The organism is Oceanicola sp. D3, from assembly GCF_006351965.1.
Classification (GTDB): Bacteria; Pseudomonadota; Alphaproteobacteria; order Rhodobacterales; family Rhodobacteraceae; genus Vannielia.
This window is the reverse complement of the sequence record NZ_CP040932.1, coordinates 393235-500539: the sequence shown is the minus strand read 5'-3', so window position 1 is coordinate 500539 and position 107305 is coordinate 393235. Positions and strand designations below refer to the sequence as shown.

Annotated in this window: 130 protein-coding genes and 1 tRNA gene (2 of these 131 running past the window's edge); 30 read left to right on the top strand and 101 right to left on the bottom strand. The window is 64.1% G+C overall.

The genetic code is table 11. The features are described from left to right. The 5 genes from FHY55_RS02615 to crcB form a co-directional block, all read right to left on the bottom strand. A protein-coding gene (locus FHY55_RS02615) for an amino acid ABC transporter substrate-binding protein (protein WP_140012710.1) crosses the window boundary here: on the bottom strand, positions 1-493 show its 5' end (the start). 527 nt of this gene lie to the left of the window's left edge; the window shows 493 of its 1020 coding nt (coding positions 1-493); its start codon is at positions 491-493; its stop codon lies beyond the left edge, outside the window. Positions 494-741: 248 nt separating this feature from the next. Continuing rightward, on the bottom strand, positions 742-1458 hold the full coding sequence (locus FHY55_RS02610; RefSeq protein ID WP_140012709.1) for an ATP12 family chaperone protein: 717 nt from the start codon (positions 1456-1458) through the stop codon (positions 742-744). A gap of 3 nt (positions 1459-1461) precedes the next feature. Continuing rightward, on the bottom strand, positions 1462-2133 hold the full coding sequence (locus FHY55_RS02605) for an HAD-IA family hydrolase (RefSeq protein WP_140012708.1): 672 nt from the start codon (positions 2131-2133) through the stop codon (positions 1462-1464). Next, a complete protein-coding gene (locus tag FHY55_RS02600) occupies positions 2130-3167 on the bottom strand; it encodes an RluA family pseudouridine synthase (RefSeq protein WP_140012707.1) in 1038 nt (345 codons plus the stop codon). The genes FHY55_RS02605 and FHY55_RS02600 overlap by 4 nt, the downstream gene beginning before the upstream one ends. After that, positions 3164-3541, bottom strand: a complete 378-nt coding sequence (gene crcB / locus FHY55_RS02595) for a fluoride efflux transporter CrcB (RefSeq protein WP_140012706.1) — start codon at positions 3539-3541, stop codon at positions 3164-3166. Before crcB ends, FHY55_RS02600 begins: the two co-directional genes overlap by 4 nt. Positions 3542-3873: 332 nt before the next feature. On the opposite strand from crcB, the gene FHY55_RS02590 reads away from it, so the two are divergent. Further along, the gene (locus FHY55_RS02590; RefSeq protein WP_140012705.1) at positions 3874-4230 is read left to right on the top strand and encodes a roadblock/LC7 domain-containing protein; all 357 of its coding nucleotides are present in this window, start codon (positions 3874-3876) and stop codon (positions 4228-4230) included. Between the two features lie 143 nt (positions 4231-4373). Here the strand turns inward: FHY55_RS02590 and FHY55_RS20420 are convergent, their stop codons facing one another. The 4 genes from FHY55_RS20420 to FHY55_RS02575 form a co-directional block, all read right to left on the bottom strand. Next, on the bottom strand, positions 4374-4529 hold the full coding sequence (locus FHY55_RS20420) for a hypothetical protein (RefSeq protein ID WP_168222915.1): 156 nt from the start codon (positions 4527-4529) through the stop codon (positions 4374-4376). 187 nt (positions 4530-4716) lie between these two features. After that, positions 4717-6033 (bottom strand): replication-associated recombination protein A, encoded by a 1317-nt coding sequence (locus FHY55_RS02585; RefSeq protein ID WP_140012704.1) that lies wholly within the window; start codon positions 6031-6033, stop codon positions 4717-4719. 92 nt (positions 6034-6125) lie between these two features. Further along, positions 6126-6713: an acyl-homoserine-lactone synthase gene (locus FHY55_RS02580; RefSeq protein ID WP_140012703.1), complete on the bottom strand. Its 588-nt coding sequence runs from the start codon at positions 6711-6713 to the stop codon at positions 6126-6128. 68 nt (positions 6714-6781) lie between these two features. Further along, entirely contained in the window at positions 6782-7393 is a 612-nt protein-coding gene (locus FHY55_RS02575) for an autoinducer binding domain-containing protein (protein WP_140012702.1), read from the bottom strand. 79 nt (positions 7394-7472) lie between these two features. Here FHY55_RS02575 and FHY55_RS20415 point away from each other — a divergent pair, with 79 nt between their 5' ends. Then, positions 7473-7643, top strand: a complete 171-nt coding sequence (locus FHY55_RS20415) for a hypothetical protein (protein ID WP_168222914.1) — start codon at positions 7473-7475, stop codon at positions 7641-7643. 112 nt (positions 7644-7755) lie between these two features. Here the strand turns inward: FHY55_RS20415 and rplQ are convergent, their stop codons facing one another. From rplQ to FHY55_RS02530, 8 genes are all read right to left on the bottom strand, one after another. Then, positions 7756-8172: a 50S ribosomal protein L17 gene (gene rplQ / locus FHY55_RS02570; protein WP_140012701.1), complete on the bottom strand. Its 417-nt coding sequence runs from the start codon at positions 8170-8172 to the stop codon at positions 7756-7758. 131 nt (positions 8173-8303) lie between these two features. Beyond that, complete coding sequence (locus tag FHY55_RS02565) at positions 8304-9320, bottom strand: DNA-directed RNA polymerase subunit alpha (protein WP_140012700.1); 1017 nt, start codon at positions 9318-9320, stop codon at positions 8304-8306. Positions 9321-9428: 108 nt separating this feature from the next. Next, on the bottom strand, positions 9429-9818 hold the full coding sequence (rpsK, locus tag FHY55_RS02560) for a 30S ribosomal protein S11 (protein ID WP_140012699.1): 390 nt from the start codon (positions 9816-9818) through the stop codon (positions 9429-9431). A 15-nt stretch (positions 9819-9833) separates the two neighbouring features. After that, a complete protein-coding gene (rpsM, locus tag FHY55_RS02555) occupies positions 9834-10202 on the bottom strand; it encodes a 30S ribosomal protein S13 (RefSeq protein ID WP_140012698.1) in 369 nt (122 codons plus the stop codon). Positions 10203-10980: 778 nt separating this feature from the next. Further along, positions 10981-11562: an adenylate kinase gene (locus FHY55_RS02545; protein ID WP_140012696.1), complete on the bottom strand. Its 582-nt coding sequence runs from the start codon at positions 11560-11562 to the stop codon at positions 10981-10983. Further along, on the bottom strand, positions 11559-12938 hold the full coding sequence (gene secY / locus FHY55_RS02540) for a preprotein translocase subunit SecY (protein WP_140012695.1): 1380 nt from the start codon (positions 12936-12938) through the stop codon (positions 11559-11561). Before secY ends, FHY55_RS02545 begins: the two co-directional genes overlap by 4 nt. A 107-nt stretch (positions 12939-13045) precedes the next feature. Next, positions 13046-13519: a 50S ribosomal protein L15 gene (gene rplO / locus FHY55_RS02535; RefSeq protein WP_140012694.1), complete on the bottom strand. Its 474-nt coding sequence runs from the start codon at positions 13517-13519 to the stop codon at positions 13046-13048. A 172-nt stretch (positions 13520-13691) separates the two neighbouring features. Continuing rightward, positions 13692-14072: a hypothetical protein gene (locus FHY55_RS02530; RefSeq protein ID WP_140012693.1), complete on the bottom strand. Its 381-nt coding sequence runs from the start codon at positions 14070-14072 to the stop codon at positions 13692-13694. A 257-nt stretch (positions 14073-14329) separates the two neighbouring features. Here FHY55_RS02530 and FHY55_RS02525 point away from each other — a divergent pair, with 257 nt between their 5' ends. Both FHY55_RS02525 and FHY55_RS02520 read left to right on the top strand, forming a co-directional pair. Then, positions 14330-15508, top strand: a complete 1179-nt coding sequence (locus FHY55_RS02525; RefSeq protein WP_140012692.1) for an ammonium transporter — start codon at positions 14330-14332, stop codon at positions 15506-15508. A 333-nt stretch (positions 15509-15841) separates the two neighbouring features. Beyond that, on the top strand, positions 15842-17170 hold the full coding sequence (locus FHY55_RS02520; RefSeq protein ID WP_254695400.1) for a DEAD/DEAH box helicase: 1329 nt from the start codon (positions 15842-15844) through the stop codon (positions 17168-17170). A gap of 58 nt (positions 17171-17228) precedes the next feature. On the opposite strand, the gene FHY55_RS02515 is transcribed toward FHY55_RS02520, so the two are convergent. The 14 genes from FHY55_RS02515 to FHY55_RS02450 form a co-directional block, all read right to left on the bottom strand. Next, on the bottom strand, positions 17229-18005 hold the full coding sequence (locus FHY55_RS02515; RefSeq protein WP_140012690.1) for an MBL fold metallo-hydrolase: 777 nt from the start codon (positions 18003-18005) through the stop codon (positions 17229-17231). Positions 18006-18352: 347 nt separating this feature from the next. Next, positions 18353-18577 (bottom strand): hypothetical protein, encoded by a 225-nt coding sequence (locus tag FHY55_RS02510; RefSeq protein WP_140012689.1) that lies wholly within the window; start codon positions 18575-18577, stop codon positions 18353-18355. A gap of 120 nt (positions 18578-18697) precedes the next feature. Continuing rightward, positions 18698-18886: a 50S ribosomal protein L30 gene (gene rpmD, locus FHY55_RS02505; RefSeq protein WP_140012688.1), complete on the bottom strand. Its 189-nt coding sequence runs from the start codon at positions 18884-18886 to the stop codon at positions 18698-18700. Between the two features lie 11 nt (positions 18887-18897). Continuing rightward, complete coding sequence (rpsE, locus tag FHY55_RS02500) at positions 18898-19482, bottom strand: 30S ribosomal protein S5 (RefSeq protein WP_140012687.1); 585 nt, start codon at positions 19480-19482, stop codon at positions 18898-18900. A gap of 114 nt (positions 19483-19596) precedes the next feature. Further along, positions 19597-19956, bottom strand: coding sequence for a 50S ribosomal protein L18 (gene rplR / locus FHY55_RS02495; RefSeq protein ID WP_140012686.1), 360 nt, complete (start codon positions 19954-19956; stop codon positions 19597-19599). 11 nt (positions 19957-19967) lie between these two features. Beyond that, positions 19968-20498: a 50S ribosomal protein L6 gene (gene rplF / locus FHY55_RS02490; protein WP_140012685.1), complete on the bottom strand. Its 531-nt coding sequence runs from the start codon at positions 20496-20498 to the stop codon at positions 19968-19970. A gap of 12 nt (positions 20499-20510) precedes the next feature. After that, on the bottom strand, positions 20511-20900 hold the full coding sequence (rpsH, locus tag FHY55_RS02485) for a 30S ribosomal protein S8 (protein ID WP_140012684.1): 390 nt from the start codon (positions 20898-20900) through the stop codon (positions 20511-20513). Between the two features lie 15 nt (positions 20901-20915). Next, on the bottom strand, positions 20916-21221 hold the full coding sequence (gene rpsN, locus FHY55_RS02480; RefSeq protein ID WP_140012683.1) for a 30S ribosomal protein S14: 306 nt from the start codon (positions 21219-21221) through the stop codon (positions 20916-20918). A gap of 11 nt (positions 21222-21232) precedes the next feature. After that, positions 21233-21796, bottom strand: a complete 564-nt coding sequence (gene rplE / locus FHY55_RS02475) for a 50S ribosomal protein L5 (protein ID WP_140012682.1) — start codon at positions 21794-21796, stop codon at positions 21233-21235. After that, a complete protein-coding gene (rplX, locus tag FHY55_RS02470) occupies positions 21789-22100 on the bottom strand; it encodes a 50S ribosomal protein L24 (protein WP_140012681.1) in 312 nt (103 codons plus the stop codon). The genes rplE and rplX overlap by 8 nt, the downstream gene beginning before the upstream one ends. A gap of 1 nt (position 22101) precedes the next feature. Further along, the gene (gene rplN / locus FHY55_RS02465; protein WP_074257809.1) at positions 22102-22470 is read right to left on the bottom strand and encodes a 50S ribosomal protein L14; all 369 of its coding nucleotides are present in this window, start codon (positions 22468-22470) and stop codon (positions 22102-22104) included. Positions 22471-22548: 78 nt separating this feature from the next. Continuing rightward, complete coding sequence (gene rpsQ, locus FHY55_RS02460) at positions 22549-22779, bottom strand: 30S ribosomal protein S17 (protein WP_140012680.1); 231 nt, start codon at positions 22777-22779, stop codon at positions 22549-22551. A gap of 4 nt (positions 22780-22783) precedes the next feature. Continuing rightward, positions 22784-22981 (bottom strand): 50S ribosomal protein L29, encoded by a 198-nt coding sequence (gene rpmC, locus FHY55_RS02455; protein ID WP_140012679.1) that lies wholly within the window; start codon positions 22979-22981, stop codon positions 22784-22786. Positions 22982-23145: 164 nt separating this feature from the next. Beyond that, on the bottom strand, positions 23146-23634 hold the full coding sequence (locus tag FHY55_RS02450) for a ferritin-like domain-containing protein (protein WP_140012678.1): 489 nt from the start codon (positions 23632-23634) through the stop codon (positions 23146-23148). A gap of 166 nt (positions 23635-23800) precedes the next feature. Between FHY55_RS02450 and FHY55_RS02445 the strand changes: the two genes are divergently transcribed. The 3 genes from FHY55_RS02445 (at position 23801) to FHY55_RS02435 (ending at position 25059) form a co-directional block, all read left to right on the top strand. Continuing rightward, on the top strand, positions 23801-24421 hold the full coding sequence (locus tag FHY55_RS02445; RefSeq protein WP_140012677.1) for a 2OG-Fe(II) oxygenase family protein: 621 nt from the start codon (positions 23801-23803) through the stop codon (positions 24419-24421). A 109-nt stretch (positions 24422-24530) separates the two neighbouring features. Beyond that, entirely contained in the window at positions 24531-24839 is a 309-nt protein-coding gene (locus FHY55_RS02440; RefSeq protein WP_140012676.1) for a BrnT family toxin, read from the top strand. Next, the gene (locus FHY55_RS02435; RefSeq protein WP_140012675.1) at positions 24799-25059 is read left to right on the top strand and encodes a CopG family antitoxin; all 261 of its coding nucleotides are present in this window, start codon (positions 24799-24801) and stop codon (positions 25057-25059) included. The genes FHY55_RS02440 and FHY55_RS02435 overlap by 41 nt, the downstream gene beginning before the upstream one ends. Before the next feature lie 125 nt (positions 25060-25184). Here FHY55_RS02435 and FHY55_RS02430 read toward each other — a convergent pair whose 3' ends face one another. From FHY55_RS02430 to rplB, 6 genes are all read right to left on the bottom strand, one after another. Then, on the bottom strand, positions 25185-25412 hold the full coding sequence (locus FHY55_RS02430) for a DUF6552 family protein (protein ID WP_074257803.1): 228 nt from the start codon (positions 25410-25412) through the stop codon (positions 25185-25187). Between the two features lie 90 nt (positions 25413-25502). After that, a complete protein-coding gene (gene rplP, locus FHY55_RS02425; protein ID WP_140012674.1) occupies positions 25503-25916 on the bottom strand; it encodes a 50S ribosomal protein L16 in 414 nt (137 codons plus the stop codon). Between the two features lie 12 nt (positions 25917-25928). Continuing rightward, a complete protein-coding gene (gene rpsC, locus FHY55_RS02420; RefSeq protein WP_140012673.1) occupies positions 25929-26633 on the bottom strand; it encodes a 30S ribosomal protein S3 in 705 nt (234 codons plus the stop codon). Then, positions 26633-27013, bottom strand: coding sequence for a 50S ribosomal protein L22 (gene rplV, locus FHY55_RS02415; RefSeq protein ID WP_140012672.1), 381 nt, complete (start codon positions 27011-27013; stop codon positions 26633-26635). The genes rpsC and rplV overlap by 1 nt, the downstream gene beginning before the upstream one ends. Positions 27014-27015: 2 nt before the next feature. After that, entirely contained in the window at positions 27016-27294 is a 279-nt protein-coding gene (rpsS, locus tag FHY55_RS02410) for a 30S ribosomal protein S19 (RefSeq protein ID WP_140012671.1), read from the bottom strand. A gap of 3 nt (positions 27295-27297) precedes the next feature. Continuing rightward, the gene (gene rplB / locus FHY55_RS02405; protein WP_140012670.1) at positions 27298-28140 is read right to left on the bottom strand and encodes a 50S ribosomal protein L2; all 843 of its coding nucleotides are present in this window, start codon (positions 28138-28140) and stop codon (positions 27298-27300) included. Positions 28141-28449: 309 nt separating this feature from the next. Between rplB and FHY55_RS02400 the strand changes: the two genes are divergently transcribed. Then, complete coding sequence (locus FHY55_RS02400; protein ID WP_140012669.1) at positions 28450-29157, top strand: hypothetical protein; 708 nt, start codon at positions 28450-28452, stop codon at positions 29155-29157. Between the two features lie 208 nt (positions 29158-29365). On the opposite strand, the gene FHY55_RS02395 is transcribed toward FHY55_RS02400, so the two are convergent. The 9 genes from FHY55_RS02395 to rpsL all read right to left on the bottom strand — a co-directional run bounded on the left by FHY55_RS02395 (position 29366) and on the right by rpsL (position 36349). Continuing rightward, positions 29366-29668 carry a hypothetical protein gene (locus FHY55_RS02395; RefSeq protein WP_140012668.1) on the bottom strand — a complete coding sequence of 101 codons (303 nt, stop codon included), beginning with the start codon at positions 29666-29668 and terminating at the stop codon, positions 29366-29368. Between the two features lie 180 nt (positions 29669-29848). Further along, the gene (locus FHY55_RS02390) at positions 29849-30145 is read right to left on the bottom strand and encodes a 50S ribosomal protein L23 (RefSeq protein WP_140012667.1); all 297 of its coding nucleotides are present in this window, start codon (positions 30143-30145) and stop codon (positions 29849-29851) included. Beyond that, positions 30142-30762 carry a 50S ribosomal protein L4 gene (rplD, locus tag FHY55_RS02385; protein WP_140012666.1) on the bottom strand — a complete coding sequence of 207 codons (621 nt, stop codon included), beginning with the start codon at positions 30760-30762 and terminating at the stop codon, positions 30142-30144. The genes FHY55_RS02390 and rplD overlap by 4 nt, the downstream gene beginning before the upstream one ends. Then, positions 30759-31637: a 50S ribosomal protein L3 gene (gene rplC, locus FHY55_RS02380; RefSeq protein WP_140012665.1), complete on the bottom strand. Its 879-nt coding sequence runs from the start codon at positions 31635-31637 to the stop codon at positions 30759-30761. Before rplC ends, rplD begins: the two co-directional genes overlap by 4 nt. A gap of 14 nt (positions 31638-31651) precedes the next feature. Continuing rightward, complete coding sequence (gene rpsJ / locus FHY55_RS02375) at positions 31652-31960, bottom strand: 30S ribosomal protein S10 (protein WP_140015970.1); 309 nt, start codon at positions 31958-31960, stop codon at positions 31652-31654. Positions 31961-32140: 180 nt separating this feature from the next. After that, positions 32141-33316, bottom strand: coding sequence for an elongation factor Tu (gene tuf, locus FHY55_RS02370; RefSeq protein ID WP_140012664.1), 1176 nt, complete (start codon positions 33314-33316; stop codon positions 32141-32143). A gap of 30 nt (positions 33317-33346) precedes the next feature. Continuing rightward, positions 33347-35464 carry an elongation factor G gene (fusA, locus tag FHY55_RS02365; RefSeq protein ID WP_140012663.1) on the bottom strand — a complete coding sequence of 706 codons (2118 nt, stop codon included), beginning with the start codon at positions 35462-35464 and terminating at the stop codon, positions 33347-33349. A 30-nt stretch (positions 35465-35494) separates the two neighbouring features. Next, complete coding sequence (gene rpsG / locus FHY55_RS02360) at positions 35495-35965, bottom strand: 30S ribosomal protein S7 (RefSeq protein WP_140012662.1); 471 nt, start codon at positions 35963-35965, stop codon at positions 35495-35497. 12 nt (positions 35966-35977) lie between these two features. Beyond that, positions 35978-36349, bottom strand: a complete 372-nt coding sequence (rpsL, locus tag FHY55_RS02355) for a 30S ribosomal protein S12 (protein WP_088665025.1) — start codon at positions 36347-36349, stop codon at positions 35978-35980. 375 nt (positions 36350-36724) lie between these two features. Between rpsL and FHY55_RS02350 the strand changes: the two genes are divergently transcribed. Beyond that, entirely contained in the window at positions 36725-37582 is an 858-nt protein-coding gene (locus tag FHY55_RS02350; RefSeq protein ID WP_140012661.1) for a glycosyltransferase, read from the top strand. On the opposite strand, the gene FHY55_RS02345 is transcribed toward FHY55_RS02350, so the two are convergent. Both FHY55_RS02345 and FHY55_RS02340 read right to left on the bottom strand, forming a co-directional pair. Then, complete coding sequence (locus tag FHY55_RS02345) at positions 37515-38420, bottom strand: DMT family transporter (RefSeq protein ID WP_140012660.1); 906 nt, start codon at positions 38418-38420, stop codon at positions 37515-37517. The two genes, FHY55_RS02350 and FHY55_RS02345, sit on opposite strands and share 68 nt — an antisense overlap. A 61-nt stretch (positions 38421-38481) precedes the next feature. Then, positions 38482-38751, bottom strand: coding sequence for a DksA/TraR family C4-type zinc finger protein (locus FHY55_RS02340; protein ID WP_140012659.1), 270 nt, complete (start codon positions 38749-38751; stop codon positions 38482-38484). A 169-nt stretch (positions 38752-38920) separates the two neighbouring features. Between FHY55_RS02340 and FHY55_RS02335 the strand changes: the two genes are divergently transcribed. Then, positions 38921-39268, top strand: a complete 348-nt coding sequence (locus tag FHY55_RS02335) for a hypothetical protein (protein WP_140012658.1) — start codon at positions 38921-38923, stop codon at positions 39266-39268. Positions 39269-39348: 80 nt separating this feature from the next. Here the strand turns inward: FHY55_RS02335 and rpoC are convergent, their stop codons facing one another. The 12 genes from rpoC to FHY55_RS02275 all read right to left on the bottom strand — a co-directional run bounded on the left by rpoC (position 39349) and on the right by FHY55_RS02275 (position 56099). Beyond that, a complete protein-coding gene (gene rpoC / locus FHY55_RS02330; RefSeq protein ID WP_140012657.1) occupies positions 39349-43587 on the bottom strand; it encodes a DNA-directed RNA polymerase subunit beta' in 4239 nt (1412 codons plus the stop codon). A 75-nt stretch (positions 43588-43662) separates the two neighbouring features. Continuing rightward, complete coding sequence (rpoB, locus tag FHY55_RS02325; protein WP_140012656.1) at positions 43663-47799, bottom strand: DNA-directed RNA polymerase subunit beta; 4137 nt, start codon at positions 47797-47799, stop codon at positions 43663-43665. A 250-nt stretch (positions 47800-48049) separates the two neighbouring features. Then, positions 48050-48430 (bottom strand): 50S ribosomal protein L7/L12, encoded by a 381-nt coding sequence (rplL, locus tag FHY55_RS02320; RefSeq protein ID WP_140012655.1) that lies wholly within the window; start codon positions 48428-48430, stop codon positions 48050-48052. Positions 48431-48503: 73 nt separating this feature from the next. Further along, positions 48504-49016 (bottom strand): 50S ribosomal protein L10, encoded by a 513-nt coding sequence (gene rplJ, locus FHY55_RS02315; protein ID WP_140012654.1) that lies wholly within the window; start codon positions 49014-49016, stop codon positions 48504-48506. A 415-nt stretch (positions 49017-49431) separates the two neighbouring features. Next, the gene (locus FHY55_RS02310) at positions 49432-49938 is read right to left on the bottom strand and encodes a MarR family winged helix-turn-helix transcriptional regulator (protein WP_140012653.1); all 507 of its coding nucleotides are present in this window, start codon (positions 49936-49938) and stop codon (positions 49432-49434) included. Between the two features lie 128 nt (positions 49939-50066). Then, positions 50067-50390 (bottom strand): 2Fe-2S iron-sulfur cluster-binding protein, encoded by a 324-nt coding sequence (locus FHY55_RS02305; protein ID WP_140012652.1) that lies wholly within the window; start codon positions 50388-50390, stop codon positions 50067-50069. Positions 50391-50401: 11 nt separating this feature from the next. After that, the gene (locus tag FHY55_RS02300; RefSeq protein ID WP_140012651.1) at positions 50402-51625 is read right to left on the bottom strand and encodes a cytochrome P450; all 1224 of its coding nucleotides are present in this window, start codon (positions 51623-51625) and stop codon (positions 50402-50404) included. A gap of 11 nt (positions 51626-51636) precedes the next feature. Further along, entirely contained in the window at positions 51637-52341 is a 705-nt protein-coding gene (locus FHY55_RS02295; protein ID WP_140012650.1) for an ABC transporter ATP-binding protein, read from the bottom strand. Then, positions 52334-53083 carry an ABC transporter ATP-binding protein gene (locus tag FHY55_RS02290; protein WP_140012649.1) on the bottom strand — a complete coding sequence of 250 codons (750 nt, stop codon included), beginning with the start codon at positions 53081-53083 and terminating at the stop codon, positions 52334-52336. The genes FHY55_RS02295 and FHY55_RS02290 overlap by 8 nt, the downstream gene beginning before the upstream one ends. Next, positions 53070-54017 carry a branched-chain amino acid ABC transporter permease gene (locus FHY55_RS02285; protein WP_140012648.1) on the bottom strand — a complete coding sequence of 316 codons (948 nt, stop codon included), beginning with the start codon at positions 54015-54017 and terminating at the stop codon, positions 53070-53072. The genes FHY55_RS02290 and FHY55_RS02285 overlap by 14 nt, the downstream gene beginning before the upstream one ends. After that, positions 54014-54877, bottom strand: coding sequence for a branched-chain amino acid ABC transporter permease (locus FHY55_RS02280; protein WP_140012647.1), 864 nt, complete (start codon positions 54875-54877; stop codon positions 54014-54016). Before FHY55_RS02280 ends, FHY55_RS02285 begins: the two co-directional genes overlap by 4 nt. Positions 54878-54932: 55 nt before the next feature. Next, positions 54933-56099, bottom strand: coding sequence for an ABC transporter substrate-binding protein (locus tag FHY55_RS02275; protein WP_140012646.1), 1167 nt, complete (start codon positions 56097-56099; stop codon positions 54933-54935). Positions 56100-56496: 397 nt separating this feature from the next. On the opposite strand from FHY55_RS02275, the gene FHY55_RS02270 reads away from it, so the two are divergent. Then, positions 56497-56871, top strand: coding sequence for a hypothetical protein (locus FHY55_RS02270; protein WP_140012645.1), 375 nt, complete (start codon positions 56497-56499; stop codon positions 56869-56871). A gap of 70 nt (positions 56872-56941) precedes the next feature. Here FHY55_RS02270 and FHY55_RS02265 read toward each other — a convergent pair whose 3' ends face one another. The 5 genes from FHY55_RS02265 to rplK form a co-directional block, all read right to left on the bottom strand. Beyond that, a complete protein-coding gene (locus tag FHY55_RS02265; protein ID WP_140012644.1) occupies positions 56942-57541 on the bottom strand; it encodes an SCO family protein in 600 nt (199 codons plus the stop codon). Then, positions 57541-58518, bottom strand: coding sequence for a DUF1775 domain-containing protein (locus FHY55_RS02260; RefSeq protein ID WP_254695399.1), 978 nt, complete (start codon positions 58516-58518; stop codon positions 57541-57543). The genes FHY55_RS02265 and FHY55_RS02260 overlap by 1 nt, the downstream gene beginning before the upstream one ends. A gap of 87 nt (positions 58519-58605) precedes the next feature. Next, positions 58606-58956, bottom strand: a complete 351-nt coding sequence (locus FHY55_RS02255; protein ID WP_140012642.1) for a hypothetical protein — start codon at positions 58954-58956, stop codon at positions 58606-58608. Positions 58957-59124: 168 nt separating this feature from the next. Then, the gene (gene rplA / locus FHY55_RS02250; RefSeq protein ID WP_140012641.1) at positions 59125-59823 is read right to left on the bottom strand and encodes a 50S ribosomal protein L1; all 699 of its coding nucleotides are present in this window, start codon (positions 59821-59823) and stop codon (positions 59125-59127) included. 1 nt (position 59824) lies between these two features. Next, positions 59825-60250: a 50S ribosomal protein L11 gene (rplK, locus tag FHY55_RS02245; RefSeq protein WP_140012640.1), complete on the bottom strand. Its 426-nt coding sequence runs from the start codon at positions 60248-60250 to the stop codon at positions 59825-59827. Positions 60251-60651: 401 nt separating this feature from the next. Here rplK and FHY55_RS02240 point away from each other — a divergent pair, with 401 nt between their 5' ends. Continuing rightward, entirely contained in the window at positions 60652-61002 is a 351-nt protein-coding gene (locus FHY55_RS02240; protein WP_140012639.1) for a hypothetical protein, read from the top strand. Positions 61003-61093: 91 nt separating this feature from the next. On the opposite strand, the gene nusG is transcribed toward FHY55_RS02240, so the two are convergent. From nusG to FHY55_RS02220, 4 genes are all read right to left on the bottom strand, one after another. Next, the gene (gene nusG / locus FHY55_RS02235; RefSeq protein WP_140012638.1) at positions 61094-61627 is read right to left on the bottom strand and encodes a transcription termination/antitermination protein NusG; all 534 of its coding nucleotides are present in this window, start codon (positions 61625-61627) and stop codon (positions 61094-61096) included. Between the two features lie 199 nt (positions 61628-61826). Continuing rightward, complete coding sequence (secE, locus tag FHY55_RS02230; RefSeq protein WP_140012637.1) at positions 61827-62024, bottom strand: preprotein translocase subunit SecE; 198 nt, start codon at positions 62022-62024, stop codon at positions 61827-61829. Between the two features lie 134 nt (positions 62025-62158). Beyond that, entirely contained in the window at positions 62159-63196 is a 1038-nt protein-coding gene (locus tag FHY55_RS02225; protein WP_140012636.1) for a YncE family protein, read from the bottom strand. A 92-nt stretch (positions 63197-63288) separates the two neighbouring features. Further along, positions 63289-64158: an AraC family transcriptional regulator gene (locus FHY55_RS02220; RefSeq protein WP_168222913.1), complete on the bottom strand. Its 870-nt coding sequence runs from the start codon at positions 64156-64158 to the stop codon at positions 63289-63291. A gap of 174 nt (positions 64159-64332) precedes the next feature. On the opposite strand from FHY55_RS02220, the gene FHY55_RS02215 reads away from it, so the two are divergent. Continuing rightward, positions 64333-65094 (top strand): SDR family NAD(P)-dependent oxidoreductase, encoded by a 762-nt coding sequence (locus tag FHY55_RS02215; RefSeq protein WP_140012634.1) that lies wholly within the window; start codon positions 64333-64335, stop codon positions 65092-65094. Positions 65095-65109: 15 nt separating this feature from the next. On the opposite strand, the gene FHY55_RS02210 is transcribed toward FHY55_RS02215, so the two are convergent. After that, the gene (locus FHY55_RS02210) at positions 65110-66159 is read right to left on the bottom strand and encodes a phosphatase PAP2 family protein (protein ID WP_168222912.1); all 1050 of its coding nucleotides are present in this window, start codon (positions 66157-66159) and stop codon (positions 65110-65112) included. A gap of 74 nt (positions 66160-66233) precedes the next feature. After that, positions 66234-67220, bottom strand: coding sequence for a phosphatase PAP2 family protein (locus tag FHY55_RS02205; protein WP_140012632.1), 987 nt, complete (start codon positions 67218-67220; stop codon positions 66234-66236). A 152-nt stretch (positions 67221-67372) separates the two neighbouring features. Between FHY55_RS02205 and greA the strand changes: the two genes are divergently transcribed. Together greA and FHY55_RS02195 are read left to right on the top strand one after the other, a co-directional pair. Beyond that, entirely contained in the window at positions 67373-67843 is a 471-nt protein-coding gene (gene greA / locus FHY55_RS02200; RefSeq protein WP_140012631.1) for a transcription elongation factor GreA, read from the top strand. A 16-nt stretch (positions 67844-67859) separates the two neighbouring features. After that, on the top strand, positions 67860-68924 hold the full coding sequence (locus tag FHY55_RS02195) for a hypothetical protein (RefSeq protein WP_140012630.1): 1065 nt from the start codon (positions 67860-67862) through the stop codon (positions 68922-68924). 92 nt (positions 68925-69016) lie between these two features. On the opposite strand, the gene FHY55_RS02190 is transcribed toward FHY55_RS02195, so the two are convergent. The 8 genes from FHY55_RS02190 to FHY55_RS02155 all read right to left on the bottom strand — a co-directional run bounded on the left by FHY55_RS02190 (position 69017) and on the right by FHY55_RS02155 (position 75864). Beyond that, on the bottom strand, positions 69017-69631 hold the full coding sequence (locus FHY55_RS02190) for a cysteine hydrolase family protein (RefSeq protein ID WP_140012629.1): 615 nt from the start codon (positions 69629-69631) through the stop codon (positions 69017-69019). Positions 69632-69801: 170 nt separating this feature from the next. Beyond that, a complete protein-coding gene (locus tag FHY55_RS02185; RefSeq protein WP_140012628.1) occupies positions 69802-70965 on the bottom strand; it encodes an aminoacetone oxidase family FAD-binding enzyme in 1164 nt (387 codons plus the stop codon). A 62-nt stretch (positions 70966-71027) separates the two neighbouring features. Further along, a complete protein-coding gene (locus FHY55_RS02180) occupies positions 71028-71651 on the bottom strand; it encodes a GNAT family N-acetyltransferase (RefSeq protein WP_140012627.1) in 624 nt (207 codons plus the stop codon). Then, a complete protein-coding gene (locus FHY55_RS02175; RefSeq protein WP_140012626.1) occupies positions 71651-73408 on the bottom strand; it encodes a bifunctional molybdopterin-guanine dinucleotide biosynthesis adaptor protein MobB/molybdopterin molybdotransferase MoeA in 1758 nt (585 codons plus the stop codon). The genes FHY55_RS02180 and FHY55_RS02175 overlap by 1 nt, the downstream gene beginning before the upstream one ends. Further along, on the bottom strand, positions 73405-73995 hold the full coding sequence (gene mobA, locus FHY55_RS02170) for a molybdenum cofactor guanylyltransferase MobA (protein ID WP_140012625.1): 591 nt from the start codon (positions 73993-73995) through the stop codon (positions 73405-73407). Before mobA ends, FHY55_RS02175 begins: the two co-directional genes overlap by 4 nt. Continuing rightward, positions 73992-74525: a hypothetical protein gene (locus FHY55_RS02165; protein ID WP_140012624.1), complete on the bottom strand. Its 534-nt coding sequence runs from the start codon at positions 74523-74525 to the stop codon at positions 73992-73994. Before FHY55_RS02165 ends, mobA begins: the two co-directional genes overlap by 4 nt. After that, entirely contained in the window at positions 74522-75040 is a 519-nt protein-coding gene (locus tag FHY55_RS02160; protein ID WP_140012623.1) for a hypothetical protein, read from the bottom strand. Before FHY55_RS02160 ends, FHY55_RS02165 begins: the two co-directional genes overlap by 4 nt. Further along, complete coding sequence (locus tag FHY55_RS02155; protein WP_140012622.1) at positions 75037-75864, bottom strand: formate dehydrogenase accessory sulfurtransferase FdhD; 828 nt, start codon at positions 75862-75864, stop codon at positions 75037-75039. The genes FHY55_RS02160 and FHY55_RS02155 overlap by 4 nt, the downstream gene beginning before the upstream one ends. A 48-nt stretch (positions 75865-75912) precedes the next feature. On the opposite strand from FHY55_RS02155, the gene FHY55_RS02150 reads away from it, so the two are divergent. Both FHY55_RS02150 and FHY55_RS02145 read left to right on the top strand, forming a co-directional pair. After that, positions 75913-76623: an AzlC family ABC transporter permease gene (locus tag FHY55_RS02150; RefSeq protein WP_140012621.1), complete on the top strand. Its 711-nt coding sequence runs from the start codon at positions 75913-75915 to the stop codon at positions 76621-76623. Next, positions 76623-76946 carry an AzlD domain-containing protein gene (locus FHY55_RS02145; RefSeq protein WP_140012620.1) on the top strand — a complete coding sequence of 108 codons (324 nt, stop codon included), beginning with the start codon at positions 76623-76625 and terminating at the stop codon, positions 76944-76946. Before FHY55_RS02150 ends, FHY55_RS02145 begins: the two co-directional genes overlap by 1 nt. Here the strand turns inward: FHY55_RS02145 and FHY55_RS02140 are convergent. The 3 genes from FHY55_RS02140 to FHY55_RS02130 form a co-directional block, all read right to left on the bottom strand. After that, positions 76943-77548, bottom strand: coding sequence for a hypothetical protein (locus tag FHY55_RS02140; RefSeq protein ID WP_140012619.1), 606 nt, complete (start codon positions 77546-77548; stop codon positions 76943-76945). The genes FHY55_RS02145 and FHY55_RS02140 overlap by 4 nt on opposite strands. 50 nt (positions 77549-77598) lie before the next feature. Then, positions 77599-77733: an aa3-type cytochrome c oxidase subunit IV gene (locus FHY55_RS02135; RefSeq protein WP_140012618.1), complete on the bottom strand. Its 135-nt coding sequence runs from the start codon at positions 77731-77733 to the stop codon at positions 77599-77601. Positions 77734-77825: 92 nt separating this feature from the next. Beyond that, a complete protein-coding gene (locus FHY55_RS02130; protein ID WP_140012617.1) occupies positions 77826-78311 on the bottom strand; it encodes a hypothetical protein in 486 nt (161 codons plus the stop codon). Positions 78312-78530: 219 nt separating this feature from the next. On the opposite strand from FHY55_RS02130, the gene FHY55_RS02125 reads away from it, so the two are divergent. The 3 genes from FHY55_RS02125 to lpxK are packed head-to-tail and all read left to right on the top strand — an operon-like array spanning position 78531 to position 81016. Then, entirely contained in the window at positions 78531-78773 is a 243-nt protein-coding gene (locus FHY55_RS02125; protein WP_140012616.1) for a DUF4170 domain-containing protein, read from the top strand. A gap of 36 nt (positions 78774-78809) precedes the next feature. Continuing rightward, positions 78810-80036, top strand: coding sequence for a hypothetical protein (locus tag FHY55_RS02120; protein WP_140012615.1), 1227 nt, complete (start codon positions 78810-78812; stop codon positions 80034-80036). Continuing rightward, positions 80036-81016, top strand: a complete 981-nt coding sequence (gene lpxK, locus FHY55_RS02115) for a tetraacyldisaccharide 4'-kinase (RefSeq protein ID WP_140012614.1) — start codon at positions 80036-80038, stop codon at positions 81014-81016. The genes FHY55_RS02120 and lpxK overlap by 1 nt, the downstream gene beginning before the upstream one ends. Before the next feature lie 282 nt (positions 81017-81298). Here the strand turns inward: lpxK and FHY55_RS02110 are convergent, their stop codons facing one another. The 3 genes from FHY55_RS02110 to FHY55_RS02100 form a co-directional block, all read right to left on the bottom strand. Next, complete coding sequence (locus FHY55_RS02110; RefSeq protein WP_140012613.1) at positions 81299-82405, bottom strand: site-specific DNA-methyltransferase; 1107 nt, start codon at positions 82403-82405, stop codon at positions 81299-81301. A 92-nt stretch (positions 82406-82497) separates the two neighbouring features. Further along, positions 82498-83130 (bottom strand): ribonuclease HII, encoded by a 633-nt coding sequence (locus tag FHY55_RS02105; RefSeq protein WP_140012612.1) that lies wholly within the window; start codon positions 83128-83130, stop codon positions 82498-82500. Positions 83131-83294: 164 nt separating this feature from the next. Beyond that, on the bottom strand, positions 83295-83747 hold the full coding sequence (locus tag FHY55_RS02100) for a hypothetical protein (protein ID WP_140012611.1): 453 nt from the start codon (positions 83745-83747) through the stop codon (positions 83295-83297). Positions 83748-83936: 189 nt separating this feature from the next. Between FHY55_RS02100 and FHY55_RS02095 the strand changes: the two genes are divergently transcribed. Together FHY55_RS02095 and FHY55_RS02090 are read left to right on the top strand one after the other, a co-directional pair. Continuing rightward, positions 83937-84230: a hypothetical protein gene (locus FHY55_RS02095; protein WP_140012610.1), complete on the top strand. Its 294-nt coding sequence runs from the start codon at positions 83937-83939 to the stop codon at positions 84228-84230. Then, positions 84202-84906, top strand: coding sequence for a hypothetical protein (locus FHY55_RS02090; RefSeq protein ID WP_140012609.1), 705 nt, complete (start codon positions 84202-84204; stop codon positions 84904-84906). The genes FHY55_RS02095 and FHY55_RS02090 overlap by 29 nt, the downstream gene beginning before the upstream one ends. Positions 84907-84995: 89 nt before the next feature. Here FHY55_RS02090 and FHY55_RS02085 read toward each other — a convergent pair whose 3' ends face one another. Continuing rightward, positions 84996-86126, bottom strand: coding sequence for an alkane 1-monooxygenase (locus tag FHY55_RS02085; protein ID WP_140012608.1), 1131 nt, complete (start codon positions 86124-86126; stop codon positions 84996-84998). Between the two features lie 60 nt (positions 86127-86186). Then, a complete protein-coding gene (locus tag FHY55_RS02080) occupies positions 86187-87215 on the bottom strand; it encodes an A/G-specific adenine glycosylase (RefSeq protein WP_140015969.1) in 1029 nt (342 codons plus the stop codon). 102 nt (positions 87216-87317) lie between these two features. On the opposite strand from FHY55_RS02080, the gene FHY55_RS02075 reads away from it, so the two are divergent. The 3 genes from FHY55_RS02075 (at position 87318) to FHY55_RS02065 (ending at position 89969) form a co-directional block, all read left to right on the top strand. After that, complete coding sequence (locus FHY55_RS02075; protein WP_210410524.1) at positions 87318-87839, top strand: DUF721 domain-containing protein; 522 nt, start codon at positions 87318-87320, stop codon at positions 87837-87839. A 34-nt stretch (positions 87840-87873) separates the two neighbouring features. Then, entirely contained in the window at positions 87874-88545 is a 672-nt protein-coding gene (locus tag FHY55_RS02070) for a DsbA family protein (protein ID WP_140012607.1), read from the top strand. A 98-nt stretch (positions 88546-88643) separates the two neighbouring features. Further along, positions 88644-89969, top strand: a complete 1326-nt coding sequence (locus FHY55_RS02065) for a PAS domain-containing protein (protein WP_140012606.1) — start codon at positions 88644-88646, stop codon at positions 89967-89969. Between the two features lie 3 nt (positions 89970-89972). Here FHY55_RS02065 and FHY55_RS02060 read toward each other — a convergent pair. Further along, positions 89973-90049, bottom strand: a tRNA-Arg gene (locus FHY55_RS02060). Positions 90050-90177: 128 nt separating this feature from the next. On the opposite strand from FHY55_RS02060, the gene FHY55_RS02055 reads away from it, so the two are divergent. Both FHY55_RS02055 and FHY55_RS02050 read left to right on the top strand, forming a co-directional pair. After that, entirely contained in the window at positions 90178-91347 is a 1170-nt protein-coding gene (locus tag FHY55_RS02055) for a pyridoxal phosphate-dependent aminotransferase (protein ID WP_140012605.1), read from the top strand. Then, a complete protein-coding gene (locus tag FHY55_RS02050; protein WP_140012604.1) occupies positions 91348-92715 on the top strand; it encodes an FAD-binding oxidoreductase in 1368 nt (455 codons plus the stop codon). Between the two features lie 30 nt (positions 92716-92745). Here FHY55_RS02050 and FHY55_RS02045 read toward each other — a convergent pair whose 3' ends face one another. The 10 genes from FHY55_RS02045 to FHY55_RS02000 all read right to left on the bottom strand — a co-directional run bounded on the left by FHY55_RS02045 (position 92746) and on the right by FHY55_RS02000 (position 102368). Then, a complete protein-coding gene (locus FHY55_RS02045; RefSeq protein ID WP_140012603.1) occupies positions 92746-93618 on the bottom strand; it encodes an amidohydrolase family protein in 873 nt (290 codons plus the stop codon). Between the two features lies 1 nt (position 93619). After that, positions 93620-95443, bottom strand: a complete 1824-nt coding sequence (locus tag FHY55_RS02040; RefSeq protein ID WP_371707200.1) for a feruloyl-CoA synthase — start codon at positions 95441-95443, stop codon at positions 93620-93622. After that, positions 95440-95922, bottom strand: a complete 483-nt coding sequence (locus FHY55_RS02035; RefSeq protein WP_140012602.1) for a MarR family winged helix-turn-helix transcriptional regulator — start codon at positions 95920-95922, stop codon at positions 95440-95442. The genes FHY55_RS02040 and FHY55_RS02035 overlap by 4 nt, the downstream gene beginning before the upstream one ends. Beyond that, positions 95922-96689, bottom strand: a complete 768-nt coding sequence (locus tag FHY55_RS02030; RefSeq protein ID WP_140012601.1) for a crotonase/enoyl-CoA hydratase family protein — start codon at positions 96687-96689, stop codon at positions 95922-95924. The genes FHY55_RS02035 and FHY55_RS02030 overlap by 1 nt, the downstream gene beginning before the upstream one ends. 9 nt (positions 96690-96698) lie before the next feature. Then, entirely contained in the window at positions 96699-97466 is a 768-nt protein-coding gene (locus tag FHY55_RS02025; RefSeq protein WP_140012600.1) for an SDR family NAD(P)-dependent oxidoreductase, read from the bottom strand. 81 nt (positions 97467-97547) lie between these two features. Beyond that, positions 97548-99206, bottom strand: coding sequence for a TRAP transporter large permease (locus tag FHY55_RS02020; RefSeq protein ID WP_140012599.1), 1659 nt, complete (start codon positions 99204-99206; stop codon positions 97548-97550). Then, positions 99203-99787, bottom strand: coding sequence for a TRAP transporter small permease (locus tag FHY55_RS02015; RefSeq protein ID WP_254695398.1), 585 nt, complete (start codon positions 99785-99787; stop codon positions 99203-99205). The genes FHY55_RS02020 and FHY55_RS02015 overlap by 4 nt, the downstream gene beginning before the upstream one ends. Before the next feature lie 219 nt (positions 99788-100006). Beyond that, positions 100007-100645, bottom strand: coding sequence for a maleylacetoacetate isomerase (gene maiA / locus FHY55_RS02010; protein ID WP_140012598.1), 639 nt, complete (start codon positions 100643-100645; stop codon positions 100007-100009). After that, the gene (locus FHY55_RS02005; RefSeq protein ID WP_140012597.1) at positions 100642-101337 is read right to left on the bottom strand and encodes a fumarylacetoacetate hydrolase family protein; all 696 of its coding nucleotides are present in this window, start codon (positions 101335-101337) and stop codon (positions 100642-100644) included. Before FHY55_RS02005 ends, maiA begins: the two co-directional genes overlap by 4 nt. After that, positions 101334-102368, bottom strand: a complete 1035-nt coding sequence (locus FHY55_RS02000; RefSeq protein WP_140012596.1) for a cupin domain-containing protein — start codon at positions 102366-102368, stop codon at positions 101334-101336. The genes FHY55_RS02005 and FHY55_RS02000 overlap by 4 nt, the downstream gene beginning before the upstream one ends. 108 nt (positions 102369-102476) lie before the next feature. Between FHY55_RS02000 and FHY55_RS01995 the strand changes: the two genes are divergently transcribed. Next, positions 102477-102935: a MarR family winged helix-turn-helix transcriptional regulator gene (locus FHY55_RS01995; RefSeq protein WP_140012595.1), complete on the top strand. Its 459-nt coding sequence runs from the start codon at positions 102477-102479 to the stop codon at positions 102933-102935. Here the strand turns inward: FHY55_RS01995 and nagA are convergent. Both nagA and FHY55_RS01985 read right to left on the bottom strand, forming a co-directional pair. Next, the gene (nagA, locus tag FHY55_RS01990) at positions 102924-104045 is read right to left on the bottom strand and encodes an N-acetylglucosamine-6-phosphate deacetylase (protein ID WP_140012594.1); all 1122 of its coding nucleotides are present in this window, start codon (positions 104043-104045) and stop codon (positions 102924-102926) included. The genes FHY55_RS01995 and nagA overlap by 12 nt on opposite strands. Then, positions 104042-104890: a BadF/BadG/BcrA/BcrD ATPase family protein gene (locus FHY55_RS01985; RefSeq protein WP_140012593.1), complete on the bottom strand. Its 849-nt coding sequence runs from the start codon at positions 104888-104890 to the stop codon at positions 104042-104044. The genes nagA and FHY55_RS01985 overlap by 4 nt, the downstream gene beginning before the upstream one ends. Positions 104891-105011: 121 nt before the next feature. On the opposite strand from FHY55_RS01985, the gene FHY55_RS01980 reads away from it, so the two are divergent. Next, positions 105012-105212 (top strand): hypothetical protein, encoded by a 201-nt coding sequence (locus FHY55_RS01980; protein ID WP_140012592.1) that lies wholly within the window; start codon positions 105012-105014, stop codon positions 105210-105212. A 30-nt stretch (positions 105213-105242) separates the two neighbouring features. Here the strand turns inward: FHY55_RS01980 and FHY55_RS01975 are convergent, their stop codons facing one another. Then, complete coding sequence (locus FHY55_RS01975; RefSeq protein WP_168222911.1) at positions 105243-106349, bottom strand: polysaccharide biosynthesis/export family protein; 1107 nt, start codon at positions 106347-106349, stop codon at positions 105243-105245. 273 nt (positions 106350-106622) lie between these two features. Here FHY55_RS01975 and FHY55_RS01970 point away from each other — a divergent pair, with 273 nt between their 5' ends. Beyond that, positions 106623-107305, top strand: the start of a protein-coding gene (locus tag FHY55_RS01970) for a calcium-binding protein (RefSeq protein WP_140012590.1). The gene runs 1981 nt beyond the window's last position; the window shows 683 of its 2664 coding nt (coding positions 1-683); it begins with the start codon at positions 106623-106625; its stop codon lies off the right edge, out of view.

Sequence of the window (107305 nt, the reverse complement as noted above, 5' to 3'; positions counted from 1 at the left end):
TCACACGGAAGAAGTCCGCGAGGTTGAGCTCGGTGGTGGTGCCGGTCTGGATGCAGACGGTGGCGCCGTCGAGTTCTTTGGCCGAGCTCACGCCCAGCTCCTTGGGCACCATGAAGCCCTGACCGTCGTAGTAGTTCACGCCGACGAAGGTGAACTTGAGGTCCACGTCGCGCGAGAAGGTCCAGGTGGTGTTGCGGGCCAGCATGTCGATCTCGCCGGAGGCAAGAGCGGTGAAGCGGGTTTTGCCGGTGGTGGGCACAAACTCGACAGCGGTCGGGTCGCTCAGCACGGCGGCGGCAACGGCGCGGCAGACGGCCACGTCGAAGCCCTCCCACTCGCCCGAGGCGTTGGGCGCGGCAAAGCCGGGCACGCCGGTCGCCACGCCGCAGTTCAGCTTGCCGCGTGCCTTCACGTCGTCAAGCGTCGCCGCAGCGCCAGCGGTGGCGGCAAGGCCAGCGGCGGTTACTGCGCCAAGAAATAGCGATTTTTTCATTTTTACCTCTTCCTGATCTTCCGGTGCCGTTTTGATACGGCTTTCCGTGATGGGTACCGACGAATGCGCCGATATGCGTGAGTAGAGTGCCCAAAGCGTTGTGACACCACAGAAGTGGGTCAAGTTGGCCGAATTCGTTGCGAAACGTCAAGTGCGCCGCTGGGGTGTTCCTTGGTGGAAAAGAGAAAATTGCCCGAATCTTGGGCAATTCCCCTACGGCACTCGCCTAATAAGCGAAACGTTGAGAATCAGGCAGTCGGGCGGGAGATGCGGTGCAGGGCCGCCGCATGCAAAAAATCACCCCGTTTGCGGGCGGCGACCTCGGTGGCCTCTTCATCCTCGCCCCATTGAGCGATCTGCCAGTCTTCATCCACCCGGCTCAGCGCCCAGAGCTCCTCGGGTGTGGCCTGCCCCTCCAGCGCGGCAAAACCGATAATAAGCGAACCAGACAGGGCTGTCAGGTCATGCAGCGCCGTCAGTGCAAAGGCATCCTGCCGTTTGACCAGCGCCCGCAGAACCTCGACGCTGGTGGCCGGTTGGCGCACATGCATCACCCCTGTTGTCATGATGAGCGGCGCGTTCAGCACATCGCGCGCCCAGTCCACCAGCGGATCCCAGGCTTCGGCCTGGCGAGCGACGAGGGCGGCGGGGCTCTCAGCGCGATAGCAGATCAGGTCACTCTCGCCATAGGCGGCGACGATCTCGGTCACTTCGGCGTGTTGTGGGGCCACCCGGTCGATTGCGGAGTTGGCGGAGCGGGTGAAGGGCATGGTGGCCGGGTTGATCTTATCGCCCTGTGCCTCCCATTCGGCGGCCACGGCATGGGCCAGCGGCTCACTCGGCAACAGCAGCGCAGCCTTGGCCGGGGTTTTCAGCGGGCGACCGTCGAGATGCACGGCAAAGCTCTCGCCCTCGGGCACCACGTTGGCCGCTTTCCAGAATCGTTTTGCTGCCCACTCCGCCATGTCTCAGCCTCCCGTCGCCCGCAGGATCGCCTCCGGCAGCGCCCCGGCTTCGTCTACAACTTCGCCCGCGCCCGCCTCGATCAGCGCGCCCGGCGGGTGGTAGCCCCAGCTCACGCCAAGCCCGGCGATCCCGGCGTTGCGGGCCATCTCCATGTCAAAACTGGTATCCCCGATCATCACCGCCTGCCCGGCCTCGCAGCCGGTTTCGCGCTGCGCGGCCTCCAGCATCGCCGGATGCGGCTTGGAGGGGTGATGGTCTGACACCTGCTCGGAGGTAAACACACCCGCAAGCCCCGACGACTTAAACAGCGCATCAAGCCCGCGGCGGGATTTTCCGGTGGCAACGCAGAGCAGGTTTTCGGGCGTGCGGGCAAGATCATCCAGCAGCTCGCGCATGCCCGGATAGAATACCGCCGGCTCAGATGTGCGGCGAATTTCCACGAAAGCATCCTTATAGCCCGCCACCATGGTCTGCACATCCTGCGGGCTGGCCTCGGGGCACAGGCGAGCGATGCCCACATCGAGCGAAAGGCCGACGATGGAGAGGATCTGCGCGCGCGGCGGGGCCACCCGGCCAACGGCGGCAAAGCCCTCTGTCATCGCGGCGACAATCTCGTTCTGGCTGTCCACCAGCGTGCCGTCGACATCGAAGATGATGCAACGCAGCGCGGTCATCCGTAATCCTCAAAGGGATCGTCGGCGGCAAGGTCTTCTGTCCAGCCGAAGGTGTTGAAGGTGTCCTTCATGTGCTCGGGCAGCGGCGCCGTGACGGTGACGGGCTTTTTTGTGACCGGATGCAGAAAGGTCATCGAGCGGGCGTGCAGGTGCAGCTTGCCCGAGATGATGCCGCCCATCTTGGCGCCCCAGCCGTCGCCCATGTTCTCCTGCCGCGAGCCGCCGTATTTGCCATCTCCGGCAATCGGGTGGCCGATCTCGGCCATATGGGCGCGCAGCTGGTGGGTGCGGCCTGTGATTGGCTCCAGCGCAACCCATGTGGCCCGGCCCGCCACCCGGTAGAGCGCGGAATAGAGCGTATGAGCCCGCTTCGCGCCTTCGGTGGATTCAACTTCGCGCGGGAGGACGCAGAGCATCTTCTCGCCCGCGCCCCTGCCGCCCGGTGCCTTCACGAGGCCAAACTTGATTTCGCCGTTGTAGGGGTGGGGCACGCCCGCGACCACGGCCCAATAGATCTTGCGGGTCTCCTTGTGGCGGATCGCTGCGGTCAGGTCTGCGGCGATGCGCCGGGAGCGGGCGAGGAGGAGAACGCCGGAGGTGTCCTTGTCGAGCCGGTGGACAAGGCGGGGCTTGTCCTCGGCATCGAATTGCAGCGCCTCGGCCAGCCCGTCGACATGTTTGGTTTGGCCCGACCCGCCCTGCGTTGGCAGGCCCGGGGGCTTGTTGAGGGCGATGATATGGTCATCCTTCCAGATCACCGCATCGCGGATCATCTTCGCGTCTGCCTCGGAGATGGTGCTGCGCTTCGTCGGCGTTGGCGCGCCGCCCTCGGGCAGCGGCGGAATGCGCACCTCCTGCCCCTCTTCCAACCGGGTGGCGGCCTTTACCCGGCCACCGTCCACCCGGATCTCGCCCTTGCGGCACATCTTCTCGATCCGGCCCTGCGGCACATGCGGAAAGATGCGGCGGAACCAGCGATCAAGCCGCTGCCCGGCATCATCGGCGGAAACGGGGAGGGTCTGGACGCGGCTCATGCGAAGAGGCCACGGCCGATGAGCAGCCCCGCGAAGAGGCAGAGGATGGAAAGAACAACCGAGGCCAGCACGTATATGCCCGCCGTGCCGAGCTGGCCACGCTCGAAGAGCGTGACGGCATCGAGCGAGAAGGCCGAGAAGGTGGTGAAGCCGCCGAGCATGCCCGTCATCACGAAGGGGGCCCAGGCCTGCCCGCCGCGATGGGCAACGACAGAAGCGAAGAGCCCCATGACCAGCGAGCCGATCACATTGACAGTGAGCGTGCCCCAAGGAAAGCCGGGGCCGAACAGCCGAAGCGTGGCCACCCCGGTAAGGTAGCGCAGGGAGGCCCCGATGGCCCCGCCCAAGGCAACGTTTGCGACTGTAAGTAACATGGGCGCGGTTTTGCGCGGGGGCGGGGGAGAGTCAAGCGGCGAGGGCCGCTCTGACGCGGCGGCGCGGGCGCTGAAACGCCCGCCGAGGGGACTCGGGCGGGGCGCGAAAGATTGTTTCTCCATCCGGTGAAACATACCGAAAATGACACCGAAAGAAGGCGCGAATGAGACACCAGGCACGGCGCTGTCTAAACTTTATCTAAAATTTTCAGAGCCTTGCAAGTTTTCGCCGCCAATCGCAAAAACCCTACTATCCGGATGATCCAGCCCGATTATGGCCACGAACGGGGAGCAAATCTTGGGCATTGAAACACTTCCTGGAGTTACCCAACATGAGTACCGACCTTAAATCCCTGACCAAACTTGACGGCTTCATCGGCGCTTGCCTCGTCGATAGCGACTCCGGCATGATGCTGACGGCTGAAGAAGGCAACGGCGGCCTTGATCTTGAGGTTGCTGGTGCGGCCAACATGGAAGTCGTGCGCGCCAAGAATGCCGCGATGAAGGCGCTGGGCCTCGAAGACGCGATCGAAGACATTTTGATCTCGCTGGGCACCCAGATCCACCTGATCCGCCCGCTGGCATCCAACCCCGACATCTTCATCTATGTCGCACTGGACCGCGCCAAGGCGAACCTCGGCATGGCGCGCCTTCAGGTGAAAACAACCGAAGGCACCATCAAGGTGTAATCGAGGCTCCAGCCGGGTCGTTCTCTTGCCAGATACGACCCGGCTGGCATCCTGCCACTTGGCAGGCTTTCAAACAGGACCATGGGCGAGCTTTCCTGGAGCAATCCCATGGCCCGGTTCGATATCAGGCTAAGATTCGCAGGTTACTTCTGCGGCAGCTCTTCGAAGGCCGGCTTGTAGCCGTTGCTTTCGTAGCGTTCACGCGGAATACCGATGGGATTTCCCACACCCTTGTCCACAAATGCGACCTCCATACCGCTCGAATGCGTGGTGCGGTAAACTCCGGTTGCGTCACTCATATCGCTCTTCCCTTCCTTCTGTCTTGAGGCGTCTTCCTGGTGCCCTCCACTATGGCAAAATGATCCGGAAAATGTGTCGTGAATTGGAAGCGCAAAAGGTAATGTCTCGGCATGAAACTGGCCTGACTGTGCACTCCGGCACAGAAATGCCATGCCCGAAAAGAGGCTTTGAAACAGGGGGTTGGCCTTAGCCTTTGTTTCGCTTGGCCCTGAGTCCCGCAAACCACTCCACGCGCTTTTTCAACTCACGTTCAAAGCCGCGCTCGACGGGCTGATACCAGACCGGGCGCTTCATGGTGTCGGGGAAGTAGTTTTGCCCCGAAAAGCCGTCTTCGGCGTCGTGGTCATATTGGTAGCCATCGCCATAGCCCTGCTCGCTCATCAGCTTGGTGGGCGCATTGAGGATGTGCTTGGGCGGTGGCTCGGAGCCGGTTTTCTTGGCAGCGGCGCGGGCGGCCTTGTAGGCGACGTAGACCGCGTTGGATTTGGGCGCGAGCGCGATGTAGGTGAGCGCTTGCGCCAGCGCCAGTTCGCCCTCGGGGGAGCCGAGCCGCTCATACACTTCCCAGGCATGCAGGCAGTGGGTTTGCGCGGCCGGGTCAGCAAGGCCGATGTCTTCCACCGCCATGCGGGTGATGCGGCGGGCCAGAAAGCGCGGGTCTTCTCCCCCCTCCAGCATCCGGGCGAACCAGTAGAGCGCGGCGTCCGGGTCAGAGCCGCGGACGGATTTGTGCAGGGCGGAGATCAGGTTGTAATGGCCATCGCCCGATTTGTCATATTGCGCGGCGCGGCGTTGCAGGCGGGCGGCAAGCGCCTTCGGGTCGAGCTTGGTATCGGTCTTCCAGCCCGCCACCTGCTCCACGAGGTTGAGCAGCGCGCGCCCGTCGCCATCGGCCATGCCAAGCAGGCTCTCGCGAGCCTCGCCGGTGAGCGGCAGCGCATGGCCCACCTCCTGCTCGGCGCGCAGCAGCAGCTTTTCGAGCGCCTTGCCGTCCAGCCGGTTGAGCACCAGCACTTGCGCGCGGCTCAGGATAGCGGCGTTGAGCTCGAAAGACGGGTTCTCGGTGGTTGCCCCGACGAGCACGATGGTGCCGTCTTCCATATGCGGCAGAAAGCCGTCCTGCTGCGCCTTGTTGAACCGGTGGATCTCGTCGACGAAGAGCAGCGTGCCCTGCCCGTTGCTGCGGCGGTGCTTGGCCGCTTCAAAGACCTTCCGCAGCTCGGGCACGCCGGTGAAGATGGCGCTGATCTGCACGAAGGCGAGGTCGGTTTCATGGGCGAGCAACCGGGCGATGGTGGTTTTGCCCACGCCCGGCGGGCCCCAGAGGATGAGTGACGAGAGGCTGCCCGAGGCGAGCATTGCGCCCAATGGCGCATCGGGGGCAAGCAAATGCTCTTGCCCGATCACCTCCTCCAACCGCGCCGGGCGCAGCCTGTCGGCCAGCGGGCGCGGGGCGCTGCCTGCGGCGGGCTCTGAGGCGGAGGTGTCGAAGAGATCGGCCATGGGCCAGATGTAGGGCGTTGCGCGGGCAAGGGGAAGCGTTTCGCCCGGGGCAGCGCAGGGCCGCCCCGGGCACACGACAAGGGTGTCGCGGGTTAGTGCATGTTGTCGCGCAGGTCGATCGACACAACCTGGTTGTCATGGCCGTCGAAATCCATCACCCGGCCAGCGGCCTTGGCCTTGAGCCCGCAGCGCCCGGCCCAACGCGGCCAGTTTGCGGGAATCAGGCCAAGCACCTCGGATGCGCCCAGTTCGCGGGCCGCGTTTGTCATCTCCATGATCAGATGCGCGTGCACCCGGCGGCGGATGTTCATCGGCGTGGTGTGGCTGACGAAGACGCGGCTCGATTCCCAGACCGTGTCAGAAACCGGGGCTTCGTAGTCGAGCAGATCGGCGGGGATGGTATCGAGCAGCTGCCTTTGCGCATCGCGGATCATGTAGCTGTAGATGCCGCAGCGCGCCGTGGTGGGCGTCAGCCGGATACCGGCAAGAATCTCGGTGCCGTCATGCACGGCAACCCAACGCGAGGCGGGGGTGTCGTACTGGTCGAATTCCATGCCCATCGCCTCGGGCAGATCCCAGTTGTTCTGCACGATAAAGCTTTGTTTTCGGGCGCGAAAAAGGTTGGCAAAGAGTTCGCCGTGGTTGTGAAGGTTGGCGAAAGAGAGGGTGGTGGTTTGCATCGCATTTCTCCTGCTTGCTTGGGTGGTTGGTAAAGCAAGCCCTGCGCCTAGCAGGAGAGGTCGGCACGCTAGAGCAGTCTGTATTCCTTGGCCCGCTGGAGCGCCTCGGCCGTGGTGCGGGCGCGAAGCCTTTCCCGTGCGGCGGTGAGGCGGGCCTTGAGCGCGCTTTCGGAGATGTTGAGTTTGGCAGCTGCAGCAGTGTGACGATCCCCTGCTGCAATCAGGCGCAGAGCATCTATCTGTGCCTGGGTCAAACTTTCCGGAGGCTCTGTCAGGTCGTGCAGCCTGCGAATGATCTTGCCGATCTCGGCCATCTCATCCGCTTCAAATTCGCGGTCTGCTCGCGCTGCTCCTGCAATGGTGCGTGAAGAAATCGGGCCACAAGAAACCTGCACCCCGTACTTCAGGCCAAACTCCGCGGCTTCTTCCAGAATGCCGAATGGGTCCGGCAATTCCAGTTCACTCCACCGCGTTTCCCCTTCTGTGGAAAACCCCCAGGCGATCATCGGATCACGCATGACGTAAGCCTGCGCAGTATAATGATCGGTCCATGCCTGATTGTAAGTTTGAAAGGTAACAAGCGGAGAAGCGAACCGAATATGTAATCCGGCGTGGTACCCAGCAGGGGCCAGTTTGCTGAGGGCCGCGAGTTCCCTATCAATCCTTTGTTTGTCAGACATGTCTTTTTAGACAAGTTGCCACAAATCCAGTCAACCTTAAATTGAGCCCCAGTGAACACACCGAATGGAGTGTTGTTGAATGCAACAAATGAAGCCGGAAACCTTTGCGCAGCTCATGAGGCTGCCCGTCCTGCTTCGCGCCGATCTGTTGGAATTTATCGGATCGACGCCTGTGGCAGATGGGCAAATCCTGTCCCTCATCGAAAAACTGGCCGCCGGAGAATCGCCCGGGGTAGGCCACGCAGCCTGAAGCGCTTTCGAAGCGAGGAGAACCCCGCTTCGCCGCGACCAAGGCGGAACACAGAAAAAGGCCCGCATGAGAACCATGCGGGCCTTTTCGTGTTCGGTGTGGTCGCGCGGCTTTATTCGGTGGCTTCTTCAGCCTCAAGGCGGGCCTTGTCGGCGGCGCCCTTGGCGTCCACGTCGCGGTCGACCAGCTCGATGATGGCCATCGGGGCCATGTCACCGTAGCGGAAGCCGGCCTTCAGCACGCGGGTGTAGCCGCCGGTGCGCTCGGCGTAGCGCGGGCCGAGCACTTCGAAGAGCTTGGCAACGTAGGCGTCCTGCTTGAGGCGCGAGGATGCCTGACGGCGGGCGTGCAGATCGCCGCGTTTGCCGAGGGTGATGAGCTTGTCCATGATCCGCTTCAGCTCTTTGGCTTTCGGCAGAGTGGTTTTGATCTGTTCATGCTCGATGAGCGAGCCGGCCATGTTGGCAAAGAGCGCCTTGCGGTGCTCGTGGGTGCGATTCAGGCGGCGGTATCCGCGGGCGTGACGCATGTTTCTTCTCCTAAAAGGTGCCCTCTACGGGCTGTTTTGCTTTGTCTGGCCGGCGTGCGTAGCGACGGCTCTCCTTGGGGCAGAATGCCCGGGTCGTATGTGGGGCGCGCCGGAGCGCACCCCACGAATTCTCAGAACTGGTCTTCGAACTTCTTGGCCAGATCTTCGATGTTCTCCGGCGGCCACTCTTCGACGTCCATGCCGAGGTGCAGGCCCATGCCCGAGAGAACCTCTTTGATCTCGTTCAGCGACTTGCGGCCGAAGTTCGGGGTGCGGAGCATCTCGGCTTCGGTCTTCTGGATCAGGTCGCCGATGTAAACGATGTTGTCGTTCTTCAGGCAGTTCGCAGACCGCACCGAAAGCTCCAGCTCGTCCACCTTCTTCAGCAGAAGCGGGTTGAACTCGAGGCCATCGTCCTCGTCCTGGCGGCCAGCGGCCTCGGGCTCGTCGAAGTTGACGAAGATCGAGAGCTGGTCCTGCAGGATGCGGGCGGCAAAGGCCACGGCGTCATCCGGCGTCACCGAACCGTCGGTTTCGAGCTTCAGCGTCAGCTTGTCATAGTCCAGCACCTGGCCCTCACGGGTGGGCTGCACATCGTAAGACACCTTCTTGACCGGCGAGTAGATCGCGTCGATCGGGATCAGGCCGATGGGCGCGTCTTCGGGGCGGTTCTTGTCAGCCGCCACGTAGCCTTTGCCGGTGTTCACGGTCAGCTCGACGTAGAGATCGGCACCGTCATCGAGGTGGCAGATCACGTGTTCCTTGTTCAGAACCTCGATGCCTGCGCTTTCCGAAATGTCGGCAGCGGTCACGACGCCCGGGCCCTTGGCCGAGATCGAAACGCGCTTGGGCCCGTCAACTTCCATACGGATGGCGACGCCCTTGAGGTTGAGCACCACGTCGGTGACGTCCTCGCGGACGCCTGCAATGGAGGAAAACTCATGCAGCACGTTGTCGATCTGAACGCTGGTGATCGCCGCGCCTTGCAGCGAGGAGAGCAGCACGCGGCGCAGCGCGTTGCCGAGCGTCAGGCCGAAGCCCCGCTCCAGCGGTTCAGCCACGACGGTGGCCTGACGCGCGGGGTCATTGCCCGGCTTCACGTCAAGCTGCGTGGGTTTGATGAGTTCCTGCCAGTTTTTGTGGATCATGTGTATGTCGCCTCCATACCAGTTCGCAGCCCATGTCCCTGCCTGCGAACGCCCGAGGATAAAATGACATGCCGGGCGGCCTCGGCCCCCCGGCAGAATGTGCTCAATTCAGACCCGGCGACGCTTCGGCGGGCGGCAGCCGTTGTGGGCGATCGGGGTGACATCACGGATCGAGGTGATGTTGAACCCGACAGCCGCCAGCGCACGCAGCGCGCTTTCGCGGCCCGAGCCGGGGCCCTGCACCTCAACCTCAAGCGTTTTCACGCCGTGGTCCTGTGCTTTTTTGCCGGCATCCTCAGCAGCCATCTGGGCGGCGTAGGGGGTCGACTTCCGGGAGCCCTTGAAGCCCATCGTACCGGCGGAGGACCATGCGATTGCATTGCCCTGAACGTCGGAGATGAGGATCTTGGTGTTGTTGAACGAAGAGTTCACATGCGCAACGCCAGCGGCGATGTTCTTGGAAACCTTCTTCTTCGTGCGGCGGGTATCACGTGCCATCTGTGCAGCCCTCCCTTATTTCTTCTTGCCGGCAATGGCCTTTGCGGGGCCTTTGCGGGTGCGAGCGTTGGTGTGGGTCCGCTGACCGCGCACCGGGAGGTTGCGACGATGGCGCAGGCCGCGGTAGCAGCCGAGGTCCATCAGGCGCTTGACGTTCATCTGCACGTCGCGGCGAAGGTCGCCTTCGACGGTGTAGTTGGCGTCGATGTGTTCGCGCACGGCGAGCACTTCGGCGTCAGACAGTTCGTTCACGCGGCGGGTCAGGTCGATGCCAACGGCCTCGCAGATTTTGCGGGCGGAATCGTTGCCAATGCCGTGGATGTAGGTGAGCGCGATCGGAACGCGCTTAGCAGTCGGGATGTTAACCCCAGCGATACGGGCCAAAATGGTCTTCCTTCGGTTGCGGTTCCGTGCTGCCAGAACCTTTTTTCACAACAGAGGCCCGAAGGGTTTGCGCCCTCGGGCCGATGGGTGGCTCATCCGAGTCGCGACAGGCGATTCCCGGTTGAGAAGCGCCCAAGTAAGGGGATTTGGGCGGCGCGTCAAGGGCACGTTCAGGATTTGTCAATCCCGACGTGTCGGGCGCCGCTCTCTCGGGCAGGATGCAGCAAAATCCCGACTGAGGGAAGCCTGCTCCGAACGTCCTGACAAACCAAATTATCCGGCAAGCTAATAATGTGACAAGCCCCGCCTACCAATAAGCTTGGAGCGCGCGGTCCCAAAACCAGCTACGTAGCTACGCAATCTATCGGTGGTTCGTATTATGCAAAGGTGCCACCCTGACTTCGCCATTGTCGAAATGAATCCAATAGCCGTTCCGCTCGAACAGTTCCGCGATGCGCTCGGCCTCTTTCCGATGCCGTCGAGCTTCGATCCACTCTACAAGTGTATAGATCACGAAAGCTAAGGTTAGACCGCTCGTGAGCCCTCTGATGTATGGACCTTCAGTTGAAAGCACGGCGGACAGAAATCCAACAACCGCCAAACCGAGTAACACCTCGGCACTTTCTCTCATCCGGATGCGCATCATACGCGAGGCAGACTCAAATCGGTCTGCATCGAGTTGCAAGCCTTTTGGGACACCGTTCACTATGCCCCTCCTCTGAATTGTCGGACGCCGCTGGCAACAAGCCTGAAGGTCGGGCCAGCTGACTCGGTGCCGTCAAGCCAGGCCCAGCTTCTCGCGCACGCCTTTCGAGACCTCTTCGATCGGCGCGAGGCCATCGGTGCGGGCGTAGAGGCCCTTGGCGTAGTAGTAGCCAACTAGTGGCGAGGTCATCTTGTAGTAGGCGAGCAGGCGGGTCTTGAGGCTTTCCTCGTTGTCATCCGCGCGGGCTTCGCCGCCGGCGGCTACGGCCTCGCGGGCGCGGTTGAGGATGCGCTCCACCAGCGCCTCGTCGTTCACCCGCAGCTCCAGCGCCACGTCGAGCGGCTGGCCAAACTCGGCCAGCAATTCGCCAAGCGCATCGGCCTGCTTGAGGGTGCGGGGGAAGCCGTCGAAGATGTAGCTCTTCTCGGGGGCCTCTTCGAGCTTTTCACGGATAAGGCCGATGACGATCTCGTCGGTCACCAGGTCTCCGCGGTCCATCACCTCGGCGACGCGCTTGCCCATTTCGGTGCCCGATGTGCGCGCGGCGCGCAGCATGTCACCGGTGGAAAGCTGCACCATGCCTTCGCTCTCGACGAGGATCTTGGCTTGTGTGCCCTTGCCCGCGCCCGGCGGTCCGAGAAGTATAATGTTCATCTGCGAGCTGCCCCCCTCCGGCCACGACCTCCACGCTTTTTACCGCGTAGCTGCGAACGCTCAATGAGATTTTCGTACTGGTGTGCCAGAAGGTGCGACTGGACCTGCTGAATGGTGTCCATGCCAACCGACACGATGATCAGGATCGAGGTGCCGCCGAAGTAGGCCGTGATGCCCAGGCCGCCGCGCACCATTTCGGGCAGCAGGCAAACCAGAGCAAGGTAGGCCGAGCCGAGCACGAGGATGCGGTTGACGACATACTCGAAGTATTCGGCGGTGCGCTTGCCGGGGCGGATGCCCGGGACAAAGCCGTTCTGGCTCTTCAGGTTGTCGGCGACGTCGTCCGTTTTGAACGAAACGTTGTGGGTGTAGAAATAGGTGAAGAACACGATCATCCCGGCGAAGAACAGCAGGTAGAGCGGCTGGCCGGGGCCGAAGTAGGCGAGGATTGTGCTCATCACCGGCCCGGTCTGGTTGCCCGAGAAGGTGCTGATGGTGGTCGGCAGCAGCAGCAGCGAGCTGGCGAAGATCGCCGGGATCACGCCCGCCGGGTTCACCTTGATCGGCAGGTGCGAGGAGCCACCGTCATAGACCTTCATGCCAACCTGACGGCGCGGGTACTGGATGTGGATCTTGCGCAGGCTGCGCTCCATGAACACCACGAAGGTGAGCACGGCGAAGACCATGAAGATCACGCCAATCACCACCCCGCCCGAGATGGCCCCGGTTTGGCCCTGCACGAAGAACTGCGCCAGCGCGCCGGGCAGCTCGGCAACGATGCCGACGAAGATGATGAGCGAAATGCCGTTGCCGATGCCGCGGGCGGTGATCTGCTCACCGAGCCACATCAGGAACATGGTGCCGCCCACCAGCGTCACAACGCAGGACGCGATGAAGAACAGGCCCGGATCGTTGACGAAGGGCACACCATCGGCAGAGCCGTTCTGCAGCGAGACCGCAAGGCCATAGGCCTGAAAGGTCGCCAGCGCCACGGTGCCGTAGCGGGTGTACTGGTTGATCTTCTTGCGGCCCTGCTCGCCCTCTTTCTTCAGCTGCTCCAGCGCCGGCACCATGGCCGTGAGAAGCTGCACGATGATCGAGGCAGAGATGTAGGGCATGATGCCAAGGGCGAAGATGCCCATCCGGCCGATGGCGCCGCCGGTGAACATGTTGAGCACACCGCCCAGGCCCTGGCTCGCCTGCTCCACGAAGGCCCGCAAGGCGGTGCCGTCGATGCCGGGCACCGGGATGTAGGTGCCGAGGCGATAGATAATCAGCAGCCCGAGAGTGAAGAAGATACGCTGCCGGAGCTCCGGGGCCTTGCCGATGGCCCCCCAGCTCATGTTGGCGGCCATTTGCTCTGCTGCTGATGCCATGGAGTGTGCTCTTTTCGTTATGCCGATGCGCCGCCGGGCCCTGTCAGGACCGGCGGCGCATGTATGTCATTAGCCATGTAGGGGCCTGCGCCGCCAGCGACAACCGTTTACTCGGAAGCCTGCGCCGCGGCTGCGACCGAAAGCGAGCCGCCAGCCTTCTCGACGGCCTCGATGGCCGACTTGGAAGCGCCGGTCACGTTGAGCGCGACTTTCGCAGTCAGCTCACCCTTGGCGAGGATGCGAACGCCATCGAGCTTGCGGCGCACGAGGCCCGAAGCCACCAGCGCGTCTTCGTCGATGGAACCGGCTTCAAGCTTGCCCGCGTCGATGAATTTCTGGATCAGGCCGAGGTTGACCACGGCGAACTGCTTGCGGTTCGGCTTGTTGAAGCCGCGCTTGGGCAGACGCTGGTAGATCGGCATCTGGCCGCCCTCGTAGCCGTTGATGGCCACACCCGAACGGGACTTCTGACCTTTGATACCACGACCGGCGGTTTTACCCTTGCCGGAACCGGGTCCACGGCCCACGCGCTTTTTGGAATGGGTGGAGCCGTCGGCGGGACGGAGTTCATTGAGTTTCATATCGCTTCTCCTTGGCCGGACGCGCCCCCGAAGCGAAATGGGCGGCCACGGCGTTTCTTGGTTGGTGAATCAGGCCTTTCGGCCACCGGGGGCGTATAGCGGCGGCGGGCGGGGCGTTCAAGCCTTTCCTCGCTGGGGTTCCGGCCCAAGGCCTCGCCCGCCACCGGAGCGCTTATGGCTTGGCCACGTGCCAAACGCCGCCCACGCCATCGCCGGTCATCTCGCCGGGCGCGCTGTCACCGGCCCAGAGGTAAAGCGGCTGCCCGTTATAGGTGACCTGACGGGTGCCATCGCGGCGCTCGGTCAGGGCAAACCCCTCGGGCAGCGCGGCACCGGCCTCGGCCAGCACCGGAGGCCAACTGCCCGCGCATCCGTCATAGCAGCTGGAGGTGGCGCCATCGTCCTTGTCGAAGGTGTAAAGCGTCATCTGCGCCGCGTTCACCAGCACGCGCTGGCCATCAATGTCGAACGTGCCAACAGCCGCGCCGCCATGAGCATCAGCCAGCGCCACGCCGGGGATGAGGAGAAAGGCGAGAAGGGAATTCTTGATCATTTGAATAGCTCCGAATGAATGACAAATCGTGGCCTGCACCATGCAGACACCTCCCTTACGCCCCGGGTGCCCGGTTTATTCGCCGCGAGCAGCATTTTCTTTTCTGTTATTTTTTTGTGCAGGCCCCCGCCATTTCGCCCATATGGCGTGCATTTACCGAAGCGGCGCGAAGAAAGGCACAACCCGAGGCACTCGCCGCTTTTCTTTGCACTGCGCGAGGGCTCTTTCACCGGCGTTCAAACCGAGGAGGGGACGAGATGGTTGGAGCCGATACCGCATGGATCATCGTGGCCACAGCGCTGGTGCTGATGATGACGCTGCCGGGGCTGGCGCTTTTTTACGGCGGGCTTGTAAGGGCACGCAACGTGCTCAGCGTCTTTATGCAATGCTATGCCATCGCGTGCTTGATGAGCGTTCTCTGGCTCGCCGCCGGATACTCCATTGCCTTTGGCGAGGCGACGAGTTGGTGGGGCGGCTATGACAAGCTGTTCCTGATGGGCGTCACCGCCGACAGCCTCTCAGGCACCCTGCCAGAAATCCTCTTTTTCGCCTTCCAGATGACCTTCGCCATCATCACACCGGCCCTCATCGTCGGGGCCTACGTGGAGCGGATCGGCTTTGGCTTCGTCCTGCTCTTCTCCGGCCTCTGGATGCTGCTGTGCTACGCGCCGGTGGTGCATTGGATCTGGGGCGGCGGCTTTTTGGCCGATGGCGGGATCTTCGGCGAAACCGGGGTGAAGGATTTTGCCGGTGGCATCGTAGTGCATGAAACCGCCGGGATCGCCGCGCTGATCCTTGCCGCCGTGCTTGGCCGCCGGAAGGATGACAACAAGCCGCCACACAACCCGGGCTATGTGGTTATCGGGGCTTCGCTGCTCTGGGTCGGCTGGTTTGGCTTCAACGGCGGCTCGCAGCTGGCGGCAGATGGCGGCGCGGCCATGGCACTGACCGTCACCCATATCTCCGCCGCAACGGCCACCCTCACCTGGGCGCTCTGGGAGAAGATCAAATACGGCAAGGCCTCCGTCGTGGGCGCCGTCACGGGCACCATCGCCGGGCTGGCCTCGATCACCCCGGCCTCGGGCTTTGTCGGGCCAATCGAAGCGCTGGTGATCGGCGCTGTGGCCGGCATCCTCTGCCAAGAGGCGGTGGGCCTGATCCGCAACAAGGTGCGCATCGACGACACGCTCGACGTGATGGCGGTGCATGGCGTGGGCGGCATCTTCGGCACCATCATGATCGCGGCCTTTGGCGCGGGCAGCTGGGCGGCGCAGCTTGGCTCGCTCGCCATTGTCGGGGTGTTCACCATCGTCGTCACCTTCGCGCTGATCTACCTCTGCCGCCTGATCACCCCGCTCCGGGTGGACGAGGAGACCGAGCACAACGGGCTCGACCTCGCAGTGCACGGCGAAAGCGCCTACGACCACAATTCGTAAGGCGGGCAGAACGGCAACGCCCCGGTGTTTCGGCACCGGGGCCGACGCCATTCATTGACTTTCAACACATTACCCCTCATATGCCCCTCATGCCGCACCCGCCGCGTGAGCGGGGCAGCGTGGCGATACGATTAACAAAACGGCCCGCACGGCACTTTCTTCAAAAAATTGGTTCCCAGATCACGCGGGGGGTCAGACGCCAAGGCAAGCATGAGGGCAATCCGGCCCCGATGTGGTGCTTTGCGCGCAACCCAACTGTGACGCGCTGCCCGCGATGGGCCGCGCCCGCTATTTGCGGGTGGCCTCTGCCGCTCGCCCGAAAAGGACGATCCTTTGGATTTCGACATGCTGGGCCTTCCGCCCAAACTCCTGGCCAACCTGGCCGAAATGAACATCACCAAGCCGACGCCGATCCAGACCAAGGCCATCCCCCACGCCATGAACGGGCGTGACGTGATGGGCCTTGCCCAGACCGGCACCGGCAAAACCGCCGCCTTCGGCCTGCCCATCGTTTCCGCCCTGCTGCGGATCGAAGGCAAGCCCGACCCGAAGGCCGTGCGCGGCCTCATCCTTGCCCCCACCCGCGAACTCGCCAAGCAGATCGTCGAGAACCTGCAGGGCTACGCCAAGGGCACGCAGCTGCGCACCAACCTCGTGGTTGGCGGTGTTTCCATCAACCCGCAGATGCAGAAGCTGGGCCGAGGCACCGACCTGCTGGTGGCCACCCCAGGCCGGTTGATCGACCTGCTCGAGCGCAAGGCCGTGCGGCTCGACAAGGCCCGCTTCCTCGTGCTCGACGAGGCCGACCAAATGCTCGACATGGGCTTCATCCATGCCCTGCGCCAGATCGCGCCACTGCTGCCGAAAGACCGGCAGACCATGCTGTTCTCGGCCACCATGCCGAAACTGATGGAAGAGCTCTCGACCTCTTACTTGACCGACCCGGTGAAGATTGAAACCGCACCAGCAGGCAAGCCCGCCGACAAGATCGACCAGTGCCTGCACTTCGTCGATCAGGGCGACAAGCAATCGCTGCTCATCGAGCACCTCGCCAAGCACCCCAAAGAGGCGGCGCTGGTGTTTTCGCGCACCAAGCACGGCGCGGAGCGGATCAAGAAAAATCTTGAGAAGGCTGGCTTTGCCGCAGGCTCGATTCACGGCAACAAGAGCCAGGGCCAACGCGACCGGGCGCTTTCAGGCTTCCGTGAAGGCGAGCTGATGGTGCTGGTGGCCACTGATGTGGCTGCGCGCGGCATCGACATCCCCGAGGTGCGCTATGTCTACAACTACGACATGCCAAACGTGCCCGACAACTACGTGCACCGCATCGGGCGCACCGCCCGCGCGGGCCGTGACGGCACCGCCATCGCCTATGTCTCCGCCGAGGAGATGGGCGAGCTGAAGGATGTGCAGAAGGTGATGGGCAAGAGCATCCCCGTGGCCTCCGGCGAGGCATGGGAGCCGGTCAAGCGCCCAACCCGTGGCGGCGGCGGTGGCCGTGGCAAGCCCGGTGGCGGTGGTGGTCGGCGTCGCGGTGGCGGCGGCGGCGGTGGTGGCCAGAAGGCCGCCCGCCCCGCAGCGGCAGCGCCCAAGCCCGGCGGGCAGAAGCGCCGCAGGCCGCGCCGCTCCAAGGGTGGTGGCGGCAACCGCGCAGCCTCCTGAAAAAACAAGGCCCCGGAGATCGCTCCGGGGCCTTTTTACTTTTGGGTTTGGCTGCGAGTCAGGTTTCCATCTCGTCATACCAATTGCCAAACTTCACTTCGGCGGTATCGGCCACCATCGCGGCAAAGGCCTCGGGATCCTGCGTGCCACCATCCCGGCCCCGGTAGTGGTAGGGATAGACGTAGCTCGGGGCGAACTCCTTCACCGCACTCGCCGCCGCCTGTGCCGTCATGGTGAAGGGCAGGTTCATGCAGACGAAGGCGAGGTCGATGTCTTCCAGCGCGCGCATCTCGGGGATGTCTTCGGTGTCGCCCGAAATATAGGTGCGGAAGCCGTCGATGGTCAGCACATAGCCGTTGTCACGCCCCTGCGGGTGAAAGTTCAGCCGCTCCTCGGTGGTGTTGTAGGCCGGGATCGCATCAATCGCGACGCCGTTCCACTCGGTGCTGTCACCATTGGCCAGCACCTCTTCCGGCGCCATATCGGCAAGCTTCTCGGCCACCGCAGGGTTGGTGATGAGATGTGCCTCGCCCTTCAGCGCCGCAAGGGTCTCGGCGTTGAAGTGGTCGCCGTGCTCATGGGTGACGAGGATCAGATCGGGCTTGGGAAAGTCGGCATAGGCCGCCGCGTCGCCCACCGGATCGACATAGATGGTGCCCGCAGGCGTCTCCATCACAAAGCTGGCGTGATCGACCGGATGGATGGTGATGCTGCCGCCATCGGTTTCGAACATGTCGCCACCGTGGGCCTCGGCGCGGGCGGCATAGGGCAGGATGGTGATGGCCCCGGCGCTTGCTGCGGCGGTGGCCAGAAAGGTGCGTCTGGTCTGTGTCATGGCTGTCCTCTCCTGTTGATAGGAAAGGAGATAGGGCGCATTACCCCGCGGCAAATGACAATTCCGTAAGGCGCAGGCGATTCTGGCCGCCCCGGCAGAAATCAGCGGCGCGTTTGGCGCAGGTAGTCAGCCCAATGGGGGCAGGGTTCGGCCTTGATGCCGCGCGAGAGCAGCGAGACGAAGGCGAAAAGGCGGGTCATGTGAGTCTCCAGAATGGTCACGTTTCAGGCGGCCAGATACGCCTGATGCCCAAGGAATAACCACAGTTGAAATCGCATTGCCGCGATGCAGAAAACGCAGGGCTGCTCACCTACCCCGTAGGGTGGGCAATCTGCCCGCCACCCGGCCTAGCGAAACAGCGGAGAGTCCGTCTTCACCACGCCCTGGTAACACTCCAGCCCGCGCCGCGCGATTTCACCCTCCACCGCCCGCCGCTCAGAGGCATTCTCGGTGCGCTCATACCCGCCCTCCAGCTTGCAGAGATACTGGTCAGGGTAATTCATCACCGCCTCGGCATCACGGTATTTGCAGGCGGTGAGGAGAAGGAGAAGCGGAAGGGCTGCGCGGATCATGGGGCTGCTCGTTTTGTTGTTGGGTTTTCACCCACCCTACAGCGGCCTGAAAACGAAAACACCCCGGCTCTTTCGAACCGGGGTGCCTCAACTCTTTCGGCGGATGATCCGCCCGATCGCTTAGCCGCGCTCTTCGATGATCTCGACGAGGTGCGGAATCTTGGCGACCATGCCGCGAATGCTCGGGGAATCCTCAAGCTCGCGGGTTTTGTGCATCTTGTTCAGCCCGAGGCCGATCAGCGTTTCGCGCTGCTTGGCGGGGCGGCGGATCGGGGAGCCGATCTGCTTGACGACGATGGTTTTGGCCATTCTCAGTCTCCTCAGGCTTCCGCAGCTTCGTCAGCGGCGGGCGCGGCGGCATCTTCAGGCTTCTTGAGGATGTCGGCCACCTTCTTGCCGCGACGCTGCGCGACCATCCGGGGGCTGCTTTCCTTGGTGAGACCGTCCAGCGTGGCGCGGATCATGTTGTAGGGGTTTTGCGAACCGATCGACTTGGCGACCACGTCCTGAATGCCCAGCATCTCGAAGACGGCACGCATCGGACCACCTGCGATGATCCCGGTACCGGTCGGGGCGGTGCGCATCACGACCTTGCCGGCACCGTGGCGACCTTCCTGGTCGTGGTGCAGGGTGCGGCCTTCGCGCAGCGGCACGCGGATCATCTGGCGCTTGGCTTGCTCGGTGGCCTTGCGGATTGCCTCAGGCACCTCTTTGGCCTTGCCCTTGCCGAAGCCCACGCGGCCCTTCTGGTCGCCAACGACGACGAGCGCGGCGAAGCCGAAGCGCTTACCGCCCTTAACGGTCTTGGACACGCGGTTGATCGCCACGAGGCGATCGGCGAATTCGGGGGTCTCGTCGCGGTCGCGGCGGTTGCCACCCCGGCGGTTGTTGTCACGTTCAGCCATTCATGGCGTCCTTTTCTCAGGTGGCGCGCGGTGCGCCGGTTGTTTCAATCCAAGTGGCGCAACAGCTGCGCCCCGGATCATCGAGGGGGCCGCGCGGGCAGCCCCCTTCAATCGTCAGATCTTCAGACCACCCTCACGGGCAGCATCGGCGAGCGCCTTCACCCGACCGTGGAACAGAAAACCGCCCCGGTCGAAATAGGCCTCTTCCACGCCGGCCTTCTTGGCCCGCTCGGCAATCGCGGCGCCCACCTTGGTGGCGGCCTCCACGTTGTTCTTGCCGACCACGCCCAGATCCTTCTCCAGCGAGGAGGCGGAGGCGAGGGTGACGCCCTGCAGGTCGTCGATCAGCTGCACGCTGATGTTCTTGTTGCTGCGGTGGACGGAGAGCCGTGCGCGGCCCGCGTTCACCTTGCGAAGCTTGCTCCGAACGCGCATGCGGCGCTTCTGGAACAGTTGGCGTTTGGTGTTTGCCATGTGTCCGGTCCTTACCTCTTGCCTTCCTTGCGGAAGATGTACTCGTCTTTGTATTTGATGCCCTTGCCCTTGTAGGGCTCCGGCTTGCGCCATTCGCGGATGTTGGCCGCGACCTGGCCGACGAGTTGCTGATCTGCGCCTTCGACGATGATCTCGGTCTGCTTGGGGCAGGTGACGGTCACGCCTTCGGGCACGTCGAAGTTCACTTCGTGCGAGTAGCCCAGCGACAGCTTCAGGGTGTTGCCCTGCATCTGTGCCCGGTAACCCACGCCGTTGATCTCCAGCTCCTTCTTGAAGCCGTCGGTGACGCCCGCAACAAGGTTGGCCACCATGGTGCGGCTCATGCCCCACTGCTGGCGGGCCCGCTTGGAGGTGCCGCGCGGGGTGACCGAAACGGCATTCTCTTCAACGGCGAGCGTGACGTCGTCGGTGGCGGTGAAGCTGCGGGCACCCTTGGGGCCCTTCACTTCGATGGTTTGGCCGGAGATGGCAGCGGAGACACCGCTGGGCAGCTCGACCGGTCGTTTACCAATACGAGACATTGCGAAATCTCCTTAGAAGACAGTGCAGAGCACCTCACCGCCAACATTGGCGGAGCGGGCTGCTGCATCGGACATGACGCCGCGCGAAGTGGACACGATCGACACGCCAAGGCCCTGACGGACCTGCGGAATGTCGTTCACGCCCATGTAGACGCGACGGCCGGGCTTCGACACGCGCTTGAGGTCGCGGATCACCGGGGTGCCTTCGTAGTACTTCAGGCTGATCTCGATTTCCGGATGTGCGGTGCCTTCCACGGGCTCGTAGCCGCGGATGTAGCCTTCGTCGGCCAGCACATCGAGAACCCAGGCGCGGAGCTTGGAGGCGGGCGTGCGGACGGTGGACTTGCCACGCATCTGCGCGTTGCGGATACGGGTGAGCATATCGCCGAGAGGATCGTTCATCTCAAATAACCTCCCTTACCAGGACGACTTGACCATGCCGGGGATCTGACCGTTGGAGGCCAGCTCGCGCAGCATGATACGAGACATCTTGAGTTTGCGGTAATACGCCTTCGGACGGCCAGTGAGCTGGCAGCGGTTGTGAAGGCGGGTGGGCGACGAGTTGCGCGGCAGCTTGGCCAGCTTCAGGCGCGCCTTGAAGCGCTCTTCCATCGGCTTGCTCTCGTCATTGGCGATCTCTTTCAGCGCAGCACGCTTGGCGGCATATTGCTCCACCAGCTTCTGACGCTTCTTCTCGCGTTCGATCATTGCTTTCTTTGCCATGGTCGGTGTCCTCAGCTGGTGAAGGGCATGTTGAACTGGGTCAACAGTGCCTTTGCTTCCGCGTCGGTTGCCGCGGTGGTGCAAATGATGATGTCCATGCCCCAGACTTCGTCGACCTTGTCGAACTCGATCTCGGGGAAGACGATGTGCTCTTTCAGGCCCATGGCGTAGTTGCCACGGCCATCGAAGCTTTTGCCCGAGATGCCGCGGAAGTCGCGGATGCGGGGCATGGCGATGGTGATGAGACGGTCGAGGAATTCATACATCCGCTCGCCGCGCAGGGTCACCTTGGCACCCAGCGGCATCTCTTCACGCACCCGGAAGCCGGCGATGGATTTCTTGGCCGTGGTCACCATGGCCTGCTGGCCGGCGATCTTGGTCAGGTCTTCCTGGGCCGACTTGGCCTTCTTGCTGTCGCGCACGGCTTCGGCACCACAGCCGATGTTGAGCACGATCTTGTCCAGACGCGGGATCTGCATGTCGTTCTTGTAGCCGAACTCTTCTTTCAGAGCGGCGCGAACGGTCTCGTCGAAATGCGTCTTGAGACGGGGGGTGTAGTTGGCAGCATCAAGCATCGATCACGTCTCCCGTGGTCTTGGCAACGCGCACCTTCTTGCCGTCTTCAACCTTGAAGCCAACGCGGGTGGGTTTGCCGTTGGCATCCACGTAGGCGAGGTTGGAGAGGTCGATGGGCATCGCCTGCGGCACGCGGCCGCCCTGGGCGTTCTGGCTCTGGCGCTGGTGACGGATGGCCATGTTCAGCCCTTCCACCACGGCCTTGCCGGCCTTCGGGTCGACCGAGACGATATCGCCGGTCTTGCCCTTGTCCTTGCCGGTGAGCACGATAACCGTGTCACCCTTCTTCAGTTTCGCAGCCATCTTACAGCACCTCCGGGGCGAGCGAGATGATCTTCATGAAGTTCTTCGAGCGAAGCTCGCGAACGACTGGGCCGAAGATACGGGTCCCGACAGGCTCGTTGTTGTTGTTGAGGATGACGGCGGCGTTGCGATCAAAACGGATCGCGGTGCCGTCTTCGCGGCGAACTTCCTTGGCGGTGCGAACGACGACGGCTTTACGCACGTCACCCTTCTTCACGCGACCGCGCGGGATGGCTTCCTTGACGGAGACGACAATGATGTCGCCCACCGAAGCGTATTTACGCTTGGAACCACCCAGGACCTTGATGCACTGAACCCGGCGCGCGCCGGAGTTGTCAGCTACATCCAGATTGGTCTGCATCTGGATCATTTAGGTTTCTCCCGACCTATGGGGGCTGTTCTCGTTAGCTCCCCCAGGGTTTCGCTCAAACCGAAAGGTCTGTTGGCCTCAGGCCGTCAGAACCTCCCAGCGTTTCGTCTTCGATTTCGGCGCACATTCCTGAATGCGAACCTGATCGCCCACCTTGAAGCTGTTGGCTTCATCGTGAGCGCGATACTTTTTGGATTTCCGCACAGTCTTGTGCAGCAGCGGGTGCTTGAAGCGGCGCTCGACGAGGACGGTCACGGTCTGTTCGTTCTGGTCGCTGGTCACGACGCCGGTGAGGATACGTTTGGGCATCGTCTTACGCCTCCGCCTTGGCTTTTTCGTTGAGGATCGTCTTCACACGGGCCACGTCACGACGGACGGTGCGCATGCGGGCGGTGTTCTCGATGGAGCCACCGGCCTGCTGGAAACGCAGGTTGAAGGCTTCTTTCTTGAGGTCGACAAGAGCATCGCGGAGCTGATCCGGCGTCTTGTCACGCAGTTCCTGGGCGTTCATCGCCATCTTCCTTTTTCAACAGTCACCGGCGGGCCCCTTGTGGGTGACCCCGTTTCCGATGGAGTTCACATGGTGAAGGCCGCCCTATAGGGGGGAATCGGAAGTGTGGCAAGGGGTTTTTCCCGGTGCGCGCACCGCAGCGGGGGCACGCGCACCGGATAGGCTCATTCGGCCCCGGAGTCGAGGCCACCGGAAACGAACTTGGTGGTGTAGGCCTGCAGCCCGAGTCGTTCCATCAGGCCGAGTTGCAGATCGAGCCAGTTCTGGTGGCCCACCTCGTCAATCGCGATCTCTTCGAAGAGTGCCTTGCTGGCCAGATCGCCGGCGTCCCATGCGGCGCGGGCGGCCTCGGTATAAAACGCGATGGCATCGCGCTCGTCCTTCAGATCGGAGCTGAACATGTCCTGCAGGGAGCTTGCAACCTTCGGAGTTTCGGCAAAGCCCATCTCAGGTGCGCCGCCGAGTTCGAAGATCCGGGCGAGGAAACGGTCGGAATGGCCAAGCTCTTCTGCAAATTCCTCGCGCATCTGGGCCGCCAGCAGATCGAGCCCCCAGTCGTCGAGCAGATGGGCGTGCAACTGATACTGGTGCGCCGCCGTCATTTCCATCTGGAGCGCGGTATTCAGGTTCTTCAGTGTGGTGTCGTTCGACATGATCTTACGCCTTTTCGGTCATAGAGCTGATACATTCGTACATATGCATGTTTGCCCAGATTATAAGCCCAGAGCGCCGCTTGTCTGAAGAAATCCTGTCCGCGCGCGCCAATCCGCTGCAACGCGCGTTCTGGCCTTGGCGGCGCCCATGCGCTACGTCCGGATCATGGCCCAGATCTCATCTCTCTTCGTGACCCGCCTCTACCGCGCCGCCCTGTCGGAGCAAAAGCCCGCCGTCGACCCGCAGGAGCTGGAAGCCAGCTGCTTCACCATCGCCGAGGATGACGAGGCCGGGCAGGAATGGTGCGAGGAAAACGGGTATCCCGGCTACACCTCATACGCCTCCCTCTCCGACCTCCCCTGGCGCTTCCCGATCTTCAAGGCGCTCGCCAAGAACCTCGACGCCCACGTCGCCGCCTTCACCGAAGACCTCCAGTTCGACCTCGACGGACGGGCGCTGGTGCTCGAAGACCTCTGGATCAACATCCTGCCCGAAGGCGGCACCCACGGCTCCCACATCCACCCCCACGCGGTAATCTCGGGCACCACCTACGTGTCGATGCCCGAAGGCACCTCGGCGCTGAAACTGGAAGACCCGCGCTCCGCCCGCATGATGGCCGCGCCCATGCGCCGCAAGCACTGCCGCGAAGAACTGAAACGCTTCGTCTCGGTCGCCCCGGCCGTGGGCGACGTGCTGCTATGGGAGTCCTGGCTCCGGCATGAGGTGCCGATGAACATGGCCGAGGAAGAGCGGGTGTCGGTGAGTTTCAATTATCGGTGGGAGTGAGGGCCAGCCCGCGCCCCGCGCGACACTCACTCCAATGGAGCGATTGAGGCACGAACAGGCAGTGCCCGCCGACCTTGATTTTGTACATACAAACGTGCATATATAGCCCATGAAAATCGCCGGGGTTGATTGGGATGCCGGGAATTGGCCGAAGTGCGGAAAGCACGGTGTGTCTCAGGCGGAGATCGAGCATGTGCTCCGCACCATGACCCTCCGCATCCCTGATCCGTTTCCCGGAGAGCCGCGCTTTCGGACCGCCGGGCAAACGCCGGAAGGCCGCCACGTGTTCTTGGTCTACATGCACCGGGAGAAAGACGGCGCCCTGTGGCTCCGCCCGATCAACGCGCGCTACATGCACGCCAAGGAGATACGACGCTATGAAGACGCAAAAGAAGCCATGGCCAAGCCTCCCGAGTGACGCGGCGGCGGAAGCCTTCGTGGAAGAAGCCGACCTGTCGGAGTTCGACTGGGGAGCCGCCGAACCCGCAGCTTACGAGTTCGAAGACAAATCCGCCCGCGTCACCATGCGGATGCCCGAAAGCCAACTCGCCGCCATCCGCGCCGAGGCAGAGAAGCGCGGGGTGAAGTATCAGCGTTTCATGCGGGAGCTGATGGAGCGCGGGATGCGGACGTTGTGATAATCGGCGCGAGGCCGACGCAATCCTCGCGCCATGGAATGCCAACGCGGCCGATCTATACGCACCGCCAATAGGTAGGTCTCAACTGCTGGTCGCGGTAAGCCCCAGAGTCGATGAGCTGGGCATCAAGCCGGTGCCCCCGAGTTCAGATAGCCCACGAAAAGCGAGATGAACGCGCCGACGTGGACGACCATGATCGCCCGGTCCTTCCACATGACACCCACGGCAAACCACAGCAGGATTCCGACGAAGAAGGCAAAAACGTTCCACGGCACCACATTTAGCCCCGTCAGGCCGTAGCCGACGAGTTGAATGGCCGTCGCCACCCATTTGACCGTATCGACAGTCTTCATCGCTCACTCTCCCAAAAAACGGAAACCCCCGCCGGATCACTCCAGCGGGGACTTCAATCTCGTAGGGTGGGCAATCTGCCCACCACCCGATCACCAGTCTTCGCGGACCACGGTGCGGGTCTTGATCGGCAGCTTCATCGCGGCCAGGCGGAGCGCCTCGCGGGCGATCTCCTCGGACACGCCGTCGATCTCGAACATCACGCGGCCGGGCTTCACCTTGGCGGCCCAGAAATCCACCGAGCCCTTACCTTTACCCATCCGGACTTCGACCGGCTTGGAGGTGACGGGCAGATCGGGGAAGATCCGGATCCAGACGCGGCCCTGACGCTTCATGTGGCGCGTCATGGCACGGCGTGCAGCCTCGATCTGACGGGCGGTGATGCGCTCGGGCTCCACCGCTTTCAGGCCGAAGGTGCCGAAGTTCAGGTCAGACCCGCCCTTCGCCTCGCCGCGGATGCGGCCCTTGTGCATCTTGCGGAATTTCGTGCGTTTTGGTTGCAGCATTATTCCAACTCCTTACCGGTCACGGCGGGGGCGCGGGCCTCCGCCTTCCTGGAGCTCTTGGGCTTTACGATCGCGAGCCGACGGGTCGTGCTCCATGATCTCGCCTTTGAAGATCCAAACCTTGATGCCGATGATGCCGTAGGGCGTGGAGCCTTCGGCGTGTGCATAGTCGATGTCGGCCCGCAGGGTGTGCAGGGGAACGCGGCCCTCGCGATACCACTCGGTCCGGGCGATCTCGGCACCGCCAAGGCGGCCCGCGACGTTGACCCGGATGCCAAGGGCACCCATGCGCATGGCGTTCTGCACCGAGCGCTTCATGGCGCGGCGGAACGACACCCGGCGCTCGAGCTGCTGCGCGATGCTTTCGGCCACCAGGGCGGCGTCCAGCTCGGGCTTGCGCACTTCAACGATGTTGAGGTGCAGCTCGCTGTCGGTCATGTTCGCCAGCTTGCGGCGCAGACCTTCGATGTCAGCGCCTTTCTTGCCGATGATCACGCCGGGGCGCGCGGTGTGGACCGTCACCCGGCACTTGCGGTGCGGGCGCTCGATGATCACACGGCTGACGCCGGCCTGCTTGCACTCTTCCTCGATGAACTCGCGGATCGCGATGTCTTCGAGCAGAAGGTTGCCGTAGTCCTTGGTATCGGCATACCAGCGGCTGTCCCAGGTGCGGTTCACCTGAAGCCGCATACCGATCGGATTGACCTTGTTACCCATCAGGCTTGCTCCTCGATCTGGCGGACCTTGATGGTCAGCTCGGCAAACGGCTTGACGATGCGGCCAAAACGGCCACGGGCACGCGGGCGACCGCGCTTCATCGTCAGGTTCTTGCCGACCCAGGCCTCAGCGACGATCAGCTCGTCGACGTCCAGGTTGTGGTTGTTCTCGGCGTTGGCGATGGCGGACTGAAGGCATTTCTTCACGTCCACGGCGATCCGCTTCTTGGAGAAGGTGAGATCGGCCAGAGCCTTCTCGACCTTCTTGCCACGGATCATCGCAGCGACGAGGTTCAGCTTTTGCGGCGAGGTGCGAAGCATGCGGGCCTTGGCCAGTGCCTCGTTGTCTTCCACGCGGCGGGGATTCTTGTCCTTGCCCATGGTTACTTCCTCTTCGCTTTCTTGTCTGCGGCGTGGCCGTAGTAGGTACGAGTCGGCGAATATTCACCGAACTTCTGGCCAATCATGTCCTCGGAAACGTTCACCGGGATATGCTTCTTGCCGTTGTAGACGCCAAAGGTGAGCCCCACGAACTGGGGCAGGATGGTGGAGCGGCGCGACCAGATCTTGATGACCTCGTTGCGACCCGATTCGCGGGATTTTTCGGCCTTCTTGAGGACATAGCTGTCAACAAACGGGCCTTTCCAAACAGAACGCGACATGTGTTAGCGACCCTTCTTCCTGGCGTGACGCGAGCGGATGATCAGCTTCTGCGACGCCTTGTTCTTGTCACGGGTGCGGCGACCCTTGGTGTCCTTGCCCCACGGAGTAACCGGGGTCCGGCCACCGGAGGTGCGGCCTTCACCACCACCATGCGGGTGGTCGATCGGGTTCATCGCAACGCCGCGAACAGAGGGGCGCTTGCCCATGTGACGGACGCGGCCAGCCTTGCCGAGGTTCTGGTTCGAGTTGTCGGGGTTGCTCACCGCGCCAACCGTGGCCATGCATTCCTGACGCACCAGACGAAGCTCGCCGGAGCTGAGGCGCACCTGCGCGTAGCCACCGTCACGGCCAACAAACTGGGCATAGGTGCCCGCGGCGCGTGCGATCTGGCCGCCCTTGCCGGGCTTCAGCTCAATGTTGTGAATGATCGTACCGATCGGCATGCCAATGAACTGCATCGCGTTGCCCGGCTTCACGTCGGCCTTGGCCGAAGAGACAACCGTGTCACCAACGGCGAGGCGCTGGGGGGCGAGGATGTAGGCCTGCTCACCATCCTGATATCGGATCAGGGCGATGAAGGCGGTGCGGTTGGGGTCGTATTCAATGCGCTCAACGGTCGCCGGAACGTCCATTTTCTTACGCTTGAAATCAACGATGCGGTAGAGACGCTTCGCGCCACCACCACGACGACGCGCGGTAATCCGTCCGGTGTTGTTCCGGCCGCCCTTCTTGGTCAGACCCTCGGTGAGGGATTTGACCGGACGTCCTTTCCACAGCTCCGAACGGTCGATCAGCACCAGCCCACGCTGGCCCGGCGTCGTCGGCTTATACGACTTGAGTGCCATGTTAACTGTCTTCCGTTTTCTGTGCGGGCGGCTTGCGCTGCCCTGATGTTTAAGGCCCCCGTAGGTGCCCGGGATGTGCTCCGCACTGGTCGCAACCGACCAAAAGCGAAGCCCCGGACGAATCCGGGGCTCTTGCGGATGCTTCCCTTTAAGGGCGGGGCCTCAGCCGGTCAAGGCCCGCAAGGGCATATTCGCCTGCCATGCGCGGGCTTTGCCAATCATTTTCCGGCAACCCGCCTTATTCTGGCCCGTCTCTGTCGCCTAATCTCCCGGTCGAAGGGAACAACCATAGGCAGAGGGGCCGCTTTTATGACGATCCGGACCATTGAGGACGCGGGTAAACATCAGTTCGTCGTGGGTATTCGCCAATCCGGCTTTTGGCCGCGCACGCAGGCCTTCCGCCTGATGGACGACCTCGAAGCCGCGCTTCCGGTTCTGCATCGCGCATTGGACGCCGCCAACCACTATTACTTTGCCCTCGATCCCACCGACGGGGCCTGGCGCGAAGAGGATAGCGCCTTCGATCCTTGGGCCAGCCCCCACAGCCTCGCCATCTGGAAGCGCCTCGCCCGCACGCGTGACCTGCACGCGCGGCTTGAGGCCTGGCTGCTGGAAGTGGAACGGATGATGGCCTTCTCGCTCTTCGACGGGATGTATGAGAGCGAAACCTGCCATTTCTGCGAGCCGCTCATTTCCACCCTCGCGCTATCCAACCCGCGCTTCGTGCCCCATTACGCGCGTTTCATGCGCCATTGGGATATGTCGCGCGAGCAACGCCAACGCGACACGATCGACCAGATCGTGCGCCGCCACGGGATCACCCCGGAAACCGAAGATCTGCTCTTCACCCGCGTCGTCCAGGCCCCCGGCAAAACCGGCGAGGCTCAAGTGGAAGGTTTGATGGACGTGCTCAACCGCGCCTACGGCGACTTCATGACCTCGCCGCTCTACCGCCGGATCTTCGACGCGCTCAACCCGCCGGAACCTGCGGAAGCCCCCCTGCCCTCCGCTGCCTGAGGGCACGGCAAAGCGAGGGCCGCGCGCGGGTATCCCCCGCGCTGCGGCCACCGGTGATGTCATGCGCGGTCAAGAACGGCCCGCGAGGTTGAAAACCGGCAAGAAGTCTCTGTCCGGTGCAACACCACAGGCGCCCGGCTCACGGCCCGGCATTGATGCGTGATAGCTTGGGCTTCGCCGGTCTCACCCTCGCCGCAGCCCGGCAAGGTCAGCCGCCGAGCAACCGCTTGAGAAGCGACCGGCGTGGCGCTGGTATGGTCTCGACAGGGGCGGGGCTCGCCTCTTCAGCCGGCGGTCGCTGGCTGGCACTGGGGCCGGGCATCGGCGGGCGCTTTGGGGTGATCGGGGCGGCGGGCGCCACCTCCGGCTCCGCTGCCGCTGCCGCTGCCGCCTCTGCCGCAGCCCGCGCCGCAGCCTCCTCGGCCAGCAGCTCTTCAATCGTCTGGTTGGTCACCGCCGTGGCTACCTTGCTTGGCTTGCCCTTGATCGGCTCCCTGCGCAAATATTCCATGGTTCAAACCTCCAGCACAGACAAAATTCTCTACGTAACAGGCCTCAACCTGCCACCAGAATTGGGCGACCTTACGTAAACTTTGTGAAAATACAGGCCGCGCACCGCGCAACAAAAAAGGCCCCGCGCTTGGCAGGGCCTTTTCAAATTCATACGGCGGGGGCTAACCCACCAGCCGGATCAGAGCCCGGTGGACACGTCGATCGTGTTGCCCTCTTCGAGGGTCACATAGGCCTTCTTGACGTCCTTGCGCTTGCCAGGCTGGCCGCGGAAGCGCTTGGTCTTGCCCTTGGTGATGGTCGTGTTCACGGCCTTCACCTTCACACCGAAGAGGCTTTCGACGGCCTCCTTGATCTGCGGCTTGTTGGCGTCAATGGCGACCTCGAAAACCACGCCGTTCGCCTCGGAGGCCATGGTGGCCTTCTCGGTGATGACGGGCTTCACGATCACGTCGTAATGTTCTGCCTTGGCACTCATTTCAGTCGAGCCTCCAGAGCTTCGACACCCGCCTTCGTCAGAACGAGGGTATCACGCTTCAAGATGTCATAGACGTTGGCACCCATGGAGGGCAGCACGTCCAGACCGTCGATGTTGGCGGAGGCGCGGAGGAAGTTCTCGTTCACCTCGGCTCCGTCGATCACCAGCGCCTTCTTCCAGCCCAGCTCTTTGAACTGCTTGGCCAGCTGACCGGTCTTGGCTTCGGCCATGTTGGCGTCTTCCAGGATCACCAGCTTGCCCTCTTGCGCCTTGGCGCTCAGGGCGTGCTTCAGGCCGAGGGCGCGGATCTTCTTGGGAAGATCGTGGCCGTGGCTGCGCGGGGTCGGACCCTTGTAGATACCACCCTTGCGGAAGATCGGCGCGTTGCGGTCACCGTGGCGTGCGCCGCCGGTGCCCTTCTGGCGATAGATCTTCTTGGTGGAGTAGCTCGTTTCCGAACGGGTCTTCACCTTGTGCGTGCCGGCCTGCGCTTTGTTGCGCTGCCAACGGACGACGCGGTGCAGGATGTCGGCGCGGGGCTCGAGGCCAAAGACCTCTTCGCCCAGATCGACCGACCCGGCTTTGCCGCCGTCGAGTTTGATCACGTCGAGTTTCATTCGTCGCCATCCTTCTTCTCTTCGGCCGCGGGGGCGTCGCCCTCTTCGGCCTTGTCGGCGTCAATCGAAGCCTCTGCCTCTTGCAGCGCGGCGGCTTCAGCGGCGGCGGCCTCTTCGGCCAGGCGCTTCTCTTCGGCCTCGGCTTCGGCAGCAGCGGCGGCAGCGGCTTCTTCAGCGGCCTTCGCGGCTTCCTCGGCGGCGGACTTCAGAGCAGCAGGCAGAATGGCGTTCTCGGGGAACGGCTTCTTCACCGCATCCTTGATCGTCACCCAGCCACCCTTGGAGCCCGGCACCGCGCCTTTGACCATGATAAGGCCACGGTCGCTGTCGGTGCGGACAACCTGCAGGTTCTGCGTGGTCACGCGGGCGGCACCCATGTGACCGGCCATCTTCTTGCCTTTGAACACGCGGCCCGGATCCTGACACTGGCCGGTGGAGCCGTGCGAACGGTGAGAGATCGACACACCGTGGGTGGCGCGCAGGCCCCCGAAGTTGTGCCGCTTCATCGCACCGGCAAAGCCTTTACCGATCGAGGTGCCGGAGACGTCCACGAACTGACCTTCAAAGTAGTGGTCGGCGGTGATTTCCTCGCCCACTTCGATCAGGTTCTCGGGGTCCACGCGGAACTCGGCGAGCTTGCGCTTGGGCGCAACCTTGGCCGCCGTGAACACACCGCGCATCGGCGCGGAGGTCCGCTTGGCCTTGGCCGAGCCAGCGCCGAGCTGAACAGCAGAGTAGCCGTCGGTCTCGGCGGTGCGCTTGGCCACCACCTGCAATGCGTCAAGCTGCAGAACCGTCACCGGAATCTGCTTGCCGTCTTCCATGAAAAGCCGGGTCATGCCGACCTTCTTTGCGATCACTCCAGAGCGCAACATACCAATGCCCTCCCTTAGACCGAAATCTGAACGTCCACGCCCGCAGCGAGGTCGAGCTTCATGAGCGCGTCCACGGTCTGGGGGGTGGGGTCAATGATGTCGAGCAGACGCTTGTGGGTACGGATCTCCCACTGGTCACGGCTCTTCTTGTCGATGTGCGGGCCGCGCAGAACGGTGAACTTCTCGATCTTGTTCGGCAGCGGGATGGGCCCGCGCACCTGCGCGCCGGTCCGCTTGGCGGTCGCAACGATTTCCTGAGTGCTGGCGTCCAGCACGCGGTAATCGAACGCCTTCAGGCGGATCCGGATATTTTGGCTTTGAATGGCCATTTTTGCGTTCCTTTACGATTGAGAGGAGGGGCGATTGAGGCCGCCCCTCTTCGAACCGGTTTCAATGTTGCCGGCGGTTGTACCCGCCGGCGCTCTTTCTCGACTGAGTGGCTCTCATCGGCTTTCACTGAAAACCGACTGCCGCCACCAGGCGCGTTTGCGTGCAAACGCGCCTTACTCGATGATCTTGGAGACCACGCCGGCGCCGACGGTGCGGCCGCCTTCGCGGATGGCGAAGCGCAGGCCGTCTTCCATGGCGATCGGGGCGATCAGCTCAACCGTGAACGACACGTTGTCGCCCGGCATCACCATCTCGGTGCCCTCTTTCAGGGTCACCGTCCCGGTCACGTCCGTCGTGCGGAAGTAGAACTGCGGGCGGTAGTTGGCGAAGAACGGGGTGTGACGGCCACCTTCCTCTTTGGTGAGGATGTAGGCTTCGGCTTCGAACTTCGTGTGCGGCGTCACCGAACCCGGCTTGCAGAGCACCTGGCCCCGCTCAACGGCTTCACGGTCGATACCACGCAGCAGCGCACCGATGTTGTCGCCAGCTTCACCACGATCCAGCAGCTTGCGGAACATTTCCACGCCCGTGCAGGTCGTCTTCTGGGTGTCCTTGATGCCGACGATCTCGATTTCGTCGCCCACGTTGATCACGCCGCGCTCGACACGACCGGTCACAACCGTACCGCGACCGGAGATCGAGAACACGTCCTCGACCGGCATCAGGAACGGCTGGTCCACGGCGCGCTCGGGCGTCGGGATGTACTCGTCAACGGCAGCCATCAGCTCCTTGATCTTCTCTTCGCCGATCTCGGGCTTGTTGCCCTCCATCGCCGCCAGAGCCGAACCCGCGATGATCGGGATATCGTCGCCGGGGAAGTCGTAGGACGACAGAAGCTCACGCACTTCCATCTCGACGAGCTCCAGAAGCTCCTCGTCGTCCACCTGGTCGACCTTGTTCATGAACACGACCATGGCCGGGATGCCAACCTGACGGCCGAGCAGGATGTGCTCGCGGGTCTGGGGCATGGGGCCGTCAGCGGCGTTCACCACCAGGATCGCGCCGTCCATCTGGGCGGCACCGGTGATCATGTTCTTCACGTAGTCGGCGTGGCCGGGGCAGTCGACGTGGGCGTAGTGACGCGCCTCGGTCTCATACTCCACGTGCGCCGTCGAGATGGTGATCCCGCGGGCCTTCTCTTCCGGCGCGCCGTCGATCTGGTCGTAGGCTTTGAAGTCGCCGAAATACTTGGTGATCGCAGCCGTCAGCGTCGTCTTGCCGTGGTCAACGTGACCGATCGTGCCGATGTTCACGTGCGGCTTGTTACGTTCAAACTTTTCCTTAGCCATGATGGCCTCCTTGTCTCTGGGGGCGGTCGCTTACGCGAATTTCGCCTGGATTTCTTCGCTGATGTTCTGCGGCACCGGCTCGTAGTGGTCGAACAACATGGTGAAGTTCGCCCGGCCCGAGGACATGGAGCGCAGGTTGTTGATGTAGCCGAACATGTTGGCCAGCGGCACGAAGGCGTCGATGGCGATCGCGTTGCCACGGTTCTCCTGACCCTGCACCTGACCGCGACGGGAGGTGAGATCACCGATGATGTTGCCGGTGTATTCTTCCGGCGTGATCACTTCGACCTTCATGATCGGCTCGAGCAGCTTGGCGCCGGCTTTCTTCATGCCTTCGCGCATGCCCATGCGGGCGGCGATTTCGAAGGCCAGAACGCTGGAGTCAACATCGTGGAACTTACCGTCGATCAGCGCAACCTTGAAGTCGATCACCGGGAAGCCTGCCAGCGGACCGGAGTCCATGACCGACTTGATGCCCTTTTCGACGCCGGGGATGTATTCCTTCGGCACCGCACCGCCAACGATCTTGGACTCGAAGGAGTAGCCTTCGCCCGGCTCGGTTGGCGAGATGACCATTTTGACTTCGGCGAACTGACCCGAACCACCCGACTGCTTCTTGTGGGTGTAGGTGTGCTCGACCTCGTGACCGATGGTCTCGCGGTAAGCCACCTGGGGGGCACCGATGTTGGCCTCAACCTTGAATTCGCGCTTGAGGCGGTCAACGAGGATGTCGAGGTGAAGTTCGCCCATGCCCTTCATGATGGTCTGACCGCTCTCGAGGTCAGTTTCCACGCGGAAGGACGGGTCTTCAGCGGCCAGACGGGCAAGACCCTGAGACATCTTCTCCTGGTCGGCCTTCGTCTTGGGCTCAACGGCGATCTCGATGACCGGATCGGGGAAGGTCATGGTTTCCAGAACCACCGGTGCGTTGGCGGCACAGAGCGTGTCACCCGTGGTGGTGTCTTTCAGACCGGCCAGCGCGATGATGTCGCCGGCAAATGCCTCTTCGATCTCTTCGCGGTTGTTCGAGTGCATCATCATCATCCGACCGATGCGCTCTTTCTTGCCCTTGGTCGAGTTCAGGATGCTGTCACCCTTGTTCATCTTGCCCGAGTAGATCCGGGTAAAGGTGAGCGAGCCGACGAAGGGGTCGTTCATGATTTTGAACGCGAGGCCGGCGAAGGGCATGTCGTCATCCGCGCGGCGCGCGATGTCGCGGGTTTCGGTCTCATCGTCCGGCGCAAAGCCCATGTAGTCGACCACGTCGAGCGGGCTCGGCAGGTAGTCGATCACGGCGTTGAGCAGGGGCTGAACACCCTTGTTCTTGAAGGCGGAGCCGCCCAGCACCGGCACGAAGTGCAGCGCGAGGGTGCCCTTGCGCAGCAGGGCGCGCAGGGTTGCGATGTCGGGCTCGTTGCCTTCGAGGTATTCCATCATGGCGTCGTCGTCTTCTTCGACGGCAGCCTCGATCATCTTGCCACGCCACTCGTCGGCCATGTCCTTGAGGCTGTCGCGGATCGGGGCCTTGATCCAGGATGCACCCAGATCTTCGCCCTGCCACAGCCACTCTTCCATGGTCACGAGGTCGATCAGACCTTCGAGCTCGTTCTCGGCCCCGATCGGAATGCCAACCGGCACGGCGCGGGCGCCGGTGCGGTCTTCGATCATGCGCACGCAGTTGAAGAAGTCAGCGCCGATCTTGTCCATCTTGTTGACGAACACCATCCGCGGAACCTTGTAGCGGTCAGCCTGACGCCACACGGTTTCGGTCTGGGGCTCCACACCGGCGTTGGCGTCGAGCACACAAACGGCACCGTCGAGCACGGCCAGCGAACGCTCGACTTCGATGGTGAAGTCAACGTGGCCGGGGGTGTCGATGATGTTCAGGCGGTGCTTTTCGGAGTCGGGCTCGGTGCCGTTCTCGGTGCGCTCCCAGAAGGTGGTGGTCGCAGCCGAGGTGATGGTGATCCCGCGTTCCTGCTCCTGCTCCATCCAGTCCATCGTGGCTGCACCATCGTGCACCTCACCGATGTTGTGGCTTTTGCCGGTGTAGAACAGGATCCGCTCGGAGCAAGTGGTCTTGCCGGCGTCGATGTGCGCCATGATGCCGAAGTTGCGGTATCGGTCGAGGGGGTAGTCGCGGGCCATTGGAGTGTGTCCTCAGGTGTGAGTCTTGGGTTACCAGCGGTAGTGGCTGAATGCCTTGTTGGCATCGGCCATCTTGTGGGTGTCTTCACGCTTCTTCACGGCGGTGCCACGAGATTGAACAGCGTCGATCAGCTCACCGGCCAGACGCTCCTCCATGGTGTTCTCGTTGCGGGCGCGCGAAGCGGTGATGAGCCAGCGGATCGCGAGAGCTTCGCGGCGCTCGGGGCGCACTTCGACGGGCACCTGATAGGTGGCACCACCAACCCGGCGGGAACGAACCTCAACCGACGGCTTGATGTTGTCGAGGGCCTCTTCGAACACCTCGATGGGCGCGCGCTTCAGCTTGGTCTCAACCCGGTCCAGCGCGTTGTAAACGATGCGCTCGGCGACGGATTTCTTGCCGTCAACCATCAGGTTGTTCATGAATTTCGTCAGAACCTTATCGCCGTATTTGGCGTCGGGCAGGACTTCGCGCTTCTCGGCAGCGTGACGACGGGACATTGCAAATTCCTCTTACTTCGGACGCTTGGCGCCGTACTTCGAACGGCGCTGCTTGCGGTCTTTGACGCCCTGGGTGTCGAGCACCCCGCGCAGGATGTGATAGCGAACGCCGGGAAGGTCTTTCACACGGCCGCCACGGATCAGAACCACGGAGTGCTCCTGAAGGTTGTGACTTTCACCGGGGATGTAGCTGATGACCTCGAAACCATTGGTCAGGCGCACCTTGGCAACCTTCCGCATGGCCGAGTTCGGCTTCTTCGGCGTGGTGGTGTAGACGCGGGTGCAGACACCACGCTTCTGCGGGCACCCTTCAAGGTGCATCGACTTGGATCGTTTGACTTTGGGCTGCCGCGGCTTGCGGATCAGCTGTTGGATCGTCGGCATTCCGGTTTTCCCCGTCTCGCTCGTTCGTTCATCTAAGGCGCGGGCTGTGCACCGCCCGGCGCCGGTTCAGGTCTTGCGCGAGTGGCGGAATGCCAAACGCAAATACCGCTCCCGTTTCCAAACTCGGAAACGACGCGGTGGAATCTCAGAGGATCGAGGCACTTCCTGCCTGGATCGTGGCCACTTCGATTTTGATACGCAGACACAACTGGGGCAGGCCCCGGGTGTCCCGTGTGCGCGGCGTATAGGGGGAGTCGCGGTGCCTGTCAACACCTGCCCGCCTTGCATGAGCGGCTCTGGGGATATACGCGGCGCCGTACCCGCACCCTTGCCACACCGCTGCCCGCCCCCTAGCCTGCCGCCGGGGCAGCGCTCATAAGATCAAGGACCAGTAACATCGTACAGATTCTCGGACTCTGCCGGTTCTCCTACCCCTGTTACGGGGGGTTCCGGCGCGAGCATGAAACCATCCAGCACCGGATAGACTTTCTCTACGGCGAAGAACGGCTGGAAGAGCGGTTTCGCTACTTCGAAACCTTCACCCTGCCCGGCCTTCGGCTGCAAACCGACGAGGACTTCAAGTTCGTCGTGCTTGCCGGCAACCAGCTGCCCAAGGCCTATGACGAGCGCCTCAAGGATATGCTCGCTACATTGCCGCAGGCCCGGCTGGTGCAATACGAGCCGCTCAACCACCGCGAGGCCTGTCTCAAGGCGATGCAGGAGCATATCGACCCTAAGGGCGGCGTTTGCGGGCAGTTCCGGCTCGATGACGATGACGGCGTGAGCTACCGCTTCGTCGAGCGCTTCCGCGAGGCCTTCGATGACGGGCATGAGGTGATGAAACGCGAGCACAAGTTCGCCGTGGATTTCAACCAGGGCTATACCGTCTGCATCGACGAAGAGGGCATCCGCGCCTGCGCCCAGCAGCGGCAATACTGGACTCCCGCGCTCGGCGTTTACATCCGCCCGCATATCGACAAGACGGTTGTCCACTTTCGGCACGATACGATCTGGCGGCAGATGACGACGCTCACCTACACCAGCGAAGACATGTTCGTGCGCGGGCTGAACTCCACCAACGGCACCCCCTTCAAAAAGAAGGACTTCGAAGAGATGGTGCCTATCGAAGGCGCGGTGGCCCGGGCGCTGTCGAAGAATTTCGGGATCACCGAGGAGGCGCTCGCGAAATTTCACGCCGCCGAATCGCAAGCCTCCGCTCGCGCAGGTAGGTAAAGAGCCCGGCGGCGATGACGATGGCCGAGCCCGCAAGCGTGAGCGGGCCGGGGAAGTCGCCAAAGGCCAGCAGGCCCAGCACCAGCGCCCAGAGCAGGCCGGTGTAGCGGAAGGGCGCAACGAAGCCCATGTCGCCCACCCGCACGGCTGTGACCGAAAAGAGGTAGGCAAACAGGATCGAAATCACCGATCCGCCGAGGGCCAGCGCATTGCTGGCAGAGACCGGGGCCCAAGGCTCGAACAAGGCCGCAATCCCCGCCGCCGTGCCCACTGAAAAGCCGGTAACCGTGGCCACGGTCAGTGAGTGCAGCGCGCCGCTCATCTTGCGGGTCAGCACGTCACGCGCCACCACGGCCACCACCGCCGCCAAGGCCCAGATCGAATAGCTGGTAAAACCCTCGCCGCCCGGCTGCACGATCAGCAGCACCCCGAGGAAGCCCACCAGAATCGCCGACATCCGCCAAATTCCTATGGCCTCGCCAAAAAACAGTGCGCCCGCCAGAGTCACCATCAGCGGCGCGGCCTGCAGGATCGCCGTCGCGTTGGCCAGCGGCATGTTGTAGAGCGCGGTGAGGAAGAACAGCGCGGCGAAAATTTCGCTCAGGCTGCGCAGCACCAGCAGCCACCCGTCGCCACGGCTGAGCCGAAACCGCAACGCCCCCCGCCACCACGCGAGCAGCCCCAAAAGCGGCGTCACCGCAAGCCCGCGCAAGAACACCGTTTGCATCAGCGGCAAGTCGTCAGACAGCGATTTGACGAAGGTGTCGTTGATGGTGAAGGCCGCCATCGAAGCGGTCATCAGCACCGCGCCACGCAGGTTTTCGGAAAGTTCGGCCATGGCGCAAGCGGTAGGCCGATTATGTGACTGGCGCAAGTATTGTGGCCCGCCTGCAAGCCCCCTACTTCAGTTGGCTGTCCTTGGAGCCGCGCCGGTTGATGCCGCCCCGCGCCTTGAACTGCCCGTCGCGCTCCTGCTGGCAGTCGATGCAGAGCTTTACCCCCGGAATGGCCGCGCGGCGCTTTTCGGGGATCGGCTCTTCGCATTCGGCGCAATGGGTCAGGCTCTCGCCCTGCGGCCCGCTCCGGGCACGCATGCGCTGCAACTCATCGCTGATCGAGGCTTCGATCTGCTCGCTCACCGCCCCGTCTTTGGCCCATCCACCAGCCACGTCGAAACCTCCGCTTTGCCTACCTTCTGTGCAAAATCTGTCGTTACGTAAACTTTCTGCCGCTTTTCACGCCGGGATCGCCGGGTTTCTCTGGATTTCCCCACGCGAAGCAGTAATCCTGCCAACCGTAACAAGTGTCTCGGTCCATTTCTACCTGAGGAAAGAGCACTTGAGCGAAGCATATTACAATCTCGACGGATCAACACGTAAGCGGCCATGGTGGCAAGTCTACCGGATGCCCTTTCAGTGGAAGGCGATCTTTTTCATCGCGGCACTTGCCGGCGTGGTTCTCTACCTGATGGAGCCGGGCAGCCGGGATGTGGCGGTGCATGAGAAGCAGGCCATCACGGCGCTGACGGTGTCGCTGCTTGTTTCGGTGCTGCTTTCGGCGCTGGCTGGCATGCTGCATCGCGGGCGGCAGTTTCGGGCCGGGGCGCTGATGCTGGTGGCCACGCTGCTGATGAACGCGGCGCTCTTTGCCGCCTATTCCAGCGCCTTCCACCTCTTCGGCTTCTGATCTCCGCTTCTGATACCAAGTAGCAAAAAGGGCCCCGCACTTCTGCGGGGCCCTTTTGTTTTAGTTGCGAAAACCGGCGCTTACCGGCTCTCGGGCGTTTCCACCAGCGTGTCAAACTCGTCGCCACCCACGATGTCGTCGTCCATCGGGGCTGCCAGCGCCGCCGCGGCTTCCGCCTCGGCCTGACGCGCGTCGATCACCTTCTGGTCGCGCTCGGTGGCGATGCGGCGCACCTTCTGGGTCGCACCACCGGTGCCCGCCGGGATCAGGCGGCCCACGATGATGTTTTCCTTCAGGCCCACGAGCTTGTCGCGCTTGCCCTGCACCGAAGCCTCGGTGAGCACACGAGTCGTTTCCTGGAACGAGGCCGCCGAAACGAAGCTGCGGGTTTGCAGCGACGCCTTGGTGATCCCGAGCAGGATCGGCTCGCCCTGAGCTTGGCGCCCGCCCTTCGACACGGCCTTCTCGTTGGCAGCGTCAAACTCGGCCTTGTCCACATGCTCGCCCTTCAGCAGCGTGGTGTCGCCGCTGTCGAGGATCTCCCACTTCTGGAGCATCTGCCGAACGATAACCTCGATGTGCTTGTCGTTAATCTTCACGCCCTGAAGGCGATAAACGTCCTGCACCTCGTCGATCATGTATTCGGCCAGCGCTTCGACACCCATGATGGACAAGATGTCATGCGGCGCCGGGTTGCCGTCCATGATGTAGTCACCCTTCTGCACGAAGTCGCCTTCCTGCACCGGGATGTGCTTGCCCTTGGGCACCATGTATTCGATCGGCTCAAGGCTGTCGTCACCCGGCACAATGGAGATCCGGCGCTTGTTCTTGTAGTCGCGCCCGAACTTCACGTAGCCGTCGGCCTCGGCGATGATCGCGTGGTCCTTGGGACGACGTGCTTCGAAGAGTTCAGCCACACGCGGCAGACCACCGGTGATGTCCTTCGTCTTCGCGCCTTCCCGCGGGATACGTGCAACCACGTCACCCTGTTTGACCTCATCACCATCTTCAACCGACAGAACCGCATCAACCGACATCGGGTAGGTCACCGGGTTGCCCGCATCGTTGCGCACGGGCTCGCCGTCTTCACCCACCACAAGGATCTCGGGCTTGAGCTCGTTGCCCTTGGGTGCGGTGCGCCAGTCGATCACGATCTTCTGGGTCATGCCGGTGGCGTCGTCGGTCTCGTCTTTCACGGCAATGCCGGTCGTGAGGTCGACAAACTTGGCGGTACCGGCCTTCTCGGCGATGATCGGCAGGGTGTAGGGATCCCACTCATAGAGCTTGTCGCCGCGGGCAACCTTCTGGCCGTCGGTCACGAAGACCTTGGAACCATAGGTCACCTTGTGGCTGGCGCGCTCGGTGCCGTTCGCGTCGATGATCGCAAGGATCATGTTGCGGCCCATCACGATCTGCTCGCCTGCCTCGTTCTTGAGGAGGGTCGCATTGCGCAGCTCCACGGTGCCCTCTTGCGAGGCCTCCTGGAACGATTGCTGACCACCCTGAGCAACGCCGCCGATGTGGAAGGTCCGCATCGTCAGCTGGGTGCCGGGCTCACCGATCGACTGCGCGGCTATGATGCCGACAGCCTCGCCGGTGTTGACCATGGTGCCGCGGGCAAGGTCGCGCCCGTAGCAGTTGGCGCAGACGCCCTCTTCGGCCTCACAGGTCAGCGGCGAGCGCATACGCACGGTCGCCACATTGGCCTGCTCAACCATATCGGCCTTGCGCTCGTCGATCAGTTCGTTGCGGGCCACCAGCACCTCGTCGGTGCCGGGGTGCACGATATCCTCTGCCGCAACACGGCCCAGAATACGCTCGGCCAGCGAGCTCACCACTTCACCGTCGTTGACGGCGGCAGCAGCGGTGATTGCCCGCTCGGTGCCACAGTCGTGCTGACGGATGATGCAGTCCTGCGCCACGTCCACCAGACGGCGGGTCAGGTAACCCGAGTTCGCCGTCTTCAGAGCGGTATCCGAAAGGCCCTTACGCGCACCGTGGGTGGAGTTGAAGTACTCCAGCACGGTCAGACCTTCCTTAAAGTTCGAGATGATCGGCGTCTCGATGATCTCGCCCGAAGGCTTGGCCATCAGGCCGCGCATCCCGCCCAGCTGCTTCATCTGCGTAACCGAGCCACGGGCACCGGAGTGGGCCATCATGTACACGCTGTTGGGCTCCGCCTCAGCGCCATTCTCATCGCGCTTGTTGGCCGAGATCGTGTCCATCATGGCGTCGGTGACGCGGTCGTTACACTTGGACCATGCATCGACAACCTTGTTGTACTTTTCGCCCTGAGTGATCAGGCCGTCCATGTACTGCTGTTCGAAGTCCTTCACCTGCTCGCGGGTGTCGTCCACGATGGTCCACTTGTTGTCGGGGATCACCATGTCGTCCTTGCCGAACGAGATACCGGCGCGGAAGGCCTCCTTGAAGCCCATGCTCATGATCTGGTCACAGAAGATAACCGACTCTTTCTGCCCGCAATAGCGGTAGACGGTGTCGATGACCTGCTGCACCTCTTTCTTCCGAAGGAGGCGGTTGACCAGCTCAAACGGAGCCTTGGCGTTGAGCGGCAGCAGCGCACCAAGGCGCACGCGGCCCGGCGTGGTTTCAAACCGCTGGAACACTTCCTGACCTTCATGGTCGATCTGCTTCACACGGGCCTGGATCTTGGAGTGCAGGTGCACCTCGCCAGCGTTCAGCGCGTGCTCCACCTCTTCGACCGAACCGAAGACCATGCCTTCGCCCTTCATGCCTTCGCGCTCCATCGTGATGTAATAGAGGCCAAGGATCATATCCTGCGAGGGCACGATGATCGGCGCGCCGTTGGCAGGGGAGAGGACGTTGTTGGTCGACATCATCAGCACGCGGGCTTCAAGCTGGGCTTCCAGCGAGAGCGGCACGTGCACGGCCATCTGGTCGCCGTCGAAGTCGGCGTTGAAGGCCGAGCAGACGAGCGGGTGCAGCTGAATGGCCTTGCCTTCGATCAGCTGGGGTTCAAACGCCTGAATGCCAAGACGGTGAAGCGTGGGCGCACGGTTCAACAGAACCGGGTGCTCGCGGATCACCTCGTCGAGGATATCCCACACCTCGGGGCGCTCTTTTTCCACCAGCTTCTTCGCCTGCTTCACGGTGCTGGAAAGGCCCTTGGCCTCCAGCCGCGAGTAGATGAAGGGCTTGAAGAGTTCGAGCGCCATCTTCTTGGGCAGGCCACACTGGTGCAGCTTCAGCTCGGGGCCGGTCACAATCACCGAACGACCCGAGAAGTCGACGCGCTTACCCAGAAGGTTCTGGCGGAAGCGGCCCTGCTTGCCCTTGAGCATGTCAGAGAGCGACTTCAGCGGACGCTTGTTCGCACCGGTGATGGTGCGGCCACGGCGGCCGTTGTCGAAGAGCGCGTCAACCGACTCCTGCAGCATCCGCTTTTCGTTGCGGATGATGATGTCGGGCGCACGCAGCTCGATCAGGCGCTTCAGACGGTTGTTCCTGTTGATGACCCGGCGATACAGATCGTTCAGGTCCGAGGTCGCAAAGCGGCCACCGTCCAGCGGCACCAGCGGGCGCAGCTCGGGCGGGATCACCGGGATCACGGTCAGCACCATCCACTCGGGGCGGTTGCCGGATTCGAGGAAGCTCTCAACGATCTTCAGACGCTTGATGATCTTCTTGGGCTTCAGCTCGCCGGTCGCCTCTTTCAGGTCGGCGCGCAGCTGTTCGGCTTCGCCCTCAAGGTCGATCTGGCTGAGCATCTCGCGGATCGCCTCGGCGCCGATGTTCGCCGAGAAGGCGTCCATCCCGTAAGCGTCCTGCGCATCCATGAACTCCTCTTCGGTCATCAGCTGACCGTAGGTGAGGTCCGTCAGGCCCGGCTCGATCACCACGTAGTTCTCGAAGTAGAGAATACGCTCGAGGTCACGCAGGGTCATGTCCAGCATGAGGCCGATCCGGCTGGGGAGCGACTTTAGAAACCAGATGTGCGCAACCGGCGCGGCCAGCTCGATGTGGCCCATGCGCTCACGGCGAACCTTTTGGAGCGTGACTTCCACACCGCATTTCTCGCAGACAACGCCGCGATACTTCATCCGCTTGTACTTGCCGCAAAGGCACTCGTAGTCCTTGATCGGGCCAAAGATACGGGCGCAGAACAGGCCGTCGCGCTCGGGCTTGAAGGTCCGGTAGTTGATCGTCTCGGGTTTCTTGATCTCACCGAAAGACCAAGAGAGGATCCGCTCCGGCGAAGCGAGCGAGACCTTGATCTCGTCAAACACCTTCGGCGGGGTGAGCGGGTTGAACGGGTTGTTCGTCAGTTCCTGGTTCATCTTGAATTCCTCAAAGTTGTGCAGATGGGAGAGGCGGACGCGCCTTGAGAGCGCGTCCGTCGCGGGCCGAGGCCCTTATTCCTCGCCCTCCGCATCCAGGAGTTCCATGTTCAGGCCGAGGCCGCGGACTTCCTTGACGAGCACGTTGAAGCTCTCGGGAATGCCCGCCTCGAAGTTGTCCTCGCCCTTGACGATCGACTCATACACCTTGGTCCGGCCAGCCACGTCGTCCGACTTCACGGTCAGCATTTCCTGAAGGGTGTAGGCGGCGCCATAGGCTTCCAGAGCCCAGACTTCCATTTCCCCGAAACGCTGGCCACCGAACTGGGCCTTACCACCGAGCGGCTGCTGGGTAACAAGGCTGTAGGGGCCGGTCGAACGTGCGTGGATCTTGTCGTCCACAAGGTGGTGCAGCTTCAGCAGATACTTGATGCCCACGGTCACCGGGCGGGCAAACTGCTCGCCGGTGCGGCCATCAAACAGGATCGACTGGCCGCTTTCGCTGAAGCCTGCGCGGGTGAGCGCATCGTTCACGTCAGCTTCCTTGGCCCCGTCAAAGACCGGCGTGGCAATCGGCACACCGCGGGTCACATTGCCAGCAGTCTCGAGGATCATACCCTCGTCGAGCGACTGGATGTGCTCCTCATAGGCCTCTTCGCCATAGGCAATCTTCATCGCGTCGCGCACCGGGGTCAGGTCGCCGGAGCGGCGGTATTCGCCAAGCGCCTCGTCCACCTGAATGCCAAGCCCGCGAGAGGCCCAGCCCATGTGCGTTTCGAGAATCTGACCAACGTTCATCCGCGACGGCACGCCGAGCGGGTTGAGCACGAAGTCGACGGGAGTGCCGTCACCGAGGAAGGGCATGTCTTCCACGGGCACAACGCGGGAGATAACACCCTTGTTGCCGTGACGACCGGCCATCTTGTCGCCCGGCTGAAGCTTGCGCTTCACCGCGATGAAGACCTTGACCATCTTCATAACGCCCGGGGGCAGATCGTCGCCGCGGCGCACCTTCTCCACCTTGTCCTCGAAACGGGCATCGAGCACGCGCTTCTGCGCCTCGTATTGCGCGTTCAGAGCCTCGATGGCCTGCGCCTCATGCTCTTCGCCCACGGCAAGCTGCCACCACTGGCCGCGCGACAGGCTGTCGAGCAGCTCTTCGGTGACCTCCGACTTCGGCTTCACGCCTTTCGGGCCCTTGATCGCCATCTTGCCCAGGATCATGTCCTTCAGGCGGGCATAGATGTTGCGGTCGAGGATCGCGAGCTCGTCGTCCCGGTCACGTGCAAGGCGTTCCACCTCTTCACGCTCAATCTGAAGCGCCCGCTCGTCCTTCTCCACGCCGTGGCGGTTGAAGACGCGCACTTCCACGACCGTGCCGAAATCGCCCGGGGGCAGACGCAGCGAGGTGTCGCGCACGTCAGAGGCCTTTTCGCCGAAGATCGCGCGAAGCAGCTTCTCTTCCGGGGTCATCGGGCTTTCGCCCTTCGGGGTGATCTTGCCGACGAGAATGTCACCGGGGCCAACTTCGGCACCGATATACACGATCCCGGCTTCGTCGAGGTTGCGCAGGGCTTCCTCGCCGACGTTCGGGATGTCGCGGGTGATCTCTTCCGGGCCAAGCTTGGTGTCGCGCGCGGCCACTTCGAATTCTTCGATGTGGACCGAGGTAAACACGTCATCCTTGGCGATGCGCTCGGAGATGAGGATGGAGTCCTCGTAGTTGTAGCCGTTCCACGGCATGAAGGCGACGACGACGTTCTTGCCGAGGGCCAGTTCGCCCATGTCGGTCGAGGGACCGTCAGCGATAACCTCGCCCTTCACCACCGTGTCACCCACCTTCACCAGCGGACGCTGGTTGATGCAGGTGTTCTGGTTGGAACGCTGGAACTTGCGCAGACGGTAGATGTCCACGCCCGGATCGCCCGGCTCGAGGTCTTCGGTGGCGCGCACAACGATCCGCTGGGCATCAACCTGGTCGATGATCCCGCTGCGGAACGCCTGAATGGCGGCGCCGGAGTCGATGGCCACCTTGCGCTCGATCCCGGTGCCCACAAGCGGAGCTTCGGCCTGCAGCAGCGGCACGGCCTGCTTCTGCATGTTCGAGCCCATGAGGGCGCGGTTGGCGTCGTCGTTTTCGAGGAAGGGGATGAGCGAGGCGGCAACCGAAACCAGCTGTTTCGGCGACACGTCGATCAGGTCCACGTTCTCGTTGGGGGCCAGCGTGTATTCACCCGACTGGCGGGTATTGACCATGTCGTTGGTAAACTTGCCATCCTCGTCGAGGCTGGCGTTGGCCTGTGCAACCGTGTGGCGCATCTCTTCGGTGGCCGACATGTAATGCACTTCATCGGTCACCTTGCCGTTTTCGACGCGGCGATAGGGCGTTTCGATGAAGCCGTACTTGTTGACCCGCGCAAAGCTGGCGAGGTTGTTGATCAGGCCGATGTTCGGGCCTTCCGGCGTTTCAATCGGGCACATCCGGCCATAGTGGGTGGGGTGCACGTCGCGCACCTCAAAGCCGGCACGCTCACGGGTCAGGCCGCCCGGACCAAGCGCCGAAAGGCGACGCTTGTGGGAGACTTCCGAAAGCGGGTTGGTCTGGTCCATGAACTGCGACAGCTGGCTGGAGCCGAAGAACTCGCGCACCGCGGCAGCGGCAGGCTTGGCGTTGATCAGATCCTGCGGCATCACCGTGTCGATCTCGACAGAGCTCATGCGCTCCTTGATCGCCCGCTCCATGCGGAGCAGACCCACGCGATACTGGTTCTCCATCAGCTCGCCAACCGAGCGGACGCGGCGGTTGCCGAGGTGGTCGATGTCGTCCACCTCGCCCTTGCCGTCACGCAGCTCGACGAGGGCCTTGATGCAGGCCACGATGTCTTCCTTGCGCAGCGTGCGCTGGGTGTCTTCGGCATCGAGGTCGAGGCGCATGTTCATCTTCACGCGGCCCACGGCGCTGAGGTCGTAGCGCTCGCTGTCAAAGAACAGGCTGTCAAACAGGGTGCTGGCGGCTTCCACGGTGGGCGGCTCGCCGGGGCGCATGACGCGGTAGATGTCCATGAGCGCGGTGTCGCGGTTCATGTTCTTGTCGTTCGCCATGGTGTTGCGGATGTAGGCACCCACGTTCACGCCGTCGATGTCGAGCACCGGAATATCGGTGATGCCCGCGTCCACCAGCTCCTTCAGGGAGCCGCCAGTCACTTCACCGTCCTTGTCGGTTTCCCAAGTCAGCTCATCGCCGGCCTCGACGTAGATCGCGCCGGTTTCTTCGTTGATGATGTCCTTGGCGACAAACTTGCCAACGATGTGCTCGAAGGGGATCAGCAGATCGGTGATCTCACCCTCGTCGATGATCTTCTTCACCGCGCGGGGCGTCACCTTCTTGCCAGCTTCGGCAATCACTTCGCCGGTCTTGGCGTCGACAAGGTCATAGGCCGGGCGGGTGCCGCGCACGCGCTCGGGGAAGAACTTGGTGACCCAGCCCTTGTTCTTCTTCAGCTTGTAGCTGACCGTGTCGTAGTAGGCGTCCATGATCGCCTCCTGATCCAGCCCGAGGGCATAGAGCAGGGTGGTCACGGGCAGTTTGCGGCGACGGTCGATGCGCGCAAAGACGATGTCCTTGGCGTCAAACTCGAAGTCCAGCCAGGAGCCGCGATAGGGGATGATCCGGCAGGCGAAGAGCAGCTTGCCGCTGGCGTGGGTCTTGCCTTTGTCGTGGTCAAAGAACACGCCGGGCGAACGGTGCATCTGGGAAACGATCACACGCTCGGTGCCGTTCACCACGAAGGTGCCGTTGGGCGTCATCAGGGGCATGTCGCCCATGAACACGTCTTGTTCCTTGATGTCCTTCACCGACTTGGCGCCAGTGTCTTCGTCCACATCAAACACGATGAGGCGCAGCGTCACCTTCAGCGGGGCGCTGTAGGTCATGTCGCGCTGCTGGCACTCTTCGGTGTCGTACTTGGGCTTTTCCAGCTCGTACTTGACGAATTCAAGCACGGCGGTTTCGTTGAAATCCTTGATCGGGAAAACACCCTGAAACACGCCCATGATGCCATCACCATCGGTGGGCTCGGGCTGGTCGCCGGATTTCAGAAACAGGTCGTAGGAGCTTTTCTGAACCTCGATGAGGTTCGGCATCTCCAGAACTTCGCGGATTTTGCCGTAGTAACGGCGGAAACGTTTGTGGCCGAGGAGGGTCGTCGCCATCTGGTCTAGTACCTTTCGTCTGTCGCCGCGCGAGCTTCCGTCGGGGCACCGGAAGCGTGCGGCTCACGAATGAAGGGCGTCCGGGATCAATACCAGCCCACCGTCCCACCGGCAGGCACCCGATCCAATCGAACGCGCCTTGGAAAGAACCTCTCGCAGAGGCGCTTGCCGAGACGCATTCGGCTGGACCCGGATTTTGCCCGGATCCAGCCAATTCTCTATCGGGCCACCCGCGCGGGGCGGCGGCCGATTACTTGAGCTCCACCTCGGCGCCAGCTGCTTCCAGCTTGCCCTTGATGTCTTCGGCTTCGGCTTTGTCGACGCCTTCTTTGACGGCTTTGCCGCCAGCTTCGACCAGCTCTTTGGCCTCTTTCAGGCCCAGGCCGGTGATCGCGCGGACTTCCTTGATCACGTTGATCTTCTGGGCGCCAGCGGCCTTCAGGATCACGTCGAACTCGGATTTCTCTTCTTCCGCACCGCCAGCGTCGCCGCCAGCAGGACCAGCCATCATCACTGCGCCGCCAGCTGCGGGCTCGATGCCATACTCGTCTTTCAGGATGGTTTTCAGTTCTTGGGCTTCGAGAAGGGTCAGACCCACGATCTCTTCAGCAAGTTTTTTCAGATCAGCCATTTTTCGCTTTCCGTCTGTCTAGATGTGTTCCAACGCGAGGTAATCAACCCCTACGCGGCTCTCATTCGTTGCCTTACGCGGCCTTCTCTTCGATGGTCGAAAGGATGGACGCGATATTCGAGGCAGGTGCGCCAATGGCGCCGGCGATGTTGGAAGCAGGCGCACCGATGCAGCCCACGATGGAAGCAATGAGCTCCTCGCGAGACGGCATGGCGGCGACGGCTTTCACACCAGCGACGTCCAGAGCGTTCTCACCCATGGCACCACCGAGGATTTCGAGCTTGTCGTTATCCTTCGAGTAGGCCTGAATAACCTTGGCCGCAGCCACAGGATCTTCAGAGTAAGCAAGAACGGTCATACCCGTCAGAAGATCGGCGATGCTGGCGCAAGGCTTCCCTTCCAGGGCGATCTTGGCGAGCCTGTTCTTGGCGACACGTACGGACCCACCAGCTTCGCGCATCTGCGCGCGCAGGTCCTGCATCTCGGCAACCGTGAGACCCTCGTAGTGGGAGACCACAACGACGCCAGAGCTTTCGAAAATCTGGCCGAGTTCCTCGACCACTTTCTCTTTCTGGGCTCTATCCACAGTTTCACTCCAATTTGGGCAGGATCATTCCCGCCCGGCTCTTTTTTGCTGGCCGGGGCCAACACTCAGGTCCGTGTTACGGGGCTGAAACCAAGTTCGCCCGAGAGAAACCCCGCGGGAAAACATGTTCTGACCCGTCTCAGGCAGGAAATTAAGGGGTTCGGACGAACTCCACCCACCGTCTTGGACGAAACGCAAAACAGCGCACGACGAATCGCACGCTGGCTTGCAGGGGGCGGTTTAGTTGTTGCGCCCGCGAAGGGCAAGGCCGGAAGCCTCACGAGGCCGCGATTTTTGCTGTGAACGGGGGTGGCCCCACCCGCCAAACCGGCAGAACAACATCCGGCCCAGCGCTCCCTTGCCGCCGTTGGCACATGCCCTCGGCTCATTCGGCCCGGGCCAGCGGCCCCTGCCCTCACTTCGGGTCGATATTCGTTAGCATCTGGCGCATGACCCGCAGGAAAACATCCAAGTCGTTCGGGTCGATCCCGCCCACCAGCTCGTTTTCGCACCCAAGGGCCACGTCAAGGATCTGCGCATGCACCTTCAGGCCCAGATCAGACAGCCACCACACCCGCTTTCGCGGATCGCCCGAAGGCTGCTCATAGCGCAGATGCTCCATCTCAAGCAGCGTCTTGAGCGACCGGCTCACCGCCGCCTTGTCCATGCGGATCACGTCGCAAATCCGGCTGGCGGTGATCCCCGGCTCGATGTTGAGCATCGACAAAACCCGCCAGTCCGTCAGCCCAAGCCCAAAGTCGCGCCGGTAGATCGCAGAGGTCTTGCGGCCCCATGCGCTGCTCACCGCGTTGAGCAAGAACGGCGCATAGTGATCAATATCCAAAATCTCCGTCCCGTCGCGTTGACGGGTCGGATCATGGAGGCGTTGCTCCGGAACCTTGAGCTTGTCGGCGCGTGTCATGCAGCTGGCCCTTTCAATCGCTCACGGATAGCCAGAATCCCGGGCCTTGTCACGGGGGCGACCGGCGGCGGACGGGCGGGCGCGCGGGCCTGCAAACGCCCCGCGCCACCGGCGCCCGCCCCTGCCCGTCAAAACTGCTCTTCAGGGATATGCACCACCAACCCGTCCATCTCTTCGGTCAGCTTGACCTGACACGAAAGCCGCGAGGTGTCCTTCATCTCGGCCATGGCGCAATCCAGCATATCTTCCTCACTCTCCGAGCGCGGCTCGGCCTTTTCGGCCCAGGCCTCGTCGAGATAAACATGGCAGGTCGCGCAGGCCATCGAGCCGCCGCATTCGGCAACGATCCCGGGCACATTTGCGCCCACGGCAAGCTGCATCACGGAGTCGCCCGCCTTGCCCTCCACCACGGTTTCGCTGCCGTCGTGCTGCACGTAAGTTACCTTCACCATTCCTGTCTCCGTCAGTTCGCAATGAGTTTCAGCGGCAGCCGGTCGAGCGCGCGGATCGCGTTGTTGGGCCGCCACACGGCCTCGCCCGCCGGTTCGATCCGGGCCACCTTTTCGGCCATCACCGAAAGCAGCGCTTCCAGCTCGCCCCGCGCAATGTTCTGCCCGACGCAGCCGTGAATCCCGGCACCAAAGGCCATATGGCCCACCGGGCGCCGGTCGATCCGAAACGCCTCTGGATCGCCCCACTTTTCCGGGTCCATATTGGCCGCGCCCAGCACACAAAGCACCTTGGCCCCCTCGGGCACCGGATGGCCGGCGATCTGGGTATCCAGATTGGCGGTGCGCAGGAAGGTATGCACCGGCGAGGTGATCCGCAGCACCTCCTCAAACGCCGGGCGCGCGAGCGAGGGGTCGGCCCTGAGCGCCTCCCATTGGTCCGGGTTCTGTGAGAAGCACCAGAGCGCGTTGCCAATGCCGGTCACGGTGGTGTCGACCCCGGCCGACAGGAACGAGCGCACCAGCATCCCCGCCTCCTCCGGCGTGATCTCTCCGGCATCCGCCGCGCCATACACCAGCGCGCCCAGCCCGTCCTCCGTCAGCCGGTCGCGCGCGCAGGCGGCGTTGATCCACGCTGCCACCTCCGGCGCGCGGGCCATGGCGGCGCGGCGCAGCGCATTGTCCGGCCCCACCGCGTTGAAGACGATCGCCCCGTAATCCACCAGATGGCGCGGGTTCACATCGCGCATCCCCACGGCCCGCGGGAACACGGCGGTGGGGAAGGCCTCGGCGAGGTCCACCACCCCTTCGATCTCGCTGCGCTCCAGCATCGCATCGACGATGCGTTCCGCCTGCGCGCGGAAATCGTCCATCAGCCCGCGCACCACCTTGGGCGAAAGCGCCTTGGACATCACCCGCCGGGTCTTGGTGTGATCGGGCGGGTCCACCTCAAGGATGATCGAGGGCGGGCGCCACGGCTTTTCGAGCTTGAAATCGTTCAGCCCGATCCCGCGCGACGAAACAAAGTTTTCATGGTCCGAGAAGGTGGCCTTGGTCTCCTCGTAGCGGCCCACCGCCAGCACCTGATAGCGCGGGATATAGGCCATCGGCCCGGCCTCGCGCAGCGCCTCGTACCACGGGAACGGATCGGCCAGCACCTCCTCGGCGTAGGGGTCGATATCCAGCACCGGAATCGCGGCATCCGGGGTGAGCGGCTTATGACCTTCGATCAGTGTCATGCGCTGTCCTTTCAGTGGCTCATCGCAACGCCGATATGGCGTTCGAGGAGGTCAGAGTTCTTGAGGCTCTCGGCGGGGCCGTCATGCACGATGCCGCCGCCCGCCATCAGCAGGGCGCGGGAGGCAAAGCCCAGCGCCGCCTCCGCGTGCTGCTCCACCAGCACCACGGTGCGGCGGCCATCTGCGGCGATATCCTCGAACACCTGCATGAGCTGTTCGCAAATCACCGGGGCAAGGCCCTCCAGCGGCTCATCCAGCAGCAGGATCTCGGGGCCGGTCATCAACGTGCGGGCAATCGCCAGCATCTGCTGCTCACCGCCCGAAAGCTGTGCCCCGCCGTTGCGCCGCCGCTCCTTGAGCCGCGGAAACAGCGCATAGGCCTCGTCCAGCGTCGCCTCCCCGCTTTGCGCGGCCAGCAGGTTTTCCTCCACCGAGAGCGATTTGAAGATATCCCGCGTCTGCGGCACCAGCCCCACGCCCAGCGCGTTGCGGCGGTAGGGCGCGAGCGCGGTTACATCCTGCCCGTTCACCGCCACCGTGCCGCCATGCATCCGGGTGAGGCCCATGATGGTGGCCAGCAGCGTGGTTTTGCCCGCCCCGTTGCGCCCGATCACCGCCAGCCGCTCGCCGCGCGGCAGGGCAAGGCTGATGCCGTTGAGCACATGGGTCGGCCCGTAGCCGGCGGTCACATCGCTGAGGGTCAGCGCATCAGTCATGGCCGTGGCCTCCCAGATAAAGCTCGCGCACCTGCGCGTTGGCGGCAATCTCTTGCGGCGTGCCTTCGGTCAGGATGCGCCCCTGCACCAACACCACGATCTGCCGCGCCACCCGAAACACGAGGTCCATGTCATGCTCGATGATCAGCACCGCCAGATCGGCAGGCAGCGCCTCGATGGCCTGCACGATCAGGTGGCTCTCCGAAGAGGGCACCCCCGCCGCAGGCTCGTCGAGGATCAGCACCCGGGGCTTGAGCGCCAGCGTCAGCGCCAGCTCCACCAGCCGTTGCTGCCCATAGGCCAAGTCACCCACGCGCCGGTCGGCCAAGGCCTCCAGCGCAAACTGGTCGATCAGCCCCGCCACCTCGGCCTCGGTGTCGCCATCCCCATCCGCCCGGCGAAACAGCCGATAGCCCCGGCCCTGCCGCTCAAGGATGGGCAGCCGCAGGTTTTCGCGCACCGTGAGATCGCGAAATAAGGTGGTGATCTGAAAGGTCTTGGCGATCCCGCGCTTCACCCGCTGGGCCTCGTTCAGCTTGCCAATATCTACCCCGTCAAACCGGATCGTGCCCGAGGATGGCGGCAGGATGCCGGTCACGAGGTTGGAAAACGTGCTCTTGCCCGCCCCGTTCGGCCCGATCAGCGCCTTGCGGTCGCCCGGCTTGAGATCAAAGTCGATGTTTTCCGAAACCGTCAGCCCGCCAAAGCGTTTCGACAGCCCGCGCACCTCAAGACCCTGCATTTCGACCTCCCAGACGCTTCAGCGCCGTTGGCACGGCAATAATTCCGCGCGGCAGGAAGAAGACGACCGCCAGCACCAGTGCGCCGATGACAAAGAGCCAGTTGAACGGGTCGTTCGCCGCCGCCCAGTGGTGCACCCACATGAAAATGAGTGTGCCCAACACCGCGCCATAGAGCCGCCCGGTGCCGCCGAGGATCAGCATGATCAGCGCCTCGGCGGAGAGGGTGAAGGAAAAGGACTCGAGGCTCACAAGCTGCGTCACCTGCGCCGAAAGCGCGCCCGCAATCCCCGCAATCGCCCCGCCGATGGTATAGGCCGCAACCCGCCGCCAATAGACCGAGGTGCCAATCGCCGCCATCCGCTCGGGGCTTTCGTGGATGCCGCGCAGCGACAAGCCAAAGGGCGCACGGGTGAGCAACGTCAGGAAGGTGAACACCGCAGCGAGCACCGCCAGCGCATACCAAAAGCCGGTCTGCCCCACGAAGTCGAACTCGAACAGCCCCAGCACCGGCTCCATCCGAATGCCGCGCAGCCCATCGGCCCCGCCGGTCACGTCACGGGCCTTGTTGGCGATCTCATGGCAAATCGAGGCAACGGCGATGGTCAGCATGATCAGCGTCAGCCCATGCGTGCGCAGCACCACGAGGCCCGAGATAAAGGCCAGCGCCGCACCCGCAACACCCGCCACCACCAGCCCGGCCAGCGGATCGGCCCAGGCGTGAATGGCAAACAGCCCGGCGGCATAGGCTCCGGCGCCGTAAAACGCCGCCTGCCCTAGCGTAGCAATGCCCGCATAGCCGAGAACAAGGTCGAGGCTCAGCACCAGCACCGCCATGATAAGGATGCGCGTGAGGAAGGCGAGGTTATAGGGCAGCGCAAAATAGAGCACGACGGCGAGCGCCAGCAGCGCCAGAGGGGGGAGCCAGCTTTTCATGCCACCCTCCCCATCAGCCCGTTCGGGCGCAGCGCAAGCAGCAGGATCACCAGCGCGAAGAAGGCAATGGTGGCGAAGTCCGGCACCAGATAGCGCGCCGCGGTTTCCAGCAGGCCAAGCCCGATGGCCGCGGCAAAGCTGCCGGCAATCGAGCCCATGCCACCCACCGCAACCACGATCAGGAAAAGCACCATGTAGCGCAGCGGGTAATAGGCGTCGATCGGCAGGATCTCGGCCCCCAGCACACCGCCCAGCGCCGCAAGCCCCGCGCCAAGGCCAAAGGCCAGCATGAAGATCAGATCGGTGTTGATGCCATGGGCCGAAGCCGTGCCCCGATTGTCGACCGCCGCCCGCAGACGCATGCCAAAGCGCGTGCGCTCCAGCAGCGCCCAGAGCCCCAGCACAACCGCAGCCCCGGCAACGATCACCACCAGCCGATGCACCGGCAAGGTGCGAAAGCCGAGGTCCACACTGGCCTTCAGGCTCTCCGGCAGGGGGATCGACAGCAGGCTCGAGCCTTGCCAGAGGTTAACGCTCGCGATCATCAAAAAGGTCAGCCCGATGGTCGCCAGCACCTGTTGCAGATCGGTAAAGCCGTAGATCCGGCGGTAGATCACCCGCTCAAGCGGCAGCGAAAGCGCCACCGTGGCGGCCACCCCCAGCACGGCGGCGGGCCAGAACGGCAGGCCAAGGTCGGCAGCGAACCAATGGGCAAATGTGCCGCCCAGCAGCGCAAAGCCGCCATGGGCCAGGTTGACCACCCGCATCAGCCCCATGGTGACCGACAGGCCAACCGAGATCATGAAGAGGATCATCCCGTAGGCAACGCCGTCCACGAGTATGTTGAGAAGCAGGGTCATGTCATCTTTCCGCAGGATCGCCCCCGGGCCCGCACGCGCAGGCCCGGGGAGAAGATCACTTGTCCCAGCCGAGGTCGCCCACGGTGGCAATCACGCCGGTCTCCCGGTTCACCAGCTTGCCGCTCGCCTCGTCCCGCGCGACTTCGCGGATGTAGACATTCTGCACCAGCGTCCGGGCGTCCGGGTCCATCTTCACCGGGCCGCGCGGGCTCTCCCATTCAAGGGTCTTCGCAGCCTCCACGGCGGCGGGGCCATCGGTGCCAGCGGCGGCCACCATCTGGTAAATCAAATGCGTGCCGTCATAGGCCCCGACCGAGGCCCAGTTGGCGATGGCATCGGGGAACAGCTCGTTGAGCTTGGCCTGAAAGGCGCGGTTGGCCTCCGAGTCATGCGCGCCGGAGTAGTGATAGGCCGTGGTCAGCCCAATGGCCGCATCACCCAGCCCCTGCAGGTTCACCTCTTCGGTCTCCGCCGTCCCGAGAAACTTGATGCCCGCATCGGCAAGGCCGTTCTCGTTGTACGTTTTGGTGTAGGTAAAGGTGGGCGGGCCGCCGGGCAGGAAGGCAAACACCGCATCCGGTGCCTCGTCCCGCACGCGCTGGATGAAGGGGGTGAAATCGGTGGTGGAAAGCGGCATGCGGATCGCATCCACAACCTCGCCCCCCTTGGCCTCGAAGGCCGCCTTGAAGGCGTTCTCGGCGTCGATCCCGGGGCCATAATCCGTCACGGTCGTCGCCGCCGTGCGCATCCCTTGGTCATAGGCCCATTCCGCCAGCGGCGCAGACACCTGCCAAAGCGTGTAGCTGGTGCGCAGATAAAACGCGCTCTCGCGGTTGATCGAGGAGGTCGCAGCGTTGAAGATCACCGTCGGCGTCTCGCTCTGCTCGATCAGCGGCGCGACGGCCAGCGCGTTGGGGGTAAAGGTGAACCCGGCCAGATAATCCACCTGGTCACGGATCAGCAGCTCTTGCGCAAGGCTGCGCGACTGGTCCGGGTTCGGCCCGCCAACATCCTTGTAGATAAACTCGATCTCATGCTCGCCAGCGCTGGTGCCATGCTGGGCGACATAGGTTTCAACCGCTTCCTGATACTGCTTGCCGTAAATGGCGAAGGGCCCGGAGAAGGGGGCGATCACCCCAACCTTGATGGTGTCCGCAGAGGCGGCAACAGGCAAAGCGGTAGCGATCACGGCCGCGAGGGCCGCGTGAGTGGCGCGTTTCATGGATGTCCTCCCTAGAGTCCCGCATCCCTCCCTGGACGCGGAGTTGATGATTCAACTCACGCTAATCTACGGGCTTCACTTGATATGTCAACTGGAATGTTCCCAAGGCCCGCCGCGCCGCTCGGAGACAGGTCTTTAGGGCGGTAATTTTTGCTTTATTCGCAAGGCGGCAATGCCACGCCGCCCGCAGCCGCCCACAGAAACCAGCCCACAGGTATTCGCAGTTCCACGGCCCCGCGCCGGGCAAAAAGGCAGCCCTGCCCAACTCGCCCACCACCGCCCCTCACCGGCTCAGCGCCCGCCAAATCCCCAGCCGCCAGCCCTGCGTTACAGCAGAAAAACCGTGCTTTACCCAGGGTCATGGTGCAGGCTTGCAGAATTCAAGGAGACCCGCACCATGCCCATTTCACGCTACACACCCATTATCGCCCTCGCCGCCCTGTCCGCCTGCCTCAGCCTGCCGACCGTGCCACACACCCCCGGTGCCGTGGTGCAGCAAGCGCTCTCGGGTGCCAGCATCGTCGGTGCCTTGTCGGACGGCACATCCTATTGCGAGTTCCACGATCCCGGCGGGCTGGTGGTGGGGCGTGACACCGAGGTTTACGCCGGAAACTGGCGGATGAACGGGGATTCGATCTGCTACACCTACACCGGCGAAGCGCCGGACTGTCAATTTGTCCAGATCAACGGCACCCGCGCCGTCTTCGTGGATATGCTCGGCGGAACGACCCTCAGCCAAGGCAACATCGTGCCCGGCAACGTGTGCAGCTAAGGCGAAAGGTGGCGGCAAACACCGCCACCCGGGCCGCCTCAGCCCTCAAGTGTCCTGCTCATCGCAGCGCTCACATGTCCTGCACCCGCCGGATCTTGCCCATCGCACTCTCCAACTCCTCTTGGTAGCGGATCGGCTCAAAGAAGTTTCCCCGGTCGTCGAACAGCAGCACGAAGGCCGAGTGATCCATCGTGTAGCCACCGCCCTCCAGCGGGATTTTTGAGGCATAAACCCGGAAAGCCGCAATCGCCTTGTCGATCTCCTCGCGCGCGCCCGAAACACCCACAACACCGGGCACCCAAGACACGTAATCCCCGATCACCTCCACCGTATCCCGCTCCGGGTCGACCGTCACGAAATAGCTGCGCAACGCATCGCGTCCCTCCTCGGCCAGCTCCGCCTGCCAAAGGTCGATATCGCCCAGCGTCGTCGGGCAAACCTCGGGGCAATGGGCAAAGCCAAAGAACACCGCGGTCGGCGCACCGCGAAGCGTCTCCTCGGTGAAGGCCGCGCCATCGGTGCCCTCCAGCACATAGTCGCCATGCCCAAGGTCAATCGCAGCCTCCTCGGTCATCGTCGGGGCCAGAACGGCAAACCAACCAACCGCAAGGAGGGCCAGCAAAGCCAGCCCCCCCGCGACGGTCAGCGCTACTTTTTGCGCTGGTGCCATCAGTTGCCCCCATGCCCGGCATGATCACCGTGCCCGCCATGGCCGCCGCTGCCGCCGATCTCGTCACGCGGCTTCACCGGAAAGGTCACAGCAACCTCGCCCGCCTTTTCGAAGACCAGCACCACCTCAGCCTCTTCCCCGGCCACCATCGGCCCGGCAAGCTCCATAAACATGATGTGGTAACCCCCCGGCTCCAGCGCCACCGTCTCCCCTGCCGGGATCGGCAAACCATCGGCCAGCTGGCGCATCTTCATCACGTCGCCCTCCATGGCCATCTCGTGCACCTCCATGCGCCCGGCGGCCTCGGAGCGTGCGCCAATCAGCACATCGTCCACGTTCCCGGTGTTGGTGATGGTCATGAAACCCCCGGCCACCGGCTGGTTCGGCAGGGTCGCGGCAGCGGCGGGCGCGGTGATCTCCAGCGCGCCCAGTGTCACCTTCTCGGCCGCGCCATGCGCGTGGCCATGCCCGCCATCCCCGGCCACAAGCGTCAGCTTGGGCGCGGGCCCGCTTACATCATGCGAACCGCTGGTATCGGTCCACTCAGCGGTGCCATTGGCGCAGGTCTGCACCGCCGGGAAGAACAAAACCTCCCCCGCCTCCATCTGCGGCCCCACCGCGCCGCGCAGGGTGAACTCGTCATAAAAGGCATCCGGCAGATCGCCGCCGCTCCACGTCACCGCCCGAACGCCTTCGGTCATCTCGGTGCCGTGGTTGTCATAGGGCGTTTCATAAGCCCCCGTCTCAACCTCCAGCGCCCAGCCCGCCTTGGGCATCGGCTTCACCGCATAAAACCCCTCGGGGATCTCAACCCGCACCGTATGCGTCGCCTCCCCATCGCAGCCGTGGGGCACGCGCAGGGTGATCTTGGTCGTTGCGCCAATGGCCGCCTCCTTCTGCTCCAGCGTGGCATGGGCATCGGCGGCACCCGCCGCGAGGCACAGGGCGAATGCAGCCCTGATCGTGTGATTGAACATATCTGTCTCCATGAGAATCCGGGCGCAGGACCATCCCGCACCGCACATGCTGGCAGGCCCCAATGGCCCACCGATCTGTTGGAAATCTCAGGCCCGCGGCGGCCCGCGGGTGGAAACGTGGTCAGAAATATGCTGCGGCCCGCGCAGCAAATCGGCCCCGCGCTGCTCGGGGATCACCCGAACAAGGCGCTCAGCGGCATCGGGCGCAGCAAGGCGCGGCGCCTCGGGCAGCTTGTGACAGAACGGGCAGTGATAGGCAGAGGCGGCACCGGGCGTGCCGCACAGATCTTCCACCGAAAAGCCCAGCGCCCGCAGCTCGGCGGCCTCCACGGCCTCTTCCGAGGGCGGCCCCATATGATGCGCTGAAACGGCCCCCATCACCGCCAGCATAAGCGCGGCGGCAAAGGCGATCAGCGTCTGGCGCAACTCACGAACCATGCGGGCTGAATGCCGCACGCCGACTCCGATGAAAAGCGCCAAGAATGCCGCAGGCTTGCGGGACGGCGGGTGGGGCGATGCCGCTTGCGGCGAGCGTCACCCATCGTCCCAACGAAAAAGGGCGAGCCAACCGGCCCGCCCCTCTCAAATCTCTGTCGCTGTCCGGGCTCAGTTGCCCAGCGCGTTGTCCACTTCGATGGTCACGCCCGGGCCCATGGTCGAAGAAATCGCGATCTTCGTCATGTAGGTGCCCTTCGCGCCGGTCGGCTTGGCCTTGGAGACGGCGTCCACAAAGGCGCGCACGTTTTCCACCAGCTTGGCTTCGTCGAAAGAGGCCTTGCCGATCCCGGCATGCACAACACCGGCCTTCTCGGCCTTGAACTGCACTTCACCGCCCTTGGCAGCTTCCACGGCTTCCTTGACGTCCATCGTCACCGTGCCGACCTTGGGGTTCGGCATCAGGTTACGCGGGCCGAGCACTTTGCCGAGACGGCCGACGATCGGCATCATGTCGGGCGTGGCGATGCAGCGATCGAAGTCGATCTTGCCGCCCTGCACGGTTTCCATCAGGTCTTCCGCGCCAACCACGTCGGCGCCAGCGGCCTTGGCCTCATCAGCCTTCTCGCCACGGGCGAACACGGCCACGCGAACCTCTTTGCCGGTGCCGTTGGGCAGGGCAACCTTGCCGCGCACCATCTGGTCGGCGTGGCGCGGGTCGACGCCGAGGTTCATCGCGATTTCGACGGTCTCGTCGAACTTCGCATTGGCGTTGTTCTTCACCAGGGCCACGGCCTCTTCCACGGTGACGTTCAGCTTGCCTTCAAAGGCTTCGCGAGCGGCGCGGGTACGTTTTCCGATTTTTGCCATCTTACTTCACCTCGATGCCCATGGAGTTCGCGGACCCGACGATGATCTTCATCGCGGCCTCGATATCGGTCGCGTTCAGATCTTTCATCTTGGCTTCGGCAATCTCGCGCACCTGCTTCACGGTGACAGAGCCAACCGTCTGGCGCGACGGGGTGTTGGCCCCGGATTTCACCTTGGCCGCCTTCTTCAGATAGTAAGACGCGGGGGGCGTCTTGATATCCATCGAGAACGACTTGTCCTGGTAGTAGGTGATCACGGTCGGGCAGGGCGCACCCGGCTCCATCTCCTGCGTCTTGGCGTTGAACGCCTTGCAGAATTCCATGATGTTGATGCCGCGCTGACCCAGCGCCGGACCAACCGGCGGAGAGGGGTTCGCTTGTCCGGCGGGCACCTGAAGCTTCATGGTGCCAGCTACTTTCTTGGCCATCTCTGGCTCTCCTTTCTCAACGGCGACGAAACGCGTTTCGCGGCCTTTATGTTGACGTGGTCTGGCTTGGCACCCGCGAGCGCCGCCCCTCCCACGCGATTCGGCCCCGCCATGCGGACGGGGGACGAAGGAAGCCGCGTCATAGGAGCATTTGCGCCCTGCGTCAAACCCCTGTTGTCGCCTTTGCGCCCTTTGTCGCAACGAGCAAAGCCCCTGGGCGCGCGCCAAAGCCGCCGCAGGCCCTGCACTGGCCCTGCACCGGCCCGCAGGCCTCCACCCGCCCCGTTTTTGCCGCCACGTCACCCACGCCAGCCCGCCAATCGCCCCAATCGCGCCGCGATCTCGCCACCAGCGGCGGTGAAAACGGTTAACAGGGGATAGACGAATGTGGAGAAACCACGATGATGATGCAGGATCACAAGAGCTTCGCAGCCACGCCAGAACAGTGGCTGGCGGTCAGCTACCGGCTCGATGACATTCGCCACGCCACACCCGGCCGCACCACGCCGCGCGAGTTCTGCGAAGAGGCCGCGGTGCTGATCGAGGCCTCGCTGGCGATGGCCGAGCTTGGCTGCTCAACCGGCACGCGCGAAATGCCCGCGGGCGAAAGCAGCGGCGCCCTCTGGATCGGCTTTTCCGTGGCTAATGCCGATGTGGCCGAAGCCGTGATCCGCGAGGCCCTCACCGGCACCAGCTACAGCGGCTTTGCCGCGATCTCGCGGTCGCACCCGTCCTACGATCAGGCCGCCTAGCACCGCACCGCGCCTGACATGAACGCAAAAGGCCGCCCCAACCGGAGCGGCCTCACGCTGCGTCTGGCGGGCACCCGGCCCGCCAATCCGCTCAAACCTGCTTGGTCACCTGAGTAAACTCCAGCTCCACCGGCGTGGCGCGGCCAAAGATCGACACTGTCACCTTCAGGCGCTGGCCCTCGTCGTCGACCTCCTCCACGTTGCCGCTGAAGCCCTCAAACGGCCCGTCGGTCACGTTCACGTTCTCGCCCACCTCGAAGGTGATCAGGCTGCGCGGCGCGGCCTCACCCTCTTCAACGCGGCCAAGGATCGCCTCAACCTCGGAGTCCCGCATCGGCATCGGGCGGCCCTGCGGCCCCAGAAAGCCGGTGACCCGGTTGATCGAGGTGATCAGGTGATAGCCCGCATCGCTCATGTCCATCCGCACCAGCACGTAGCCGGGCATGAACCGCCGCTCTGCAGTCACCTTCTTGCCCCGGCGCACCTCGATGACCTCTTCGGTCGGCACCAGAACCTCTTCGATCTCCTCGGTCAGCCCATTGGCCTCCGCATCCGTCCGGATCTGCTCGGCCACCTTCTTCTCGAAGTTGGAGAGCACCGCCACCGAATACCACCGTTTCGCCATGTCAAACCTGCTTGCTGTGGCCCCAGACCGGGGCGCCTAAATCCTGCTCCCCGATAAAAAACGGGCGCGCCGTCGATTCGGGCGCGCCATGTTTTCGGGGATTGAAAGCGGGATAAACCGATGGGCGGGTGATTTCAAGTAGGGTGGGCAATCTGCCCACCATCACGCGCCGTGCGGTGGGTAAAACCCACCAGAGGCGTCAGCCGAACATGCCCAGAATTTGCGTCAGCCCGGTGCGGATCAGCCAGTCGACGAGGAAGAAGAACGCGCCGGTGAGCATCGCCATGATGAACACCATCACCGTGGTCAGCACCACTTCGCGGCGGGTCGGCCAAACGACCTTGCCCACCTCGGTGCGGACCTGCTGGATGAACTGAAGCGGATTGGCGCTGGCCATGGGGGTGCTCTTTCCTCGGGTTCGTTCCGAGGGCACTTACGGGCTTCCTGCGGCGATTTCAAGGCCGGCGGTGCCGCCAGCCCCAAAGCGTGCCGTAGGGTGGGCAATCTGCCCACCGCCCGATCCGGCCAGCCTCAATACACCGGATAGGCCGTGGCCGTGCCCGCCGCCCGGTCGATCACTACAATCCGCCAGCCATCCGTCACCGCCAGCACCTTGCCATCGGGAAGGTACTCAAAGCCCTGGGTCTTCTCGAACCAGCCGGGCAGGTCTTCCACCCCCAGCGTCAGCGGCGCGCCGCCCGTCACCGGGATGAAGCTCACTTTGCCGCCATCGCCCGCCACCATCTCCGAGCCGTCCGGGCTGATCTCGACATAATCGCCATTGGTGCGCTGCAAATCGAGCATCGTCACCTCGCCGTCGGCCCCCAGCACCATCGGGTCGCTGCCCGGCTTGAGGTAGAAAACCTGCTCGCCCACCGCCCGGATATCGTCGAAGTTCGAAGCGCTGTACCAGCTTGGCAGCGCCTCGGTGGTGCCGGCCTCAAGGTCGATCTTCAGCAGCGACGACACATAGCCATCGTGCTTTTTGCGAAAGATCTCCTTTTCCAGCCCCTTCACATCATCGCCGGGCTTTTCCTTGGTCTCATCCTCGGTCTTCTGTTGCCGGGTGATCGCCAGAAGGGTGGTGCCATCGTCGCTCAACCCGGCGCTCTCGATCGCCAGCGGCTCGGGCGTGGTCACCGTCTTCACCTGCCCGCCGGTGGCCGCGTCGATCACTGCAATCTCGCTGCCGCCCGAAACGCCCTTCCAGATCACGATCCGCTGCGCCTCGGGCCGAAAGGCCATGTCGCGCACCCGCTGGATCTCCCATTTCTTGCTCATGTCCGCTGCGGCATAGGCGGTGAGCAGGTCATCGCTGTCGAGCACGTAGACAAGGCTGCCATCGGCAGAATGGTCGATCCACACCGGCATGGTCGGGCTCCAGATCCGGTCTTTCACCTCCATCGTCGCGGTGTCGATCATATAGATCACCCGGTTGTCGCCCCCGGCCAGCAGGGTGGTGCCGTCAGGGCTGAGGGAAAAGCCGCCAAGGCCGCCGGTGGGCAGGTTGGCGGCAGCGGGCAGGGCAAGGGATGCGGATAGGGCAATGGCAGCGGCAATGCGCTTCATGAGAATGACTCCGGTTCAATGACTTATTTCAACGGAATCTACGCTGGCAGGCCCTTTCCGCTCGGTCAAGTCCCGGGGTCAAGCCCGGCGGCTCAAACCCGGGCGACCGCGCGCTGCATCCGGCTGGGCGGCGCGCCAAACATCCGGCTAAACTCGCGGCTGAACTGCGTCGGGCTCTCATAGCCCACCGCAAAGGCGGCCTGGCTCACGCTCTTGCCATCCGCCTCGATCAGCCGCCGCGCTTCAACCAACCGGAGCCGTTTTTGAAATTGCAGCGGCGTGGTGCCGGTCATCGCCTTGAAGTGGTCGTGGAAGGTCGAGGCCGACATGCCCGCAAGCCGCGCCAGCGCGGCAACCCGCAGCGGCGCGTCATAGCTGCGGCGGATCTCGGCGGTGGCGCGGGCAATGCGGGAGGCATGGCTGTCGCGCCGGGCAAGCGCCGCCAGCGCAGGCCCGTGCGACGAGTTCAGCAGCCAAAAGTGCAGCTCCCGCCGGATCAGCGGGGCAAGCTGGTCAATCGCGGCGGGCGTGTCCTTCAGCCGGTAGAGCCGCGTCAGCCCGTCCATCAGCGCCGCATCCGCCACGCCTTGGCTCACCGCCTCCGGCCTTTCGTCGCTCGGCTTGTTCATCTCGGCGGCCAGCTCGGTCAGCATCCCCACGTCAATCTGCAGCGCCAGCGAAAGGTAGGGCGCCTCCAGCACCCGTGCCCGCGTGGGTAAATCGCAGGTCACCACCGAGCTTTGCCCGGCCCGGAAGATATAGGGCACCTCCCCCGACCACACTTCCTTTGCCCCCTGCAGCACCACACACAGGACCGGCTGATAAACCACCGGCTCCAGCTCCGTCACCCGCCCGCAGCGCATCAGCAACAGCCCCGGCACCCCGCTCTCCAGCGGCATATTCCCGTCCCCAACCCGGTCGGCATGGTCATTCAGGGCAGCAATCAGGGCGCGATGATCCATCGGCAGAGCTCCTTGCGAGGTCTCCAGAAAGATGCAGCACGCGCAGCAGCTTTCAACAGGGCCCGGCGGCGGGTTTCGGAGGTTCAGGCAGGTTCGGCGGAGAATACGGCAGGCCCAAGCGGTGCGAGCGGCCCAATTCCGCAGTATCGCAACCCCAGAGGAGGCAACACCAAGATGCAAACCCAATCCCCCATCGCCCTCATCACCGGCGGCAGCCGCGGCCTTGGCCGCGCCATGGCCACCCATCTTGCGCAAAGCGGGGTCACGCCGATCATCACCTACCACTCCAACACCACGGCTGCCGAGGAGGTGGTGGCCGAAGCCCGCGCCGCCGGGGTGGAGGCCGCCGCGCTGCAGCTCAACACCGAAGACACCGCCAGCTTTGCCGCCTTTGCTGAGGCCCTGCCGAACACGCTCGCCACCCTCGGCGGCACCCGGCTCGACATTCTGGTGAACAACGCGGGCTACGGTGCCCACACCCCGATTGGCGAAACTTCCGAGGCCGATTTCGATGCGATGATGCAGGTGCACGTCAAAGGCCCCTACTTCCTCACCCAGTCGCTGCTGCCCCTGCTCGCCGATGGCGCGCGTGTGCTCAACGTCTCTTCCGGGCTCACCCGCTTTTCCTTCCCCGGCATGGCGGCCTATTCCATGGCCAAGGGCGCGGTCGAGGTGATGACCCGCTACATGGCCCTTGAACTCGGCGCGCGCGGCATCGCCGTCAACACGCTGGCTCCCGGCGCGATCGAAACCGACTTCGGCGGCGGCATGGTGCGTGATGATCCCGAGATGAAGGCGCGCATCTCCGAGATGTCCGCCATGGGCCGCCCCGGCCTGCCCGAAGATATCGGCACCGCCGTCGCGGCCCTGCTGGCAGGCCCGAGCAACTGGATCACCGGCCAGCGCATCGAAGCCTCCGGCGGCACGCTGCTCTAACCCTTCGGTGGGAAGTTACTCGGCCGGGGCGAGCGCTCCGGCCGGGCTTTCGGCGCGGGCAGAGCGGGCGGCGGCATGCCACTTCAGGGCCGCCCAGAGCGCGCCGATCACCAGTATCGAGGCATAGCCATCCACCGCGTAGTGGTAGCCGGTGTAGACCGATAGAAACAGCACAAGCGCGAGGTATCCAAAGCCCGGCAGCGCCAGCCAACGGCTGCGTTCGGCAAGATAGAACGCCGCCACAGAAGCCACGGCCACATGCACGCTGGGAAAGGCCGAAATACCCGAGCCGATGGACTCGGCCCCCTGTGAATACAGCCTCCACAGCGCGTCCTGCGTCATTCCGATGGTGGTCTGCTGAATACCGCCATCGTTCAGCACGGCAATCAGCCCGGCAAAGCGCTCGCCGCCCAGCAGCCGGTCATAAAAGATCGGCCCGACGGAGAGGCCCCCAAAGGCCACCACGTTGCCCAGCAGCACCCACGCCGAAAGAAACAGGATCATGAACCGCTTCACCCGCGCCCGGTCACTGTCGACCACCACGAGGATCACCGGAAACAGAAGCGCCCAAACGCCCCACAAAGTCGTGTAGGCAAGAAATAGCTTTTGCCCCTCACCCATCCCGATCAGGCCATGCGCCCAAACCCACGGGTCCACCCCGTGCAGGGCGAGGTCCAGATCGGCAAAGAACGGGTCAGCGTAAAAGGGCATCAGCATCGGCAGGGAGCCCTTCATCATGGTGAAGCCCGATTGCATGATCACGCAGGCTGCAAACACCTTCAGTAGCGCCCCGCCGCGCAGCTTGATCCGTTGCCATCCGATAACGATGAAGAGCACAATAAGAACCGGGAACACGCCCAGCAGCACATCGCGGATAAAGAAGAAAAAGTTGATCCCCCCGCCCATCGCCGGAACGGCCACGGCGTTCAGGCCAACAAGGCTGCCGACAAGGATCGAGGCAGCGATGAAATAGAGAAGGGCGAAGCGCAGAAACCATGAAACTTCATGGGCGTGAAAGGGCTGGTCCGCCCCCCTGCGCAGATGTGCAATCGCATTGCCAAACATGGCCCAAAACCCCTCGATAGCCCCAGTCACCCGTAGTGCGGGCGTCCGTTTCGGGGCCCTTGGTGCCATCGCAATCAGATGGTTTCGGGGCTGAAATCCGCCATTTCCGGGGCAGCTTTCGCCGATTGTCGACGCTTCGCCCAGGCCCATGTGGCGACGATCACCGCAATGGAAACATAGCCATCCACCGCATAGTGCCAGCCCAGATGCACCGACAGAAACTGGAAGGCCGCAACCACCGCCAAAGCCAGCGGGGCGAGCCAGCGGGCGCGTTCGTAAAGGTAAAGCGAGACAACACAGGCCATGCCCACATGCACGCTGGGGAAGGCCGAAATACCCGAGCCCACGCCCTGCGTGCCGCTCTCATAAACGCTCCACAGAAAGTCCTGCACCCCACCCACCGTGCTGTCACTGATGCCACTGGCCTCCAGCGCCGCGATCAGCCCGGCAAACCGCTCGCCCCCAAGCAGGCGGTCATAAAAGATCGGCCCGGCCGACATGCCGCCCAGCGCCAGCACCGATCCGAGCAGCGCCCAGCCCACGCAATAGAGCAGCAAAAACCGGCCCACACGCGCGCGATCGCCATCAAAGAGAACAAGGATCACAGGCAGATACATCGCCGGCACCAGCCAGATTCCCATATAAAGCGCCATCGCCGCGCCGGGCGGAATCCAGCTGCCCACGGCATGGGTCAGCACGTAGGGATCAACGCCAAAGTGCAGCAGCCGGTCAATCTCGGCCAGCGGTGGGTCGGCCCAGAAGGGCAGGGCATAGGGCAGGCTGGTCTTGACCATGGTGAAGGTGAGGAAAAACAGGTTGCAGGCCATCAGCACCACAAAGGCACGCGGAATACGGCTCACCAGCTCGCCCTTCGGCAGCACGAAGAAGAGCGCCACGAAGGCGAGGATGAGCCACCACGCCTTCTGCACGAAAAAGATGGCCGATGTCGGCAGCGATGCGCCGAGGTCGAGGATCAGGGCAACCGGATCGTCCCGCACCAAAACCACAAACGCCACCCCCGCAAGGAAGTAGAATGCCACGAATCTCAGGAAGTTGCGCATGAACCGCCCGCCTGCTGCTGCCTCTATCGGACCACGTCCGTTTTCCGCCACCCTAGCCCCGCAACCCTTTCCGGACTATTGACTTTCCCTTCCCCGATTGAGTTAACAGCCGAAGTGTTGCCCTTTCTCCCAGTGAAAGATCCGCCGCGAAAATGGATAAGATACCGATGACCCGCGCGGGCCATACCGCGCTCGATACCGAATTGAAGCAGCTCAAAAGCGTTGAGCGCCCCGCAATCATCAAGGCGATCGCGGAAGCCCGCGAGCATGGCGATCTGTCGGAGAATGCCGAGTATCATTCCGCCAAGGAAAAGCAGAGCTTCATCGAGGGCCGGATCAAGGAGATCGAGGGCGTGCTCTCGCTCTCCGATGTGATCGACCCGGCGCGGCTTTCCGGCTCGATCAAGTTCGGCGCCACCGTGACCGTGGCCGATGAAGACACCGACGAAGAGAAGACCTGGCAGATCGTTGGCGAGCACGAGGCCGACATCGAGCGCGGGCTGCTCAACATCAAGTCGCCCATCGCGCGGGCGCTGATCGGCAAGGATGAGGGCGATAGCGTCGAAGTGCGCACACCCGGCGGCGACAAGAGCTACGAAGTTCTGAGCATCAAATACATCTGACAGGAGCTTGGCAGGGGTGAGCGACGCCGAGGAATCCACCAGCACGACGCATCCCCCGATGCGCCCTGCCCCCATGCCGTTGCGCTCTGCGCAGGGCGCGCACGAGGCCGGCGGCGGCTTCGGCTCGGGTGAGGTCATCGGGCTGGGGCTTACCCTGCTCTGGGGCCTGATGGTCGGCGGCTTCTTCCTGCTCGTGCCCGAGGGCGACGGCGCGTTTGACCCGATCACTTTCGTCATGGTGCTCTTTGCCATCTTCATGCCCGTCGCCCTGATCTGGATCGGCGTTGCGGCAGCCAAAAGCTCGCGGATCATGCGCGAAGAGAGCGCGCGCCTGCGGGCGGCGGTGGATGCCCTGCGCTCCAGCTACGTGACCCAATCGCAGGGCGGTGCCTCCGAAGGGCGCAGCTCGCCCATCGAACGCAAGCTCGAAGAGCTGGTGACAGCGCAGCGCAACGCCGAGGCCGCGCTGGCCCGCATCGCCTCCCGCGCAGGCCTTGCCGCCGAGGTGCCCCTGCCCGGCAAACCCGCCCTGTCCCGCCCCGAGCCCGCCGCAGAGGCAGAGGCCCAGCCAACATTCGATCTTGGCACCCCCGCCACAAGCAGCGGCGATCCGATTTCGGTCGAAGAGTTCACCCGCGCGCTGAACTTTCCCGAAAACGAGAAGGACAAGGCCGGTTTCGCCGCGCTCCGCAAAGCCCTGCGGGAGCCAAAGATCTCCGGCCTCGTGCACTCCGCGCAAGATGTGCTCACCCTGCTCTCCGAAGACGGCATCTATATGGATGACCTCTCCCCGGCCCCCGCCCGGCCCGCCGTCTGGCGCCGGTTCGGCAAGGGCCTGCGCGGCGAGGCCATCGCGGGCATGGATGGCGTGCGCGACCGCAGCTGCCTCGCCCTGACCGCAGGCCGCATGCGCGCCGACCCGATCTTCCGCGACGCGGTGCACCACTTCCTGCGCAAGTTCGACCAAACCTTCGCCGCCTTCGCCGAAACCGCCTCCGACACCGAGATCATCGCCGTGAGCGAAACCCGCACCGCCCGCGCTTTCATGCTGCTTGGCAAGGTCTCGGGCACGTTTGACTGAGCCGCGATCGGGGGCCGCAAGCCCAAACCTCACAATAAAAAGCGCAGGGCAGCCCTCGCCGCCCCGCGCCCCGTGCAACTGCGTAGCAGCCCTCAAGCTGCCTCGGTGGCCATCTCCCAGTCGGCCACAACCTCCTGCGCGGTCCTGAACTGCCGCGCCTCGTCGATGGCATAATAGGTCCGGTAATACTCCAGCCCACCCTCGTGTGCCTCCGGGGTAAAGGCTTCCAGAGCGTCAGTGATCCACACCAGATCGTACCCACGCTGAAAGGCATCGCCCGAGGTGTGGCGGCAGCAACAATCGGTGTGCAGCCCGGTCATGTAGATCGTATCGATCCCATGCGCCTGCAACTGCGCCTCAAGGTCAGAGCTCAGAAAGCCGCTGTAGGTCGTCTTGGGCAGCACCAGGTCTCCCGCTTCCGGGCCAAGCTCCGGCAGGATCTCCGCCCATTTGGTGCCCGCCATCGAATGCGGCGGCCACTTGCGCAGCTCGATATCCTCAGGCGTATGCGCATCGGTCGAGAATATCACCGTCACACCCGCCTTCCGCGCCGCCTCCACAACCGCCTTGAGCCGGGGCACGATCGCGGCGGCCCGCGCCCGGTAATCGGCGCCCCCCGCATCTGCGATAAACCCGCCCTCTTCCACGAAGTCCCTCGCCATATCCACCAGGATCACCGCGCTTTTCTTCGGATTGATGGTCGTCATCGTCTCTCCAGTGCTGTTGCCCGTGGCCCGTGCCACGGTTCCGCGCGGACCCTACTGCCGTGGCCGCCGGAGCAAAAGCAGCTTTCCCCTAGGTAAGGAGGCTATCCGCAGTAGGCCTGGACTCGTCCCGACTCTGCCCACCACATCCAAACAGGGCCGATAGCGCCCGCCTAGCTCGCGGCCACCGCCTGCCCCGCCGCCACGCCACTCGCCCAGGCCCACTGAAAGTTGTAACCCCCCAGCCAGCCGGTCACATCCACCGCCTCGCCGATGAAATGGAGCCCCGGCACCGCCTTGGCCTCCATCGTCTTGCTCGAAAGTTCGGCGGTCGAAACCCCGCCCGCTGTCACCTCGGCCTTGGCGTAGCCCTCCGTTCCATCGGGATAGAATGTCAAACCCTCCAGCACATCCGCCGCCCGCGCCAGCTCTGCATCCGGCGCGTTGCCCATCTCGGTGGCAAAGCCGATCCGCTCCGCCAGTGCCTCCGCCAGACGCGCGGGCAGGTGCTCGGAGAGCGCTGCCTTCAACCCCGCCCTCGGGGCCTTGGCCCGCGCCGCCTTCAGCCGCTCCAGCGCGCCCGGGAGCACGTTCAGCCGCACCGCCTCGCCCTCGCGCCAATAGCTCGACACCTGCAAGATCGCCGGGCCGGACAGCCCGCGATGGGTAAACAGCGTGGCCTCCTCAAACGAGACGCCCCCCGCCATTGCCACCGAGGGCACGGCAACGCCCGAGATGGTGGTAAAGAGCTTATCCGCCTCGGGCAGGGTGAAGGGCACCAGCGCCGGGCGCGGCGTCACCACCTCCAGCCCAAACTGCCGGGCAATCTCATAGGCCCGCCCGGTTGCCCCCATCTTCGGAATCGACGGACCACCCGTCGCCACAATCAGCCGGGGCGCCCGCTCTCCCGCCACGGTGAACATGCCATCACCATGCCGCACCGCGGTCGCGCTCACGCCGAGCCGGGTTTCCACCCCGCCCTCGGCGCATTCCGCCTCCAGCATCGCCACGATCTGCCGCGCCGAGCCATCGCAAAACAGCTGCCCCAGCGTCTTTTCATGCCAGGCAATCCCGTGCCGCTGCACCAGATCAAGAAAATCCCACTGCGTGTAGCGGCTCAGTGCCGACTTAGCGAAATGCGGGTTTTCGGAAAGGAAGCACCCCGGCTCGATGCCCATATTGGTAAAGTTGCAGCGCCCTCCGCCCGAGATCAAAATCTTCTTCCCGGCCTTCTCCGCATGGTCCAGCAGCAGCACCCGCGCCCCGGCCTGCCCCGCCGTGGCCGCGGCCATCAGCCCCGCACCACCGGCCCCCAATATGATGACGTCATAGCTCATGCCGCTGCTCTAAACCGCCCGCAGGCTGGGCGAAACCCACCACCCGAGCCACTCTTCGGCATTCATCGCAGCTGCGAAGAGGGGTCGACAGGCCCCGATGAGCCGTCCGCCCCCGCGCGTGCCACCATCGTGGTGGCCCGGCTGAACCCGAGCAGCGGCGCAAGCAGCCCTGCCCGCACCTCGCCCCGCGCTTCAAACCCGTTCCGCTCATAAAGCGCCCGCGCCCGCTCGTTGCCCTCCACCACATCCAGCCGCACCTCGCCGCAGCCCCGGGCGGCGGCCTCCGCCTTGATCGCGCCAATCAGCGCGGTCCCCACGCCGCGCCCCCGCGCTGCCTCGGCCACAAAGATCCCATCCATAAGCAACTGCCCGGGCACCATGTCCCGCTCGAACAACTCCAGCAACGGCCCGCGCCACGCCGCGCCCAGCCAGCCGTAGTGCCGCGCCATATCCGCCATCGTCCCGGCCATAAACCCGCCGCCCGGCACCTTGAACCCGGCCACGCCCAGCAACTGCCCGCCGTCCACAGCCGAAAGCGAATACCCCGGCTGTATGATCTCGCCGATAAACGCCAGCGCCTTGCGCTCCGGCCATAGAATGCGCCCCAGCTTGCCCCGGAACGCACCCCAAAAGAGCCGCGCCACCTCGGCACGGTGCGCCTCGTCAAACCCGGCGCGGATTTCCATCACAGCCCGAGCGCCGCATAGGGGATGAAACGCACCGCATCGCCCCGCTTCACCTCCAGCGCCCCGTCCTGCAGCTCCACCAGCCCCTCGGCCCAGCTGAGCCCGCTGATCCGGCCCGAGCCTTCCGAGGCAAACACCTCCACCCCCTCCGGACCCATCCGCGCCCGCAAAAACTCCCGCCGCCCCGGCTTCTTGCGCTTTTCGAAGGCCGCAGGCACCTCAAAGCCCTCTGGCTCCAGCCACTGCCCCCCTGCCAGCACCTCCAGCGCGGGCCGGGCAAACAGCGCCGCGCACACCAGCGCCGCCACCGGGTTGCCCGGCAGGCCAAACAAGGGCACCCCGCCCCAGCGGCCCAGCGCCAGCGGGCGGCCCGGCTTGAGGGCGATGCGCCATGCGGTCAGGTCGCCCTCCTCCCGCAGCAGCGCCGAAAGGTGGTCTTCCTCCCCTGCCGAGGCTCCGCCCGAGGTCAGGATCACATCCACGCCCGCGCCGTCCAGCGCCGCCCGCAGCGCGGCCCTGTCGTCGCCCACCCGGCCAAGGTCCACCGCCGCATGGCCCCAGCCACTGATCATCGAAAGCAGCATCGGCCGGTTCGCGTCATAGGTCTGATGCGCCGCCGCCTCTGCCGTGCCCGGCTCCACAATCTCATCGCCGGTCGAGAGCACGCCCACCCGCAACGCCTTGCGCACCTGCACCTCAGCCAGCCCGGTCGCCGCCATCAGCGCCACATCCGGCGCCCTCAGCCTGTGGCCCGCCCGCAGCAGCGCCGCGCCCGCCTTCACATCCTCACCCGCCTTCCGGGTGTTGGCGCGCGGCTTTGGTGCGCCGCGAAAGGCAATCTGCCCGCCCGTCTCGGTCACGTCTTCCTGAAGCACCACCGTATCCACGCCCTCCGGCAGCAGCGCCCCGGTCAGTATGCGCAGCGCCCGCCCCGGCGGAACCGCGCCGCCAAAGGGCACCCCCGCAGCCGCCCGCCCGGGCTCGATCGGCAAGGCAATCATGCCATCTGCCTCTGCCGCAGGCAGGCTTGCATGGGCAAACCCCCAGCCATCCACCGCCGCGTTGGCCCCCGGCGGATTGCTCCGCACCGCCGCCACATCCTCCGCCAGCACGCGCCCGCAGGCCGTCGCCACGGCAACGGTCTCCCGCCCCACAGCCGTTGCAAGGCTGCCCCTGAGCCGCGCCTGCGCCTCGTCCACCGGCACCCAATCGACCCCCGCAGGCAGGGCAAAGCAATCATCCCGCAGGGCCGGGCGTGTCTCGCCGCCCTTCGCGCCAAGCCCGACCTGCGCCAAAACGAAATCCGCAATCGCCCCGGTGTCATCAAGGTCGAACACCGGCACGCCCACCTCCACCGGCACATCGCTGGCCACGGCCACAATCCCGCTGTCCTCCCGCGCCAGCAGCCCCGCGCCGGTCTCGCCGCGATGCGCCTCGATCCGCGCATGGCCCTCGCGCTTGTAGCCCTCCACCAGCACCAGATCGACCGGCCCCAGCTTGCCCAGCAGGTCGCCCAACTCCGGCGCAGGCCCCTCATGCAACAGCGCCCAGCGCGCCCCGCTCGCCACCAGCACCTCCCGCGCCCCCGCCATCCGGTGCCGGTGCGAATCCTTGCCCGGCTGGTCGAGGTCAAACGCATGATGCGCATGCTTGACCGTGCTCACGCTGAAGCCCCGCGCGGTGATCTCGGCCACCAGCCGCTCCATCAGCCCGGTCTTGCCGGAGTTCTTCCAGCCGACGACGCCAAACACCTTCACAGCATCAACTCCGCCCGCGCCAGATCTTCCGGCGTGTTCACGTTGAAGAAGGCGTCGGATGAGACAAAGACAACCTCGCGCCCGTCATGCCGCTCGGTCCAATGCACCACCTTGCGCAAACCGCCCTCCAGCGCGGCCCGCAGGTCATCTCGCAGCGCAACCGGCCAAAGCCCGAAGGTCGGCTGCCGCCGCACCCGCCCCGCCTCGCGCACGGCGGCCAGCACGGGCGAAGAGCCGGCCCCACCGGCGATGAGCCCCTCCACCAGATCGCGCGGAAAAAACGGCGTATCCGCCGCCGCGCTCACCACATGGCTCGCGCCCTCGCCCGCCGCCCAATCCATCCCGGCCAGCACCCCCGCCAGCGGCCCGGCAAAGCCCTCTACCGTATCCGCCACCACTGGCAGGCCAAACCCGTCAAACCGCGCCGGATCGCCATTGGCATTGAGGCACATCGCCTCCACCTGCGGCCCCAGCCGGCCAATCACCCGGTTCAGCAGCCGCACCCCGCCAAGCTCCAGCAACCCCTTGTCACCGCCGCCCATCCGCGTCGCCTGCCCGCCCGCAAGGATCACGCCCACCACCTTCATGCCGTCCTCCACGCCTCCAGCCGCGTGCGAAAGTCCTTTGGCGTCATCCCGTCCGGCAAGGCCGCGTCCGGCACCAGCAGCATCGACGGGCCCGCCTGCAACGCGGTGCCGCCCTTCAAGGCGAAGATATCCGCGATGATCGCCCAATCCGCCCGCACCTCGCTGATCGCGGTAACAATCCGATACCCCTCGGGCGAAAACGTCATCTCCCACGGCCCCAACCGCGCCTGATGCGCCTCCCAGCGCGTGCGCAACTGCGCCCAGTTCGCACGGCCCTTCAAGGCGACGATGCCGAAACACAGGTAGAAGCCGACGAAAAAGCCTACAATCGTGGCAAGGCCGATCCATCGCGCCAGCCAATCGGCACCAAGGGCAAAGGCGATGCCCGCCGCCACGGCCACGGCAAGAATAACGGCAAAAGGCCGCCACCCCGGCCGCCGCGATGGTGTCTTGCGCAGGCTCGCCCGCATGCTCTCACGCGCCAGCGGCCACTCGGGGCTGAACCTGAGAGTGATCGCAGCCTCGCTCATGCCCCGCCCCTCCAGCTGTCCAGCTGCGTGCGGAACACCTCGGCGCTCATCCCCTCCGGCAGGGCCGCGTCGGGCACCGCCAGTACCGCCGCGCCAAGCCGCATCGCCGTGCCACCCGAAACCGGGTAGATCTCGTCCACCCCGGCCCAATTGATGTGGCTCTCGATAAGGCCCGAACGCAGGTCCAATCCCCCCGGCCCCGCCGTGCCGGTCACCTCGCCCTCGCGCGTCGCATAGCTGGTGAGCTGGGCCGCAAGCCCCCGTTGCCGCTGCGCCCCGACAAGCCACCACAGCAGAATGCAAAGCGCGAACCCAAGGAACACCAGCAGCATCCCGCCCGCATCCAAGCTCCAGACCGAGGCCGAGAAGAGCGCAAGACCCGCAACCAAGGCCCCCACGCCAAACCCCACGGCAGACCACCACCGCTGCGTGGCGCGGTCCTTCGGGCTCCCGGCCATGGCCCGCAGGATCAGCGCCGCGTCGGCGCGGTAGCGCAAGCTGATGTCTTCATTCATTCCGGCCACTCCAGCCGCTCTTCGCCCGAGAGGCACATAAACCGCTCGCCGCGCATGCGCCCGATCAGCGTCAGCCCCACCTGCCGCGCAATCTCCACGCCCCATGCGGTAAATCCCGAGCGGCTCACCAGCACCGGAATGCCCATGATCGCGCATTTGATAACCATTTCGCTCGTCAGCCGCCCGGTGGTGTAAAGCACCTTGTTCCCGGCCTTGGCGCTCTCACGCAGCATCCAGCCCGCCACCTTGTCCACCGCATTGTGGCGGCCCACGTCCTCCATATAAACCAGCGGGCGCGCCCCCTCGCAGAGCACCGTGCCGTGGATCGCGCCCGCTTCGAGATAAAGCGAAGGCGTGGTGTTGATCTCCTTGGCAAGCGTGTAAAGGTCGGCCACGCGCACCCGCGCCTCCGGCAGGGTCAGCCCCTCCAACCCCTCCATCATGTCGCCAAAAACAGTGCCAACCGCGCAGCCGCTGGTGCGCACCTTCTTGCTCAGCTTCGCCTCATAGTCGGTCTCGCGGGCCGTGCGCACCACCACCACGCCCAGCTCACCGTCATAATCCACCCGCTCCAGTTCACCGCGCTTCAGCATCCCCTGATTGGCGAGGAATCCCACCGCCAGAAGCTCCGGATGGTCGCCAATCGTCATCGCGGTCACGATCTCTGTGCGGTTGAGGTAGATGGTCAGCGGGCGCTCCTCCACCACCTGCATCTCCACCTCGCGGCCCTCATGGTCGCGGCCAACCACACGGCGGGTCAGCCCCTCCGCCCCGATGTCAGGAGCCACCAGGTAATTACTTGACGCGCTCAAGTTTGCTGCCATCCTCTCCCCCCAAACGGGCCACCTCGCGGCCCATGCTAGAGGCCCCCGATGCCATCCACCACACCGAAAAAAGCCTATGCCTCCGGCATCCGCGCCGGGCTGCCCTTCCTCATCGTGGTGGTGCCCTTCGGCGCGATCTTCGGGGTGATCGGCATGGAAGCCGGGCTCAACATCGCCGAGGTCATGGCCTTCACCGTTCTGGTCATCGCAGGCGGGGCGCAGATCACCGCGCTGCAACTGATGCAAGACAACGCGCCCACCATCATCGTGCTGGCCACGGCACTGGCGGTGAATGCCCGGATGGCCATGTATTCCGCCTCCATGGCGCCCCACATCGGCACCGCGCCGCTCTGGCAAAGGGCACTCATCAGCTACCTGCTGGTGGATCAAAGCTACGCCGCCTCGGTGCTGAAGTATGAAGAAAAGCCGCAGTGGGACGTGCGTACCAAGGTCGCCTACTTCCTCGGCACCATCACCCCCGTCGCGCCAATGTGGTATCTCGGCACGCTGGCCGGGGCGCTGGCGGGCACGGCGATCCCCGAGAGCTGGTCACTCGACGTTGCGGTGCCGCTGGCCTTCCTCGCCATCGTCGCGCCGGGCCTGCGCACCCCCGCGCATATCGCCGCCGCCTTCGTGGCGCTGGTCGCCTCGCTCCTGCTGGCCTGGATGCCGTTTTCCACCGGCGTCATCGCCGCGGGGATGCTCGGCATGATCGCCGGGGCCGAAGTAGAGCGCGCCATGGGCCGGAGGGCTGCCTGATGGACAGCTACCCAATCTGGCTCATCATCGCCGCGCTGGCGCTCGGCACCTTCCTCATCCGGTTTTCCTTCATCGGCCTCACCGGCAACCGCCCCCTGCCCGAAGGCCTGCTGCGCTACCTGCGCTACACCCCGGTTGCAGTGCTCCCCGCCCTCGTCGCCCCCATGCTCGCTTGGCCCGCCGCCACCGATGGCGTCACCGACGCGCCCCGCCTGCTGGCCGCACTGGCCACCGTGCTGGTAGGCTGGCGCAGCAAATCCCTGCTCTTCGCCATCCTCGCTGGTCTGGTGGTGTTTTACGGCGCACAGGCCGCCGGGCTCTAACGAAAGAACTCCGGATTGGGCGTCACGTAACCGCGCTCTTCCTCTTCCGGATCGCGGAACACCTCGGTCTTCACCCCCGGCGTCTTGGCAAAAGCCTCCATCGCCTGCTTCGGATACCACGTCTGCTTCACATGGCCGAAGCCGGGCAGCTGTTGCAGGATCGCCGTGGTCGACCGGGCACAATGCGCCTTCTTCACCGCCCCGTTGTTCTGCACCAGCGCCAGCGCCCGCTGCGCCACTTCCGGGCTGACGCGCACCTCCTGGGTAATCACCCGCCACTCGGGCCGCGCGTGGTAGTCGATGTAGAAGGCCATCACCCGCGGATTGGCACCAATCACCACGTCGTTGCGCTCTGGCACCTGCGGAGTCTTGAAGCTGCCCGCCGGGTCAAAGATCACCCGCTCGCTGCCGTTGACAATAAGGCCCGTATGCCCGCCCGCGCCGGTGTCGTTGTTGATGACGGTGACAAGCGTAAGCGATGGCGGCGCGGCATGGCTGTATCGCGCCCGCGCCACCTCGGAGTCAGGCGCCCACACAGGCTCCGCCGCCCCGCAGGCCGCCAGAATCAGCGGCAACAGGATCGCCAAATAAATCCGCTTCATGAAGTCCGGTCTCCAACCCCGCCTATACGCAGGGCGAGTTTACCCGCTCGTCAGCCGTTGACCAGAGCGAGGAACACCAGAAAGGCAAGGATCAGGATCACCGACCATTTGACGAAGTTCATGAAGCCCTCAAACGTGGCTTGCTGAACGCTGGTATCCATCTCGCCATGCTTGTGCTCGGCCATGGGTCTCTCCCGAAAATCTGTCCTGCCCCGCCAATAGCGCAAATTGGCCGCCGGGGTAAAGACAGGGCGTGGCGGGCAAATCGGCGCAGGGCCTAAAGCATCGCCGCGGCCACCCGCACCGTCACATCGCGCACCCCCTCCGCCGCCATCGCCTCATCGGTCAGCAAAAACCGGTAGCTGCGGGTATGCGCCACCTCCCGCGCCCGCGCCGCCACCACCTCCCACGGCAGGATCACGGCGCGCTCCACCTGCCACGCATGGCCAAAGATCACCGCCGCAAGGTCATCGAAGGGCCGCGCATCAAGGTCTCTCAACGCGCCAAGCTGCCGGTCAGACCGCGCCCGATGCCTCCGCAGCCCCTTGATCTGCACCCGCCGAAACGCGCCATCCACCGCGTCATAGCCCGCCCGCGAATTGGCCGTCAGCTGCCAGCCCATCGCCCGCGAAAAGAGATATTCCGCCAAATCGCCCGTCGGGCTGTTGGCACTGCGCGATACACCCCGCCGCCCCAACTCGTCCCCGATCCCGGCCAGCAGCGCCATCAACTCGGCCAGGGGCATGCCCCGAAGGTCATCCATCGCACCCGCTCCATTTTCTTGCTCCAAATATTCCCCGCCGGAGGCCCAAAATCAAATCTTGCTCCCCCGCCCCATGCGCTTTGGCCCGCAGCGGCAGGCGCGGGCGGGGCACAGCGGGGCGGGTGGGTGGGCGCGTGCCCCGCCCGCCTCAACCCTTCTTCAACCCCGGCAGGGAATCCTCTACCCTCCCCGCAACACACCCAAACCCCGGAGCCCTACATGACCCAGCGCCTGCACCTCGTCTTTGGCGGCGAGCTGATCGACCCCTCCAAAAGCGCCTTCAAGGATGTCGACGCCATCGATATCGTCGGCATGTTCCCCGATTACGCCTCCGCCTTCGACGCCTGGAAAGCCGCCGCCCAGCGCACCGTCGATAACGCCCACATGCGCTACTACATCGCCCACATCCACCGGCTGCGCGACGAAGAGGCCGAGGCCTCTCCCACCGAGGAACTGGGCTGATCGCCGCCCGCCGCCCCGGCAGGCCGTGACCCGTTTATGAGTCGTTTCCCGCTCTCCCGCGCCTTCGCCGGGCTCACCGGGCGCAACCGTCCGGAGCCCGGGGCGCTGGCCGACTCGCCGGCCCCCAACCGGCCCGCCGGGCCGCTGGTGTGGGTGCACACCGCCGATGGTGCCGATGGTGATGCAGAAGATACCCTGCGCGAGCTGGCCATCGACCTTGGCGAGCAGCATCCGGTGACCCTGCTGGTCACCGGCAGCGGCCCGGGCGGCACTTTAGAGCTGGACGAGGCCACGCTGCTCTACCGGCCCACCCCCGGCACCAGCCGCGCCGAAATGCGCGGCTTTCTTGCGCATTGGCGGCCCGACGCAGCGCTCTGGCTCGGCCCGCCCCGGCCCGGCGCCCTGCTCTCGGCCCAATCCGCCGCCTGCCCGACAACCCTCATCGCGCAAAGCGAGGCAACACTGGCCGGGGCCGAGCGGTCCTCCCGCGCCGCCCTCCGCCTCGTTACCGAACTCTGGGCAAGCGATGTCGCCACCGTCCGCGCCGCCCGCGCGGCGGGGGTGGGGGTGTCGCGCATCCGCCTGTCGGGGCCGCTCTTCGCCCCGCCCAGCCCGCCGCCCTGCATCGAGAGTGACCGCGAAGAGCTGGCAGAGCGCCTTGCCGCAAGGCCGATCTGGCTCGCTGCCCGCCCGCTTGCGGGCGAGTTGCCCCATGTGCTGGCGGCCCACCGCGCCGCGCTCGCCATCGCCCACCGCGCCGTGCTCCTGCTCATGCCCGGTGCCGATTGCCCCGATGACAGCGCCCTTGCCGAACGGCTCGCTGCCGAAGGCTTCGCCACCGCCAGCCGGGCGCAGGGCCAAGAGCCCGCCGACACCACCGAAATCTACATCACAGACCGCGACGCCCCGGAAGAAGACGGGCTCTGGTTTCGCCTCGCCCCGGTCTGCTTTCTCGGCGGCACCTTCACGCCGGGTGGGCCGGTGCAAAGCGCGGCGCCTGCGGCCGCCCTCGGCTCGGCCATCTGCTTTGGCCCCTCTGGCGGGGCGGAGAGCGCCAACATGGCCCGCCTCACCGGGGCCGGAGCGGCGCGTGCCCTTGCGAGCGGGGCCACCCTGCCCGGCGCGGTCTCCGAGCTGCTGGCCCCCGATCGCGCCGCCGAGCTCGCCGCCGCCGCATGGAGCGAGATGTCCGAAGGGGCCGAGGTGATCGCCCGGCTCGCCACCCATCTGGCCACCCAGCTCGATGCACAGGGGGCCCATTGATGCGCGCGCCGCTCTACTGGTTCACCCCGCCGCAGGCGCCCGCGTGGCAGGCCCGCGCGCTGGCACCCCTCGGCGCGCTCTACGCCCGCGCCACCGCCCGCCGCGTCGCCCGCCCCGGCTACCGCGCCTCCGTGCCGGTGATCTGCGTCGGCAACATCAACGCCGGCGGTACCGGCAAAACCCCCACCGTGATCGCCCTCGCCCAGCGCATCCCCGGCGTCCACGTCGTCTCGCGCGGCCACGGCGGCGCGCTGGAAGGCCCGGTGCAGGTCGAGGAGCGTAAGCACAAGGCCGCAGAAGTTGGCGACGAGCCGCTGCTCACCGCCGCCTTCGCGCCCACATGGGTCGCCAAGGACCGCGCCGCCGGGGTCAGGGCCGCCGAGGCCGCTGGGGCCACCGCCGTGATCCTCGACGACGGCTTCCAGAACCCCTCGGTGGTCAAAGACCTGTCGCTGGTGGTGGTCGACGCGCACCGTGGCTTCGGCAATGGCCGCTGCCTGCCGGCCGGCCCCCTGCGCGAGCCGGTTGCTGCCGGAATGTCTAGGGCCAGCCTCCTGCTCTCCATCGGCCCGGAGACCGCGCAACAGAAGTTCGCCACCGATTGGGGCGCGGCCATCACCGTGCCCCACCTCACCGGCCACCTCGCCCCGCTGGAAACAGGGATGGATTGGCTGGGCTTGCCCACCCTCGCCTTCGCCGGGATCGGCCACCCCGAAAAGTTCTTCGCCACCCTGCGCGGGCTCGGGGCCGATCTGAAGCGCGGCGAGGCGCTGGACGACCACCAGCCGCTGACCCCCGCGCTGATGGCCCGGCTCGAACTGGAGGCCACCACCCTCGGCGCCCAATTGGTGACCACCGAAAAAGACGCCGTCCGCCTGCCCGCCGACTTCCGCGCCAAGGTGCTCACCCTGCCCGTGCGCCTTGAGGTTGCCGACTGGTCCCCGCTGGAGCACGCACTGGCCGGGCTTTCGCTCGGGTGACCCCCGTCACCATCGAACGCCGCATTGATTAATGGCCGTGGCTGCAGAATCGTATGCATGGGATGTGCATAGGTTGTGCATCACATGTTGCCCCCATCTCTCCGCCGTTAACCCCTATGGGTTAACACAAGGCCCGCAGCGCCCGATTTGCCCGTAGGGTGGGCAATCTGCCCACCACCCCGCCAGCAAAAAAGGGGCCCCGTTGCCACAAGGGCAAACGGGGCCAGAGGTCGTGCCATGTGTCAGGCCACAGGCACCGGCGGTAACTGTTGAATGTCGTTGCTAGTCGCGCATCTCGGCGCGGATCTGCTGGCGCAGCACGTCAATGCTCACCGGCTTGCCATCTTTCTTGAAGTGCCAATAGGTCCAGCCATTGCAGCTTGGTGCGCCTTCCAGATGCGCGCCGACCTTGTGGATCGAGCCCTTGATGTCATCGGCCACCAGCGTCCCGTCGGCCCGGATCTTGGCCGCCCGCTTGCCGTTGCCGCTCACCAGCATCTCGCCCGGCCGCAGCATCCCACGCTCCACCAGCTGGCCGAAGGGCACCCGTGGCTCGGCGCGTTTGCTGGTGCTCACCTGCATCGCGTCGCTGTCGATTTTGCGCACGTTATCAATGCGTTTCTGGGCCACCTCGCGATAGTCAGCCTCGCGCTCGATGCCGATGAAGTCACGGCCCAGCATCTTGGCCACGGCGCCCGTGGTGCCGGTCCCGAAGAACGGGTCCAGCACCACGTCGCCCGGGTTTGTCGTGGCGAGCAGCACACGATGGAGCAGCGCTTCCGGCTTTTGCGTCGGATGCGCCTTCTCTCCCCTGGAGTTCTTCAGCCGCTCATGGCCATTGCAGATCGGCAGCACCCAGTCCGACCGCATCTGCACGTCGTCGTTGAGCGCTTTCATGGCTTCGTAGTTGAAGGTGTATTTGCCACCCTCGGATTTACTCGCCCAGATCATGGTTTCATGAGCGTTGGTCAGCCGCATGCCGCGGAAGTTGGGCATGGGGTTGGATTTGCGCCAGACCACATCATTCAGAATCCAGTAACCTGCATCCTGTAGCTTGGTCCCGACGCGAAAGATGTTGTGGTAAGAGCCGATCACCCAGATCGCACCATCTGGTTTCAAAATGCGGCGCGCGGCGGCCAGCCATTGCTCGGTAAAGGTGTCATACACCTTGAAGCTGTCAAACTGGTCCCAGTGGTCGTCAACCGCGTCCACCTGGCTGTTGTCGGGGCGGTGGAGGTTGCCCTTGAGCTGCAGGTTGTAGGGCGGGTCCGCGAAGATCAGGTCAACGGAGGCCTCGGGGAGCTTGTTCATCTCCTCGACGCAATCGCCGGCAAGTATCCGGTTCAGTGGCAGCCCTTGCTGCCCTCTGCGGGTCGTCGTCTTCGTCATCTGTCTGCCTCTGTCCCTGCGCTCTTGTGGCGCTCGGTGTTGTTGGCTTGAGCATGAGTCAGAGGCGATTCGCGGTCAATTTCTTTTTTGAATCAGGGGTTTGTAGATTTTTGTTGCAACAAGATATTGCGTATCGGTGCAAAGGAACGCCTATGATGTTGTGTCACACCCAAGGTTTCGAGTGCCCTCAAGTGCACACTTGTTCCGTAGCCCGCGTTGCTCTCCCAGCCGTAGCCGGGGTGCTGTTGCGCCAAATCCACCATGAGCGCATCTCGGGCCACTTTGGCCACGATCGAAGCCGCCGCGATGGAGAGTGATTTGCCATCCCCCTTCACCACCGCCTCCGCCGATCCGCAGCCCTCCGGCAGCCGGTTGCCGTCGATCAGCAGGTGATCGGGGCGCGTGTTCAGCCCGGCCACGGCGCGGCTCATCGCGGCGAGCGCGGCCTGAAGGATGTTGATCCGGTCTATCTCCTCCACCTCGACGTGGATGATGCAAACCTCGGCGCTCTCGTGGATCGCCTCCGCCAGCGCGAGGCGGCGCTTTTCGGTCAGCTTCTTGCTGTCGTTCAGCCCGGGCGGAATACGGGCCGGGTCCAGCACCACCGCCGCCGCCGTCACCGGCCCTGCCAGCGGCCCCCGGCCCACTTCGTCCACGCCGGCCACACGGGCCAGCCCCCGGGCCATCGCGGCCTCTTCCAGTGTAAAATCAGGAAAGCTCTTCATGCCCCCAACTCGCCTTTGCGCCGGGCCAGCGCAACAAAAAAAGGGGCGGAAAGCCTCACCTTCCGCCCCCAAGTTCAGACGTGGCCCCATGGGGATGACAGCCACGCCCTGCTCGCAGGTGCGCCCCAGGAGACCGGGACGCCCCTTGCCTGATCTCTATCCGCTCAGGTGCGGAAACCGTTGCGCCGCAGGCAGCGCTGCTCGTAGGCCTTCACCTTCTTGCGGCCCACGTCGAGCGTGTAAGAGCATTCGCGCGGCAGCCGGGCGCTGAAGCCCTGACGCTGAAGGCAGGGCACACCATAAAACACCTGCGTTCCCCGGCGCGTGGGCACAGCGGTTTCGCAGCGGCTGGGGAGGCGGGCATGGCGGCCACGGTCCTTGTAGCGGCCTTTGCCCCGGTTCGGCGTGACGGTGACAACCCGGTCGTCGTAGCGGTCCGCACGGTCGGAGCGGCGGTCCTTGTTGCGCTCATTGGCTGCGATAAGCGCGCCAACGGCCCCAAGGCCCAGAAGCAGGCGCAGGGTCTCGCCCCGGTCCATCTCGGCCTGTGCGGGGGCGGCGAAGGAAGTGAGAGCCACAGCGGCAGCGGCGGCGGTTGCGGTAAGGGTCTTGAACATGGCGTCGTCCTCTCTTGCGTGTCTTGAGCCCGGTGTGGGCGTCTGTCCAAGACGCGCCGGGGCGGTGATGAGGCAAGGATGGGCGGTGCCGGGCCGGACAAACAATATCGCCGCCGGGCTATCGCATATCAGGCCGTGCGGGGGCCTTTGTTATTGAATATCGGCGGCCGCAACCGCATGACTACACGTATGAAAACGCTCCTCACCCTTCCCGCCGCCGCGCTCGCTCTGGCGCTGGCGGCCGCCCCTGCGGGGGCCGCCTGCTATGCCGAGTACAAGGCCAAGCAGGACAATCCGCTCAAGCTCCATTACGGTGTGATGGAGCTTGGCAACGCCTGCCCGCCGCGCGGCGAGGCACAGGCACAAATCGCCGCCCGTTTGCAGCGTGGCGGTTGGGTGCTACTCAACGTCATCTCGCTCTTCGAGGGCACCCCCAGCAAGGCGCAGCAGCAGAATGCCGGATCAAACTTCCTTCGCTACTGACCTGCGCAGCACGGGCAACCGCGTCGTCACCTTCGGCATTGCCGGCATCGTCGCCATTCTCGCGATTGCGGCGGTGTTCCTGTTTCTGACCTTGCCGGACGGCAACGCCTTCAACGCGCGGGTCGAGCAGATCTTCACCGAGAATGATGCGCTTGTGTCGGGCGAGGCCGTCACCCTGCTGGAGATCCTCGCGCAATCCGGCACCGCCTTTGGGGATGTTCTGGTCAGCTACCGGATCGTCATCTTCGTGCTGCTCCTCTTCTCCACCGCCCTGCTGATCGCCGCGCTGGTGTTTCTTGTCACCATAATCGCGCTGAACAAGCGGATGGGCGAGATCGAGAAGCAGGGCATTCAGGTCTCCAGCCTCGTAATCTCGCGCGAAGAGCGGGTGGTGCTGCTCAACAACATGGAATTCAAGCTCACCGAGGCGGCGATAGAAACGCTGGCGGTACTGGCCGAGGCCCGGATGGATGAAGACGTGCTAACCGGCGCCGCCATCGAGGGCGTCATCCAAGGCAAGCCCGAGGCCGATTGCGACGAGGCCGCCGGGGCGACCCGCATCAAGCGCCTAAGGGATTCGCTGGGCAACCAGATGGTCTCGGAGCTTCTGGTGAAGAACATCGCCCGCAAAGGCTACATGCTCGCCATCGACAAGGATGTGATCCGGATGGTGTGACAATGGTGGAATAGCACCGTCATCCTCGGGCTTGACCCGAGGATCTCTCGACACCAGGTCCTCGGGTCAAGCCCGAGGATGACATGCCCTCACCCCGGCAACGGCAACTCCCCGCGCTTGTAAGGCCCCCAATCGGTGATCTCCGGGTAATACATTGCCCGCCACTTGCGCACGCGCGGGTTCATCCGGCGGCGCCAGAGCGGCGGGATCACCGCCATGAACCCCATCGCAGGGTATCCGTAAGGCAGCTGCGGGGCCTCGCTCTCGTCGTAAGTTTGCAGCAGCGGAAAGCGGCGCGACGGTTTGTAGTGATGGTCCGAGTGGCGCTGGAGGTTGATCAGCAGCCAGTTCGTCGCCTTATGCGCCGCGTTCCACGAGTGATGCGGGCGCACAGGCTCGTAGCGGCCATCACCAAGGTGCTTCCGCGTCAGCCCGTAATGCTCGATGTAATTCGTCAGCTCCAGCAGCCAAACCGCCGTGAGCGCCTGATAGAGAAACAACAGCAGCCCGGCCCAGCCGCCCAGCACACAGGCCGCCACGATGAAGGCCAGTTGCAGCGCCCAGTAGCGCCAATGCGGATTGCTTTGGTGCCACCACGGCAGGCCCTTGCGCGCCAGCATGGCCTTCTCGGCCTTAAAGGCGCTCACCGGCTCCTCCCGCATCACCCGCCCCAGAAAGCTCCAGTAGCTCTCGTTATACCGTGCCGTCACCGCGTCGGCGCGGGTGCCGACATGCCGGTGATGCACCAGCAGATGCTCCGAGCGGAAATGCGAGTAGAGCACCGAGGCCAGCAAAATTTCACCCAGCCAACGCTCCAGCCGATTGCGCTGATGCACCAGCTCGTGGGCATAGACGATGCCGATTGCGCCGTTCACCACGCCAAGGCCGAAGAAGATCACGATCTTCTCCACCACGTTCAAATGCGCCGCGCCGGGCACCCACGCCAGCATCACCAACAGCAGGCACACCTGCACCGGGCACCACAGCAGGGTCACGAGGCGATACCAGAACAGCTGGGCCTCGTCGGTCTCCGTGTCCGGGTTGTCGAGGTTCAGCCCCAGCGCCCCATCGGCGAGGGTGGCGCCCGCCAGCGTGAACAGCGGCACCGACAGCACCCAAAGCCCGCCCCAGGCTGCGGAGGCGATCACCAGCGGCACGGTCAGGAGCGACACCCAGAAAGGCGCCGCCGCTCGGAAACTTGAGATGGATGCAGAGGCCATTGGCCCTCTCCCGATGGTCATGCGCGCCTCGCGCAGATCATAGAGGGGCGCGGCGCGGTTTCAATCGCCTGCCACATCAAGCGCGGCTGACGTTGCGGCGAGATCATAGGCCTTGCGCATCACCGTGGGCAGGGCGGCGGGCGAAAGCCGTTCCCAATGCAGCCCCTCCGGGGCCTCCACCTCGGCACGCCCGGCATGCACACGCAGGATCAGATGGAAGTGGGTAAAGGTGTGCCGCACTTCCCCGATTTCATGCAGAGCAGCCTCCACCGGCGGCGCTGCGGCAGCAGGTTCTTCGCGCCATTCCGCCCCCGGCCAGCCAAGCATTCCACCCAAAAGCCCGCGCTTGGGGCGGCGCTCCAGCAAAAACGCACCATCCGCCCGGCGGATCACATAGGCATGGCCAAGCCGCACCGGCTTGGGCTTCTTCGGGGTCTTCTTCGGCAGCTCGGCTGCAATCCCCTCCACCCTTGCGGCGCAAGGCTCCCGCCACGGGCAAATGCCGCAGGCCGGGCTCTTGGGGGTGCAGATCGTTGCGCCGAGGTCCATCACCGCTTGGGCGTAATCCCCCGGCCGGCGCTTGGGCGTCAGCGCGGCAGCATGGGCGGTGAGCACCGGCTTGGCGGCAGGCAAGGGCTCCTGCACGGCATGAAGCCGCGCCATCACCCGCTCCACATTGCCATCCACCACCACCTCGGGCCGGTCAAAGGCAATCGCCGCAACCGCTGCCGCCGTGTAGGGGCCGATGCCCGGCAGTTCGCGCAGGCCCTCGGCAGACTCGGGAAAGCCCCCGCGCTCTGCCACCACGCGGGCGCATTTCAACAGGTTGCGCGCGCGTGCGTAGTAGCCAAGCCCGGCCCAGCGGGCCATCACGTCTTCGTCCCTCGCCGCCGCCAGTGCGTCGACCGTGGGCCAAAGCCGGGTGAAGGTGTGGAAATAATCCTTCACCGCCGCCACCGTGGTTTGCTGCAGCATCACCTCCGAAAGCCACACGCCATACGGGTCGGCCCGCGCGTCGCTGCCGGGGGGCACGCGCCACGGCAACACGCGGGCGTGGGCGTCATACCATTCCAGCAGCGCCGCGCTCATCTTCCCGTCACGCAATCTTTATGGCTCCCCTGCCCGCATTTGGCTGGCCCCCTCCGGGCCGCGGGCGGTAAGATAGGGGCCAAACCAGTGAAATGCGAGGCCATGGCCAAGGCTCCTGCAAAATCCCCCAAGCGCTACATGCGCGGCTTCGCCCAAACGGCAAAGTTCGTCTCTGCGGATATCCGCAAGGCGAGCGAAAAGCGGGGCTTTGCCGAGATGCGCGTGCTGACCCACTGGGCCGAAATCGTCGGAGAGCAGACAGCCGCGGTTACGCGCCCGCTTGAGGTCAAGTTTGGCCGCGGCGCTTTCGGGGCCACCCTCCGCGTGCTGACGACCGGGGCCAACGCCCCGATGCTGGAAATGCAGAAGGAGCAGATTCGCGAGCGGATCAACTCCGTCTATGGCTACGCGGCCATTTCTCGCATCCAGTTCACCCAAACCGCCCCCACCGGCTTTGCCGAGGGTCAGGCCGATTTCAACCACGCGCCCAAACGCCGGGCACAGCCTGCCCCTGCCGAGCGCAAGGCGGCCGAGGCGCTGGCCGAAGGCGTCACTGATCCCGCGCTGAAAGCGGCCTTGAGCCGGCTCGGCGCCCATGTCATCCACAAGTCCGAACGCGGCTGAACCAAGCCCGCCCGAGCAGACCGAAAGGCCACCCATGAACACCAAAGTCCTCTACTCCGCCATCTTCGTCGCGGCCCTTGCGGCAGGCAGCTACTTTGCCATCAACCGCACCAGCCAGCCCGGAGGCACCGGTTTTGACCTGTCCGCTCAGGCGCAGACGGCAGAGGAGGTCGATACCTCCGGCATCATCGAGATGACGCTGGGCGAAGAAGACGCGCCGGTGACCGTGATCGAATACGCCTCCTTCACCTGCCCGCATTGCGCCAGCTTTCACGCCAATGTCTTCAAGAAGCTGAAGACCGAGTATATCGACACCGGCAAGGTGCACTTCATCTACCGCGAGATCTACTTCGACAAGCCGGGCCTCTGGGCCGGGATGGTTGCCCGCTGCGCTGGCCCGATGCGCTACTTCGGCATTACCGATGCGATCTACACCGAGCAGGCAGAATGGCTCAAATCGCGCGACCTGAACGGCATTCACGGTGACCTGCGCAAACTGGCTTTGAAGTCCGGCCTCGATGGGGAACAGGTGGATGCCTGCCTTGGCGATGCCGATAAGGCACAGGCGATGTATGCACTGTTCCTCAAGAACGCCGAGGCCGATGAGGTCGAGTCCACGCCCACTTTCATCATCGACGGTGAGAAGCACTCGAACATGAGCTATGAGGACTTCGCAGAAATCCTCGACGGCAAGCTGGAAGAGTAAGCTTCGGCGCAGCGGTTAACCGAACGATAGGGGTTTGGCGGTAGCACTCGTGCGGAGCAGGCTTAAAGGCCTGAGCCGCAGGAGCGAGGAGCACCCGGATGGACCCCATAGAAGAGCAGCGCAACGAGTTTCGCCCGCAAAACGGCGAGGCTCCGTTTGATCTGGGCGAGGTGTTCTATTCCCGCACCGATGATCGTGGCGTCATTCAAAGTGGCAACTACGTGTTCCAGCGGGTTGCGCACTACGAATGGGATGAGCTCTTGGGCGCACCGCATAAAACGGTGCGCCACCCCGAAATGCCCAAAGGGGTCTTTCGTGTGTTCTGGGAAGAGCTGAAGGCCGGCAAGGTCACCGCCGCCTACGTCGACAACCGCGCCAAGGACGGGCTCAACTATTGGGTCTTCGCCATCGTTGCGCCCTGCAAGGGCGGCTATCTTTCGGCGCGCGTCAAACCCACCAGCAAGCTTTTTGAGCCGGTAAAGGCGCTCTACGAAGAGATGCTCGCGGCGGAGGGCCGGGGCACATCTGTTGATGACAGCGCGCAGATGATGCTCGATGCACTGCAAGGCATGGGCTATGCCAATTACGATGCCTTCGTTGTCGACGCGGTGGGGGAGGAGCTTCTTAGCGAGTGCCACACCCTCGGGATCGAACCGATCGGAAGTGTCACCGGGGCCCGCGAGCTGGTTGGCTTGGCCGATTCCATCATCACCGCAACCGAGCGGCTTTCGACCGAGTTCACCTATCTCGGCGGCATTCCCCGCAACCTCCAGATCAAGGCCGCGCGGGTTGAGCGCACCGATGGGCCGCTCAGCGTGTTGGCGCGAAACTACGAGGGCATGTCCGTCGATATGTCCGAGTGGTTCGAGGCACATGTTGTGGGTGAGAACACCAGCTTCTCCTCCATCCGCCGCACCATAGAGCGCGCCATGCTCGTCGGCTCCGTCGCAACCATTCTGGCCCGCTGCGACTGCCAGCTGTTGTCAGAACGTCGCGAGCTGGGCGGGGTGGAGATATCGCCGGAACGTGAAATGCTCGGAGGGCTACAGGCCGACTACAAGGCCAAATCCCGGGAGGCCTATGCCCTCGTGGCCACGGAGGCGGGCCGAATCGTCAACTCCTGCCGCGATATGAAGCGCATGCTGCTGGGGCTCGACACACTCCGCGTCGCCTTCAAGATTGAAGACAGTCGCTCAGGCGAGGCCAATGCCGGGATCGGTGACATAATTGCACAGCTCGCCGCCGCCCAAGACAGGGCAAATACCGAACGCAACACGATTCTCGAAGACAGTCGGCGCATGGCGGAGCTTGCCGCAGAAATGCAGGAAAAGGAGCGCGCGCACCTGCCAGACATTCTGCTCTACGGCCCACGCATGCTGCCCGCCGTCGAGGCCACCCCATCCCTCAAGAAATCCGCCGCCTAGAGCTGGCGATCCCGGCAGGATTCGAACCTGCAACCTGCCCCTTAGGAGGGGGCTGCTCTATCCAGTTGAGCCACGGGACCGCGCCGGGTGGGTGTAGCCCGCACGGGCAGGGCGATCAATCCTGAAGCCATCCTTAACAATGCGTGCGCCCTCCGGCCTTTTCATTTCCCGCCCGGCGGGCGAAAAGCTGTGCCGAGGAGGAAGATCCATGGTCACACTATCGCAGCGCACCAGCCGGCTTGGCACAGAGAGCGCATTTGAGGTTCTCGCCCGCGCCGGAAAGCTGGCCGCCGAGGGGCGCAGCATCATCAACCTCGGCATCGGCCAGCCCGATTTTCAGACGCCCGCACATATCGTCGAGGCCGGGATCAAGGCGCTGCGCGATGGCCATCACGGCTACACCCCCGCCAACGGCCTCCCCGCCCTGCGCGAGGCGGTGGCGGCTGATCTGCACCGTCGGCATGGGGCCGAGGTGAACCCCGATAACGTGGTGGTGCAGCCCGGTGGCAAGCCCACCATGTTCTTCGCCTGCATGCTCCTGGGCGAGCCCGGCGCCGAGATCATGTATCCCAACCCCGGCTTCCCGATCTACGAGAGCGTCATCAAGTATTCCGGCGCTACCCCCGTTCCCATCGCGCTGCGCGAGGACAAGGGCTTTGCCTTCTCCGCCGAGGAGGTGCTGGGCCAGATCACCGAGCGCACCCGCCTCATCATCATCAACTCCCCTGCCAACCCCACCGGCGGCGTTACCCCGAAGGAAGAGATCGACAAGCTGGTTGCAGGCCTCGCCGATCACCCCGATGTGGTGCTGATGTCGGACGAGATCTATTCCTGCATGCTCTACGGCGGGCGGCAGCATACGAGCCTGTTGAACTACCCCGAAATCCGCGACCGGCTGATCATGCTTGATGGCTGGTCGAAAACCTACGCGATGACCGGCTGGCGCCTCGGCTATGCCGTCTGGCCCGATGCGCTGGTCGATCATGCCACCCGGCTCTGCATCAACGACCACTCCTGCGTCAACGCGCCCACCCAGTTCGCCGGAATCGCCGCTCTGGAGGGCCCGCAGGACGAGGTGGTGAAGATGGTCGAGGCCTTCGACCGCCGCCGCCAAGTTATCGTCGATGGGCTCAACGCCCTCCCCGGCGTGCGCTGCGCCGATGCCGCCGGGGCATTTTATGCCTTCCCCAATATCGAGGGCACCGGTCTCACGGCCCGCGAGGCGCAGGATCGCTTCCTCGAAACCTGCGGCGTCGCCACCGTCGCTGGCACCAGCTTTGGCGCGCATGGTGAGGGCTTCCTGCGGTTTTCCTATGCCAACAGCGAGGATAACATCCGCGAGGCACTGGCACGGATTGGCAAGGCTCTGGAGGGCTGAATGGCGCATGAACAGGCTCTAACCCAGCTCGAAACGCTCCTTGGCGACCGGCTCAAGCGGAGCGACGCCGAACGTGCAGCCCACGGCCAGAACGAGGCGCATTTCGCCGATGCCCTGCCCGATGCCGTGGCCTACCCCAAGACCACCGAGGAAATCTCGGAGATCATGAAAGTGGCCCATGCCGAAGGCATGCCGGTGACCGCCTTCGGCACCGGCACCTCGTTGGAAGGCCACCACCTGCCTGTGCAGGGCGGGCTCACGCTCGACCTCTCACTGATGAACCGTATCCTCGCCGTTCATGACGCCGATATGGATGTGACAGTGCAGCCCGGCGTCACCCGCGGCCAGTTGAACGACGAGCTGCGCGCCACCGGCCTCTACTTTCCAATCGACCCCGGCGCCGATGCCTCGCTCGGCGGAATGGCGGCCACGCGGGCCAGCGGCACAATGGCGGTGCGCTATGGCACCATGCGCGAGAATATCCTGGCGCTTGAAGCGGTGCTCGCCGACGGGCGGATCATCCGCACCGGCTCACGCGCGCGCAAGTCGTCGTCCGGCTACGATCTCACTCACCTGCTCATTGGCTCTGAAGGCACGCTCGGCATCATCACCGAGCTCACCCTCAAGCTGCACGGCCAGCCCGAGGCCATCGTTGCCGCCACCTGCCGCTTCCCGTCCGTCGAGGATGCGGTGAACTGTGTGATCACAACGATCCAAAGCGGCATCCCAATGGCCCGGATCGAATTGGTCAATTCCGCCATGGTGCGTGGCTTCAACCTCGGCAGCAATGCCGGGCTGCCCGAAGAGCCGCACCTGTTCCTCGAGTTTGCAGGCTCCGATACGGCGGTGCAGGAGCAATCCGAGCTCTTCGGAGAGATTGCCGCCGACTTCAACGCACAGGATTTCACCCGCGCCACCAAGGCGGAAGATCGCAACGCGCTTTGGGCCATGCGCCACAACGCGCACCACGCCTCAAAGGCGCTTTATCCGGGCAAGCGCATGCTGGCAACCGACGTCTGCGTGCCCATCTCCAAACTGGCAGAGGCGGTCTCTGCTGCCGAGGAGTCTGCCCGAGATCTGGGGTTGGAGCCGGTGATTGTGGGCCATGTCGGCGACGGCAATTTTCACACCGGCATCGGGTTTGATCCGGAAGATCCTGCCGAAATCGCCATGATAGAGACGTTTTCGGCAAAGCTGGCCGAGGTTTCCCTGAGCCTTGGCGGCACCGTCTCGGGCGAGCATGGCATCGGGCTGGGCAAGCGCAAGTACATGGAAGCCGAACACGGCCCTGCGCTGGCACCGATGCGTGCGATCAAGCAGGCGATGGACCCGAAAGGCATCCTCAACCCCGGCAAGCTGCTCCCGTAGGGCGGGAATAATCCCGCCCCGCAGTAGGCTCTATGCCAGCCCCAAAAGCCGCGCCGCGTTGCCCTTGATGATATCTTCGCGCAACTCGTCCTTGATGCCGATCTTCTCGAAATCGGCCAGCCAGCGCTCTGGCGTGATCATCGGCCAGTCGGAGCCGAAGAGCACCTTCTTCTTCAGGATCGAGTTGCAGTAGCGCACGAGGATGTCTGGGAAATACTTGGGCGACCAGCCGGACAGGTCGATGTAGACGTTGGGCTTGTGCTGGGCCACCGCCAGCGCCTCCTCCTGCCAAGGGAAGGAGGGATGCGCGAGGATGATCTTCATGTCGGGGAAGTCCACCGCCACATCATCCATATACATCGGGTTCGAGTACTTCAGCCGCATTCCGTTGCCGCCGGGCATGCCGCTGCCCACACCCGTCTGCCCGGTGTGGAACAGCGCAACACAGCCCTCTTCTTCGATCACCTCGTAGAGCGGGTAGGCCATGCGGTCGTTGGCGAAAAAGCCCTGCATTGTCGGGTGAAACTTGAAGCCCTTCACCTTGTAATCCTGAATCAGCCGCCGTGCCTCGCGGGCCGCCATCTTGCCTTTCCACGGGTCGATGGAGGCAAACTGGATCAGCACATCGCTGTTCTCAGCCACATGCTCGGCCACCTCGTCATTCGAGTAGCGCCGATAGCCCGTCTCCCGCTCGGCATCGACGGGGAAGATCACCGCAGCGATGTTTTGCTCACGAAAGTGGGCGGCGGTTTCCGGGATGGTGGGCGGATGCTCCCACGGCGCGCGGAAGTACTTTGCCATCGTGCTCTGCAGATCGTCGTAGCCATCGTCCGGATGGCAGCCGCAGGGCTCTTCGGCGTGGGTGTGAATGTCGATCGCGCGGACCTTGGAAATATCTACCATGTCAGCTGTCCTTCAATGTGATCACAGCCGGATCGGCGTTGTCGTAAAGCCGTTCCAGCAACTCGGCACGGCGCGTCAGCACCTTGCGGAAGTTGAGGTTGCCCTTGGCCGTCATCTCGCCATCGCCCATCGAGGGCGGTTCGGCCAGAACGAGGGCGCGGGTGATGCGTGAGGCAGAGCCTGAAACTTGCGTGGCGCGCTCCGCGAGGCGATGCCGTATTTCGCGCTTCAGGTGCTCGCCGATCAGCGCGCCATCTGCCGAGTCAGTCTCAAAACCTGCCTTATTGAGGGCGGAGATGTTGGGAAAGATCAGCAGGCCAATCTCGGTCCGGTCTGCGCCCGTGATCACAAGATCAGAGGCGATCCCGTCCAGCAACTTCAGCGCGTCCATCCGCAGGCCCGCGGCCCGCACCCATGTGCCGGTTTGCAGCTTGAAGTCTTCCGAGATCCGCCCGTCAAACTTCATGCCCTTGTTGGCATCCTCCGGATCAACAAACACCATCGCATCGCCGGTGATAAAGAAGCCTTCCTCGTCGAAGGCCTCCTTGGTCTTCTCCGCGTCTTCAAAGTAACCCGGCATGATGTTGGGGCCCTTCACCCGCACTTCGCAGCGCATATCCTCATCGGGGATGAACTTGGTGGTCACGCCTGTCAGCGGCACGCCCACAATGCCGGAGCGGTCTGTCGGTTCGTGCTGGAGCAGGGTGGCGGGGGCGGTTTCTGTCAGGCCCCAAGACGAGGTCATCAGCGGGAGAGAGCCGCGCACGTCCATCGCCATCTCTTCCATCGCCGACCAGATGTCCTGCGGCAGCGAGGCCCCCGCGTAGAAAATCATATCGAGCTCGGAGAAGACGGAGCGGCGCAGGGCCTCATCGCTCTTCATCGCATCCACGACCATGCCAAAGCCGACCGGCACGTTGAACCACGTGGTCCCTGCCTTCATCGAAAGGTTTTCCAACGTTCGGTCAATCAGCGCAGGCGTCGGCTTTCCGTCATCAATGTAGATCGAGCCGCCGTTGGCGAGCATCATGTTGAAGTTGTGCGAACCGCCAAACACGTGGTTCCACGGCAGCCAGTCCACGATCCGGGGCGGCTTGGCGGCGAGAAAGGGCAGCGCATCGAGAAGTTGCGCTTGGTTTGCGCACATCATCGCGTGCGTTGTGATCACAGCCTTCGGGTTGGAGGTGGAGCCAGAGGTCAGCAGGTATTTCGCAACCGTGTCCGGGCCGATTCTGTTATGAACAGTGTCGATTTCTACGCCTGCATCGCCTTTGAGCAGCTCGTCGAAAGCCACCATGCCCGGCTCAGCATTGGCCGACACGAGGCGCTCAAGCGCGGCGATCTCGGGCAGGGCCAGCGCCTCGGCATAGCGGGCGGCATCATCGGCAAAGACCATGCGGGGCTTCACCAGCTCCACGGCGTGCTTCAGCCGCCCGTGGGCACCGTGGATCAGGGCATATTGCTCCGCCACCGGCACCAGCGGGATGCCAACATATTGCGCGGCGAGCGACAAAAGGCCGTGGTCCACACTGTTGCCAGACATCACCAGAATGGGCGTTTCCGGCCCCATGCCGCGCGCAACAAGAGCGGCGCCGATGGCTCGAACCTGTTCCAGCACCTCGGCATAGCTCAATTCGCGCCAGCCCGCCCCGGAGCGCTCGGCGATGAACACGCGGTCAGGCGCCTCCTCGGCCCAACGGTGAAGCCAGTCACCGGTCACACGTGCCGCCGGGCTTGGCTCATAGCCGGAGCGCAACAGGATGGTGCCATCAGGGCGGGTTTCGCGGGTCACGTTGTGGGCGCGGTAACGGCCATCCATGGTCATTTCGGGCTCCTCCCCTCTTTACCATTACGTTCGATCCGCCTCATGGCGGTGATCAGCGAGTTCAGCTCGGTTTCGTCGAGGCCTTCGGTCATGCGTTTGTCATGCGCCTGCACAGCCAGCCGGGCCTCCTCGCCAAGGGCCAGGCCCTTTGCGGTCACATGCAGCGCATAGGCGCGGCGATCGTCCGGGGCGCGGTCGCGGGTGAGCAGCCCGGCCTGCTCCAACTCGTCGAGGATCACCACGAGGTTGGGCCGCTCGATGGCCAGAAGCTCCGCCAGTTGCGATTGCCTCAGGCCGGGGTTTTCCATCACCACCACCAGCGCGGAAAAGGTCACCATCCGCAGGCCGAAGGGGGCGAGCGTGGCGTTCACATCCATCTGGATCATGTGAAACGCCCGCTTCATGTTGTAGCCGACATGCGCCCTCAGCCCCTCGTCATGCGGCTCGGGCTGCACCAGCCGGGGGCGCGTGGTGGCCATCAGCTAAACTTCGGCGCGCGCTTTTCGAGGAAGGCAGCAAGGCCCTCCAGCGCATCGGGCGAGGTTTGAGTCAGGGCGGCACAGAGACTTTCGGTAAAGAGCCCATCAGCCTTTGCCATGTCTTCGATCCGGGCAATCGCCTGCACCATGATGTAGTTGGAGAGCGGCGCGTTCGAGGCAATCTTGCGGGCCAGATCCATCGCCAGCTCCAGCGCCTCGCCTTCGCCCACAGCATAGTGGGCGAGCCCTAGCGCCTTGCCCTCTTCATGGCCATATTTCCGGCCGGTCAGCATCATCTCGATCATCCGGTCGGCGCCAAGAATGCGGCCCACGCGCACGGTTGCACCGCCGCCCACGAAAATTCCGCGCCGCCCCTCGGGCAGTTGGAAGATCGTTGAAGGCTCCGCAATCCGCACATGGGTCGAGGTGGCCAGCTCCAGCCCGCCGCCAATCACCGCGCCGAACATCGCCGACACCACCGGCACGCCGCCAAACTGGATGCGCTCCATCACTTCATGCCAGCCACGCGAGTGGCGCATGGTGCCCTCGGCATCGCGCGCCTTGTGCTCGCTCAGGTCGAGGCCGGAGCAAAAGTGCCCCTCGGTGCCCGTCAGCACCACCACGCGGACGCCTTCGGGAATGGCGCGGAAGAAGCCATCAATCGCCTCCAGCAGCTCATCGCACATGGCATTGCGCTTGCCGGGGCGGTTCATGGTAAGCACGGCAATGCCGTCGTCCCGCACCTCGATCTTCAGCATGTCACTCATTGGGTATCCTTATCGCGGGGGAAGGCGGGTTGCGCCATCCAGCCGGATGACCTCGCCGTTGAGGTAGGGGTTTTCCACCATGTGCTGCACCAGCAGCGCGTATTCGCGCGGGTGGCCGAGGCGGTGGGGGTAGGGCACGTTGGCGACGATGGCCGCGGTGGTTTCTTCCGGCAGGCTCTCCATCATCGGAGTGTTGAAGAGGCCGGGGGCAATGGCGTTCACGCGAATGCCCGTCTTGGCAAATTCCCGGGCCGCCGGCAGGCACATCGAGGCCACGCCACCCTTGGAGGCCGCATAGGCCGCCTGGCCAAGCTGGCCGTCCTGATAGGCGGCGCTGGCGGTGTTCACGATAACGCCGCGCTCGCCATCCTCGTTCGCCGCTGGCAACTCCTGCATCAGCCGCGCGGCGTGGGACATCACGTAATAGGTGCCGAAGAGGTTCACCTTTAGCACCTTTTCGAACATGTCGATCGAGAGCTTGCCCTCCCGGCCCACGATGCGCGCCGCAAGGCCAAGGCCTGCGCAGTTCACCGCGATGCGCGGGGCCTCGCCCAAGTCTGCCGCGGCCTTTTCCACTGCGGCCTTCACCGCCGCCTCGTCAGACACATCCGCCGGGCAGGCCGCGCCGCCCACTTCCGCCGCCACGGCTTCCGCCGCCTCGGCGTTGAAGTCGAGCACAGCCACCTTGGCGCCAAGCTCGGCCAGATGCCGCACCGTCGCCGCTCCAAGCCCGCTGCCGCCACCCGTGACGAGGGCTACCGTTCCGCTGATATCCATGAGTCCTCCCAGACGAATTTGATACCGTTATATCTCATACCTAAATTTTCGCAACCATCGCGTGCTTCGGATCAGGCCCGTTCAGATCGGAATGAGGAAGAGCGTGATGATGGGGAAAGCCACAAGAATCGCCACGCGCAGGATGTCGGATGTGACAAACCACATGACCGCCTTGTAGGTCTCCACCATCGGGGTTGTCCGGTCCATCGCGTTGATGATGAAGAGGTTCATCCCCACCGGCGGCGTGATGAGGCCCACCTCCACCACGATCAGCACGAGGATGCCAAACCAGATGGCGACATGCTCAAGGCTGACGCGGGCAAGGTTGGCCTCGGTCGCGCCCCGCAAGCCCAACTCGCGCAGCGCATCGCCATCCATCGTGCCGCCGCTCTCCAGCGTCGCGCGGGCAGCCTGCACAACTTCGGGCGTGGTCTCGCCATAGATCGCGGCAATCTGCGCCGGGGCGAGGTTTGCCGCATCAGCCACAGTGCCCAGCCCGAGCACGGCCATATGCTCATTCGCACCCGCCAAGGCCCGTTCAAACCGGCTCTCCCGCATGCCCTCTATCGCGCCCGCCTGTAGCCCCTCAAACCACATCTGCGCATCGGCAAACCACGCCTCGAAGCGGGCCTCCTGCAGCGCGTGCAGCGAGATCAGGCCAAAGTCGAGGTTGGAGATGATCGGGAAGAAGATCGGGATCGTCAGCAGGATCATGCTGAGGCTATCCATCAGGCAGCCGAAGACGAGGTAGAAGGCGAGGATGATGATCAGCACCATCCACGGGCTCCAGCCGAGGCCGACGATGGTGTTGGATAGTTCCTGCGGCACCTGGCTGAGGGCGAGGAAGGCATTGTAAAAGCCCGCGCCCAGCACGATGAAAAAGATCATCGCCGTCGCCTGTGCGGTGGCAATGATGCTCTCCTTAAACCGCGCCCAATCAAGCTGGCCGCTGACCAGCGCAATAAGGCCAGTGCCAGCCGCGCCCACGGCGGCCCCCTCGGTGGGGGTGAACCAGCCAAGGTAGATACCGCCCACCACGAGGCCAAACACCAGGAGCACCGGCCACACGTCTAGCAGGGCCTTCAAACGCTCGGCGTAAGGCACAGGCTCACGGGTGCCGGCAGCGTCAGGATACATCCGCACGTAGATGCTGATGGTAATCATGTAGCCGATCGCGGCGAGAATGCCGGGGATGAAGGCCGCGAGGAACAGCTTGGCGATGTTCTGCTCGGTCAGGATCGCGTAGATCACGAGGATCACCGAGGGCGGAATGAGGATGCCAAGCGTGCCGCCAGCAGCCAGCGTTGCTGTGCTGAACCCGCCCGAATAGCCATAGGCGCGCAGCTCGGGCAGGGCGACCCGGCTCATGGTGGCCGCGGTGGCGAGCGAGGAGCCGCAGATCGAGCCGAAGCCCGCACAGGCCCCGACCGAGGCCATCGCAACGCCGCCCTTTCGGTGGCCCAGCCAGCTCTCGGCGGCCTTGAACAGCGCCGTCGACATGCCCGAAAGCGTCGCGAACTGCCCCATCAGCAGGAACATCGGGATGATGCTCAGCGAGTAGCTTGAAAAGGTGGTGTAAACCTCGCTCTTCAGCTTTGCGAGAAAAACGGTCGTGCCCCCGGTCGCGTAATAAAGCCCACCGATGCCCACGACGAGCATGGAAAGGCCAATCGGCGCCCGCATGAAGATCATCACGAGGAGAATGGGGAACGAGGCGTATCCCAGCTCAAGCACGGTCAATGTGCTGCTCCTTCTGCCTTGGGAAGCCAGTGCTGATCGGTTGTCAGCTCCATGATGCGCCCGATGGCGCAGTAAACCGCCACCAATGCGGCCACCACGGCGGCAGTGAAACTTGCGAGATAGGCCCACCAGATCGGGAACTGCAGCAGCAGCGAGGTCTCGCCATTGCCAATCTTGTCTTCGAGGCCAAAGTAGAGCCGCCACGTGATGAGCAGCACCACGATGGTAAAGACAATCTCCCAAAAGGTCATGATGAGCGCGTTGGCCCGGCGCGACAGGAAGGAGGTAAACACATCCACCGTCGCATGGGCGCTGAAGAGCTGGCAGATCGGCAGGAAGGAGAAGATCGCAAAGGCGATGCCCGCCTCGACGATCTCGAAATCGCCGTTGACGGGGCCAGCCCCGCTCGACTTGATCATCTCGGCCAGTCCGGCGGCAAGGCCTTCAAGGAAATCCGAATGTGCAAAGGTGTTCAGCCCGCGTCCCGCCACGCTGATGCAGGTCAGCAGGATCAGAACAACCAGCACCACACCGCCAGCAAGGGCCATGGTGCGCGCCAAGCCAATCATGAATCTAAGCACTGCTCTCCCCCTCCCCAAGGGTCCGCCGGGCCATGGTCTCCTCCGGCGGTCGGCGTTTGTGGAGTAGTCCGCCTTGCTCGCCAAATCCAGCATGAGTTACGTTTTTTGAATTAACGCGCCTCAAAACTGCATGCGCCGCCAGACTCACCCGACGAAATCGTTATGACATATAACTATATTCGTCGGCCTCCTGTAAACCCACTTTTTCTGAAGGTCAGACTACTCGGCATCTGGCTGCTTGCTCGGGTGCGCTTCGGCAAAGGCGGGGAGGGCGTTGCAGGTCGCCGCGATGCGGGTGACGTTGGGCATCTCGCTCAAGTCCACCTTGAACCGCGCTGCCGAGAACACCTGAGGCACAAGGTAGATGTCTGCCATGCCCGGCGCATCGCCAAAGCAGAAGGTCTGCGCCGGGCGCTTGGCCAAAAGCGCCTCGCAGGCCGCCAGCCCATCGCCGATCCAGCGCTGGCACCAGGCCTCCACACCCTCTTGCCCCTGCCCATATTCGGCCCGCAGGTATTGCAGCACCCGCAGGTTTTGCAGCGGGTGGATCTCGCAGGCGATGGCGGCGCAAAAGGCTCTCACATGCGCCCGCTCTAACGGATCATCGGGCAGCAGCTTCGGCTCCGGGTGCGTTTCGTCGAGCCACTCCAGAATCGCCGGGCTCTGGGTCAGCACCTCCCCGTCGTCCAGCTCAAAGGCGGGCACGAGGGCTTGCGGGTTCAGCCCTTTGAAGCCCTCCGCCTTCTGCTGCCCCTGCGCCAGGTGGACTGACACAAAGTCATACGCCACGCCCTTCAGGTTGCAGGCGATCCTGCACCTGTAGGACGAGGAAGACCGGAAGTAGCCGTGAAACCTCATTCCGCCGGCCCGATGTTCAGCGCAATCGGGTCAAGCCCGTCGATCCCGCCAGTAATCTTGTCACCCGCCACCACCGGGCCAACCCCCTCGGGGGTGCCGGTCAGGATGATGTCGCCGGGCCGCAGGTGGTAAAAGCCAGACAGGTGGGCGAGCACCTCGGGCACCTTGTGAATGAGCAGGTCGAGCGTGCTGTCCTGCTTCTGCTCGCCATTCACCTCCAGATGAATCCGCTGTTCGCCCACGGCAAATTCGCTCGCCTTTGTCATCGGCGAAAGCACGCAGGAGCCTTCAACATCCTTGCCCAGCATCCACGGCCGCTTCTTGTTGCGCGATGCGATCTGCTGGTCGCGTCGGGTCATGTCCAGCCCGCAACCATAGGCATAAACCGCCGCCGCGCCCTGCTCAGGCGTGCCTTTGAACACTTCGGCCCCCAGCGCCACCACAAGCTCCATCTCAAAGTGGAAGTCCTCGGTCCCCGGCGGGTAAGGCAGGGTGCCGCCCGTCGCCAGCACCGAGTGCAGCTGTTTCGAAAAGTAGAACGGCGCCTCCCGGTCCACCTCAAATCCCATCTCGGCCGCATGGGCGGCATAGTTGCGCCCCACGCAGAAAATCCGGTGAATCGGGTATTCGGCGGCCTCGCCCTTCACGGGGATGCTCTGCACCTCGGGGGCGTCAAAAAGGTAATCGGTCATCGGCTGCGTTCCTCGTAGTAGTCCAGCTTCTCCTGAAGCGGGCGGTCATGGATGCGAACGAGAAAGGCTTCCTCATCCGCGTGATGGGTGATTTCGGCAAAGACCGGGGCAGTAAAGGTGTCTTTCGCGGCCCAGTCGATGCGCGCGCCGTTGACGATGGAGTGCCCGCTGCCCTCGATCACGTGGAAGGCGCTGGAGCAACTGCGCAGCACCGGCTTTTCCTCGCCCCCGGCCTCGATCATCATCGCGGTGAAGCCCATGGTAGGCAGCACATCAGCGCCGGTCTCGGGGTTGATGTAATCCAGCTCCACCACCGGGCCGCCATCGTATTTCATGGTTTCCACCAGCGCCTCGCGTGTGCGGGCCCATGGGTAACGCGTCATCGGATAGCGCTTCTTATGCGCACCGAGCTTGCGGGCCGGGGCCAACCCTGCAGCGCGATAGTCAATCTGGCTGGCATCGGGACGATTGCGCTGGTTCTGCAGCGGGCCCTCTTCGGCATAGGAGCCTTCGAGGTATACAAACAGCGGAAGATCAAGCGCATCGAGCCAAACCACCGGCTCCTTGCCCTCGTGCCCGTGGTCATGCCACTCGCCGCCGGGGGTCAGCACTAGGTCGCCCTCCTGCATCGGCAGTTTCTCTCCGTCCACCACCGTATAGCCGCCCTCGCCCTCCACAATGATGCGCACCGCGCTTGGCGTATGCACATGGGCCGGGGCGGTTTCGCCCGGCAGTAGAAACTGAAGGCCAAGATAGATTGAAGAGGTCGCCTGCATCGCCCCCACTCCCCGCCCGGGGTCAGAGAGCACCAGCACCCGGCGCTCGGCTTTTTCCACCGGGGTCAGCTCGCCTGCGCGATGCAGCAGCGGGCGAATCGCCTCGTAGCGCCAGTGCCCGGGCTTGGTGACGGGTTTGGGTGCGCCATGGGGCAATACGTTGCGCATCATCGGCCAAAGCGGGGCCACCCCCGCCGCTGCCATCTCCTCCCGATAGTCCTCCGGCAGCTCTTCGAGCGTTCCAAGTTGCGCCATCCTGTCCTCCCTGTCGCGGCAATGGTTAGCATCCTTACTATACGCATACTTGTCAACAGGCCGCGCACGGCATAGCCTGCCGGTTGCGCAGCGCTCAAGCAAGGAGGCATGGTGGCAGAGATCCAGCACATTCCCGGGCACCTGATCCGGCGGCTCAACCAGATCTCGGTTGCCGTTTTCTCCGACCGCACCGCAGAGGCAGGGCTGGAGCTGACCCCGGTGCAATATGCCGTGCTCTCCACCCTGGCTGAAACCGATGGGCTGGGGCAGGCGTCGCTGGCAGGCGCGGTGGCCTACGACAAGGTTACAATCGGCGGCGTCCTCGACCGAATGGAGCAGAAGGGGCTGATCACCCGCCGCGTCTCTCCCCGTGATCGCCGCGCCCGCGAACTCTCGCTAACCGCCGAGGGCGAGGCGCTTCTGGCCGAGGCCAAACCCGTGGTCGCTGCGCTTCAGGCCGAAATCCTCGCCGGGCTCGACACCGCCGAGCGCAACACTTTCCTCGCCCTGCTGCAAAAGGCCACCGAAGCAGGCAATGCCCTCAGCCGCGCCCCGCTAAAGCTCTGATCCGGCCTGCCAGACCCGCTGCACGTTCAACTCCGCGTCGAGCGCGACGAAATCCGCAGGTGCCTTGGGCCGCAGCCGCCCCACCTCCGCCTCCACCAGCGCCGCCGGGATGCCGGTGGCCATGGCAATCGCCTCCTCCACACTCAGCCCCACCAAGCGAACCGCATTGCGCACCGCCTGCGCCATCACCAGATCGGCCCCCGCCAAGGTGCCGTCTGCCAACGTCAGCCGCCCGTCTCGACGCAGTATTTCTCGGCCATCGAGGGTGAAGCTGCCAATGTCGCTCCCCGCGCAGGCCATCGCATCGCTCACCAAAAACAGCCGCCCCGGCCCCTGCTTTGCCCTTTGCGCCATCCGCAGGGTTTCGGCGTGCACATGGATCCCGTCGCAGATCACGCCCGCACTCACCCGCCCCTCGGCCAACGCCGCGCCAACCAGCCCCGGCTCGCGGCTGCCCAACTGGCTCATCGCGTTGAACAGGTGGGTCACGCAGGTCGCGCCCGCCTCCACATAGCGCCTCGCCTCTTCGTAGCTGCAATCGCTATGCCCAAGCGAAACCAGCACCCCATCCGCCACCAGCCGTGTCACCTGTGCCGGGCTCACCGAGGCCGGGGCCAGCGTCACCTTCAGCCGGCCCGGTGCGGCCAGCAGACGGCGCAGGTCATCCTCGCCCATCTCGCGGATCAGCGCCGGGCTATGCGCCCCCGCCCGCACCGGATCGAGGTGCGGCCCTTCCAAGTGCAGCCCGATCACGCCCCGCACCACCGCACCCGCCAAGTCCAGCGCCGCCGCCGTTACCTCCGGCGTGGCAGTAATGAGCGTAGGCAGAATCGACGTCGTGCCGCAGGCCGCATGGGCGCGGGCCATCGTTTCCAGCCGCGTCAACGAGGGGCCATCATTTAGCATCACCCCGCCGCCGCCATTCACCTGAAGGTCCACGAAACCCGGCGCGAGGATCTCGGCCCCGGTCTCCACAATCGCGCAGCCCTCGGGCAGATCGCCCGGCTCGGCCAGCGTCACCACCTGCAGCCCCTGCACCACCAGCGCCACGCCCCGGCGCAGCGCCGCGCCGTCATGCACGGCCCCGGCAATATAGGCGGTTGCAGTCATCCGTCCTGCTCCATCGCCAGAGCCAATGCCCCATCCAGTGCCGAACCTTCGGCCCCCACCAGCGCCTTCTGCATCTGCGTGGGCAGAAAATCGGCGTATTTGCCGCCGATGCCCCCGATCAGGCAAATCGCCCCGCCCTCTTTCCAGCCCAACGCCAGAAGGCCGCGCGCAATGTAATCGGCACCTGCAACAATGATGTGCCGCGCCGCCGAATCTGTTTTGGCGTCGAGAAGCCTTGGCGCGAGGGCGGCAAAATCGCTCGGCCCCGCCTCAGCGGCAAAGGCCACAATGCCAGAGACCCCGCCCATCTCTTCGGCAATCTGCCGTGTCAGCGCGGTGGCAGGCTCCACCCCGTCCTCCACCGCCAGCACCGCCTTCAGCAGCGCCCGGCCCATCCATGCGCCCGAGGCCTCATCACCCAGCACCAGACCGTGTCCGCCAATGGTCTCAAACCCGTCCGGCCCCTGCCGGGCGAGGTAAGACCCGGTGCCGATGCCCGCAACATGGCCGGGCCGCTCGCCCAAAGCCCCGCGCACCGCAGCGCGCCGGTCTTCCTCCACCACGCCCTCCAGCGGAAGCGCCGCCGCCACCCGCGTGGCCACCCGCTCATCCACCACTCCCGCGAGCGCAAAATGAGCCGGCACGCCGCGCAGATCTTCCAGCGACACCCCGGCAAGCTGTGCCGCCCTGTGCAACAGCCCCGAAACCTCCGCCACGGCGCCCGCAAAGTCGCTCGTCACATTGGCCGGCCCGCCACAAACCTCGTGGCGCAGGCCATCCCACACCAGCGCCAGCCGCGCACCGCTGCCTCCGCCGTCACATCCTATTGCCCGCGCTCTGCTCATCGGCCCGTTATCGCATGCACAGCCCACAATGAAATCCCCCACCGCCACGTCGAGATTGCGCCACTGCGCAGGCGTGGCTAACCTTTTGCCGGGGAGTGCAAAACGCGTTTGGGGGACAGCAATGCAAGATCAATCCGTGCAAGGCGTGGCCGAGCAAATACTCTCGCTCCGCGACTTGGAAGTGGCTGATTTCATTCGATCCGAAGTGTCGCAAAAGCGCCTGAGCGCCAAGCTGCACTTGTTGAATGACGGAACACGCCAAGGCAGCGCCGATTCGCGCAAAATGGCCCGTCAGGCGATCGAGCGGCTCGGATTTCTCTGATCCCGCCGCGCTTGGCACGGGCAACTCGCCTCAGTTCGAAATCTGATTGCTGACGCCCACGGCACTGCCTACGAGCGCAAAGACAGTGCGCGCACTGGTCACCGGGCTCTCCGTCACAAGCACCGTGTCCTGCGGATGAATCGCGAATTTCTCGGCCGAGAAGAGCCCGTCCGCGCTGGTCAGGTCGATGGTGAAAACGGTCCGCGTGTTCTGCGGCCCTTTCACCCCGTCCGCCCGCACGGAGCGCGGGCTATACTGCCGCAAGATCAGCACGCCCTTGGGGTTGGCCCGCGAGTCTTCCAGCCCGCCGATCAGTGACATCGCATCAAGCGCCGAAATCTGCTCTTTCTCGAAGTAGATCAGCTGCTCTTTTCCGCTGGCCCCCAGTGCGCGGAAGTAGCGATCATCCGACACCAGCATCACCTTGTCGCCGCCCACCAGCGTCGTGTCGAGGCGCGGATCATCGTAGAGCCGTTGCAGGGAGGTGGCATAGGTGTGCCCGCCGCGCACAAGCCGCACGCGCGGGTTGCGCAGCGTGGCCTGCGGGCCGCCGCCCTGCGCGATCAGCCCAAGCACGGTAAAGCCGCCATCAGGCAGCGCCACGGTGCCGGGCGCATTCACGCCCCCCACGAGCGAAACCGCACTGCCCGTGCCGGGCAAGACCGAAAGCTGCACCTGCGCCGATGGCACGACATCAATCATCTGGGTTTCCAACTGGTGACGCGCGGCCTCTTGCGTCTTGCCCGCAATCCGCTGCCGACCAAGGTAGGGCACATAGATGTGGCCGCTCTGGCTGACGCGGAGGTTCTTCATCTCCACCAGCTTCGCGCCGGTCGGTGCGATGAGCGAGTTTTCCTCCGAATCCCAGACAATCAGATCAACCCTGTCATAGGGCCTGATCCGCGGTTCCCCCGTGCGTCCCGAGCCGCGCAGCCACCCGTCAGAGCGAATGCTCTTGCCGGTATAGGGCCAAGAGGAAAAGCGCGGCAGCAGGGCGCGGGTCACCGGATAAACGGCGATTTGCGGGTTGTCCGAGTTTTGCGCCCGCAGCACCTCGTTGGAGATTGCAGCGCCGCGTGGCAGCGAACAGGCCGCAAGCAGCAGAAAGACCACCAAAGGTCGGAAAACGTTGATCACGGCTGCCCCTTGCACTCTTTCGCTGCGGTCTTCGCGCCTCAGCATGAGCGCAAAATACTGTGGGGCAGCGCGCAGGGTCAACCTAGATGATGGGGCAGGCACACATATGCATAGGTTTTGTGCATCGCCACCACGCGCCGTAGCGAACGGCTGGGTTTGAACGGTGTTTTAGCGGCTTTCGCGGCATTTAACCGGCTTCGGCCACATTCCCTCCCGCCTCCTGCCAAGGGCCAGCGGCATCACACGCCCATCGCATCTTGGAGTGTGGCCGACATGGCTGAGTTTGAACTGACAGGCGTTTTGGCAAGCGGGAGCACGGAATTTCCGACAATGCTTGGCACCCTCGCAAACACGACCAGCGGGGTTACTCTCTTTGACCACGGCAACAACGTGGTGCGCACCTATGATGCCACCTCAAGCGGTCTGGCAGAGGTGGGCGCAAGCGGCTCGCTTGGGGGCCGCATCAGCTTTTCGCTCTTCTCTCAGGGGGTCAGCCTCGCGGGCACGGTGATTGACGCAGCCCTCGCCGAGGCCGCTGCGGGCGATAGCGGTTCCGAGCGCGCCTATCTTTCCACCAACGAAAACCAGGCCAACGCCGCGTCGGTGCTCAGCGCCACGGTCAGCGGCACCGACTATCTCTTCGTCGCCCCGCAAAACGGCGATGGCGTGGCTGTCTATGCCGTCACCAACAACGGCAACTCGCTGACGTTCCGCGACAGTGTCGGTGACACAGAGGGCAGCTATGCCGCCAATATCTCTGCCATGTCGGTGGTTGAGGTGGGCGGCACCACCTATCTGCTCGTGGGCTCTTCCAGCGAGCATGGCGTTACCAGCTATGCCGTGGGCTCCAATGGCACGCTCACCGAGGCCGACAGCTTTGGCCGCGACGAGAGCCTGCCGGTGCAAACCGTCACCGCGATGGACAGCGCGGAGATTGACGGCAGGTACTACGTGGT

Coding starts and splice junctions, on each gene's coding strand:
- rpsS (WP_140012671.1), bottom strand. CDS start 27,294: ATGTCGCGTTCTGTTTGGAAAGGCCCGTTTGTTGACAGCTATGTCCTC.
- FHY55_RS01995 (WP_140012595.1), top strand. CDS start 102,477: ATGGTGGCAGAGATCCAGCACATTCCCGGGCACCTGATCCGGCGGCTC.
- FHY55_RS02180 (WP_140012627.1), bottom strand. CDS start 71,651: ATGGAAATCCGCGCCGGGTTTGACGAGGCGCACCGTGCCGAGGTGGCG.
- crcB (WP_140012706.1), bottom strand. CDS start 3,541: ATGTTACTTACAGTCGCAAACGTTGCCTTGGGCGGGGCCATCGGGGCC.
- secE (WP_140012637.1), bottom strand. CDS start 62,024: ATGGCCAGCGCCAATCCGCTTCAGTTCATCCAGCAGGTCCGCACCGAG.
- rpsL (WP_088665025.1), bottom strand. CDS start 36,349: ATGCCGACGATCCAACAGCTGATCCGCAAGCCGCGGCAGCCCAAAGTC.
- rplN (WP_074257809.1), bottom strand. CDS start 22,470: ATGATCCAGATGCAGACCAATCTGGATGTAGCTGACAACTCCGGCGCG.
- rpsG (WP_140012662.1), bottom strand. CDS start 35,965: ATGTCCCGTCGTCACGCTGCCGAGAAGCGCGAAGTCCTGCCCGACGCC.
- maiA (WP_140012598.1), bottom strand. CDS start 100,645: ATGAGGTTTCACGGCTACTTCCGGTCTTCCTCGTCCTACAGGTGCAGG.
- rplQ (WP_140012701.1), bottom strand. CDS start 8,172: ATGCGTCACGCCCGCGGATACCGCCGCCTGAATCGCACCCACGAGCAC.
- FHY55_RS02005 (WP_140012597.1), bottom strand. CDS start 101,337: ATGACCGATTACCTTTTTGACGCCCCCGAGGTGCAGAGCATCCCCGTG.
- FHY55_RS02585 (WP_140012704.1), bottom strand. CDS start 6,033: ATGGCCGATCTCTTCGACACCTCCGCCTCAGAGCCCGCCGCAGGCAGC.
- FHY55_RS02345 (WP_140012660.1), bottom strand. CDS start 38,420: ATGGCCGAACTTTCCGAAAACCTGCGTGGCGCGGTGCTGATGACCGCT.
- rplK (WP_140012640.1), bottom strand. CDS start 60,250: ATGGCCAAGAAAGTAGCTGGCACCATGAAGCTTCAGGTGCCCGCCGGA.
- FHY55_RS02430 (WP_074257803.1), bottom strand. CDS start 25,412: ATGAAGACTGTCGATACGGTCAAATGGGTGGCGACGGCCATTCAACTC.
- FHY55_RS02590 (WP_140012705.1), top strand. CDS start 3,874: ATGAGTACCGACCTTAAATCCCTGACCAAACTTGACGGCTTCATCGGC.
- FHY55_RS02165 (WP_140012624.1), bottom strand. CDS start 74,525: ATGAGCGAGGCTGCGATCACTCTCAGGTTCAGCCCCGAGTGGCCGCTG.
- FHY55_RS02050 (WP_140012604.1), top strand. CDS start 91,348: ATGGCGCATGAACAGGCTCTAACCCAGCTCGAAACGCTCCTTGGCGAC.
- rplA (WP_140012641.1), bottom strand. CDS start 59,823: ATGGCAAAAATCGGAAAACGTACCCGCGCCGCTCGCGAAGCCTTTGAA.
- FHY55_RS02035 (WP_140012602.1), bottom strand. CDS start 95,922: ATGGCCACCACGCGCCCCCGGCTGGTGCAGCCCGAGCCGCATGACGAG.
- FHY55_RS02530 (WP_140012693.1), bottom strand. CDS start 14,072: ATGATCAAGAATTCCCTTCTCGCCTTTCTCCTCATCCCCGGCGTGGCG.
- rplO (WP_140012694.1), bottom strand. CDS start 13,519: ATGAAACTCAATGAACTCCGTCCCGCCGACGGCTCCACCCATTCCAAA.
- rplR (WP_140012686.1), bottom strand. CDS start 19,956: ATGGCAAACACCAAACGCCAACTGTTCCAGAAGCGCCGCATGCGCGTT.
- FHY55_RS02185 (WP_140012628.1), bottom strand. CDS start 70,965: ATGAGCTATGACGTCATCATATTGGGGGCCGGTGGTGCGGGGCTGATG.
- FHY55_RS02295 (WP_140012650.1), bottom strand. CDS start 52,341: ATGACTGATGCGCTGACCCTCAGCGATGTGACCGCCGGCTACGGGCCG.
- FHY55_RS02450 (WP_140012678.1), bottom strand. CDS start 23,634: ATGTCGAACGACACCACACTGAAGAACCTGAATACCGCGCTCCAGATG.
- FHY55_RS02565 (WP_140012700.1), bottom strand. CDS start 9,320: ATGATCCACAAAAACTGGCAGGAACTCATCAAACCCACGCAGCTTGAC.
- FHY55_RS20420 (WP_168222915.1), bottom strand. CDS start 4,529: ATGAGTGACGCAACCGGAGTTTACCGCACCACGCATTCGAGCGGTATG.
- FHY55_RS02310 (WP_140012653.1), bottom strand. CDS start 49,938: ATGACACGCGCCGACAAGCTCAAGGTTCCGGAGCAACGCCTCCATGAT.
- FHY55_RS02290 (WP_140012649.1), bottom strand. CDS start 53,083: ATGCAGGGTCTTGAGGTGCGCGGGCTGTCGAAACGCTTTGGCGGGCTG.
- FHY55_RS02390 (WP_140012667.1), bottom strand. CDS start 30,145: ATGAGTGCCAAGGCAGAACATTACGACGTGATCGTGAAGCCCGTCATC.
- FHY55_RS02045 (WP_140012603.1), bottom strand. CDS start 93,618: ATGGTAGATATTTCCAAGGTCCGCGCGATCGACATTCACACCCACGCC.
- FHY55_RS02155 (WP_140012622.1), bottom strand. CDS start 75,864: ATGGCAGCAAACTTGAGCGCGTCAAGTAATTACCTGGTGGCTCCTGAC.
- rpsE (WP_140012687.1), bottom strand. CDS start 19,482: ATGGCTGAACGTGACAACAACCGCCGGGGTGGCAACCGCCGCGACCGC.
- FHY55_RS02395 (WP_140012668.1), bottom strand. CDS start 29,668: ATGGAATATTTGCGCAGGGAGCCGATCAAGGGCAAGCCAAGCAAGGTA.
- FHY55_RS02275 (WP_140012646.1), bottom strand. CDS start 56,099: ATGAAACGCGCCACTCACGCGGCCCTCGCGGCCGTGATCGCTACCGCT.
- FHY55_RS02205 (WP_140012632.1), bottom strand. CDS start 67,220: ATGCGCAACTTCCTGAGATTCGTGGCATTCTACTTCCTTGCGGGGGTG.
- FHY55_RS02435 (WP_140012675.1), top strand. CDS start 24,799: ATGAAGACGCAAAAGAAGCCATGGCCAAGCCTCCCGAGTGACGCGGCG.
- FHY55_RS02220 (WP_168222913.1), bottom strand. CDS start 64,158: ATGGATCATCGCGCCCTGATTGCTGCCCTGAATGACCATGCCGACCGG.
- FHY55_RS02150 (WP_140012621.1), top strand. CDS start 75,913: ATGCCATCCACCACACCGAAAAAAGCCTATGCCTCCGGCATCCGCGCC.
- FHY55_RS02080 (WP_140015969.1), bottom strand. CDS start 87,215: ATGAGCGCGGCGCTGCTGGAATGGTATGACGCCCACGCCCGCGTGTTG.
- rpmD (WP_140012688.1), bottom strand. CDS start 18,886: ATGGCCAAAACCATCGTCGTCAAGCAGATCGGCTCCCCGATCCGCCGC.
- FHY55_RS02070 (WP_140012607.1), top strand. CDS start 87,874: ATGAACACCAAAGTCCTCTACTCCGCCATCTTCGTCGCGGCCCTTGCG.
- FHY55_RS02260 (WP_254695399.1), bottom strand. CDS start 58,518: ATGTTCAATCACACGATCAGGGCTGCATTCGCCCTGTGCCTCGCGGCG.
- rpsN (WP_140012683.1), bottom strand. CDS start 21,221: ATGGCAAAGAAAGCAATGATCGAACGCGAGAAGAAGCGTCAGAAGCTG.
- FHY55_RS02000 (WP_140012596.1), bottom strand. CDS start 102,368: ATGGCGCAACTTGGAACGCTCGAAGAGCTGCCGGAGGACTATCGGGAG.
- FHY55_RS02065 (WP_140012606.1), top strand. CDS start 88,644: ATGGACCCCATAGAAGAGCAGCGCAACGAGTTTCGCCCGCAAAACGGC.
- rplB (WP_140012670.1), bottom strand. CDS start 28,140: ATGGCACTCAAGTCGTATAAGCCGACGACGCCGGGCCAGCGTGGGCTG.
- FHY55_RS02575 (WP_140012702.1), bottom strand. CDS start 7,393: ATGTCTGACAAACAAAGGATTGATAGGGAACTCGCGGCCCTCAGCAAA.
- FHY55_RS02160 (WP_140012623.1), bottom strand. CDS start 75,040: ATGAATGAAGACATCAGCTTGCGCTACCGCGCCGACGCGGCGCTGATC.
- FHY55_RS02145 (WP_140012620.1), top strand. CDS start 76,623: ATGGACAGCTACCCAATCTGGCTCATCATCGCCGCGCTGGCGCTCGGC.
- FHY55_RS02440 (WP_140012676.1), top strand. CDS start 24,531: ATGAAAATCGCCGGGGTTGATTGGGATGCCGGGAATTGGCCGAAGTGC.
- rpoB (WP_140012656.1), bottom strand. CDS start 47,799: ATGGCGACGACCCTCCTCGGCCACAAACGTTTCCGCCGTTACTACGGC.
- FHY55_RS01985 (WP_140012593.1), bottom strand. CDS start 104,890: ATGAGCAGAGCGCGGGCAATAGGATGTGACGGCGGAGGCAGCGGTGCG.
- FHY55_RS02040 (WP_371707200.1), bottom strand. CDS start 95,443: ATGACCATGGATGGCCGTTACCGCGCCCACAACGTGACCCGCGAAACC.
- FHY55_RS02400 (WP_140012669.1), top strand. CDS start 28,450: ATGACGATCCGGACCATTGAGGACGCGGGTAAACATCAGTTCGTCGTG.
- FHY55_RS02140 (WP_140012619.1), bottom strand. CDS start 77,548: ATGAAGCGGATTTATTTGGCGATCCTGTTGCCGCTGATTCTGGCGGCC.
- FHY55_RS02120 (WP_140012615.1), top strand. CDS start 78,810: ATGAGTCGTTTCCCGCTCTCCCGCGCCTTCGCCGGGCTCACCGGGCGC.
- mobA (WP_140012625.1), bottom strand. CDS start 73,995: ATGAAGGTGGTGGGCGTGATCCTTGCGGGCGGGCAGGCGACGCGGATG.
- FHY55_RS02130 (WP_140012617.1), bottom strand. CDS start 78,311: ATGGATGACCTTCGGGGCATGCCCCTGGCCGAGTTGATGGCGCTGCTG.
- FHY55_RS02135 (WP_140012618.1), bottom strand. CDS start 77,733: ATGGCCGAGCACAAGCATGGCGAGATGGATACCAGCGTTCAGCAAGCC.
- greA (WP_140012631.1), top strand. CDS start 67,373: ATGGATAAGATACCGATGACCCGCGCGGGCCATACCGCGCTCGATACC.
- tuf (WP_140012664.1), bottom strand. CDS start 33,316: ATGGCTAAGGAAAAGTTTGAACGTAACAAGCCGCACGTGAACATCGGC.
- FHY55_RS02285 (WP_140012648.1), bottom strand. CDS start 54,017: ATGAAAAGCTGGCTCCCCCCTCTGGCGCTGCTGGCGCTCGCCGTCGTG.
- rpsQ (WP_140012680.1), bottom strand. CDS start 22,779: ATGCCCAAACGTATCCTCACCGGCGTCGTGACCAGCGACCAGAACGAA.
- FHY55_RS02240 (WP_140012639.1), top strand. CDS start 60,652: ATGATGATGCAGGATCACAAGAGCTTCGCAGCCACGCCAGAACAGTGG.
- rplD (WP_140012666.1), bottom strand. CDS start 30,762: ATGAAACTCGACGTGATCAAACTCGACGGCGGCAAAGCCGGGTCGGTC.
- FHY55_RS02580 (WP_140012703.1), bottom strand. CDS start 6,713: ATGCAAACCACCACCCTCTCTTTCGCCAACCTTCACAACCACGGCGAA.
- rplP (WP_140012674.1), bottom strand. CDS start 25,916: ATGCTGCAACCAAAACGCACGAAATTCCGCAAGATGCACAAGGGCCGC.
- rpsC (WP_140012673.1), bottom strand. CDS start 26,633: ATGGGTAACAAGGTCAATCCGATCGGTATGCGGCTTCAGGTGAACCGC.
- nagA (WP_140012594.1), bottom strand. CDS start 104,045: ATGACTGCAACCGCCTATATTGCCGGGGCCGTGCATGACGGCGCGGCG.
- FHY55_RS02305 (WP_140012652.1), bottom strand. CDS start 50,390: ATGGTGAAGGTAACTTACGTGCAGCACGACGGCAGCGAAACCGTGGTG.
- FHY55_RS02210 (WP_168222912.1), bottom strand. CDS start 66,159: ATGTTTGGCAATGCGATTGCACATCTGCGCAGGGGGGCGGACCAGCCC.
- FHY55_RS02075 (WP_210410524.1), top strand. CDS start 87,318: ATGGCCAAGGCTCCTGCAAAATCCCCCAAGCGCTACATGCGCGGCTTC.
- rplE (WP_140012682.1), bottom strand. CDS start 21,796: ATGCTTGATGCTGCCAACTACACCCCCCGTCTCAAGACGCATTTCGAC.
- FHY55_RS02190 (WP_140012629.1), bottom strand. CDS start 69,631: ATGACGACCATCAATCCGAAGAAAAGCGCGGTGATCCTGGTGGATATG.
- rplC (WP_140012665.1), bottom strand. CDS start 31,637: ATGTTGCGCTCTGGAGTGATCGCAAAGAAGGTCGGCATGACCCGGCTT.
- rplF (WP_140012685.1), bottom strand. CDS start 20,498: ATGTCTCGTATTGGTAAACGACCGGTCGAGCTGCCCAGCGGTGTCTCC.
- lpxK (WP_140012614.1), top strand. CDS start 80,036: ATGCGCGCGCCGCTCTACTGGTTCACCCCGCCGCAGGCGCCCGCGTGG.
- FHY55_RS02105 (WP_140012612.1), bottom strand. CDS start 83,130: ATGAAGAGCTTTCCTGATTTTACACTGGAAGAGGCCGCGATGGCCCGG.
- FHY55_RS02030 (WP_140012601.1), bottom strand. CDS start 96,689: ATGAGTGACATGCTGAAGATCGAGGTGCGGGACGACGGCATTGCCGTG.
- FHY55_RS02095 (WP_140012610.1), top strand. CDS start 83,937: ATGAAAACGCTCCTCACCCTTCCCGCCGCCGCGCTCGCTCTGGCGCTG.
- FHY55_RS01980 (WP_140012592.1), top strand. CDS start 105,012: ATGCAAGATCAATCCGTGCAAGGCGTGGCCGAGCAAATACTCTCGCTC.
- FHY55_RS02300 (WP_140012651.1), bottom strand. CDS start 51,625: ATGACACTGATCGAAGGTCATAAGCCGCTCACCCCGGATGCCGCGATT.
- secY (WP_140012695.1), bottom strand. CDS start 12,938: ATGGCATCAGCAGCAGAGCAAATGGCCGCCAACATGAGCTGGGGGGCC.
- FHY55_RS02265 (WP_140012644.1), bottom strand. CDS start 57,541: ATGGCACCAGCGCAAAAAGTAGCGCTGACCGTCGCGGGGGGGCTGGCT.
- FHY55_RS20415 (WP_168222914.1), top strand. CDS start 7,473: ATGCAACAAATGAAGCCGGAAACCTTTGCGCAGCTCATGAGGCTGCCC.
- FHY55_RS02255 (WP_140012642.1), bottom strand. CDS start 58,956: ATGGTTCGTGAGTTGCGCCAGACGCTGATCGCCTTTGCCGCCGCGCTT.
- FHY55_RS02545 (WP_140012696.1), bottom strand. CDS start 11,562: ATGAACATTATACTTCTCGGACCGCCGGGCGCGGGCAAGGGCACACAA.
- FHY55_RS02055 (WP_140012605.1), top strand. CDS start 90,178: ATGGTCACACTATCGCAGCGCACCAGCCGGCTTGGCACAGAGAGCGCA.
- FHY55_RS02280 (WP_140012647.1), bottom strand. CDS start 54,877: ATGACCCTGCTTCTCAACATACTCGTGGACGGCGTTGCCTACGGGATG.
- FHY55_RS02215 (WP_140012634.1), top strand. CDS start 64,333: ATGCAAACCCAATCCCCCATCGCCCTCATCACCGGCGGCAGCCGCGGC.
- FHY55_RS02110 (WP_140012613.1), bottom strand. CDS start 82,405: ATGACGAAGACGACGACCCGCAGAGGGCAGCAAGGGCTGCCACTGAAC.
- FHY55_RS02085 (WP_140012608.1), bottom strand. CDS start 86,126: ATGGCCTCTGCATCCATCTCAAGTTTCCGAGCGGCGGCGCCTTTCTGG.
- rplX (WP_140012681.1), bottom strand. CDS start 22,100: ATGGCTGCGAAACTGAAGAAGGGTGACACGGTTATCGTGCTCACCGGC.
- FHY55_RS02090 (WP_140012609.1), top strand. CDS start 84,202: ATGCCGGATCAAACTTCCTTCGCTACTGACCTGCGCAGCACGGGCAAC.
- nusG (WP_140012638.1), bottom strand. CDS start 61,627: ATGGCGAAACGGTGGTATTCGGTGGCGGTGCTCTCCAACTTCGAGAAG.
- rpsK (WP_140012699.1), bottom strand. CDS start 9,818: ATGGCACGTGATACCCGCCGCACGAAGAAGAAGGTTTCCAAGAACATC.
- rplL (WP_140012655.1), bottom strand. CDS start 48,430: ATGGCTGATCTGAAAAAACTTGCTGAAGAGATCGTGGGTCTGACCCTT.
- FHY55_RS02515 (WP_140012690.1), bottom strand. CDS start 18,005: ATGACACAGACCAGACGCACCTTTCTGGCCACCGCCGCAGCAAGCGCC.
- FHY55_RS02025 (WP_140012600.1), bottom strand. CDS start 97,466: ATGGATATCAGCGGAACGGTAGCCCTCGTCACGGGTGGCGGCAGCGGG.
- FHY55_RS02100 (WP_140012611.1), bottom strand. CDS start 83,747: ATGTTCAAGACCCTTACCGCAACCGCCGCCGCTGCCGCTGTGGCTCTC.
- FHY55_RS02610 (WP_140012709.1), bottom strand. CDS start 1,458: ATGGCGGAGTGGGCAGCAAAACGATTCTGGAAAGCGGCCAACGTGGTG.
- rplV (WP_140012672.1), bottom strand. CDS start 27,013: ATGGGCAAGGACAAGAATCCCCGCCGCGTGGAAGACAACGAGGCACTG.
- FHY55_RS02525 (WP_140012692.1), top strand. CDS start 14,330: ATGGTTGGAGCCGATACCGCATGGATCATCGTGGCCACAGCGCTGGTG.
- FHY55_RS02270 (WP_140012645.1), top strand. CDS start 56,497: ATGCCCATTTCACGCTACACACCCATTATCGCCCTCGCCGCCCTGTCC.
- FHY55_RS02445 (WP_140012677.1), top strand. CDS start 23,801: ATGGCCCAGATCTCATCTCTCTTCGTGACCCGCCTCTACCGCGCCGCC.
- FHY55_RS02125 (WP_140012616.1), top strand. CDS start 78,531: ATGACCCAGCGCCTGCACCTCGTCTTTGGCGGCGAGCTGATCGACCCC.
- FHY55_RS02600 (WP_140012707.1), bottom strand. CDS start 3,167: ATGAGCCGCGTCCAGACCCTCCCCGTTTCCGCCGATGATGCCGGGCAG.
- FHY55_RS02225 (WP_140012636.1), bottom strand. CDS start 63,196: ATGAAGCGCATTGCCGCTGCCATTGCCCTATCCGCATCCCTTGCCCTG.
- fusA (WP_140012663.1), bottom strand. CDS start 35,464: ATGGCCCGCGACTACCCCCTCGACCGATACCGCAACTTCGGCATCATG.
- rpsH (WP_140012684.1), bottom strand. CDS start 20,900: ATGAACGATCCTCTCGGCGATATGCTCACCCGTATCCGCAACGCGCAG.
- FHY55_RS02605 (WP_140012708.1), bottom strand. CDS start 2,133: ATGACCGCGCTGCGTTGCATCATCTTCGATGTCGACGGCACGCTGGTG.
- rpoC (WP_140012657.1), bottom strand. CDS start 43,587: ATGAACCAGGAACTGACGAACAACCCGTTCAACCCGCTCACCCCGCCG.
- rpmC (WP_140012679.1), bottom strand. CDS start 22,981: ATGAACGCCCAGGAACTGCGTGACAAGACGCCGGATCAGCTCCGCGAT.
- FHY55_RS02510 (WP_140012689.1), bottom strand. CDS start 18,577: ATGATCCGCGCAGCCCTTCCGCTTCTCCTTCTCCTCACCGCCTGCAAA.